This is a genomic window from Bordetella hinzii LMG 13501, from assembly GCF_001548475.1.
GTDB classification, from domain to species: domain Bacteria; phylum Pseudomonadota; class Gammaproteobacteria; order Burkholderiales; family Burkholderiaceae_B; genus Bordetella; species Bordetella hinzii.
Genome location: NZ_LRUJ01000013.1, coordinates 1 through 109801, shown reverse-complemented (window position 1 = coordinate 109801; position 109801 = coordinate 1). Strand labels below are relative to the sequence as shown.

The window sequence follows — 109801 nt, the reverse complement described above, 5'->3', positions numbered from 1 at the left end:
GGTCTACGCTTTCAGAACGTGCCCAATGTGTTCCGGGCCGGGAGTGCGCCATGCAGACCATCGTCGCCACGGCCGTGGGGTTTGGGGTCCTTGCCCTGTTCGGCTATTTTGGCCGCCGCAGGCCGCAGCTGGCTTTCTTCGGTTTCATCGCCGCCTGGCTGGCGATATGCGTCGCCCACATGACTTACGCGGTCCGCGTCGCGGCCCTGGGCGCTTCGGAAGAGGTGGCCGGCCATGCCGTGGTGTTCGGCCTGCCGGCCGCGCTGGCCTTCGTGCTGGGGCTATGGGCCCGGTGGCGTGAAGGCGGGCGCTCGGAAGAATAGGTTCAGAAGCCTTCGAGCACGATCTTGCCGCGCGCGCGGCCGCTTTCAATGAAGGCGTGGGCGCGGCGCAGGTTGGCGGCGTTGATCCTGCCATAGTGCTCGCCCAGCGTGGTCTTCAGCCGTCCGGCGTCGATCAGCGCCGCGACCTGGGTCAGCAGTTCATGCTGGGCCGCCATGTCCGGCGTTTCGAAGAGCGAGCGCGCAAACATGAATTCCCAATGCAGCGAGGCCGATTTGGCCTTGAGCTGGCGCACGTCGATGGCGGCCGGGTCGTCGATGAGCGCCATCGCGCCTTGGGGCGCGATGGCCTTGACCAGTTCGGGGAAGTGCTGGTCGGTCTGGGTGAGGGCGGCGATGTAGCGGACGTGCTCATGGCCGGTGGCGGCCAGTTGGGCGGCCAGCGGCTGGCGATGGTCGATGACGTGATGGGCGCCCAGCTCCCGCGCCCAGGCCTGGGTCTCGGGACGGGAGGCCGTGGCGATGATGGTCAGGCCGGTCAGTTGGCGCGCCAGCTGCACGAGGATGGAGCCCACGCCGCCGGCGGCGCCCACGACCAGGAGGGCATCCTGGCTGGGGCGATGGTTGTCCAGCACGCGCAGGCGTTCGAACAGCAGTTCCCAGGCGGTGATGGACGTCAGGGGCAGGGCGGCGGCCTGGGCGAAGTCCAGGGATTGCGGCATGCGGCCCACCAGGCGCTCGTCAACCAGGTGCCATTCGCTGTTGGCCCCGGGCCGGTTCAGCGCGCCCGCGTACCAGACGCGGTCGCCGGGCTTGAACAGGCTGACCTGCGCGCCCGTGGCCTCGACCACGCCGGCGGCATCCCAGCCGATGACCTCGGGCTGGCCGTCCTGCGGCTTGCGGTTGGCGCGGATCTTCACGTCCACGGGATTGACGGAGATGGCATGCACGCGCACGCGCAGGTCGCGCGGGCCCGGTTCGGGCGTGGGCAGGCTGATGTCGATCAAGGCCTGGTCGTCGCTGGCGGGCAGGTTGCGGGTGAAGGCGATGGCTTTCATGGGATGTCCTTGGCATGGGTGATATGCCATGCTCGCCCGATCCGCCTTGCGGAAAAACCCGCTAAGATCAGCTTCAGTTTCAAAGAGATTTTGAAAATGGCCGCCGAGCGCTTCGAAGACTTGCGAATTTTCGTGTCCGCCGCCGTCGCGGGCAGCTTCTCCGCCGCGGCCCGCGAGCTGGGGCTGACGCCCGCGGTGGCCAGTGCGGCGGTCAAGCGCCTGGAGCACGCGCTGGGGGTGAGGCTGTTCGTGCGCTCGACCCGCAGCCTGCGCCTGACGCCCGAAGGCGAGCGTTATCGCGATCATGCCAAGGCGGCGCTGGCCGCGCTGGAGGCCGGGCGCGGATCGGTCCAGCGCGACCGCCGCTCGATCTCGGGCACGCTGTCGTTGTCCATGCCTTCGGACCTGGGGCGGCATGTGCTGTTGCCCTGGCTGGATGATTTCCAGCGCCGCCATCCGCGCATCCGCTTGCAGGTGCGCATCAGCGACCGCCTGACCGATTTGCACCGGCAAGGGGTGGACATCGCCATCCGTTATGGCGAGCCCGACGACTCACGCATGATCGCGCTGCCCCTGGCCCCGGATAACCGGCGCGTGCTGTGCGGCGCGCCCGATTACTTCGCGCGCCACGGGATGCCGCGCTCGCCCGAGGATTTGCGGCAACACAATTGCCTGACTTTCATGCTCAGCGATGCGCCGCATGACCGTTGGCGCTTCGAGCGCGACGGCCAGGTGAGCGAGATCACCGTGGCCGGCGACCGCGCCGCCGACGACGGCGACGTGGTGCGGCGCTGGGCGCTGGCCGGAGACGGCCTGGCCTACAAGTCGCGTTTCGATGTGGCCGAGGATTTGCGCGCCGGCCGCCTGGTCGCGGCCCTGCCGGATTACGAGGGCGAGCGGTCGCCCGTCTATCTCCTGTGCGTGGAGCGCTCGCGGCTGTCCCCGGCCGTGCGGCGCCTGCGCGATTTTCTGTCGGCACGTTTTGCCCGGGCATGAGTTCCGCGGCGGCCGCCAGGCATGGTTCAATGGGGTTCACTGGCCGAAAGGAGATCGTGATGTCCAAGAAAGCTCATGTGTACAAGCAGATAGAACTGGTCGGCTCTTCGACCGTCTCCAGCGACGATGCCATCAAGCAGGCCATCGAACGCGCCTCGCGCACGCTGCGCCACCTGGACTGGTTCGAAGTCACCGAGGTGCGTGGCCACATCAAGGACGGCAAGGTGGCGCACTGGCAGGTCGGCCTGAAGCTGGGCATGCGCCTCGAAGACGATTGAACCCGTTGCTCATTTTTTGATCTGGCCTTGCAAGTCCATGTCTTGCAAGGCTTTTTCATGTTTGTCCGGTGACTATTCAAATGCTTGTCCACATTGGCCGGGGATAAGCGGGGGGCGCGGCGCTGTGTGGACGAGCGGGCGCGGTGCTCAATTCTTGATCGGCCTTCGCAAGTGTCCGGCCCGCATAGGGTTTTCGAGCTTGCCCCAAAGCTGTTCAATACCTTGTCCACATTGGGCGGGGATAATTCCACGGCCGCGGGCGCGTGCCGCCGCCTGAACCCTGGCCCCGGCGCCGTGGGCACTTCTTGAGCAGGCCTTGCAAGCCCTTGAGCCGCATGATGTTTTCGGGCTTGTGCGCCAGCTATCAAGCGCCTTGTCCACATCGGGCGGGGATAAGGGGCCAAGCCGGGATGACCCCGATCGGCGGCAATGGTCAATGTTTGACCGGCCCTCGCAACTGCTTGATCCGGCTACGGATTTCAGGTTTGTGCCGGAGCTATCAAGTGTCTTGTCCACATCGGCGGGGGATAAGTGGACAGGGGCCGGATGAGGGCATGCTGGAGGCGTGCTCCGGCCTTGCGGGTTTACCCTGCTGCTCTTTTTTCGAACGAAGGACCTCAGCCACCTGATTTGAAAGGTCTTTTTCTGGATGTCGGCGAGCTGTCCTCATGCTTATCCACAAAATGCGGGGACAACTTGAGAGCTTGGATGAGGTTTTGATCAGATCTTGATCAGGACTTTCAAGTCATTGATATGACATGACAATTCCGGGCTGCCCGCAGCCTGTCCTCAAGCTTGTCCACATTGGCCGGGGATAAGGCCGCCGCCCGGTCCGGGCGGCGGGCGCCTCAGGCGAGTCTGGAGACCCAGTCCACGTAGCGGTCTACCCAGCCCTGCAGGAACTTGCGGGTGTCTTCATTGGTGATCTGGTATTGATCGTCGATCAGGCCGTCCTTCATCTGCAAAAAGACTTCCGGCGTGGTCAAGACGTTGACGCCCTCGGCGGCCAGGATGTTGCGCAGATGCTGTTGCGCCATGGCCGTGCCGGCGGCGCTGGGCGAGGTGCCGACGATGCCGGCCGGCTTGCCTATCCACACGTTCTGGCCCCAGGGGCGGGTGCCCCAATCGATGGCGTTCTTCAGGGCCGCGGGAATGGAACGGTTGTGCTCCGGCGTGACAAACAGGACGCCCTGCGCGTCCTTGATGTGCTGCTTGAGCTTGGCCGCGCCCGCGGGCATGTCGTTCTCGATGTCCTGGTTGAAGAGCGGCACGTTCAGATCGACGTAGTGGAATTTCACATTCGCCGGAACGAGTTTTTCCAGTGCCCGGGCCAGGCGCAGATTGAACGAGGCGGCGCGCAGGCTGCCGACAAAAACCGCGATATTGAGGGTGCTCATGAGAGGCATGCTCCGGGGTTGACGGAAAGCCCAGTGTAGACCTGCGGCGATGACGGCTCAATGTATGAGGTCATGTCATCTGGCTGACATGGGCGGCCACCACGCGCCAGCCCTGCGGCGTGCGCATCCAGGTCTGGCTCTGGCGGCCGATGCGCCCGCCGCGGCGGAACTCCAGGTGCGTGGTGGCGAAGTCTTCGCCGTAGGTCGTGATCTGGGTGCGCAGCACCTCGCGTTCCAACCCGGCGGCCGGACGCTGCCTGCGGAACTCGCGTATCGCCTCGTAGCCATAGAGGTTTTCGCCGGCGCCATAGCGCAGCGTATGCGGGCTGTCCCAGAACAACTCGTCCAGGACCGCGATGTCGTTGCCGACGAGGGCGCGTTCATAGCGTTCAAAAGCGTGCCGGACTTCGGCCAGGACATGGGGGAGGTTGATGGCGGGCATGACGGCTCCGATGCACCAGGGCGGTGCTAGGGTTATCACCAATATGGTGTTTGCTGCATTGCAATAAAGCAGCGGGATTTCCCGCGGCTGTGTCTCTCATAGGGCGCATGTTGCGCCGCAAGGTTGGCACGGCGATTGCTAGGGTAAGTACCGAGGCGCGTTGTCGGCGCCGCTTGCCTAGGAGTCTGCGATGTCCCACCCCGTCACGATGTTGGTCACCCGGCGCATTTCGCCGCAGCGCTATGGGGATTTTCTGGCCTGGATGCGGCAGGGCGAAATCCTGGCCGCGGGCTTTCCCGGTTTTCTGGGATCGGGTGTCCTGCAGCCCCCCGAAGGGGGCGACCTCTACCAGATCGTGCTGCGCTTCGAGGACGAGGCCAGCCTGAAGCGCTGGGAAGGGTCGCTGCCGCGCCGCATGTGGCTGGAGCGCGGGGCGAACCTGGTGCAGCACAGCCAGACCGAGCGCGTGGCCGGCATCGAGAGCTGGTTCGGGGCGCGCAAGCTTGCGCCGCCGCGCTGGAAGCAGGCCATCAGCATCTGGCTGGCCTATTTTCCGATGCTGCTGTTGTTCAGCACGCTGCTCAATGAGCAGCTGAGCGCCTTGCCCCTGTTCTGGCGCGTGCTGGTCACCACACTGAGCATGACCCCGGTGCTGTCCTTTATCTGTATTCCGGTGATTTCGCGCCTTTTGCATCGCTGGTTGCACGCCGGCCGCGTCTAGGCCGCCGCGCGGCGGGAATACAGGCGATGCAGCGTGATCTTGCGCACTTCGGCCTGGCTGTCGGCGATATGGGCCCGCAGCAGGCCGAGCGCCCGCGCCGCGTCGCCGGCCAGGATGGCAAGCAGGATGGCGCCATGTTCTTCATAAGTTTTCTCGACCCGCTGGGCCAGCGTGAAATCCAGGCGCCGCACGATGCGTATGCGTTCGGTGGCTTCGCGGTGCACGCGGGCAATCTCGGGATTGCCGGCCGCGCGCACCAGCTCCAGGTGGAAGCGCTCGTCCAGCTGCGCTACTTGCGCGCCGTCGAGACCTGGCTGGCGCGCCAGCCAGATCTCGGCCAGCGTCTCCAGGGCGGCTCTCGCGTCCGGCATGCCGCATAGCCGTTCGACAGCCGTCTGTTCCAGCACCAGGCGCAGGTCGTAGAAATGATCCAGCGTCTCGAAATCCAGCGGCCGCACCAGCCAGCCATTGCGGTGCCTGACTTGCAGATAGCCCTCGCGCTGCAGGCGGAACAGGGCTTCGCGCACGGGCGTGCGGCTCACCCGCAGCCTTTCGGCTACCTCGGTTTCGGTAAAGCGGTCGCCGGGCGCCAGCCGGCAGTCCAGGATGTCCTGCTTGACCGCGTCGTAGACGGAGTCGGCGCGCGACCGGGGTTCGGCGGCGCCGGCGCTCATGAGGCGGCCTTGCGGCAATAGGCCAGGCCGGCGCGCGCGAGCAGGCCGGCCGCGGCCAGGCAGTGGTCCTCGCGCCAGGGTGCGGCGATCAACTGCACACCCAGCGGCAGGTGTGCCGTGTCTCCCTGTCCCTGCCACAGCGGGGCGGCGGCCACCGGCAGGCCGATGCAGGAGATGGGCTGGGTCAGCAGGCCCATGCTGGCCCGCGCGGGCAGTTCCCGGCCGGCCAGGGTCAGCGTCTCGGTGCCGATGGGCGGGGCCGGCACCGGCGTGGCGGGCGCGATCAAGACATCGTAGTGTCTGAACAAGGGCAGCACCGTTTCGCGGAATCGCCGCCGTATCCGCTGCGCCTGCGAGACCCAGCCGGCGGGGATGAGGCTGCCGGCCACGAGGCGGTCGCGCGAATGGGGCTCGTAGTCGTCATAACGCGCGATGAGGCCCGGGCGATGCAGGGCCCCGCCCTCCGCCGCGGTGATGATGAAGGCCGCCGCGCGCGCTTGTTCGGCGCCCTCCAGCTGCACCACGTCGCGCGCGCCCAGGGCGTCGGCGGCCAGCGCCACCGAGCGGCGGGCTTGCGGTCCGGCCCAGGTATCGAAATAGCCGCCCAGGACGGCGACACGCAAGGGCCCCGCTTCCAGGCGCGGCAGGCAGGGTTCGGGCTCGCGCTGCGCGCAGGCCGGATCCTCGGCCCAGACGCCCTGCAAGAGGTCATAGGCCAGGGCCAGGTCCGGCACCGTGGCGGCAAAAGGACCCAGATGATCCAGACTATGGACGAAAGGGAAGCTCCCTGAGCGGGGCAGCCGTCCGTAGGTGGGTTTCAGGCCGAACACGCCGCACAGCGAGGCGGGCACGCGGATGGAGCCATTGGTGTCCGAGCCCAGCGCCAGGGGCACCAGGCCGGCGGCGACCGCGGCGGCGCTGCCGCCCGAGGAGCCGCCCGCGATGCGCGTGGGGTCGTGCGGATTGCGGCAAGGCCCGTAATGGCTGTTTTCGGTGGTGAAGCCATAGGCGTGCTCGTCCATGTTGAGCGCGCCCACCAGCACCGCGCCGGCCGACCTCAGCCGCGCCACTAGCGGGCCGTCCTGGCGCGCGGGCGGATGGTTGGCGTTGACCTTGCCGCCGGCCAGCGTCACCACGCCCGCGATGTCGAACAGATTCTTCACGGCGTATGGCACGCCGGCCAGGGCGGGCAGGGCCTCGCCCCGGGCACGGCGGGCATCGATCTCGGCGGCTTCGCGGCGCGCGCGCGCCTGTGTGACTTCGGTAAAGGCGTTGCTGCCGTCGGCCCGGATACGCGCCAGCGTTTCGTCCAGGATGTCGGCGGCCAGGCGTTCGCCCGAGGCGACCTGGCTTGCGAGGGTCAGGGCGTCCGTCATGCGCGATACACCGGGGCCGGTTCGGTTTCCAGCGGCAGGGCCTCGTCGGCGAAGCCGGCGGCCATCGCCTGGATGCGCTCGAATTGCACGGCGACTTCCCGCGTGGCGGCCTCGCCCAGGCGATAGCCTTGCAGCATCAGGGCGCTGCGGACATAGCGGTCTATGGTGTCTTGCGTCATGGTGGTCTCCGGGCGGCGCTTACTTACGGACCTCGCGCTGGAAGATTTCCAGGCTCAGCTTCTTGGCGCGGATGAAAGAGGGTTCGCTCAGTGTCTCCACGGTGCGGGGGCGCGGATCGCCGTAGTGCAGGATCTCGGCGACCTGGGTCGGGCGCTTGGTCAAGAGCAGGATCTCGTCGGCCAGGTAGACCGCTTCCTCCAGGTCATGCGAGACCAGCAGCATGGTGGTGCCCGTCTGCATATGCACCTCCTGGAGCTTTTCGCGGATGAACAGCGTCATTTCGAAATCCAGGGCTGAGAAGGGTTCGTCCAGGAACAACACCTCGGGTCCGGGCGCCAGGGCGCGCATGATGGAGGCGGTCTGCTGTTGTCCGCCCGACAGCTCATAGGGATAGCGGTTCAGGTCGAACTTGACGTCGAAGGAGGCGATCAGTTCGTCGACACGGCGCTGCACGTCGGCCTTGCCGCGTCCCTCCAGCCGCAAGGGATAGGCGATGTTGTCGATGGTGCGCAGCCAGGGAAAGAGCGCTTCGCGATAGTTCTGGAAGACATAGCCGATCTTGGTCTGCGCCAGGGACTTGCCGTCGAAGAGGATCTCGCCCGAGTCGATGGGGATGAGGCCGGCGATCATATTGATCAGCGTGGACTTGCCGCAGCCATTGGGCCCGAAGACGGAGACAATCTTGCCCTTGGGAATATCGAGGTTGAAGTCGATGTACAGCGGCGCGCCGGCAAATGTCTTGTGCAGCCCGCGTATCGTGATGTGGGTGCCGGCCGGCCCCGGGACAAAGGGCTCGGGGCGGGGGTCGGGCCAGATGGCGGGATTGATGACGGTGCTCATGGCTTACCTGCCGCTCCAGTGGACGATGCGTTTTTCGATCAGCAGAAAGAGGATGTTCAGCACGTAGCCCAGGGCGCCCGCGGCGAGGATGGCCGCGTACATCTCGCGCACATTGAGCACTTGCTGGGCATTGATGATGCGGTTGCCCAGGCCGTTCTCGGCGCCGATGAACATTTCGGCCACGATCACGATCACCAGCGCCATCGACACGCCGCTGCGCAGTCCCACGAAAGTCGGCTGCAGGCTTTCCCAGATCAGCACGTCCTTGAAAATGCGCCAGCGCGAGGCGCCCATCACCCGGGCGGCCATCACGCGCTGCTTGCGCGCGTTGAGCACGCCATAGGCGCTGTTGAACAAGATGACCAGCACCGCGGCGAAGGCGGCGATGGCGACCTTGTTCAGGTCGGTGACGCCGAAGATCATCAGAAACAGCGGGATGAGCGCCGAGGACGGCGTGGAGCGGAAGAAGTCGATCAAAAACTCGACGCTGCGGTAGAGCTTTTCATTGCTGCCAAGCAGCACGCCCAGGGGCACGCCGATGACCGCGGCGATGACGAAGGCCTGCAGGCTGCGGCTCACCGAGGCGATGAAGTCGGTGAGCAGCGGGCCGCCGGCCATGCCTTGCGCCAGGGCCCCCAGGGTCGCGGCCGGCGTGGGCAGCAGCACGGGGCTGACCAGGGCCAGGCGCACGGCCAGGTCCCAGACCAGGAACAGGGCCAGCGGCCCGGCCAGGGGAAGCCAGCGCGTGAAATCGAGGCTACGCTTGGATGAGGGGGACATGGATCAACCCTTGTAGAGCATGCTGTCCACATTGACCTTCTGGGCGAACACGCCTTTTTCGGCGAAGAGGTCGAAGAATTTCTGGAAGTACTGCACGTCGCTGGGGGTGAACTCGTTGTAGAGCGTATAGGCGGCCAGCGGCACCTCTTGGGTCATCGGGCCCTCGATGGCGGTATAGCCCTTCATGTATTGCCGGGCTTCGTCGGGCTGCTTGCGCACCAGCTCGATACCGCGCGCATAGGCCTGGATAAAGCGCTTGGATACTTCGGGATGCTTCTTCAGGAAGGCCGTCGTCAGCGAGGCCGAGCCGCCGAACCAGGGCGCCATGGGGTCGCCCAGCACATATTTGGCAATGACGCCGGCCTCCAGCACCCGCGTGGTGCCGTTCAGGCGGCCTACCGTGCCGGTGGGCTCCAGGGTGTAGCAGGCGTCGAGCTGGCCGGCGGCCACGGCGGCCACGTGCTGGCTGATGGCCAGCTCGACCACTGTCGCGCCGGTGGCGCCGGCGCGTTCGAGCACCGTGCGCGCCAAGGTGGCGTTCTGGATGCCGGGGCCCGAGCCCACTTTCTTGCCCTTGAGATCGGCGATGGACTGCACCGGGCTGTCCTTGGCCACGATGAATTCGTCCAGCACATATTTGGCGTTGCTGGGGTTGGAGGCAAAGATCTTGAACAGCCCCGGCGAGGCGATCTCGCCGATGGCGAGGTTGGCCGAGCCCGTGCCATTGGCGCTGCCGTCGGAGCGGCCGGCCAGCATGGCCTCCATCACCTGTTGCGCGCCGGCGAACTTCTGGGCCTCGACGTTCAGGCCGGCTTCCTTGAAATAGCCCTTCTCCATGGCGGCATAGAAGGGCAGGCCGGCGGCCACCGGCCAGAAGCCGATGCGGATGACCGGGCCGTCTTGCGCGCGGCCCAGTGACGGCAGGCCCAGGCAGGCCGCGCCCAGGGCAGCGCTTTGCACCAGGCGGCGGCGGGACAGGTTGATAGCGGACGAACGTTGGCTCATGAAGGCGCTCCGGGTTGGCGCTTGCCTTGGCGACAAGCTTGTATACCAACCCGAAGCAAAGACCATGCCAGTTCCCCACCCGCCACGTGGCAAGGGGGCTCCCTGGGGGCGCCGCGCCGCCGCAGGGACGGGCTGCACTGCCGTGGTGCATGCGCCTGCCCCAGAACAGGCGCGGCTGCCCCGCAAGCTGACTAAAATCTGAATAGCAAACGAAAATTGTTTACACTTGCATTCGCCAAAAATGTGATCAAACGGGCCGGCCGCGGGGCGGCCCACACCCACAATCAGGAGAAGTTGGATGCGCAAATTGCTGCAAGGCATGTTGCTGGTGGCCGCCGTGGCGGCGGGGGGCGCCCAGGCGGCGGTCGAGCCCAAGGCCGTGGTCAAGACCTACGCGGATATTGCCGCCGCCGGCTACAAGGACTCGCTCAGCACGGCGCAGGCCCTGCAGCAGGCCGTCGATGCGCTGATCGCCAAGCCGAGCCCGGCCACGCTGGCCGCCGCGCGCCAGGCGTGGATCGCCGCCCGCGTGCCCTATCAGCAGACCGAGGCTTTCCGCTTCGGCAACCCCATCGTCGATGACTGGGAAGGCCGCGTGAACGCCTGGCCCCTGGACGAGGGCCTGATCGACTACGTGGATGCCTCTTATGGCACCGAGAGCGACGAAAACGCCTTCTATGCGGTCAACGTGATCGCCAATGCCAAGATCTCGGTCGGCGGCAAGACCATCGACGCCAGCAGGATCACGCCTGAACTGCTGTCCGAGGTGCTGCACGAGGCCGACGGCAACGAAGCCAATGTGGCGACCGGCTATCACGCCATCGAATTCCTGCTATGGGGCCAGGATCTCAACGGCAGCGGGCCAGCTCCCAAGGACCGCGCCGGCACGCCCCAGGAGCGGCACGCCGGCAATCGGCCGCATACCGATTTCGATCCCAAGCAGTGCACGGGCGGCAACTGCGAGCGCCGCATCGAGTTCCTCAGGGCCGTGACGCAGCTGCTGGTCGATGATCTCAAGGAAATGGCCGGGCAGTGGACCGAACAGGGCGCCGCCCGCAAGGCCGTGGAGGAAGATCCCAAGGCCGGCCTGGTGGCCATGCTGACCGGCCTGGGCAGCCTGTCGTATGGCGAGCTGGCCGGCGAGCGCATGAAGCTCGGCCTGATGCTGCACGATCCCGAGGAGGAGCATGATTGCTTCTCCGACAACACCCACAACTCGCACTATTACAACCAGATCGGCATCCGCAACGTCTACCTGGGCAGCTATGCGCGCCCGGACGGCAGCCAGGTGCAGGGCGCCAGCCTGTCCAGCCTGGTCAAGGAAAAAGACGCCAAGCTGGACGCCGAGGTGCGCGCCAAGCTGGATGCGACCGTGGCCGCCATGCAGGCCATGCGCGATCGCGCCGAGAAGGTCGAGACCTACGACCAGATGATTGCCGAGGGCAACAAGGAAGGCAACGCCGTGGTGCAGGCCGCCATCGACCGCCTGATCGACCAGACCCGCAGCCTGGAGCGTGTGATCGCGCTGCTGGACCTGGGCGATGTCGCCATCGAAGGCTCCGACAGCCTGGACAAGCCGGACGCCGTATTCAAGTGAAACCGCTGGCCGTATTGCTCTTGGCGGCGCTGGCCTCGGCCGGCGCCAGCGCGCGCGGCGACCTGAGCGCCGAGGATTTGCAGCGGGTGCGCGGCATTACCGCACCCACGCGGGATTTTTCCGCGCCCGAGGCCTTCGAGGCCATGCAGGCGGGAGCGGCCACCGTCAAGAAGCTGATCAACGCCGATGTGTTTTCGCATGCCTCGGCCAACCTGAGCTTCGAGGGTCGCCAGCAGTTTCTGGTGGGCAACGGCCTGTTTCGCAAGGACTGGGTGTCGGCGCCGTCATCCACCCAGGCCTCCGACGGCCTGGGCCCCTTGTTCAATGCGCGTTCCTGCCAGGCCTGCCACGTCAAGGACGGCCGCGGCACGGTGCCGGGCTTCGACCCGCTGGCGCGCACCGACGCGGTGGCGCTCCTGCTGCGCCTGTCGGTGCCGCCCGTGACGGAAGCCGAGCGCCGCGCGCTGTCCTCGGGAGAGCTGGCCGCGCTGCCCGAGCCGGTCTATGGCACGCAGCTGCAGAACTTCGCCGTGGCCGGCTTGCCCAGCGAGGGGCGCATGGAGGTCGAGTACACGCCCGTCACGGTGCGCCTGGCCGGCGGCGAGACGGCCACCCTCATGCGGCCCACCTACCGCATCGAGGACCTGGGCTATGGCCCCATGCGGCCGGACACGCAGATCTCGCCGCGCCTGGCGCCACCCATGATAGGGCTGGGCCTGCTGGAAGCCATCCACGAGGACGACATCCTGGCGCATGCCGGCGCCGACAAGGGCGACGGCATCAGCGGCAAGCCCAACTGGGTGCATGACTTGCGCACCGGCGCCAAGGTGCTGGGGCGCTTCAACTGGAAAGCCGGCCAGCCCACGGTCGAGCAGCAAAGCGCCGCGGCATTCTCCAACGACATGGGGCTGTCCTCGCCGCTGTTTCCCAGCCACTATGGTGATTGCACGGCCGCGCAGAAAGCCTGTTTCGACATGCCCCACGGCGCGCAGCCGCATCTGGGCGAGCACGAAGTGCCGGCCCGCCTGATGGACTTCGTGAGCTTTTACTCCAACAATCTGGCCGTGCCGCAGCGGCGCGACACGGACGATGCGCGCGTGCTGGCGGGCAAGAAGCTTTTCTACGAGGCCAATTGCATCGGCTGCCACGTGCCCAAGTACGTCACGCGGCGCGATGCCAAGCAGCCCGAGCACCAGTTCCAGCTGATCTGGCCGTATAGCGACCTGCTGCTGCACGATATGGGCGAGGGCCTGGCCGATGGCGTCAGCGAGGGCCAGGCCAATGGCCGCGAGTGGCGCACGCCGCCCCTGTGGGGCATCGGCCTTACGGCGGTGGTCAATCCCAACGCCACGTATCTGCATGACGGCCGCGCCCGGAGCCTGCTGGAGGCCGTCCTCTGGCATGGCGGCGAGGCCCAGGCCGCGCGTGACCGCGTCGTGGCCATGACACCGGCCGAACGGGCCGATCTCATCCGTTTCCTGGAGTCTTTATGAAGTCCGTGCTTTTCGTGGCGGCGGGCCTGCTGGCCGCCGCGCCGGCCTGGGCCGCGCCGCCGGCCGACCTGGGCCAGCGCCTGGCCGAAGGCTATGCGCGCCCGGCCATGGCCACGCTGGACGAGCGCGCGCGCGCCATGCGCCAGGACCTGCAAGCCTGGTGCGCGTCCCCGGGACAGGAAGGCGCCGGCAAGGTGGCCGCCGCCTTCGGGCGCCTGGCGCAGGCCTGGGCTGGCGTGGCCTTTCTGCGTTTCGGACCGCTGGTCGAAGGCAATCGTTTCGAGCGGCTGTCCTTCTGGCCCGATACGCGCGGCGTCATGCCCCGGCAGGTGCAGGCCGCCCTGGCCGCGGCCGACCCGGCATTGTTGGCCGCGGGCGCGCTCAAGAGCCGCAGCGTCGCCGTGCAAGGCCTGCCCGCCCTGGAGTATCTGCTCTACGGCGAGCCGGGGCTGCTGCGCCAGGCCCCGCGCGACGCGGCCGGATCCGCCTACGCCTGCGCTTATGGCGTGGCCGTGGCGGGCAATATCCAGGAGCTGGCGGGCGAGTTGCGCCAGGCCTGGGACGGGCAGGGCGCCTTCGGGCGCCAGTTCACGGCGCCGGCCCGGGACAATGAGCTGTATCGCAGTCCCCAGGAAGTGGCGGCCGAAGCCATGAAAGCCTTGTCGACCGGTCTGCAGTCCGCGCGCGAGATCAGCCTTCTGCCGGCACTGGGCGCCGATGCGCAGGCGGCCCGTCCCAAGCGCGCCGCGTTCTGGCGCAGCGGCCAGTCCGGCGCGGTGCTGGCGGCCAGCCTGCGCGGGATGCTGGCCTTCTACCAGGCCGGCGGCTATGGCTTCGCGCCGGGCTCCCAGGGCCTGGCCGACACCTTCAGGCATGAACTCGAGCAGGCCGCGGGTCTGGTGGCCGCGGCGCCGGGCGATGCCGAGGCGGCATTCACGCAGCCGGAGGCGCGCGCCTCGCTGGCGCTGGCCGCCCTGATCATCAAGAATGCCAAGGACGTGGTCGACCAGGACATCGCGCCGGCCCTGGGCGTGACCATCGGATTCAATGCGCTCGATGGCGATTGACCGGCGCGGTTTTCTGGCCCTGGGCGCTTCGGCGCTCATGCTGCCCGGCCGCCTGATCGCCGCGCCGGACGGCCAGGCGCGCTATGTGACAGCGCGCCGGCGCGCCGCGCGCCACGAGGTCGTGGTGCTCGATGCACGGGGGCATGACTTGCTCGTGCTTCCCATGCCCGGCCGCGGGCACAGCTTCGCCATCGAGGGCGAACAAGCCACGGTCTTCGGCCGCCAGCCGGGTTTCTTCGCGCTGAGTTTCGATCTGCGCGGCCGGCGGCCGCCCCAGCTCATCGAAGCCGCCCAGGGCCGACACTTCTTCGGCCACGGCGTCTATCTGCCCGGCGGCCAGCTGATGCTGGCCACCGAAAACGACTACGAGGCCGGGCAAGGCGTGATCGGCGTCTACGATGTCAGCGGCAGGCCGCGCCGCGTGGGCGAGTTTGCCAGCGGCGGCATCGGGCCGCACGAGGCCATCTTGATGCCCGACGGCAAGACGTTGTGCGTGGCCAATGGCGGCATCCTGACCCATCCCGATTACGGCAAGCTGGAGCTCAACCTGGACACCATGCGGCCGTCGCTGGCCTATCTGGACGCGGCCAGCGGGCAGTTGCTGGAAAAGGTCGAGCTCGATCCGCGCTGGCATCGCCTGTCCATCCGCCATCTGGCCCTGGCCGCCGATGGCGCGGTGTGGTTCGGCTGCCAGCATATGGGTCCGGCCCACGAGCGTCCGGCGCTGGTCGGCCGCCATCGGCGCGGCGGCGCGCCCGAGTGTTTTGCCGGTGATCCGGAGCGGCTGCGCGGCATGCGCAACTACGTGGGTTCGGTGGCGGCCGATGCCAGCGGCAGCATCATCGCGACCTCCAGCCCGGTCGGCGGGCAGGTGCTGTACTGGGATGCGGCCAGCGGCAGGCAGCTGGGCGCCACCGCGCTGGCCGACGGCTGCGGCGTGGCGCCGGCGCCCGGCGGCGGCTTCCTGGTGTCCAGCGGCCTGGGCGCCATGCTGCGCGCCGGGCCGGCCGGCATCGCGGCCAGCCTGATGCCGGCCGGCCGCGAGCAATCCTGGGACAACCATTTCAGAAGGGCGGCGCGCTTGGGTTGATCACGCGCATCTGCTAGAGTCCGGAGGTCGCTTTTGCCAAGATTGGCCGGGAGAACTCATGAAAGAATGGTTGGAAGGCATGGGCGCCGCCATGCCCCAGTTGCTGGACCTGGGCTTGAACCTGCTGGTGGCGCTCTTGATCCTCATCATCGGCTGGTGGGTGTCATCGCTGCTCGGCCGCTGGGTGCGCCGCGCCGCGCAACGCTCGCCCCGTATCGATCCCACCATCGTGCCGATGTTCCAGAGCACCGTGGTCTGGGCCGTGCGCATCTTCACGGTGATTGCCGTGCTGGCCCGCTTCGGCGTGCAGACGGCCAGCCTGATCGCGGTGCTCGGCGCCGCGGGCCTGGCGGTCGGCCTGGCCCTGCAAGGCACGCTGCAGAATATCGCCGCGGGCATCATGCTGCTGATCCTGCGCCCGATACGCACCGGCGAATACGTGGGCCTGAGCACCGGCAACGAAGGCACGGTCGAGGAGGTCGGCCTCTTTCTGACGCGGCTGGTGCAGGTCGACGGGATCCACATCACCCTGCCCAACAGCGCGGTCTGGACGGCGACCATCATCAACTACAGCCGCAACGTCAACCGCCGCTGCGATATCCCGGTCATCATCCATTACGCCGACGACCTCGACGAGGCCATCGGCCGCCTGGAGGCGCTGGTGAAAGACCATGCCCTGGTCGAGGCGACGCCCGAGCCGGTGGTGCGCGCCATCGAGTATCGCGACAACGGCACCGTGGTCAATGTGCGCGTCTGGACCAAGGCCGCCTCTTACTGGGACCTGCGCTGGGACCTGTTCCAGCAGATCCGCCGCAGCCTGGGCGCCGCGGGTTTCCGCGCGCCGATTCCGGTGCGCGAAATCCAGGCGCCGCCGTCCTCCGGCAAGGACGCGGCGGCGGCCTGAGGGCGGCGTTCAGCTCTTGAGACGGGCCAGTTCGGCCTTGATCCAGCCGGCGATCTCGCGCTGGCGCTGGGCCGGCATGCGGTCGATGATGGCCGTCACGCTGACGGCCAGCAAGGGCATGCCCTGCGCATCGAGCAGGGCACAGCCCACGCCCAGCGCGCCGCGCACGGCATGGTTGCCCACCACCGAATAGCCGCGCGAGCGGGTGTTGTCGATGAGGCGGTGCATTTCGTGCGGCGTCATGCCGCCGAATTCGTCCAGGCGTTCGGAATTGCGCGCCACGATGCCGTGGGCGATGTCGTCGGGCAGGGCAGCCAGGATGGCCATGCCACCCGATCCCACGCCCAGCGGCTGGCGCTTGCCCGCATAGGTCGCCAGGATCTGCACCGGATAGCTGCCGATCTCGCGGTGCAGGCTGACGGAGTCATCGCCGTCGCGCACCACCAGGAACACGGCATCGCCGGTGCGGTCGGCCAGGCGCTTGAGGGTGGGCAGCAATGGGCGCACGCGCGGGTCTGGCGAGACGATATCCGGCTCGCCGCCGAGTTCGGCGCGGTATTTCTTGGTGCCCTGGATGGTGGATACCAGCCCCGCCTCCAGCAGGGCGGCCAGCAGCCGGTAGATGGTCGGGCGCTGGATGCCGGTTTGCCGGGCGATGTCGGTCACGCTCAGCCCGTTATTGCCCTGGTCGCGCAGCGCCGCCAGCACGGCCAGCCCCCGCCTCAGGGTACGCGGCCCGGCGGCCGCGGTCTCACTCTCTTGCATGTATGTCTCTGATTATCAAGGCAAAATCACGGACCCTCCGGCTATGCCATCGCGGGTAAACCAGCGTCCGTAGGGTGGACTCTACCTTGCCTGGGCACGGGTGTATAGCGCATCATCCTGCGAACCATAATTTTTATACGTCCATACCATGGACACTTTGCATGGAGACAGTCGCATGACAATGGCCAAAAAGCCTCGTCTGGCGCGCGCCCTCACCGGTCTGATCGCCGGTGCCGTAAGCGCCTTTGCCCTCAGCACCGCCCCTGCCCAGGCCGCTTATCCGGACAAGCCTGTGCGCATCGTGGTGGGTTTTTCCGCTGGTGGCACGACCGACGTGATCGCGCGGATCATGGCCAAGGAGTTGACCGAATCGCTCGGGCAGTCCTTCGTGGTCGAGAACAAGCCGGGCGGCGGCAGCAACATCGCCACCGACTATGTGGCGCGCGCCACGCCCGACGGCTATACGCTGCTGTTCGTGGCCGTGACCAGCGCCATCAACCAGACGCTCTATACCAACGTCAACTTTGACCTGGTCAAGGATTTCGCGCCGGTCGCCCTGGGCGCCAAAGTGCCGAATATCCTGGTGATCAACCCGCAGGTGCCGGTCAAGTCCGTGCAGGAGCTGGTGGCCTATGCCAAGGCCCATCCGGGCAAGCTGGCGTTCGCCTCTTCGGGCAGCGGCACCTCCATCCACATGGCGGGCGAACTGTTCAAGCAGCGTGCCGGCATCGACGTGCTGCACGTGCCCTACAAGGGCAGCGCCCCGGCCGTGACCGACCTGATCGGCGGCCAGGTGCAATTCATGTTCGACAACATGCCCTCGTCCTGGCCGCATGTGCAGTCGGGCAAGTTGCGCGCGCTGGCGGTGACGACGACCGAGCGTTCCAAGAGCGCGCCGGACCTGCCCACCATGCAGGAGTCGGGCTTTGACAAATTCGATGTGTCGTCGTGGTTCGGCCTGATCGCGCCGGCCGGCACGCCGCCCGATGTGATCGAGAAGCTGAACGCGGCGATGAACAAGGCCCTGGACAAAGCCTCTGTGCAGAAATCCTATGAGAGCCTGGGAGCGGTGGGTCAGAAGACCACGCCGGCCGAGTTCGGCGCTTTCATCAAGTCGGAAGTCGAAGGCTGGGCCCCCGTGGTCAAGGCCTCCGGCGCCAAGGTCGACTGATACGGCAAGCCGGGCGGGCCGCAAAGCTGGCGCAGGGCGCCAGCTTTTTTTTGGACAGGGCCGTGGCGGCGGCCGGCCAGGCGTCAGTCCCGCCCGTCCTTGCGGCTTTTGCGCGGAGCGGCACGGCCGGCGACCTCCAGCATGGCGGTGCAGACGCCCCGGAACATATCGATCTCGTCGCGCGTCAGTTCGGCGCGCGTGAACAGGTGCCGCATGCGCGGCATCAGTTTCTTGGGGTGGGCGGGATTGAGGAAATCCACCGCCACCAGGGCCTGCTCCCAATGCGCCAGCATGGCCTGCACGGCCTCGCCGCTGGCCGGCTGCGCGCCGGGATCGGGCTGCTGGGCGCGCGAGGCCGGCAGCAGGGTGGCGCCCGAGGCTTCGAGCAGGGCGTAGCGCAGCTCCCAGGCCGCCAGCTGCAGGGCCTGGGCCACGTTCAGCGAGCTGTACTCCGGATTGGCCGGGATGTGGCAGATGCGCTGGCACAGGCCGATCTGTTCATTGGTCAGGCCGGACCGTTCCGTCCCCAAAACAATGGCCACGGCGCCGGCCGGATTGTGGGCCAGGTGTTCGCGGCTCAGGGCCGCGGCTTGGCGGATGTCGCAAGGCGGGGGCCCCAGGTCGCGCACGCGCGCGGTGAGCGCGAAGGCCAGGGTCACCGGCGCCAGGGCCTCTTGCAGCGTGGCGCAGGTCTGCGCGCGCTCCAGGACGTCGACCGCGCCGCTGGCCAGCGCCACGGCGTCGGGCTGGGCCGTCATGTCGGGCAGCCGGGGGTCGACCAGCACCAGGTCGGAAAAGCCCATGGTCTTGATGGCGCGCGCCGCCGAACCCACGTTGCCGGGGTGGCTGGGCTGCACCATGATGAAGCGCGCGCGTGAAAATTCTTGAGTCATTTAAAATGAGAGGTTTGGCTTTGTGCTTTCCTGGGTTTCCGGGGCGCCAGGCTGGGGCGCCGTGGGCCAGTTGCCCTTGGCGAAGTACGATACTCCCTTGCCACGCACCTGCGCAGGCCAGGCCTTTACCGAACGGAATTCTATGCACCCGATGCTCAATACCGCCATCAAGGCGGCTCGCCGTGCCGGCGCCATCATCAATCGCGCCAGTCTCGATCCCGACCGCCTGACCGTGGCGCGCAAGGGGCCGCGCGATTATGTCACGGAAGTCGACCGCGCCGCGGAGGAGGCCATCGTCGAGGCCTTGCGCACCGCCTACCCCGACCATGCCGTGCTGGGCGAGGAGTATGGCCTGCAGGGCCCTGACCAGGCCGAGTTCCAGTGGATCATCGATCCCTTGGACGGCACGACCAACTTCATCCATGGGCTGCCCAATTACGCGGTGTCCATCGCCCTGACGCAGCGCGGCCAGGTCACCCAGGCCGTGGTCTACGATCCGGCGCGCAATGAGCTGTTCACGGCCAGCCGTGGGGGCGGCACCTTCCTGAACGACCGCCGCGTGCGCGTCTCGGGCCGTATCCGCTATCACGAGGCGCTGCTGGGCGCGCACTGGCCCACCCCGGCCGATGCCGACCAGGGGCCCTCGCGTTTCCGCAACATGGCCGAAGGCAGCACCGGCGTGCGCCGCCTGGGTTCGACCGTGCTGGAGCTGGCCTATGTCGCCACCGGCCGCCTGGACGGCTTCTGCGGCGTGGGCCTCAAGCCCTGGGACCTGGCCGCCGGCAGCCTGCTGGTGCTGGAGGCCGGTGGCCTGGTGGCGGATTTCGACGGCGAACAGGGCTGGATGGATTCCGGCAATGTGCTGGCCGGCAGCCCCAAGATCTTCACCCATATGCTCACGGCGCTGCAGACCAAGGCCTGATCCGGCCCTGCCTCGCGATGAAGAAACCGGCGCCAGGCCGGTTTTTTCATCTGGCCGTCAGCTAGGCCCGGCAGGGTGCGCGCGCCGGCGCTGCAAGGGTTTGTCACCCGCGTGTCACCCCTTTTCCATGTACGATTATCGGTCGTGTAACTTCTGGAGTGCCTGATGGAGTGGCTGCTGGACCCCGCCGCGTGGGTCGGCCTGCTTACCCTTGTCGTCCTTGAAATCGTCCTCGGGATAGACAACCTCATCTTCATCGCCATTCTGGCGGACAAGCTGCCTGCCTCGCAGCGCGACCGCGCGCGCATCGTGGGCCTGAGCCTGGCCCTGGTGATGCGCCTGGGCCTGCTGTCCGTGATGTCCTGGCTGGTCACCTTGACCAAGCCCCTGTTCGCCCTCGGCCCCTTCTCCTTCGCCGGCCGCGATCTCATCCTCATGCTGGGCGGCTTTTTCCTGCTTTTCAAGGGCACGATGGAGCTGCACGAGCGCATCGAGGGCGGCGGCCAGCAGGTGGTCGGCGGCTCGCGCTCCTATCCCAGCTTCTGGGTCACGGTCACGCAGATCGTGGTGCTGGACGCGGTGTTCTCGCTCGATTCGGTGATCACGGCCGTGGGCATGGTCGATCACCTGGCCATCATGATGATCGCGGTCGTGATCGCCATCGGCATCATGCTGGCGGCCTCCAAGCCGCTGACCCGCTTCGTCAATGCCCATCCGACCGTGGTCGTGCTGTGCCTGGGCTTTTTGCTGATGATCGGTTTCTCGCTGCTGGCCGAGGCCTTCGGCTTCAAGGTGCCCAAGGGCTATCTCTATGCGGCCATCGGCTTTTCCGTGCTCATCGAGGCGCTTAACCAGGTAGCCCGGCGCAACCTGCTCAAGCTGGATGCGCGGCGGCCCATGCGCGACCGCACCGCCGAGGCCGTGCTGCGCATGCTGGGCAAGCGTCCGCTGATGGCCGAGCCGGATCTCGAGCCGCACCAGCAGACGCCGGCCGCGCCGGCTTTCGGGGTGGAGGAGCGCAATATGGTGAGCGGCGTGCTCACGCTGGCCGAGCGCTCCATCCACTCCATCATGACGCCCCGCATCGACGTCTCCTGGGTCAATATCGAAGACGATCCGCAAGTCATCCAGAAGCAGATCATGGCCACGCCGCACAGCTTCTTCCCGGTGTGCCGGGGCTCGCTGGACGAGGTCATCGGCATCGGCCGGGCCAAGGACATGGTGGCCGACCTCATCGCCGAAGGGCAGGTGCGCCGCAACCGCCTGCGCGACCCCATCATCGTGCATGAGTCCATCGGCATCCTGCGCCTGATGGAAACCCTCAAGCGCTCGCGCGGCCAGCTCGTGCTGGTGGCCGACGAGTTCGGCGCCATTGCCGGGCTGGTCACGCCCATCGACGTCTTCGAGGCCATCGCCGGCGAGTTTCCCGACGAGGACGAGGTGCCCGATATCGTTGCCACGGGCGACGGCGTCTGGCAGATCGACGGCGCGGCCGACCTCAGGCACGTGGAGCAGGTGCTCGACACCGAGGGGCTCATTGACGAGTCCCAGGATTACTCCACCCTGGCGGGCTATCTGCTGATGCGTTTCGGGCAACTGCCCAAACCGGGCGACAGCTGCGAGTACGAGACGCCGTACTTCCGTTTTCGTTTCGAGGTGCTGCGCATGGAGGGCCGGCGCATCGCCTCGGTGCGGGTGGAACGTTCCATCAATGAAGCGCTCGAAGATCCTGACAACTACGACCACGACTGAATCTTTCCAGGTACTCCTTTGTGACTGACAGCACCCTCTATCTTCTGAAGGCTTTCTTCCTCGGCATCATCGAGGGCCTGACCGAGTTCATTCCGGTATCCAGCACGGGCCATCTCATCCTGTTCGGCGACTGGATACAGTTCGAGTCCAGTTCGGGCAAGGTCTTCGAGGTGGTGATCCAGCTGGGCTCCATTCTCGCCGTGATGTGGATCTTCCGCGCGCGCCTGTGGCAGCTCATCCGCGGCACCCTGGCCGGCGAGCGCCAGGAGCTGATGTTCACGCGCAACCTGCTGCTGGCCTTCCTGCCGGCGGCCGTGATCGGAGCCGTCTTCATCAAGGCCATCAAGCAGACTTTCTACCACCCGGGCGTGGTGGCGGTCACGCTGGTGCTGGGCGGCCTGATCATGCTGTGGGTGGAGCGGCGCGCGCCGCACACGCCGGGCGACGCCCCGGGCGCGGCCGACGACACAGCCTCGGATGAGCGGGCCACGGCCCGCCGGCTGGAGGACATCAGCTGGAAGCAGGCGCTGGGCGTGGGCGCGGCGCAATGCCTGGCCATGATCCCCGGCACCTCGCGCTCGGGCGCGACCATCATCGGCGGCATGATCGCCGGCATCCAGCGCAAGACGGCCACCGAGTTTTCTTTCTTCCTGGCCATGCCGACCATGCTGGGCGCCGCCGTCTACGACATGTACCGCAACCTGGACGTGCTCACCAGCCATGACCTGAGCGGCATCGCGGTCGGTTTCGTGGCGGCTTTCCTGAGCGCGCTGGTGGTGGTGCGCGCCGTGCTGCGCTTCGTGGCCAACCATACCTACCGCGGTTTCGCCTGGTACCGCATCGCCCTGGGCCTGGTGGTGGCCGCCTGGCTGTTCGCCAAGTAGGAGGCTCGCTGCAAAAGCGGCGCCCAAATGAAAAACCCCCGCAGGCCGGATTGTGATCCGGCCGCGGGGGTTTTGCCTGGCGGTCCTTACTGCGCGACGTCCAGGTCGTAGAACTGCAGGCCGTCGCGGTCGATGACCAGCCAGCCGCCGCGCGAGGCGCCATGGTCGCAATCCCAGTCGGGCAGGACCCAGCGTTCGCACTTTCTGCCGTCGACGCTCAGCACATGGCGGTCGGGGCGGTGCGTGTGGCCATGGACGATGAGGGCCACGCCGGCATCGCGGAAAGCCGCCTCGACGGCTTGCGCGTTGACGTCCATGATCTCCGTGGCCTTGTTCTGGTTGGCCGCCATGCTTTCGCCGCGCGCCTGCTGGGCCATCTGCAGCCGCTCGGGGATGCTCTTGGCCAGGAACTGGGCCTGCCAGCGCGGATCGCGCACCATGGCGCGGAACTGCTGGTAGGCCGCGTCGTCCGTACAGTACTCGTCGCCATGGGTGACGAGCAGCGTGCCGAAGTCGCTGTCGACCAGGGCCGGTTCGGGCAGCAGCCTGGCGCCCAGCGCGTCGGCCAGCTCCTGGCCCATCAGGAAGTCGCGGTTGCCGCGCCCCAGGTAGACCGGAATGCGGGCCGCGGTGGCCTTGATGGCCTGCAGCGCCTGGGCGAGCCAGGGGGGCGCGGCGCGGATGACATCGTCGCCGATCCAGGCGTCGAAGATGTCGCCGGGCAGCAAAAGCGCGTCGGCCTCTTCGGCGGCGGCCTGGAGAAAACCCATGAAGGCTTCGGCGGTCGCCGGCGTGGCCGGCCCCAGGTGCACGTCGGAGGCCAGCCAGAGCGAGCCCGGCAGTACGAGCTTATTCAAGGATTTCGGCCTTCTCGATGATCACGTCCTCCTTGGGGACGTTCTGGTGAAAGCCGTTGTTGCCGGTCTTCACGCCCTTGATCTTGTCGACCACCTCGGTGCCTTCGGTGACCTTGCCGAACACGGCGTAGCCCCAGCCCTGCGGCGTCGGCGCGGTGAAGTTCAGGAAGTCATTGTTGGCGACGTTGATGAAGAACTGGGCGGTGGCCGAGTGCGGGTCGCTGGTGCGGGCCATGGCCAGCGTGTACTTGTCGTTCTTCAGGCCGTTGTTGGCCTCGTTTTCGATGGGGGCGCGGGTGGGCTTTTGCTTCAGGCCCGGCTCGAAGCCGCCGCCCTGGATCATGAAGCCGTCGATGACGCGATGGAAGACGGTGCCATTGTAGAAGCCGTCCTTCACGTAGGCGAGGAAGTTATCGACCGTCTTGGGGGCCTTTTCGGCATCCAGGGTGATGACCAGGTCGCCTTGATTGGTATGCAGCTTGACGCGAGGATTGCTCATGGATTTAGTGCCTTCTGAAAGAGAGGGGGAGGGGGAGGCCGGCTGGGCGCCGGCGCTCAGGGGCAGCAGGGCCGCCAGCAGGAAAGCGCCGGCCCACCGGCCCAGCGGCTTGATGCGGGAAACAAAAGCGGTCATGAGTGCGATTTGTCCTTCAGTAGTTTTTCCAGCTCCTGGGCTTTTTCCTTCATGCCGGGAACGCCGCGCGCGGCTTCTTGCCGATAGGTGCGCAATGCGATCATGAGCTGGACGTCGCCCAGGTTGGCGCGGGCGGCCGCGTAATTCGGATCGGCCCGCAACGCCATGTTAAGCGCATCCTGGGCCTGGTCCAGCTCTCCACGGGCGGCGTATAGCGCGCCCAGATTGTTCCAGGGTTCGGGCAGCTCGGGAAAGCGCGTGGTCATCTCGTCGTAGATGGCCTCGGCCTCTTGGGTGCGGTGCAGCGCGGCCAGGGCCCGCGCATGCTGGAACATCAGCTGCACGTCGGTGCCGGGGATCTTGCGCGAGGCTTCGATGCGCGCCTCGATCATCTTCAGCGCTTCTTCGTTGCGGCCGGCGTTGAGCAGGCGCTCGATATGATCGGTGATCTGCGAAGGCGAGGGGTCCAGGCGGGTGTCGACGCCGGGCTTGACGGCCTCCAGCAGCCGGGCCAGGCCCTCCCAGCCGCCCTCGGGCGGCGGCTCGTCGAGCTTGGTCATGTTGGGGTTGCGGCCTTCAGACGAGCCTCCGTACATGGACTGGGCATGGGCGGCCGGGACCGCGCCGCATAAGGCCAGCGCCAGCGCGAGAGAGCGAGTAAGCGGCTTGTAGGTCATGGGTATCCGTTGGTGGAGGGCCTGTCCGAAAGCACGGCGGCAGACCGCTTGCTATACTTTACGATCGCCATTTTAGCCCCGGTTGCGGCAATGGCCTTAAGGCATGCCCGCCCAGGGCGGCATGCGGGTATGTCCGCCCTCGATGTCGGGGCCGGGCCGGCAACCCTCCAACGACGCCCAGATAGCCAAAGACGAGCGCCATGCTGCACATCTACAACACATTGTCGCGTACCAAAGAAGCCTTCAAGCCGGCCCATGCCGGCGAGGTGCGCATGTACGTGTGTGGCATGACCGTCTATGACTACTGCCACCTGGGCCACGCCCGGATGCTGGTGTCCTTCGACGTGGTGCAGCGCTGGCTGCGCGCCAGCGGCTATGCCGTCGATTATGTGCGCAATATTACCGATATTGATGACAAGATCATCCGGCGCGCCGTGGAAACCGGCCGCCGCATGCACGAGGTCACCGAGTATTTCATCGACGCCATGCACGCCGACGAGCGCGCGCTGGGCGTGCTGCGGCCCGACCAGGAGCCGCGCGCCACGCAATACGTGGGCGAGATGCTGGACATCATTGGCCGCCTCGAGCAGAACGGGCTGGCCTACCAGGCCGGCGACGGCGACGTGAACTATTCGGTGCGCGGCTTTCCGGGCTACGGCAAGCTGTCGGGCAAGACGCTGGACGACCTGCGGGCCGGCGAGCGCGTGGCCGTGGACTCGTCCAAGCGCGACCCCCTGGATTTCGTGCTCTGGAAGGCCGCCAAGGCCGAGGAGCCGCCGGAAACCAAATGGGAATCCCCCTATGGCTTCGGCCGCCCGGGCTGGCATATCGAGTGCTCGGCCATGAGCAAGAGCCTGCTGGGCCTGCCGCTGGATATCCATGGCGGCGGTCCGGACCTGAAGTTCCCCCACCACGAAAACGAGATTGCCCAAACCGAGGGAGCCTTCGGCGGCACCTTGGCCAATGTCTGGATGCATTGCGGGCCTTTGATGGTCGATGCCGACAAGATGTCCAAGTCGCTGGGCAACTTCCGCACCATCCGCCAGACCATCTCGCAGGGCGAGGCCCCGGGCGACCGGGCCGAGTATGACGTCAATCCGCGCGAGGCGGAGATGCTGCGCTTTTTCATCGTGCGCAACCATTACCGCAGCCCGCAGAACTACACCCCCGACAATCTGGTCGACGCCCAGAATGCCCTGGACCGTCTCTACCAGGCCTTGCAGAACGTCGCGCCCGACGGCGCCGGCATCGACTGGAACGAAGCCCAGGCGCAGGCCTTCAAGGCCGCGATGGACGATGATTTCAACAGCTCCGGGGCCGTCGCCGCGCTGTTCGAGCTGGCGGGCCAGGCCAATCGCCAGCGCGATGGCCGCGCCGCCGGGCAATTGAAGGCGCTGGCGGCGCTGCTGGGGCTGCTGCAGCAGGATCCGGCGGCGTATTTCCAGTCGCCCACCCGTTATTCTTCCGCCGCCATGCAGCAGGGCGGGGCGGGCGCGCAACTGGATGCCGCTCGCATCGAGACCTTGATCGCCGAGCGCGCCCAGGCCAAGCAGGCACGCGATTTCGCCCGCGCCGACGCCATCCGCGCCGAACTGCGCGCAAGCGGCATTGAATTGGACGACAAGCCCGGCGGCGTGACCCAGTGGCGGCGCGCCTGAGATCCCGCTCATGTCCAGTTCCGATCTCGATCCCATCAAGCCCGATTATTGGGAAGACGCCGTGGCGCACCTGATGCGCCGCGACCGCATTCTCAAGAAAATCATCCCCCAGCATAGCCATACCTGGCTGATGTCGCGGGGCACGCCTTTCGTGACGCTGGCCCGCGCCATCGTCGGGCAGCAAATCTCGACCAAGGCCGCCGACGGCCTCTGGGCGCGTCTGCTCGAGGTGGCCGGCAAGCGGCCCACCCCGGCCACGGTGCTGCGCGCCGGCGTGACCGGGCTGCGCGCCGCGGGCCTGTCCCAGCGCAAGGCCGAATATGTGCAGGATCTGGCCGATCACTTCGGCCAGCGCAAGGTCCATCCCGAGCGTTGGGCGACGATGGACGACGAAGCCGTCATTTCAGAACTGGTTGCCATCCGTGGCATCGGACGCTGGACGGCGGAGATGTTTTTGATTTTCAATCTCCAGCGCCCGGATGTGCTGCCGCTGGATGATCTTGGGTTGCTCAAGGCAATCTCGTTACACTATTTCAGCGGCGAGCCCGTTTCGCGCTTCGAGGCCCGTGAGGTCTCTTTGGCGTGGCAGCCCTGGCGTACCGTGGCGACCTGGTATTTGTGGCGCAGCCTGGAACCGACCCCGGTCCAGTACTGAGCCCGCTGGCGCCCATCAACGGAACCACACTTCATGCGCAATACATTTCTGGAATTCGAACAACCGCTAGCCGAACTTGAGAACAAGATCGAGCAGCTGCGCTATGTGCAGGCCGATTCCGCCGTGGACATCTCCGATGAAATCGGCCGTCTGCAGCAGAAGAGTCAAACCCTGGCCAAGGACATCTACGCCAAGCTGACGCCTTGGCAGACGGCGCTGGTGGCCCGCCACCCCCAGCGCCCCTATACCCTGGATTATGTGCGCGAGATCTTCACGGATTTCCATGAGTTGCACGGCGATCGCATGTATGCCGATGACCAGTCCATCGTCGGCGGGCTGGCCCGCTTCAACGGCATGCCCTGCATGGTGATCGGCCACCAGAAGGGCCGCGACACCAAGGAGCGCGCCGCGCGCAACTTCGGCATGCCCCGGCCCGAAGGCTATCGCAAGGCCCTGCGCCTGATGCGCCTGGCCGAGAAATTCAAGCTGCCCATCTTCACCTTCGTGGATACGCCGGGCGCCTATCCCGGCATCGGCGCCGAAGAGCGCGGCCAGTCCGAAGCCATCGGGCACAACCTGTACGTCATGGCCGAACTCAAGGTGCCGGTCATCGTGACCATCATCGGCGAAGGCGGTTCGGGCGGCGCGCTGGCCATCGCGGTGGGCAATGCCGTGCTCATGCTGCAGTATTCGACCTATTCGGTGATTTCGCCCGAAGGCTGCGCCTCCATCCTGTGGCGCAGCGCCGACAAGGCGCCCGAGGCCGCCGAGGCCCTGGCCATCACGGCGCCGCGCCTCAAAGACCTGGGCCTGATCGACCGCGTGGTCAACGAACCCGTGGGCGGCGCCCACCGCGATCCCCGCGTCATGGCGCGCCTGCTGCGCCGCGCCCTGGGCGACTCGCTGCGCCAGCTGCAGGGCCTGAGCCCTGAAGAACTGGTCGCGCAACGCCTGGAGCGCGTGCTGGCCTACGGCCGCTACCAGGAAGTCCGCGGATAAGTCCGCCGGGGCGACGCCATGTCCCGCCGCCCTCTCCCCGACACTTACGCCCAGGCCCTGGGGCCGGTCCCGGTGGCGCGCGTGCGCGCGGCGCTGGCCGGCCTGCCGCCGGAAGAGCCCGTCGCCGTCGCGCTGAGCGCGGGCGCCGATTCGGCCATGCTGGCGCTGGCCGCGGCCTTGGCCGAACCCGTGCGGCCCTTGCTGGCCTTCCATGTCCATCATGGCCTGCAGGCCCAGGCCGACGACTGGGCCCGGCGCGCCACGCAACTGGGCGGTCTGCTCGGCGTGGACGTGCGCGTGGCCCATGTGGACGTGCCGGCGGACGGCAGCGGCATCGAGGCCGCCGCGCGGGCGGCCCGCTATGCCGCCCTGGCCGGCCTGGCCCGCCGCCATGGGGTGGGCCGCGTCCTGCTGGCCCATCACCGCGATGACCAGGCCGAGACGGTGCTGTTGCGCCTGCTGCGCGGCGCCGGCGTGGACGGCATGGCCGCCATGCGGGCGCAAAGCCGGCGCGATGGCCTGGTCTATCTGCGGCCCTGGCTGGACCTGGCCCGCCGCGACATCCGCCAGGCGGCCCGGGCCTTCGCCGGCCTGACCGGCTGGCAGGCGGTCGAGGATCCCAGCAACGCGGATCCGCGCTATACCCGGGCGGCCGTGCGCACCGCGCTCACGCCGCTGCTGGATGCGCGCTGGCCGGGCTGGCAGGCCATCGTGGCCCGCCACGCGCGCCAGATGGGCGAGGCCGTGGAGATCCTGCAAGAAGTGGCGCGCGAGGACTTCGCGCGGCTCCAGCCCGATGAGGATGGGCGGGGGTTCGGGCTGGCGCCCTGGCGCGTCCTGTCGCCGCCGCGCCAGGCCCAGGTGCTGCGCTATTGGCTGGCGGCGGCCGGCCTGCGCATGCCGACCGAGGCCCGCCTGGCCGACCTGATGCGGCAGTTGCGGCAGCTGCATGCCCTCGGGCATGACCGCCAGCTGCGCGTGGTTCACGAGGGCCATGTCATCCGTTGCCACCGGGGCAGGGTGTGGCTGGAAGCCCTGCCGCCGCCGTCATCCGGGACGCAGTCCTGATAGGGGGGCTGCGCGGGCGTTGTCTGCGCAAAATTTCACCATGCGCTAAAATCACGGACTTTGCCCGCCCTGGCGGGCCCCCAAGCCAGAGTACGAGATGTCCCTGATCGTTCACAAGTATGGCGGTACGTCGATGGGCTCCATCGAGCGCATCAAGAATGTGGCGCGCCGCGTCGCGAAGTGGCACGCCGCCGGCCACCAGGTCGTGGTGGTGCCCTCGGCCATGTCGGGCGAAACCAATCGCCTGCTGGGCCTTGCCCGCGAAATCACGCCGCAACCCGACGGCCGCGAACTCGACATGATCGCCGCCACCGGCGAGCAGGCATCCAGCGGCCTGCTGGCCATCGCGTTGCAGGCCGAAGGCGTGGCCGCGCGCAGCTATGCCGGCTGGCAGGTTCCCATTGTGACCGACTCGGCCTACACCAAGGCCCGCATCAATTCGATCGACGACGCCCGCATCCGCGCCGACCTGGACGCCGGCCGCGTGGTCATCGTGACCGGCTTCCAGGGCGTGGACCCGGAAGGCAATATCACGACGCTGGGCCGTGGCGGCTCCGACACCTCGGCCGTGGCCGTGGCGGCCGCGATCAAGGCCGACGAGTGCCTGATCTATACCGACGTGGACGGGGTCTATACCACCGATCCGCGCGTGGTCCCCGAGGCGCGCCGCATGCCCGTGGTCTCTTTCGAGGAAATGCTCGAAATGGCCTCGCTGGGCTCCAAGGTGCTGCAGATCCGTTCGGTCGAGTTTGCCGGTAAGTACCGTGTGCCGACCCGGGTGCTGTCCTCCCTGACCGACCCGCTCATTCCGCTCGAAGAAGAAATGGTTTCGGGCACGCTGATTACTTTTGAGGAAGACGAAAAAATGGAAGCCGCCGTTGTCTCCGGCATCGCCTTCAGCCGCGACGAAGCCAAGATCACCCTGTTGGCCGTGCCCGACAAACCCGGTATCGCCTACTCGATCCTGGGCCCGGTCGCCGCCGCCAATATCGACGTCGACATGATTGTGCAGAACCAATCGGTCGCCGGCACCACCGATTTCTCCTTCACCGTGAACCGCAACGAATACCTGCGCACGGTCGAACTGCTCAAGCGCGACGTCATCCCCGCCGTCGGCGCGCGCGAACTGGTCACCGACGAGAAAGTCGCCAAGGTCTCCATCGTCGGCATCGGCATGCGCTCGCATGTCGGCGTGGCCAGCCTGATGTTCCAGACGCTTTCGCAAGAAGGCATCAACATCCAGATGATCAGCACCAGCGAGATCAAGACCTCGGTCATCATCGACGACAAGTACATGGAGCTGGCCGTCCGCGCCCTGCACAAGGCCTTCGGCCTGGACCAGGCGCCCGCGGCGTGAGGCCGGGCGGACGCCGAGGCGTCCGCTTTTTGCGTATTTTTCCCGGCTGGCCGGCAAAAACCGCAAAAAATTCGTGTAGAATCTCGGATTCTTCGGAGACGTGCCCGAGAGGCTGAAGGGGCTCCCCTGCTAAGGGAGTATGTGGCTAAAAACTGCATCGTGGGTTCGAATCCCACCGTCTCCGCCAAGATACAAAAGGCCCGCGATGCAAATCGCGGGCCTTTTCCTTTGGGCCTTTTCCGTTCGGGCCCGCCCGGGCTAGGCCGCCATGGTCTGGTGGCGCACCAGCCGCGCATAAACGCCGTCACGGGCCAGCAGCTCGGCATGGCGGCCTTGTTCGGCCAGGCGGCCGGCCTCCAGCACCAGGATCTGGTCGGCGTCGCGCACGGTGGACAGGCGGTGGGCGATGATCAGCGTGCTGCGGTCGCGCATGAGCTGGGTCAGGGCGCTGCGTATCTGCAGTTCGCTCAGGGTGTCCAGGTGAGAGGTGGCTTCGTCCAGGATGAGGACCGGGGCGTTCTTCAGGAAGGCGCGCGCGATCGAGATGCGCTGGCGCTGGCCGCCGGAGAGCTGCATGCCGCGTTCGCCCACGCGGGTCCGCAGGCCTTCGGGCAGGCCGGCCACGAATTCCGAGAGCGCAGCGCGGTGCAGCGCGACCTGCAGGTCGGCGTCGCTGGCGTCGGGGCGGGCGAGCCGGATGTTGGCGTCCAGCGTGTCGTTGAAGAGATAAGTGTCCTGGGTCACCAGGGCGACGTGTTCGCGCAGGTTGTCGAGTTCGAGTTCGCGCAGGTCCAGGCCTTCGATGCGTATGCCGCCGGCCTGCGGGTCCCAGAAGCGCAGCAGGAGATTGGCGATGGTGCTTTTGCCGGCGCCCGAGGCGCCCACGAGCGCCGTGCTCTGGCCGCGCCGCAAGGTGAAGCTCAGGCCATGCAGCGTGGCGCGGCCCGCGCCGGGATAACGGAAGCCGACCGATTCGAAGCTCACGCTCAGGCCGCCCTGCGCGGCGGGCAGGCGGCGCGGTCCGTCCTCCACCGGCACGGGTTCGTGCGCGACGACATGCAGGCGGCGCGTGGCGGCGACGGTGTCGGCCAATTGGCGGCTGACTTGCGAGATCTCGGAGACCGGCAGAAAGGTTGCGAGCGCAATCAGTACCAGCAGCGGCACCATGGCCGCGGGCAGGGCGCCGGCGGCGGCCTGCATGGCGCCGGCCAGCGCGACCGCCAGGCCGCCCAGGCCCATGGCGACCTCGAACCAGGCCGATTGCGCGGAAAGGTCGCGCAACAGCGCCAGCCGGCGTTGCTGATAGCGCAGCGCCGTGTCCAGGAAGGCCTGCCGGCGGCGTCCCGTGGCCTGGAAAGCCACCAGGTCGGGCATGCCCTGCAGCGTGTCGGTGACGTGGGCGCTCATCTCGCCCAGGGCCTGGCGGGCCTGTTCGCCGAGACGGTCGGCGCGGGCGCGGCCGCGCAGCGGCGACACCAGCGCATAGGCCAGGAAAGGCAGCAGGGCCAGGGCCACCACCCAGTCGTAGGTAAACAAGAAACCCAGCACGGACAACGGCACCAGCACCGAGACGATGGCCGGCGCGAGGGTGTGGGCGTAGAAATACTCGATCATTTCCACGTCCTGCGTGGCCAGGGCGACGAGGTCGCCGGAGCGGCGCTGCAGCAGGTAGGCCGGCGCCAGGCGTTCAAGCTGGTCGTAGAGCTTGACGCGCATGTCGGCCAGCAGCTTATAAGCCATGGCGTGGGCCAGCCAGGACTCCAGCCAATGAAACAGGGCGGCCAGCGGCGCGATGACGAGCAGGGCCGTCACCAGCGCGCCGGTGGCCTGGCCGTCGCGCACGGCCGCCACCACCAGGGCGCTGAGCACGCCTACGCCGATGAAGGCGGCCACGCGCGCCACGCCCAGCAGCACGGTGCTGATCAGGGTGCCGCGCCAGGGGCGGACGAAGGCCAGCAGGGTCGATAGCGTGTCGCGCCAGCCGACCTGTGCGGCATCGGCATTGAGCGGACGGGGCTGCACCGTGTCGGGGCGGGCCGCCGCGGCGCGCGCCGTCTTGGCCTGGCCTTGGCCCGGGCCGCGATCCAGGGACTGTTCGCGCATCAGCTGGTAGTACAGGCCCCGCGCCTGCATCAGCGTGTCGTGCCGGCCTTCTTCGACCACGCGCCCGCCGTCGAGCACCAGCACGCGGTCCGCGCCGATGACGCTGCCCAGCCGGTGGGCGAGGATAAGGGTGGTGCGGCCTTGCATCAGGCGATCCAGCGCTTGTTGGATCAGGGCCTCGTTTTCCGCGTCGACCGAGGACAGGGCCTCGTCAAGGATGAGGATGGGCGCGTCGCGCAGAATCGCCCGGGCGATGGCCAGGCGCTGGCGCTGGCCGCCGGACAGTTGCAGGCCGCGCTCGCCGATGCGGGTGTCATAGCCCTGCGGCAGCGAGAGGATGAAGTCGTCGATGTTGGCCGCGCGCGCCGCCGCGCGCAGCGCGTCGTCATCGGCCCCGGGGCAGCCCAGCCGCAGGTTGTCCGCGATGCTGCCGTGAAACAGCACGGGCTCCTGGCTGACCAGCGCGATATGGGACAGCAGGTCTTCATGCGCCAGGTCGCGGACATCGCGTCCTCCGACCAGGACCCGGCCCTCCTGGGCGATGCCTTCGCGCAGCAGCAGGCGCACGATGGTGGACTTGCCCGCTCCGCTGGGGCCGACGATGCCGACCCGTTCGCCGGCCGCGATGCGCAGGTCCAGCCCGCGATGCGCCGGGCCGCGCGAGGCATAGGCGTAGCTCACGCCTTCGAACGCGATGGTGGGCGCAAGCCGTTCGCCGCGGGCGCCGGCCGGCGCGTCGTCCGCGCGGCGGGCGTCGTTCAGGGCGTGGATGCTGGCGGCGGCGGACTGGCCCAGCATGCCCCGGTGCAGCACCGCCCGCAGCTCACGCAGCGGCCGGAAGATCTCGGTGCCGGCCATGAGCACGATCAGCAGCGCCTCGACGCTCATGTCGCCGTGCGCCACGCGCCAGGCGCCCAGCGCGATCGCGGCCGCCGCGCCCAGCGCCACGCCCAGGTCGCTGATGCCGCGCGTCAGCAGGCTGACCGACAGCACCCAGAATGTGTGGTCCGACAATTGCCGGGCCCGCTCGGCCAGGCGGCGGCCGAATGTCTTGCCTTGTCCGAAGGCCTTGAGCGTGGGCAGGCCTTGCACCGCGTCCAGGAAGTCCTCGCCGAAGTCATTGAGCGCGCGCGAGCGCGCCATGCTGGCGCGCCGGTCAAGCATGTGCACGGCCATGGGGCCGAACAGGGCGAAGAGGGCGGCCGCCAGCAGCACGGCCGCGGTGGGCGGATCCCAGAAGGCGATGACGCCGAAGATGGCCAGGGGGGCGAGGGCGGCGATGGCGACCTGGGGCAGGTATTGGCCAAAAAAGGTCTGCAGCTGTTCGACGCCGTCGACCACGGTCAGCATGATGCCGCCGGTACGCTGATTGGCGATCCACGCCGGACCGAGGGCCACCAGGCGGTCGTACAGCGCGCCGCGCAGCTGCTGCTGTACGTCGGCCGCGCAACGGTGGGCCCAGTCCGCGCGCAGGTGGTCCAGCCCGGCGCGCAGCAACACCATCAGCGCCGCCAGCGCGGCCGGGGCCAGCCAAGCCTGCCAGGGCTGGGCATCAAAGACCCGCGCCAGCAGCTGGCCGAGAAAGACATAGCGGGCGATGCCGGCCAGCAGGGCCGCCAGGCCCAAGGCCACGCCGCCCGCCATCCGGGCGCGCAGGCCGGCGGTCAGCAGCCAGAGGCGATAGTCGAAATACATGGGAACTCCTCGTCTGCCCGCATCATCGCCCAGGCGCGCGATCGATAAAAGCGATGCTTTCTCAATCATGGGTTGAGATAAACTCAACGCATGTCCCTGCCCCCTTCCTACGCCGGCCACACCCCTCCGTTGGCCGCGCTGCGCGCCTTCGAGGCCGTGGCGCGCCTGGGCAGCCTGAGCCGTGCGGCGGTTGAGCTGAACGTGACCAAGAGCGCCATCAGCCATCAATTGCGCGCGCTGGAGGCCGACCTGGGCGTCGTCTTGTTGAACCGGGGCGGCGGCTTGCGGCAGGCCGAGCTGACCGGCGCCGGCGCCGATCTGCTGGGCTCGGTGCAGCAGGCCCTGGCCCTGCTCGCCACCGCCTGCCGCAATACGCGGGCCGCGGCCCAGGGGCGGCGGCGCCAGCGCCTGAATATCTCGGTCAACCCTTCATTGGGCGCACTGTGGCTGGCGCCCCGCATCGGGCGTTTCATCGCGCTGCATCCGGGTATCGACGTGCAGGTCTTCTTGCATGCCAGCCAGGATCCGGCTTGGCAGACCCAGGCGCTGGACCTGGCTTTCCTGCATGTGCGCGACACGGGGCCGCGCGGCCCCTTGCCCGGAGACCTGCCCCTGCTGGCCGAAAGCGTGGTGCCGGTGTGCAGCCCCTCGCTGATCGCGCCGCGGTCGCGTGACGATCCGCGCGCGCTGCTGGCGCACCGCTGGCTGGAGGAAAAGCACGTCGACAGCCCCGAGACGGATTGGCGCACCTGGCGCCAGCACCTGGGCCTCATGGACCAGGCCGCGCCCGAGCCGCTGGTGTTCAGCGGCTTGAGCACGGTGGTGGCTGCCGCCGTGGCCGGGGTGGGCATAGCCTTGGGGCGCTCGCCCCTGGTCGACGAGGAACTGGCCGCGGGCCGGCTGGTGCCATTGGTGCCGCGGGCGCGCCTGGCCGGCTCCTGGGGCTATGTGATGCGCCTGGCCCGCGATGGCGGCCGCGCCAGCGTGGCGCTGCCGGCGCTGGTGGAGTTTCTCGCCGAAGAAGGGCGCGCCAGCTTCGAGCTGCACGCGCGCTGCCTGCCGCGCTACAGCCCGAGTTCGGTCAGGCCGGGATGATCGTCGGGCCGCCGGCCCAGCGGCCAGCGGAACAGGCGCTCTTCCTCGCGCAAGGGAAGGTCGTTGATGCTGGCATGACGCTGGCGCATGAGGCCCCGGTCGTCGAATTCCCAGTTCTCGTTGCCATAAGAACGGAACCAATGGCCCGAGTCGTCGCGCCACTCGTAGGCAAAGCGCACGGCGATGCGGTTGCGGTCGTGCGCCCAGAGTTCCTTGATGAGGCGATAGTCCAGCTCGCGGGCCCATTTGCGCGCAAGAAAGGCGATGACCTCCTGGCGGCCGTCGATGAACTCCGCGCGATTGCGCCAATGCGTGTCCGGCGTATAGGCCAGGCTGACCTTGGCCGGGTCGCGGCCATTCCAGGCGTCTTCGGCGGCGCGCACTTTGAGAACGGCGCTTTCGTGGCTGAAGGGAGGCAGAGGCGGTCGGGATTCCTGCATGGCGTTCTCCTTGGCGGCGGCCGATGACAGCCGCCTGTAAGCGCGAATTTCGCGGCTTGCGGATGTTGGAAGTATAGTGAACGCCAACTCATATATAAGACCTGGGCGATCCTCTTGCCATGCTGCTGACGTTTTCACGCAATGAAGTCTATCCGGCCGGCGCCGGTGTTCCCGAATCCGAACGCCTGAGCGCCATGGCGGCCGTCATGCTCGCGGTCTGCATGGCCAGCCTGGACACCGCGATTGCGAATACCGCCCTGCCCACGATCGCGCGCGAGATCAACGCGACGGAGTCGGCCTCCATCTGGGTGATCAGCGCCTACCAGCTCGCCATGGTGGCGGCCCTGCTGCCGGCCGCGGCCATGGGCGATGTGTTCGGTCATCGCCGTGTCTATCTCACCGGCCTGATCGTCTTTGTCCTGTCTTCGCTGGCCTGCGGGCTGGCGCCTTCGCTGCCGGTGCTGGTGGGCGCGCGCATTCTGCAGGGCCTGGGCGCGGCCGGCGTCATGGGCGTGAACGGCGCGCTGGTGCGCTTTATCTACCCCTCGCATGCGCTGGGGCGCGGCCTGGGAACCAATGCGCTGGTGGTGGGGCTCTCATTTGCCGCCGGACCCACGCTGGCTTCGCTGATCCTGGTCTACGGGTCCTGGCACTGGCTGTTCCTGGTCAATGTGCCGGTCGGCCTGGCGGCGCTGGTGCTGGCCTTGCGCGGCCTGCCGGCCACGGCTTCCTCGGGCCATCGCTTCGAATGGCGCGCCGGCCTGCTGTGCGCCGGCTTCCTGTCCTTCCTGGTGCTGGGCCTGAGCGAGGCCGCGCACTATGCGCCCTGGCCGCGCGTGGCCGCCGAGCTGGCCGTGGCTGCCGTCTGCCTGCTGCTTCTGTTGTACCGTCAGGCCGGGCACCCGGCGCCGATTCTTGCGGTGGACCTGCTGCGCCGCCCGATATTCGCCTTGTCGGCCGCCACGGCGGTCTGCGCGTTCGCGACCCAGGCCCTGGCCTTCGTGTCCCTGCCTTTCATGCTGCAGCAGGTGCTGGGCTACTCCCAGGTGGAGACTGGCTTTCTGATCACGCCCTGGCCGGTGCTGGCGGCGCTGGCGGCGTTGATCGCGGGCCGGATGTCGGATCGCTATCCCGCGGGCATGCTGGGCGGGGTGGGCCTGGCCGTGCTGGCCCTGGGCATGTTCGGCCTGGCCATGATGCCGGACCATCCTTCGGTGTGGGACATCGCCTGGCGCATGGCGCTGTGCGGCGCCGGCTTCGGTTTTTTCCAGTCGCCCAATCTGCGCGCCATCATCAGCGCCGCGCCGCCGGGGCGCGCGGGCGGCGCCAGCGGCATGGTGGGCACGGTGCGCTTGCTGGGCCAGTCCTCGGGCGCCGCGCTGGTGGCGGCCTGTCTGCATATGGCGGGCATGGGCGGCACCGGCTGGGCCCTGTGGCTGGGTACGGTGTGCGCCGCGCTGGCCAGCACCGCCAGCTTTGCACGCTTGCGCTTCGCCGATTGACCCCGCGCTAGAAGCGGTAGGCCAGCGTCATGCCGGCGCTCCAGTTGCGCCCAGGGGCCGGCTCAAAATAGCGGCCATTGCCTTCATTGACGATGACCGAGCCGGCGTAGCGGCGGTCGAACAGATTGTCCACGCGGGCATAGGTGTTCCAGGTCCAAGGCCCATCTTTCCAGATGTAGCCCGCCGACAGCGCCGCCACGACATAGCTGGGCGCCGCGTCGCTGTTGGCGTCATCGACATAGACCTTGCCGAGATAGCGGCCCTCGATGCCGGCCTGCCAGCCTTCGGGCGGCGCCCAGGCCAGGGCCGCGTACAGCGCCTGGCGCGCCACGCCGGGGATTTTGTTGCCGGCCGAGATGCCGCTGCCGGCCACATCGTCGCGGTAGCGCGCATTGATGAAGGTATAGGCCAGGCGCGTGCGCCAATGCGAGCCGAACTCGCCCTCCCAGGCCAGCTCGGCGCCGTCGCGGCGCGTGCGTCCGCCGTTGCGATAGCTGCTGCGTCCGTCGATGCTGCCAGCCGAGACGATCTCGTTGTCGGTGCTGGTATGGAAGACGGCCGCCGTGGCCAGGCCGCCGGCCAGGCGGTGTTTGATGCCGGCCTCCAGATTGCTGCTGACCGAAGGCTGCAGGCCGAAATTCAGCCCGGGGCGCGCGTCGGGGCGATAGGAGAGCTCGTTCATGGTGGGCGTCTCGAAGCCCTTGCCATACGAGACATAGACGTTGCTGTCCTCATCGATGGCATAGCGCAGCGCCGCCACGGGCAGGGCGCGGCGATAGCGCGCGGAACCGCTGTCATCGCCATTGCCGGGCACGATGTAGTGATCGCGCGAATCGAAATCCACGGTGCTGTAGCGCAGGCCCGCATCGAGTGTCCAGCGGGGCAGGAACTCCCAGGACGCCTGGACATAGGGATCGATGTTGTAGACCTCGTTGGTCTCGTCGCGGCGCAGCGCGCCCTTCACGCCCAGGACGGCGCCGCTGTCCACGAAGTTCTGGTAGCCCTTGCGGCGCTCGCGCAGGCTGTCGTAGGCCACGCCGCCGACCAGGGTGAAGGGGCGGCCTGCCAGGCGCATGCGCGAGGTCCAGCGCGCGTCCACGCCGCCGTAGTCGCGCCGCAGGCCGATGACGCCGCCGGGCTGCGCGGGCGGTAGCTGCACGGCCACCGGGATGCTCTGGTATTGCCAGGTCTCGCGCTGGCCGTAATAGACCATCAGGCGCAGATCGTTGTCGGCATCGACCTGGCGCTCATAGACCAGGCCGCCCTGGGTCTGCTGCACCGTCTTGCGGGTGTTGAAGCGTTCGGCCGCGGGCGAGGCGCTGGCCGGATCGCTGTCGAACTCCCGGCGTGTCAGGCCCATGGGGTCCAGGGCCTTGAGATCGACGCTGTTCAGGACCAGGGTCAGGCGGCTGGCGTCGTCGAGCTGCAGGCCGAGCTTGGCATTGGTCAGGTTCTTGCGCGCGCCGCTATGGTCGCGATAGCCGTCGGTCGTGAAGCGGCTGAGGTCCACCACATAGTCCAGCTCGCCGATGCCGGTGCCGCTGGCGCCGCTGGCTTGCGCGCCATAGCGGAAGGTGCCGTAGCTGGCGGCGGCCATGCTGGCCTGCAGGCGGGGCGGGCGCGCGCCGTCTTCGGTGAAGACCTGCACCACGCCACCCGAGGAATTGCCATAGAGCGCCGAGTAGGGGCCGCGCAGCACTTCGACCCGGTCGGCCGATCCGATGTCGATGTTGGACGTCTGGCCCTGGCCGTCGGGCATGGTGGCCGGTATGCCGTCCACATAGAGCCGCACGCCGCGCACGCCGAAGGTCGAGCGCGCGCCAAAGCCGCGGATCGACAGCTGCAGGTCCTGCGCATAGTTCTGGCGGTTCTGGATTTGCAGGCCGGGCACGCCGCCGAGGTTCTCCGACAGATTGATCTGCAGCGCATTGGCGCGCAAGGTGCTGCCTTCGACCACGTCCACCGATGCCGGCGTATCCAGCACCGAGGTTCCGTTGCGGGTGCCGGTCACGACGATGGGGGCCAGGGTGGGCGTCTGCGCCAGGACAGGCAGGGGCAGCAAGAGGACGAGCGGGCGGAGAAAACGAGAAGAAGTCACTGAGCGTCGGGGGAAAGCCAGCGCCTTGCGCTGCGCACCAGCGCATCGATGGCCGCTTCGACATCCTCGTTGTCGGGATGCGCGCCCAGCATGACGGTGCGGGTGAAAAAATCGTAGACCAGGGCGCCATGCAATTGGGCGGCCACTTCGTCCACGCGCGTGCCGGCGTCGATGCCCCCCAGCGCGATCTGGGCCCGCAGCAAGCGGGCGAAGGCCGCGCGCGAGGCCGCCGGGCCATGGGCAAACCAGGCGCGGCCCACTTCGGGCAGGCGCGCCGAGGTGGCGACCACCATGCGGTAGAAGGCCACCTGCCGGGGATGCAGCATGGCGGCGACCAGGGTGTGGGCCAGGCGGCGCAGCGCGCCGTCCAGCCCCCCGGTCTCGACATCCAGGCTCAACAGGGGAGCCAGGAAATCATCACAGAGGTATTCCACCACATGGCAGAAAAACCCCTGCTTATTGCCATAGTAACGATAGATATTGGTCTTGGACCCCCCGGCCAGCGCCACGATCTCGTCCAGCGTGACGTTGTCATAGCCCCGCGCCAGGAAGAGATCGGCGGCCACGCGCAGCAATTGCTCGCCGCGGTCGCGGCCGCGCCGCGTGACCCGGCCGCGCGGCAATGAAACAGGCAAGGCGGCGGTCGGATCGGGGGCGGTCATGGTCTTGCGGACGGGCTCAGGGTTTGCCGGGCAGGGCGTAGGCGATCACGTAGTCGCCGCGGTCGGGCGATTGGCGCGAGCCTCCGACCGACAGTACCACATACTGCCGCCCGCTCTTGGGCGAGACAAAGCTCATGGGGGTGGCTTGCGCACCCACCGGCAGCCGGGCTTTCCAGAGTTCCTTGCCCGAGGCGGTATCCATGGCGCGCAGATAGTAGTCCTGCGTGCCGGCGTAGAACACCAGGCCCGAAGCCGTGGCCAGCGGGCCGCCCAGCGTGGGCATGCCGATGGGAATCTGCAGGCCGGTCTTCATGCCCAGCGGGCCGGTGTCCTGCAGCGTGCTCATGGGGACCTGCCACAGCAGCTGGCGCGTCTTCAGATCGATGGCCGACAGCGTGCCGTAGGGCGGCGCATGGCAGGGCACGCCCAGCGGCGACATGAAGCCGTTCTTGGACACGCCATAGGGCGTGCCGGTCTGCGGGGCGAAGCCGTCGTGCACGCCGGCCGCGCCTTCCTTGTCGGCATCGGCGCGCGGGATCAGCTGTATCCATTGCGGCATGCGGATGTCGTTGACGATGAGATAGCCGCGCGATTCATCGACCGCCGCGCCGCCCCAGTTCATGCCGCCGTAGTAGCCCGGGTATTGCAGGCTGCGCTGCGTGGTGGGCGGCGTGAACTCGCCTTCATAGCGCATCTTCTTGAACTCGATGCGGCACCAGAGCTGGTCAAAGAAGGTGGCCCCCCACATGCTGGCCTCGGTGAAGGGCTCGGTGCCGATGGCGGGCATGCCGACCGAATAGGGCTGGGTGGGCGAGGTCCAATCGCCTTCCTGCGCGCCCTGCGGCACGGGCAGCTCCTTCACCTCGGCCAGCGGCTTGCCGTTGGCGCGGTCCAGCAGGAAGATCTGGCCGCGCTTGGTCACCTGGATGAGCGCATGCTGCACGCCGCCCTTGCCGTCGGGGATGTCATAGAGCGCGGGCTGTGAAGCGACGTCATAGTCCCAGAGATCATGATGGGCCGTCTGGAACGTCCAGCGCTCGCGGCCGGTGGCGATGTCCAGCGCCACCACGGCCGAGGAATGCTTCTCGGCGGCCTCACTGCGGTGAGCGCCCCAGAAATCCGGCGGCGAATTGCCGGTGGGCAGGTAGATCAGGCCCAGCTTGTCGTCGAAAGCCGGCGTCGACCACACGTTGGGCGTGCCGCGCGTATAGGTCTTGCCTTCGGGCGGCACGCCGGTGATGGACGGGTCGCCCATGTCCCAGGCCCAGGCCAGCTCGCCCGTGTCGGCATTGAAAGCGCGTACCGCGCCGGAAGGCTCGTCGACGGCGCGGTTGTCGAACACCCAGCCGCCGATCACGATCATGTTGCGCACGACCGTGGGGGCGGAGGTCTGGAAGTAATAGCCGGGCTTGACCTCGCCCATGCCTTGCTTGAGATCGACCGTGCCGTGCTGGCCGAAATCTTCGCAGGGCTTGCCGGTGTCGGCGTCCAGCGCGATCAGGCGCGCGTCGATGGTGCTCAGGATGATGCGCTTGCGGCAGGCCGCCGGCTGCGGCTGGCCCGAGGCGGGCGCCGCGGTGGTCTCGTAATAGCCTACGCCGCGGCAGCGCTGCCACACCGGCGAGGAAGCCTCGGGATCGAAGCGCCAGCGCTCCTTGCCGGTATCGGCCTGCAGGGCGAAGACCTTGTTGCGCGGCGTGCAGACATAGAGCGTGTCGCCGATCTGGATGGGGGTGTTCTGGTTTTCCGCGCCCTTGTCGGCGATATCGCCGGTGCGGAACGTCCAGGCCACCTGCAGCTGATCGACGTTCTTGGGATCGATCTGGGTCAGCGGCGCGTAGCGCGTGCCCGCCGGCGTGCGGCCATAGTATTGCCAGTCGGCCACCGTCTGCGGCGCGGCGGCCGCGGCGGGCGTGGCGCCCGGTTCATTGCGGATCACGCCTTGCGGACGGAACATGCCGACGCCGAAACCGATGAGCGCGAGCACGGCCACGCCGGCCAGCGGATAGGCATTGCGGCGCACGCGGCTGCGCGCGCCGCCCTCATGCAGGGCCGGCCAGACCAGGAGCGTGACCAGGGCCAGGACGATGGGGCCGATCAGGCGCGGCACCAATTGCCAGAAATCGCTGCCGACTTCCCAGAAGGCCCAGATCACCGTGCCCACGAACACGAGGGCATAGACCCAGGCGCCCAGGGGGCGCCGGCGCGCGAGCAGGATGCCGGCGGCCAGCATGCCCAGGCCGGCGAGCAGGTAGTACCAGGAGCCGCTGAGGCTGACCAATCGGGCGCCGCCGACGGCCAAGGCCAGGCCGATCAGGGCCAGCACGATGCCGAACAGCGTCACGTACCAAGGGGGACGATAAGGGGAGGGGGCCATGGGTGTCTGCCTTTGTATTCTCAACCGCACAAGGCGTGCGGCGGGCCAGGCGGGGCGCCCGGCCATGCTTGGATGAAGTCCTATCAAATGATACCTATGGGTATCATTCGGGGCAACGCCCAGGCGGTGTTGATTTGTGCTTGCCGGCGGCGCATGCTATAAACACGCCTCTTTAGCGCCCGTAGCTCAGTTGGATAGAGTACTTGGCTACGAACCAAGGGGTCGTGGGTTCGAATCCTGCCGGGCGCGCCATATCCGAAAAGCCCGCAAGCCATGCTTGCGGGCTTTTTTCATGCCGCGGCCGGGGCCCCCCAAGCGGCGGATGTGACCCGATGAGGGCGACCCCGGGGCCTCCCCTACAACGATGGCCCTGCCGCGAGGGCGGACGATCGAAGAATAATGAGTCTCCTTTGTCGTGACCGCTTGCCGCGGGCAGGCGGTCAAAAACGGGGGTGGGCGGTAATCAATTGGACAAACATGAAAAACGCGCTATAATCTTTCTTCTGCGCCCGTAGCTCAGTTGGATAGAGTACTTGGCTACGAACCAAGGGGTCGTGGGTTCGAATCCTGCCGGGCGCGCCATATCAAAAAGCCTGCAAGCATTGCTTGCAGGCTTTTTTCTTTGCGCCGTCGGTTCAGGTGTCAGACCCCAGGGATCACGCCGATAGGGGCGGCAGGGGTTGCAGCAGGGGCAGGCGTTCCATGCCCGGCGCGTACTCGCGCAGGGCATGGCCGGCCAGGTTGCGGTCCAGCCAATCCGGATTGGCCAGAAAAGGCCGGGCCAAGGCCACCAGCGTGGCCTGGGTGGCGGCAAGCGCCTCTTCGCAGTCCGGCAAGGTCTTCAGGCCGCCATTGATGATGAGCGGGCCGGGAGCGACCTCCTGGGCCAGTTGCGCCAGGCTCTGGCCCCACGGTTCGGGGCGCAGGATGCGCCGGGCGCTCATGTGCAGGATGTCGGCCCCGGCGGCCCGCAGGCGCGGCAGCAGCCCGGCCAGGGCTTCCCGTCCGGGCTGGTGATGGTAGTCATCCATTTTGTAGATCGAATAGTTGAAGCTGACCGGCAGCCGGCAAGCCGATTTGACCGCCGCCAGGATGGCCTCGGCCAGGCGAGCCCGTTCGCCCCAGGCGTCCTTGCGCGTATTGCTTGCGCTGGTGAAGTCATGCACCAGATAGCCGCGCGCGCCGTGGATCTCGACGCCGTCGAAACCGGCCTCTTGGGCCAGCGCGGCGGACTCGCCATAGCCCTGGATGATCTGCTCGATTTCCTGGGCGGTGGCGGCATGGGCGGGCGCATTGGGCCGGCCGGTCTGCCATGAGAGACCTTGCGCCACGCTGTCCACCGGCGCCAGGGGACGGCCATGCAGTCCCGGTTCAGCCAGTTTTCCGGCGTGTTGCAGCTGCGCGAAGATTTTGCCGCCTTGTTCGTGCACGGCGGCGGTCACGGCGCGCCAAGCCTGGGCATGGCCGGCGCAGGCCATGCCGGGCTGGCCGTGATAGGCCCGCGCCGCGGGGCCGGCGGTATAGAGGGCTTCGGTGATCACCAGGGCCGCGCCATGGCGGGCATAGCGGGCATAGTAGGCGGCGGTGTCGGCGCCAGGCTGGCCGGCTGCGTCGCCCTGCATCCGGGACATGGGCGCGACGGCGATGCGGTTGCGCAGCGCCAGTCCGCAGAGAGAAACAGTCGATAGGATGGGCTGGGTCATGATTCAGGTTCGCGGCGAGGGGCGGTCGCCCTTGACGATGCGGGGCGCCTGGTCGGAGGACAAGGCGGCGGTGAGGCGGCCGGCGGCGCGGCGCAGCGAGTGCAGATAGCCGCAGCACCAGTGGTTTTCGTCTTCGTCGGCATGCATGCGGCTGACATTGAGCGCGGCAATGAGCCGGCCCTGCTGGTAGATGGGCACCGACAGGCCGGTGGTCTGCTCTTCAACCTCCCCCCGGCTCCAGGAATACCCCCGGCGCTGGACATCGCGGATGATCTCGCGCAGGGTGGCGCGCTCGGTGACCGTGCGCGAGGTCAGCGGACGCAGGTCGGCGGTCTGGAGGTAGTCCTCGAATTGTTCCGGCGTGAAGCCGGAGAGCAGCACGCGGCCGGCCGAGTGGCAATAGAGCGGGATGCGCGAGCCGATCGACAGTCCCTGGTTCAGGGTGCGGTGCACCGGGATGCGGGCGACGTAGACCAGTTCGGTGCCGTCCAGCGCCGCGATGCTGCAGGTCTGCTGCAATTCTTCGACCAGGCTCTCGAGCACGGGCTCGGCAAAGCTCCACAAAGGCATGGAAGAAAGATAGGCATAGCCCAGCGACAGCACGCGCGGCGTCAGGGCGAAGTGGCGATCGCCGCGACGTGTCGCGAACCCCAGATCCACCAGGGTGAGCAGCACGCGGCGCGCCGCCGCCCGGCTCAGGCCGGTGCGGTAGGCCGCCTCGGCCAGGGTGAGGGCGCGGGCCTCGCTGGTGAAAGCCTGGATGACCGACAGGCCCTTGGCCAGGCCATTGATGAAATAGTCTTCTTGCTTGGCGTCTTCCATGGGCTTGCCTAGCCGGATATTTCCACCAGCGCATCGGCGGCATAGAGCCTGCCGTCGGCGCCGGCGATCAAGGGGTTGACGTCCACGGAGGCGACGCGGCCCGCCTGGGCATGCACCCAAGCGCCCAGGCAGGCTGCGGCCTGGGCGAGCTCGCGCACCGGCAGCGGCGCCTCGCCGCGCACGCCATCGAACAGCGCGGCCACGCGCAGGCCGCGCAGGCGCCGCTCGGCGTGAGCGGCATCGAAGGGATAGACCAGCGTGGCGACGTCAGGCATGGCCTCCACGTATTTGCCGCCATCGCCCACGATGACCACGCAGCCGAACTGCGGATCCCAGCGGGCCCCCATCATGAACTCGCGCCGCGCCTTGACCATGCCGGCCACGATGACGCCATCGAAGGATTTGCCCAGCGCCGCCGTCTTGTCCCGCAGGACCGGAAAGAGTGCCAGGGCCTGCGCCTCGTCGCGCAACCCCAGGTGGACCAGGCCGTACTCCGATTTGTGCGGGATTTCGGAGGAGCAGGCCTTGATGACCCAGGGCGCTTCGAGGCTGCCCAGGGTCGCGGCCATCATGCCGGCGTCCAGGCACAGCCGCCAGGGCGCCGTGCGTATGCCCAGGGCCTCGATCTGCTCCAGGCTGTCGGCTTCCGACAAGAGCCCGGCCTTCGCGGTGCATTCGCCACCGGGGGCGGCCGCCGGCATCCGGCCCGGCGTCTCGGCGCGCAGTGCCGACAGGCGCGCCAGCTGGCCCAGCGCGGCCAGGGCATCCTCGTCGTGCTCATACGTCACCAGCCCCTCGCCGGCGAAGACGCGGCGGCTGGCGGCCAGCGGGCAGCTGACCACCACGGGCAGCCCGGTCTCGCGGGCGAAGACGGCGGCGTCGCGGGCAAACTGCGGGGTGTCGTAACCCTTGCCGCTCATGGGCAAGGTGATGAACAGCGCATCGCAGGCCTGGGCGCCGGCCAGCAGGGGCAGTACCTGGCCAAAGAGATGGTTGTTGCTCAGGAGGGCGGCGGTCAGGTCGATGGGATTGAGACTGCTCGCGAAACCGGGCAGTACCGCGTCGATGCGGGCGCGCACGGCATCCGGCAGGGCGGGCACGTCCAGCCCGTGCCTTTCCGCCGCATCGGCGCCCGTGACGCAGGCCGCGCCCGAATTGCTGAGTATCGCCAGCCGGTTGCCCGACAGCTGCGGGTATTGCAGCAGCAGCCGCGCGCTTTGCACCAGCGAGCGGGCATCGTGCACGCGCAGGATGCCATGCTGGCTGAACCAGGCGTCGAGGACACGGTCTTCGGTGGCGATGGCCCCGGTATGGGACTGCGCCGCGCGCTGCCCTTGCGAAGAGACACCCGATTTCAGCGCCAGCAGCGGCACTTTGCGCGCGGCGGCCAGGGTAGCCGCCTGGGCCAGCGTCCGCGGGTCGGGCAGGCTTTCCATGTACAGCAGGATCAGCTTGACCGCCGGATCGGTCAGCACCGCCTGGGCAAAGTCCGCCACGCTCAGGTCGCACTCATTGCCCGTGGCGATGGAGTAGCGCACGCCGAGGCCCTCGGCGCGCAGATGCGCATAGGGCACCATGCTCATCGCGCCGCTCTGGCTGATGATGGCCACCGGGCCGTCTTGCGGGGGGACTTCGCCGATCAGGGTGGCAAAGGTGGCCAATGCGCCATTGCTGAAGTTGGCCAGGCCTTGGGTGTTGGGACCCAGCAGGCGCATCCCCGAGGCCGCCGCCGCCTCGACCATGCGCGCCTGGGCGCGGCGGCCCGCCTCCCCGGTTTCGCCGAAGCCGGAGGAGATCACCACGCAGACGCGCGCGCCCAGGCGGGCGCTGCTTTCCACGCCCTGGACGGCGGCCTCGCCGGCCACGCAGACCAGCACCATGTCGATAGGCTGGCCCACGGCCTCCAGCGTCGGCCAGGCGGGCAGGCCTTGGACTTCGCCGCGCGCCGGGTTGATCGGATAGATCGCGCCGGCATAGCCGTGCTGCAGCATGTACTTGATGGGGCGTCCACCTATCTTTTCGGGATTGTCGGAAGCGCCGAGGATGGCAATGGAGCGGGGATGCAGGGCGGCATCGATCCAGCGGGAGGTCATGGAAGCATCCACAGAAAGAGTCGTCATCGTCGGAGGGCGGTTCAGTCGGCCCGGGACCCCGTGCGTTCGACCACCACCTTCCACTTCTCGGATTCGGTGTTGATGAAGCCCTGGAAGTCCTGGGGGGTGTTGGGGTGGAAGACCACGCCCTGGTCGCGCAGGATCTGCTGCAAGTCCGGCGACTGGAGCGCCGCGGTGATTTCGCGGTTCAGCTTTTGCACGATGGCGGCGGGCGTGTTGGCGGGCGCCGCGATGCCGAACCAGGCCGTGGCGTCGAAGCCGGCAAAGCCGGATTCGGCCACCGTGGGCGTGTCGGGCAGCAGCGGGGCGCGGTCGGCGCTGCTTACGGCGATGGCGCGCACCTTGCCCGCCTTGATCTGGGGCAGGGCGGTGGGCAGGTTGTCGCACATCAGCTGGACCTGGTGGCCCAGCAGGCCGGTGAGCGCGGCGGCGCTGCCGGTGTAGGCGATGTGCTGCGCGTCGATGCCGGTCTGCGATTTGAAGAGCTCGGTGCACAGGTGGCCGCTGGTGCCCGATCCCATGGAGGCGTAGTTGATGCCCGGCTTGGCGGCCTTCGCATAGCGGATGAACTCGGGCAAGGTCTTGGCCGGCACCTCGGTATCGACGATCAGCACATTGGGCACGCGGCCGGCCAGCACGATGGGCGCGAAGGCGTTGGCCGGGTCGTAGCGCAGGTTGTGATACAGCCATTTGTTGACTGCGAACACGCCCGAGGACGCCAGCAGCAGGGTGTAGCCATCGGGCGCCGCGGTGGCGACTTGTTGGGCGCCGATATTGCCGCCAGCGCCCGGGCGATTGTTGACGACGACGGTCTGGCCCAGGGCGGGGCCGATCTTGTTGGCGATGGCGCGCGCCAGGATGTCATTGGTGCCGCCGGGGCCGTAGGGCACGATGAGCGAGATGGGGCGGCTGGGATAGTCGGCAGCGGACGCGCCGGCGGCAAATAGCGCCAGCGCCATGCAAGCGATGAACTTCATGGTTTCTCTCCCGAACAAGGGCGGGCCGGGCCGGCCCGTCAAAGAGACTGCGTGGCGGGCTCAGCCCAGATAGGCGATGGCGCGGATTTCGATCAAGGCGCCAGGCCGGACCAGGCCGCTGACCAGCACGCCGGTGGCGGCGGGGTAGGGGCCCTCGCCGAACACTTCGCGGCGCACATCGGCGGTGCGGCCATAGCCGTCGAAGGTCGTGACGTATTCCACGGTCTCGACGATGCGGCTGTAGTCGCCGCCGGCTTCGGCCAGGATGGCGCCCATTTTCTGGTAGATGAAGCGCGCCTGTTCGGCGATGTCGCCTTCGCCCACGAGTTCGCGCTGCGCATTCATCGCGGTCATCCCGGAGATGTAGAGGAAGTCGCCGGCGCGGATGGCGGGAGAGAAAGTGGATTTCGGATTGCTGCCCGCTGGCAGCACCGCTTTGAGACTGCTGTGCATAGGATTACCCCTTGATATTCGTTTTTAGTAGGAAGCGCAGATGGACCCGGCAATTGGGTTCCCCGCCCGGATTGCCTTCCTCATCCAGCGCTTCGATGGTCACGGCGATGCGGACCTTCGACCGGCTCTTCTGGCCGTGTTCGATCTGTTCGATCCGATAGGTACAGCGTACCGTGTCGTCGAGATAGACGGGACGCCGGAAATCGGCGTCCACGCCCAACATGGCCACCATGGCGTCGTGCAACTGCGCCGACAGGGCCGTCGCGCCGAGCGCGCTGATGGCCACCAGCAACAGTCCGTGCGCGATGGGCGCCTTCAGGCCCTGGCCGCGCGCGTACCCGGCGTCATAGTGGATAGGGTGCGCATCGCCCGTGAGCGCCGCGAACTGCCCGAAAGCCTGGCTGTCCAGGCGCACCTCGCGCTGGGCGACGATGCTGCCGATAGCCAGGTCCATGGCGGCGAGCTGGGGCGCGGGCGTGGTCACGGTCATTCCCTGTCAATCGGCCAGGCTGATCCGGCCCACCATGACGGTCTTGCCGCCCGAGGTGGCCTCGATGTCGCCCGTCTCGTCCAGTCGCGCCACAAAGGTGTCGCCCGGACAGACCGGGCCGATCCACTTGGTGTGCAGCTTGCCGCGGTACAGCCAGTCCTGGCGGTAGCGCTGCGCGCCGAGGTCGGCGGCAAACGCGGTCATGTGCGGACCATGCAGCAGGGTGCCGCGAAAGCCGCGGGCCAGCGCGTAGTCATGGTCGTAGTGAATGATGTCGTTGTCGCCGTTGATGCGGCCATAGCCGTCTATCATGGCCTGGGTGATGTCGAGGCTGCGTTGCATGGATTACTCCGGGACGTGGAAAGTATTGAGCAGGGTGGCGATGGGTTGGCCGTCGGCGCCGCGAAAGCTGCCTTCCCATTGCACATAGTGGCGGCCGCGCTTCTCGAATTTGCGCAGGATCTTGCCGGTGGCGGTCACGCGGGTGGTTTCGTCGGCCCAGATCGGGCGGTGCCAGGACATCTCCAGTTCGGCCATGACGATGCCCTGGATGGGCGGGTAGGTCTGGTAAACGGGGACAGTCATATAGGGCAGGATGACATTGGGCGCGGCGGCCTGGCGGCCTTCGACCTGGTAGAGGCCGCGGTCGGCCTGCGCGGCCTGGAAGTACTCTTCGACGATGTCGGGCGTGATGTCGAAAGAAACGGGGCCGAGCGCCGCGCCTTCCTGAAAGACGGCATAGGGCGTGCCGGCGGTATCGCCTTCGCGCGGCTTGATTTCGCTGGGTCGGGTCATGATGGTCGTGGCTGGGTTGTAGGAGTCGCCATCCTAGGATCGCGCGCCGGGCCCCGTCAGAAATTCCGTGATCTGTGCGATAAGCGCACGCCGGCCTCCTGGCGCCCCGGGGCATATCGATATATCTGCATATTTAGATTTTTCGATATATGATGGCGCATCAACCCGAGACATTCGAATGAGCATCAACACCGAAGACATCCTCAAGGCGCTGGCGCACCCGGCGCGGCGGAACATCCTGGCCTGGCTGAAGGAGCCCGAGCGGCATTTCGCCGGACAGGAGCATCCCTTGGATATCGGGGTGTGCGCAGGCCAGTTCGAGCGCTGCGGGTTGTCCCAGTCCACGGTGTCCACGCACCTGGGCATCCTGCAGCGCGCCGGGCTCGTGCAGACCCGCCGCGTCGGCCAGTGGGTGTTCTACCAGCGCAACGAGGCCACCATCGCCGAGTTCCTGCGGACCTTGCAGACCGAGCTGTAGCCGCCTGTTTCTTTCGCCCGCATTCTTTTCGAGAGGCACTCATGTCCAAGTTGTTCCAGCCCATCACCGTCGGTGACCTGCAATTGGCCAATCGCATCGTGATGGCGCCGCTGACGCGCAATCGTTCGCCCAATGCCGTGCCCCAGCCTGTCACGGCGACGTATTATTCGCAGCGCGCCAGCGCCGGCCTGCTGATCACCGAAGCCACGCCGGTGTCGCACCAGGGCCAGGGCTATGCCGATGTGCCCGGCCTGTATGCGCCCGAGCAGCTGGCGGGCTGGCGCCGCGTGACGGATGCGGTGCATGCCAAGGGCGGCAAGATCGTCGTGCAGATGTGGCATGTCGGCCGGGTGTCGCACACCACGCTGCAGCCCGGCGGCCAGGCGCCGGTGGCGCCGTCGGCCATCCAGGCCAAGGCCAAGACCTATCTCGTCAATCCCGATGGCAGCGGCGCCTTCGCCGAGACCTCGGCGCCGCGCGCGCTCGACGCCGCCGAGATCCCGGGCATCATCGATGACTACCGCCGCGCCGCCCGCGCGGCCGTGGGCGAGGCCGGCTTCGATGGCGTGGAGCTGCATGCGGCCAATGGCTACCTGATCGATCAGTTCCTGCGCTCGGGCTCCAATCATCGCGATGACGCCTATGGCGGCAGCATCGAGAACCGCGCCCGCTTCCTGTTCGAGGTGCTCGACGCCGTGGTGGCCGAGATCGGCGGCGGCCGCGTTGGCATCCGCCTCTCGCCGGTGACGCCGGCCAACGACAGCAGCGACGATCAGCCGCAGGCGCTGTTCGATTACGTGGCCGCTCGCCTGGCCGGATATGGCTTGGCCTATATCCATGTCATCGAGGGCGCCACGGGCGGCGCGAGGGATTTCTCGCAAGGCCCGCGGCCGTTTGACTATGCGCAGTTCAAGGCGGCTTATCGCAATGCGGGCGGCCGGGGCGCCTGGATGCTCAACAATGGCTACGACGGCAAGCTGGCCGAAGCCGCCGTCGACAGCGGCGCGGCCGACCTGATCGCCTTCGGCAGGCTGTTCATCGCCAATCCGGACCTGGTCGAGCGCCTGCGCGATCACGCGCCCCTCAATACGCCGGACCAGAAGACCTTCTATGGCGGCGGCGAGCACGGCTATATCGACTATCCGGCCTTGACTGCCTGAGCCGCTGGACAAGCGCTGAAAAGGCGATATAATCTCGCCTCTTTAGCGCCCGTAGCTCAGTTGGATAGAGTACTTGGCTACGAACCAAGGGGTCGTGGGTTCGAATCCTGCCGGGCGCGCCATATCCGAAAAGCCCGCAAGCCATGCTTGCGGGCTTTTTTCATTGCGCCGGGGTTTCCTCGCGCAAGGCGCGCCTCAAGATCTTCCCCACGTTGCTGCGCGGCAGTTCCTTGCGGAACACCACGTGACGCGGCACTTTGTAGCCGGTCAGGTAGCGCCGGCAATGGTCGATCACGGCTTTTTCCGTGAGCGCCGGGTCGTCGGCGATCACGAACAATCGCACCGATTCGCCGGAACGTTCGTCGGGCCAACCCACGGCGGCGGCTTCGCGCACGCCGGGGCAGCTCGCGGCCACGTCCTCGACTTCGCTGGGATAGACGTTGAATCCGGAGACCAGGATCATGTCTTTCTTGCGGTCGACCAGGTAGAGGTAGCCTTCGGGGTTGATATAGCCCACGTCGCCGGTGCGCAGGAAACCGCCCGGATAAAAGACGTGCGCGGTTTCCTCGGGCTGCCGCCAATAGCCGCGCATCACCTGCGGGCCGCGCACGCAGATCTCGCCGGTCTGGCCGGGAGCCACCTCGCGCCCCTGCTCATCGCGGATGGAGATATCGGTGGAGGGCACGGGCAGGCCCACGGAGCCGTTGAAGTCCTGCCGGTCCAGCGGGTTGAGCGCCACGGCCGGCGAGGCCTCGGTCAGGCCATAGGCCTGGGCCAGCGGCTTGCCCGTCAGGGCGCGCCAGCGGTCGGCCACGGCCTTCTGCACCGCCATGCCGCCGCCCAGGGTGAGCCGCAGGGGGCGGAAGTCCAGCGCCTGGAAGCCCTTGTCGTTGAGCAGCGCGCAAAACAGGGTGTTCACCCCCGTGAAGCACGTAAAGGGATTGCGGCGCAGTTCGCGCACCATGGCCGGTATGTTGCGCGGATCGAGGATGAGCACATTGCGCGCGCCCAGCTTCAGAAAGGTCAGGCAGTTGGCCGTCAGCGCGAAGATATGGTAGAGGGGCAGGGCGGTTATCACGCACTCTTGGCCGTCGACCGTCAGCGGGCGGATCCAGGCATGGGCCTGGTTGAGGTTGGCCACCATATTGCCATGGCTCAGCATGGCCGCCTTGGCCACGCCCGTGGTGCCGCCGGTGTATTGCAGGAAAGCCAGGTCGTCCGCGGCGACGGCCGGGCGCGCATAGGCTTGCCCGGCGCCTTGCGCCAGGGCCGCGTGCCAACGGCTGTGTCCGGGCAGCGTCCAGGACGGCACGCCCTTCTTGACATGCCTGAGCACGAAGTTGACCAGGCGCGCCTTGACCGGCCTCAGCATGTCGCCCACCGCCGTCACGACGACGTGCCTGACCTGGGTGTCGGGCAGTACGGCTTGCAGCGTGGCGGCGAAGTTCTCGGCGATGACGATGGCGCGCGCGCCGGAGTCGGCCAGCTGGTGGCGCAGTTCGCGCGCGGTGTAGAGCGGGTTGCAATTCACGACCACGCACCCGGCCCGCAGGATGCCGAACACCGCCACCGGGTACTGCAGCATGTTGGGCATCATCACGGCCACCCGGTCGCCGGGCGCCAGGCCCCGCGCCTGCAGCCAGGCGGCGAAGTGGCGCGACAGCCGGTCGAGATCGCTGTAGCCGAGGGCCGCGCCCAGGCTCAGATAGGCCGTCTTGTCGGCAAAGTGCGCAAAGGCCTCGTCGAGCACGTCCAGCAGCGACCCGCCTGCCTGGATCTCGTGCGGGACGCCTTCGGGATAGCTGCGCAGCCAGAGTCTTTCCATTGTGTTCCTAGCGCAGGCCGAGCAGGGCCTGTTTGAGCGAAGTTTGCGCCGGGTTGTCGCCCAGCCAGACACGCATGAGCGCCGCGGGCAGCCGCGGATCGTCGATGCGTCCCTTGTCCTGGCGGTTGTACAGGATGGCGACCGCGTCACTGTCGATTTCCAGGTCTATGGTGTCGCCTTCGCGCAGGCGGTCGGTGCCCCTGAGCAATTGCGACAAGCGCTCGACCGCCGGCTTCAGCGCCCGGACGTCTTCGGCGCTGTGGTTGGCCTTGAGCTCGTCGCGCATGGCCTCATCCAGCGTTTTGCTGTCGATGTCGCGCAGCATTTGCAGATGCAGCCGGCGCGCGCCAGGGCCTTCGATCAGGCGGCGGGCGTCGTGGCTGGGGTCGAGGGCGTAGAGCGCGGCCACATAGACCTTGAAGACGAATTTGGTGCGTACCCCCGCGCCCACCAGTTTGAGGGTCCGGGGGCCTTGGGTGACCTCGGAGGCGATGGTCACGCCGTCTATCGTCTGGTCGGCGCGCGCCGGCCCCGCGCAAGCCAGGATCAAGGCGGCGAGCCCTCCTCGGACGAGGGGGCGCAGGCAGGAGAGTCGGTAGCGGCAGGCCATGGCGCGGCTCCTGAAGTCTTCTGGCGATAGAAGGCTTTGTCTGCGAGATAGACCGTGCGCTCGACCACGGCGTAGACCACACCGGCGGCGTCCTTGAGCTCGACCGTGTAGAGGCGCGTGGTTTCGTGCTGGCTATCGAGCAGGGTGCGTATCTGCGCGATTTCCTCGCGCGGCAGATGGAACTCAGCATACAGGGTTTCGTAGGCGGGGCGGCGAAACCGGATGCTGGCCGCCTTGTCCCAGACGATGACTTCCCGGCCCAGGGCCAGCATGAGCATCGTGGGATGCGCGCCGTCGGTGACGGCGAACAGCGAGCCGCCATAGATGGAGCCCACGAGATTGCGCGTGCGCCGGTTCAGCGGCAGGCGCACGCGCAAGGTGCGATAGTCGCCCGACACCTCGGTCACCCGCCCGCCCGTGGCGCGGAACGCCGGGTGCAGGTTGAAGCCCAGGCGCAAGGCGGCCGGCCGCCAGGCGGCCGGCAGATAGCGCAGCCATTCCAGTCTCACCTAGAGCGCCTCGAAGATGCCGGCCGCGCCCATGCCGGTGCCGATGCACATCGTCACCATGCCGTAGCGGCCGCCGCTGCGGCGCAGCCCGTGCACCACGGTGGCGGTGCGCAGCGCGCCGGTCGCGCCCAGCGGGTGGCCCAGCGCGATCGCTCCGCCCAGCGGATTGACGCGCGCCGGGTCGAGGCCGAGATCGCGGATCACCGCCAGCGACTGCGCGGCAAAGGCTTCGTTCAATTCGATCCAGTCGATGTCCTGCAGCGCGATGCCGGCGCGCGCCAGGGCCTTGGGCACGGCGGCGATGGGGCCGATGCCCATGATCTCGGGCGGCACGCCGGCCACCGAAAAGCTCACGAAACGCGCCAGGGGCCGCAGCTGGAACTGCTTGAGCATGCGTTCGGAGACCAGGATGACCGCGCCCGCCCCATCCGACATCTGCGAGCTGTTGCCGGCGGTGACGCTGCCGCCGGCGGCGAAGACGGGCTTGAGGCGGGCCAGCGCTTCGAGGGATGTGTCCGGGCGCGGCCCTTCGTCGGTGTCGGCCAGGCGCTCGGTCGCGCGTACCGCCCCGCTGTGCCCGTCGGGCAGATGCTTGACGATGTTGTAGGGGGTGATCTCGGCGCGGAAGTGGCCTGCCGCGATGGCCGCGCAGGCTTTCTGGTGCGAGGCCAGCGCGAAGGCATCCTGGTCGGCGCGCGAGACCTTCCAGCGCTGGGCCACTTGCTCGCCGGTCAGGCCCATGCCATAGGCCATGCCCAGGGTTTCCTCGTGGGCGAAGATGGCCGGATTGAGGGCCACCTTGTTGCCCATGATCTGCGGCATGGCGCTCATGGACTCGGTGCCCGCGCCTATCATGACATCGGCTTCGCCATTGCGGATGCGGGCGGCGGCATCGGCCACGGCCTGCAGGCCCGAGGCGCAAAAACGGTTGACGGTCACGCCGGCGACCGATTGCGGCAGCCCCGCCAGCAGCAGCGACATGCGGGCGACGTTCATGCCCTGCTCGGCTTCGGGCATGGCGCAGCCCGCAATGACGTCCTCGATCAGGGCGGGGTCCAGCGAGGGGACTTGGGCCAGCGCGCCCCGCAGGGCGGCGGCCAGCATATCGTCGGGGCGGGTGGTGGCGTACATGCCGTTGCGCTTGCCCACGGGCAGGCGGGTGGCGGCAACGATATAGGCGTCGGTGTGGCTCATGCGGTTTCCTCAGTTGCGCAGCGGCTTGCCGGTGTCCAGGGTGTGGCGGATGCGGGCCTGGGTCTCGGGCGTGCGCAGCAGCGCCACGAATTCGCGCCGCTCCACCGCGAGCATCCATTCCTCGTCGACCATGGTGCCGGCCTCGACCTCGCCGCCGCACAAGGCCACGGCGGCGCTGCGCGCCACGCGGAAGTCATGGGCGCTGATCATGCCGCCGGCGCGCATGTTCACCAGCACCATCTCGAAGTTGGCGATGCCGCTGCGGCCGGCCACGGGGATGGCCGCGCGCGGCCGGCGCGGCACGTGGCCGGCGTCGGCCGCCGCGCGCGCCACGCGCAGCGCGATCCACAGCAGCTCGTCCGGATGGAAGGCGATGATGTCCTGGGCCTGGGCATAAGCCATGGACACCGCCTGCAGCGCGCTCTTGCTGACCTGGGCGGTGGCGATGTTCTGGAACACCGGCTGCAGATAGGGGAAGACTTCATTGGGCGTGGCGGTGGCCTGCGCCAGGTCGGCGGCCCGGCCGGCCAGGAAGGCGCTGCCGCCGCCGGCCGGGATCAGCCCCACGCCGGCCTCGACCAGGCCGATATAGCTCTCCAGCGCCAGCACGCGATGGCTGGCGCGCATGAGAAATTCGCAGCCGCCGCCCAGGGCCATGCCCTGCACGGCCGCCACCACGGGGATGCTGGCTTGCTGCAGGCAGAGCGAGGTGCGCTGGAACTTCTCGACCATGGCCTCCAGCATGTCGAACTGCCCGGCCTGGCAGGCCTGGTAGACCTGTTCGAGGTTGGCGCCCACGGCAAAGGGGGCTTCATGCCAGAAGACCAGGCCGTCGAAGCCGCGCTCGGCGCGCGCCACCGCCTCCTGTATGCCTTGCAGCACTTCGCTGCCCAGCGTGTGCATCTTGGAGGTCAGCGACAGGATGGCCAGCCCGCTGTCCTGGCCGGGCAGCTGCCACAGGCGCACGCCTTCGTTTTCCCAGATCGTGGTGCCGCGCGGCGCGGGCGCCTCGCCCACCAGCCGCTCGGCGACCAGTTGGCGCCGATAGACGGGCAGGGCGGAACGCGGCCGCAGCGCCTGCGCGCGGGCGGACCAGGAGCCGGCATCGCTGTGCACGCCGTCGCGCGCCGCGACCCAGTCGGGCAGGGGGACGGCGCTCATGGCGCGCCCGGCCGCGACATCCTCGGCGATGGCCTGGGCCAGCGCCTTCCAGCCGGCCGCCTGCCAGGTCTCGAACGGCCCTTGCGCCCAGCCGAAGCCCCAGCGCATGGCCAGGTCCAGGTCGCGCGCATTGTCGGCCACGTCGGCCAGGTGCACGGCGCTGTAATGAAAGGTGTCGCGCAGCAGGCTCCAGACGAACTGGGCTTGCGGCTCCGGGCTGGCGCGCAGCGCGGCCAGGCGCTTGGCCGGGTCGCGCTCTTTGAGGATGGCCTCCACGGCCGGCGTGATCTTGCCGGCCGAGGGGCGGTATTGCCCGGTGGACGGGTCCAGCACCAGGATGTCCTTGCCAACCTTCTTGTAGACGCCCGCGCCGCTTTTCTGTCCCAGCGCGCCCTGGTCTATCAGGGCTTGCAGCCAGGCGGGCACCCCGAAATAACCATGCCAGGGATCTTGCGGCAGATGGTCGCGCATGGTGCCCACGACATGGGCCAGGGTGTCCAGGCCTACTACGTCGGCGGTGCGGTAGGTGGCGCTCTTGGGACGGCCCAGGCGCGGGCCGGTGAGCGCGTCCACCTCGTCAAAACCCAGGCCCAGGCGCTGCGTGTGATGCAGCGCGGCCAGGATGGCGAACACGCCGATGCGGTTGGCCACGAAGTTGGGCGTGTCCAGCGCGCGGATCACGCCCTTGCCCAGGCGCGAGGTCAGCCAGGTTTCGAGATGGTCCAGCACCTCGGGCTGGGTGTGGGCTGTGGCGATGATTTCCACCAGGCGCATATAGCGCGGCGGATTGAAGAAATGCACGCCGCAAAAGCGCGGACGCAGGGCCTCGGGCAGGGCGCCGGCCAGGGTATTGATGGACAGGCCCGAGGTGTTGGAAGCCAGGATGGCACCGGGCGCCACGTGCGGCGCGATGCGGTGATAGAGCTCGGTTTTCCAGTCCAGCCGTTCGGCGATGGCCTCGATGACGAGATCGCACTGTTCCAGGCGGGCCAGGTCATCGTCATAGTTGGCCGGTGAAATCAGGGCCAGGCGGTCCGGGCGTGCCAGGGGCGCCGGTTCCAGCTTGCGCAGCCCGGCCAGCGCCCGCTCGACCACGCCGTTGCGCGGCCCTTCCTTGGCGGTCAGGTCGAACAGCGTGACGGGAATGCCGGCGTTGGCCAGATGCGCGGCGATCTGCGCGCCCATGACGCCCGCCCCGAGGACGGCGGCATGCTTGACGGTGAACGTACTCACGAAAACCTCCTGTCGTTGCGCCGGGCGGCTCCCGCCGCCCGGCTCCTGGCCTCAGAAGCGGGTCGAGACTTGCAGGCCGATGATGTTGCCCTTGCTGCTGTAATCGCCCGCGACCCGGCCCTTGGTCAGCGCGTTGCCGGATGTGGAATCGATGCTGGAATCCCGCACATAGAGATAGGTATAGCCCAGATCGATGGTCGTGTCCTTGCTGACCAGGTACTGGACACCGGTCGAGAACCACCAGCGATCATTGTCGGGCAGCGAGGCCGGACGGTCGCTGGCCTTGTAGACCGGCGATTGGTCGAAGGCCACGCCGAACTTCCATTTCCATTGTTCGGCGAATTTATAGGTCGCGCCCAGGGCTACGCGCCAGCTGTCGCGGAAATTGAGCGGCAGTGCGTCGGTGCCCGCGCCGTCGTTCTGGATCCGGAGCTGGGGGATGCTGCTCCAGCCGGTCCAGGAGATATCGCCCAGCAGCTGCCATTTTTCGTTCAGCTGGTGGCTCACGCTCAGGAGCAGGGTGTCGGGCAGGTCCACCTTGGCCTTGGCGTCGTAGGAGGCGCTGCGCATGCCCAGCGGCGTGCGGATGTTGTCGACGTCGGTCGTGCCGGTGGCGGTCTGGCGGATCTTGGAGCGGTAGGACAGGCCGATGCGGGTGGCTTCGGTCGGCTGCAGCATCATGCCGATGTTCCAGCCCCAGGCGTCGCCGTCCATATTGAGCGTGGCATCGCCCGTGGTGACCAGCGGACCGACCGGCACCACGGTCTTTTTCTTGTACTCGGCGTCGATGCGCTGCCAGTTCAGGCCCGCGCCCAGCGAGAACATGTCATTGACCTTGTAGGCTACCGTGGGGTTGATGTTGATGGTCTTGATGTCGAATTTATTGGAGTGGTATTGGCCTGCCCAGCCCTCGTCGTATTTGGTCATCAGGCCGAAGGGCGCGCCCACGCCCAGGCCCAGATACCATTTTTCGGTCACCTGCCACGACAGATAGAAGTTGGGCACATAGCCCCAGTTGCCCGCGTCCCCGCCATTGCCGCCCGTGGGGATGCCGCCGCCCAGCGCCGTCGGATTGCGGCTGTTGCCGTTGTCCTTGAACTTGAAGGACGGCCGGATGGCGTTGATGCCCGCGCTGACCGACACGCCGGGCAGATAGGTCAGGCCGGCCGGGTTGTAGTACATGATGCTGGCGTTTTCCGGATTGGCCCCCGAGCCGGCGTAGGCGTTGCCCAGGCCGCTGGCGTTCTGTTCCAGCAATTGGAAGCCGGCGGCGTGGGCCAGCGTCGCGCCCAGGCCGGCCAGGGCGGCGACCAGGGTCTTCAAGGCGAGGATGCGTCGAGTCATGGTGGATAGTCTCCGGATGTTTATTGTGGGGGCTGCGAGGAAGCATCGGGCCGGATGTGGTCACCGGCCTGGGACTGGCGGTAGTGCAAAGGGCCGCCGGTAAAGGGGGCGAAGCCAGTGCCGAAGATCACGCCGGCATCGGCGAGGTCGGCACCGGCCACGATGCCTGCATCCACCAGGGCCTGGGCGCGGTCGATGAGGGGCGTGATCAGCCGCTGCGCCAGGCCGGGCGGCGCGCGATCCGCGCGGCCGCGCTGCGGCCTGTCATCCTGCCAGCGGTAAAAGCCGCGGCCCGTCTTGCGCCCGAGCTCGCCGCGCGCCACGCGCTGGGCAAGGCAGGAGGGCGGCTCGGCCTGGCCGGCCAATTGGCGGCCCGCCGCCAGCGCGATGTCCAGCCCCACTGTGTCGGCCAGCTCCAAGGGGCCCATGGGCATGCCGAAGGCGGTCATTGCCGCGTCGATGGTGTCGGGCGCGAGCCTTTCGTCCACGCAGCGCATGGCTTCCAGCATGTAGGGAGCCAGCACCGCATTGACCAGAAAACCCGGCGCATCGCGCACAGGCAGGGGCAGCTTGCCCAGCTGCCCCACGAAGGCGCAGGCGCGCGCCTGCGCCGCTTCGCTGCCGGGGGCGGCGATCACTTCGACCAGCGGCATCCTGGCCACCGGATTGAAGAAATGCACGCCCACCAGGCGCAACGGGTCGGCCAGGCCTTCGCGCAGCGTGGCCAGCGACAGGCTGGAGGTATTGGTGGCCAGCAGCGCGCCCGGCTTGAGGCGCGGCTCGATCTGCCGGTAGAGGGCCTGCTTGGCCTCGACCTGCTCGGTGATGGCTTCGATGACCAGGTCGGCGCGCGCCACGCCGGCGCCCTGGGGGTCGGGGATGAGGCGGTCGAAGGCCGCGCGGGCGGCGCGCCGGTCTTTCAGGCGCCGCCCGAAGAGGGCGCCGGCGCGCTTGAGCGCTGGCGCGATGCGTTCCATCGTGGTGTCCTGCAGGGTCACGCTCAGGCCCTTGTAGGCGCACCAGGCGGCGATGTCGCCTCCCATGACGCCGGCGCCGATCACATGCACGTGGCCGATGCCCGATTCGCCGCGGGCATGCGCCTTCAGGCGCTCCTGCAGGCGGAAGACGCGCAGCAGGTTGCGGGCGGTGGGCGACTGGATAATGCGCGCGAGCAGGTGCGGGGCCTGCAGCGCGTTGCCTTGGTGGCGCTCCCAGATCTCGACGATGGCCGGGGGCGCGGGGTAATGCCCCTGCGGGTCTTTGCGCGCGATGGTCTTGCGCGCCCGCCCGGCAATGATGCCGCGCAGCGGCCACTGATTGCTCAGGGCGGCGATGCCGCGCGCGCGGCGCGGCGGGCGGCCGGACAACACGGTCTGGCGGGCCGCCTGGCGCAGCAGCCGCTCGGGCACGCGCGCATCGGCCAGGCCTAGCGCGGCCGCGCGCCGGGCGTCCACGCGCCGGCCGGTCAGCATCATGTCCAGCGCCGCTGGCGCGCCGATCAGCGCGGGCAGGCGCAGCATGCCGCCCCAGCCCGGAAAGATGCCCAGCATGACCTCGGGCAGCGCGAGGGCGGTGCCGGGATCGTCGGCGACCAGCCGGTAGCGGCAGGCCAGGGCGAGCTCCAGGCCGCCGCCCAGGCACAGCCCATGGATCAGGGCCAGGGTCGGATAAGGCACGCCGGCCAGCCGGCCGAACAGCCGCCAGCCGCGCTCGACCAGGGCGCGCGCGTCCTCGGCGGTCTCCAGGCCGGCGAATTCGTCGATGTCGGCGCCCACCACGAAGCCGCCGGGCTTGGCCGAGCGGATGATCAAGCCCTTGGGCGGGGCGGTGTCGAGATGATCGAGCACCAGGGACAATTCGGCCATGACCTCGGCCGACAGGGCGTTCACGCTGGAGCCGGCGCGGTCCAGGACCAGCCAGGCCAGGCCGCCGGCCTCGATCTCCAGACGCCAGTGTTGCCATTGCGGGGTGGCGCTCATGACGCATCCTCCAGGGTTTCGACCAGCATGGCGCCGCCTTGGCCGCCGCCGATGCAGATGGCGGCCATGCCGCGTTTCAGGCCGCGCGCGCGCAGGGCCTGCAGGAGGTGCAGCACGATGCGTGCCCCCGAGGCGCCGACCGGGTGGCCGATGGCGATGGCGCCGCCGTCGACGTTCAGGCGTTCGGGATCCAGCGCGCCCCAGGCCGGCGTGCCGAAGTGTTCACGGCAATAGGCCTCGTCCTGCCAGGCGGCCTGGCAGGCCAGCACCTGGGCGGCGAAGGCCTCGTTGATCTCCCACAGGTCCAGGTCGTTGAGCGCCAGGCCGTGGCGTTGCAGGATGGGCGTGGCCGCGTGGACCGGTCCCAGGCCCATCTGGGCCGGATCCAGCCCGGCCCATTGGCTGTCGAGGATGCGCCCGATGGGCCGCAGTTTCCAGTGCCGCACCGCGGCTTCGGAGGCCAGCAGCAGCAGTGCCGCGCCGTCGCTGACCTGGGAGCTGTTGCCCGCGGTCACATTGCCGAACGGTTTGTCGAACACCGGCTTGAGCCGCGCCAGCTTGTCGATGCTGGAATCCGCGCGCACACCGTCGTCGGCCGGGTAGAGCCTGCCCTGGCCGTCGGCCAGGGGTTGGATTTCCGTCAGGCGGCCCGCTTCCCGCGCGGCCAGCACCCGCTCGTGGCTGCGCGCCGAATAGGCGTCCATCATGGCGCGGTCGATGCCGAAGCGGGTGGCGAGGTTTTCGGCCGTCTGGCCCATGGACAGGCCGACGACCGGGTCGGTCAGTCCCTTGAGCAGGCCGATCACGGGCGCCAGATAGCGCGGGCGCAGCTTGCCGATGAGCGTCAGGCGCGCGCCCAGGCCGCGGGCCGCGAACCACTGGGCGAGCCAGCCAGCCATCTCGTCGGAGAACAGCAGCGGCGCGCGCGACAGTGCGTCGGTGCCGCCGGCCAGCACCAGCGCGCTGCGCCCGAGCTGGATGTTGGCGATGGCGCTGTCCAGGGCCTGCATGCCCGAGGCGCAGTTGCGCTGCACGGTCCAGCCCGGCACGCGGTGGCCGCAGCCCAGGCGCAGGCCGATGACGCGCCCGATATTGACCTCCTCGGGTGAAGGCGCGGCGCAGCCGATGACGACCTCGTCAAGGTCAGTGGGGGAGAAAGGCTGGCGCAGCAGCAGCGCGCGGCCGGCCTGCACGGCCAGGTCCGAGGCCGCGAAGGGCCCGGGCCCGGTGCGGGCCTTCAGGAAGGGCGAGCGGGCGCCGTCGACGACATAAACCGGTTCGAAAGCCATGGCGAATTCCTCAGGCGGTGGGCGCGCGGCCCAGGTCGAAGGGGAAGTCGTCGACCTTCACGACCTGGTCGCGCAGGGTATTGCGCTTTTGCATGATGGCATGGTCCTCCTGCCCCAGCGCGCCGGCCTCGAAGGCCGCCGTGGCGATGTCGCGCACATTGGCCTTGGGGTTGGCGCCCAGCGTGCCGCTTTTCTGCAACTGGCGCACGCGCGCCTCGATGGCCTCGGCCTGCAGCGTGGCCGCCAGCGCCGCCTCGATGGCGGCGACCGGCTCGCGGGCGTCGGCGGGAAGGAAGCAATTGGCGGTGAGCCGGTCGCGCGCGCCGCCCGGCGCGATCAGCAGCCGGGCCACTTGCCGCCCCAGACGGTCGGATGGCCGTTTCCAGGGCCGGCCCCAGGGAAAGGCGATGAGGCGCACGCCGGCCGCCATCCAGCGATTGGGCAGGTTCTCCAGCACACCGAAGAAGGCCTCCTGCGCGCGCCATAGCGCATCCTGGACCGCCCAGTGCGCCAGCGGCAGATCCTCGGCCTGGCGTCCCTGGTCTTCAAAGCGCTTGAGGACCGCGCTGGCCAGGTACATCTGCGCCAGGACGTCGCCCAGCCGGGCCGACAGGCTTTCGCGCCGCTTCAGGCTGCCGCCCAACAGCAGCATGCAGCTGTCGCTGAGAAGCGCGAAGGCGGCCGACAGGCGGCCGAGCTGGCGGTAGTAGGGCCGCATGGCCGCATCGGCCTGTCCGGGCGCGCGGTTCAGGCGGCCGGCGGTCAGCGAGCCGCCCAGGGCGCGCAGCGTGTTGGCCGATACAAAGCGCACATGGGCCCAGAACGCCCGGTCGAAGGCCAGCAGGCCCTCGTCGGCCTTGGGGTTCTGCGCGGCGCGCATTTCGTCGAGCACATGCGGATGGCAGCGGATCGCGCCCTGGCCGAAGATGATGAGGCTGCGGGTCAGGATATTGGCGCCTTCGACCGTGATGCCGATGGGCAGCTGCTGATAGGCGCGCCCCAGGAAGTTGGACGGGCCCAGGCAGATGCCTTTGCCGCCGATGATGTCCATGCCGTCATTGACGACCTGGCGGGCGCGCTCGGTGACGTGGTATTTGACGATGGCCGAGACCACCGAGGGGCGCTCGCCGAGGTCGATGGCGCCCGCGGTCATGACGCGCGCCGCGTCCATGGCATAGGTATGGCCGCCGATGCGCGCCAGCGCTTCTTCCACCCCCTCGAACTTGCCCACCGGCACCTGGAACTGGCTGCGCACGCGCGCATAGCCGCCCACCGCGCGGGCGGTGAGCTGCGACATGCCCGTGTTCGACGAGGGCAGCGAGATGGAGCGGCCCGCGGCCAGGCATTCCATGAGCATGCGCCAGCCCTGGCCCGCCATTGCGGCGCCGCCGATGATGAAGTCCAGGGGCATGAAGACTTCCCGGCCGCGCGTCGGGCCGTTCATGAACATGGCGTTGAGCGGGAAGTGCCGGCGGCCCGTCTCCACGCCCGGATGGTCGTGCGGCACCAGGGCGCAGGTGATGCCGATGTCCTGTGCCGGACCCAGCAGGCCGTCGGGGTCATAGAGCCGGAAGGCCAGGCCCAGCAGGGTGCAGACCGGCGCCAGCGTGATGTAGCGCTTGTCCCAGGTCACGCGCATGCCGAGGACTTCACGGCCCTGCCACTGGCCACGGCAGACGATGCCGTAGTCGGGGATGGCCGCCGCGTCCGAGCCTGCCCAGGGGCTGGTGAGCGCGAAGGCCGGGATCTCTTCGCCGCGCGCCAGACGCGGCAGGTAATGGTCTTTCTGGGCGTCGGTGCCATAGTGCAACAGCAGTTCGGCCGGCCCCAGCGAGTTGGGCACCATGACGGAGACGGCCAGCGCCGACGAGCGCGTCGACAGCCGCGTGACGATCTCGGAGTGCGCGAAGGCCGAGAATCCCAGGCCGCCGTAGGCCTTGGGGATGATCATGCCGAAAAAGCCCTCGCGCTTGAGCGCGGCCCAGACGTCGGCGGGCAGGTCATTGTCCTGCTCGGTCACGCGCCAATCGTCCACCATGGCGCACAGCCGGGCGGTCGGGCCGTCCACAAAAGCCTGTTCCTCCTCGGTCAGGGCGGGCCTGGGAACGGCCAGCAGCCGCTGCCAGTCGGGGCGGCCGCGAAACAGCTCGCCCTCCCACCAGACCGTGCCGGCCTCCAGCGCATCGCGCTCGGTGGCGGACATCTGGGGCAGCACCTTGCGGTAAAGATGGAAAACAGGACGGGTCAGCAGCGTGCGCCGCAGCGGCGCGAGCGCCAGCAGCAGCACGGCGGCGGCCGCGGCCACGGCCAAGAGGAGCCACAAGATATTCAGGATGCTCATATCGCGGCCTCAGGCAGCGGCCATGGTGGCCGGCAGCGGCGCGCGCAGACCGCCGAGCAGAAAGCTCATCAGGCGCGGCAGCAGCAGTTCGGGGTTGTCGGGCTGATCGCGTTCGTCCAGCGTCCAGCCCGTCACGATGCGCAGCGTGTCCGTGCCGATGATGGCGTAGGAGGTCGCGCCCAGCATGAATTGAAAGCGCCACATGATTTCGGCGCGCGGCACATCGGGCAGGGCGTCGAACAAGGCGTTCTTGTAGCGTTCGATCACATCCGCGTACTCGTCGGCGAACAGGGTGCGTATGAAACCGGCCGGGTCGGTCATGGTGCGTTCGAGCAGCGGCAAAAATGTCTTGCCGTCGTGGTCGGGGCTGGCAGCCAGCCGCAGCAGGGTGCCGAAGAAGGCGTCGACGATCTGCGAGGGTTTCAGGGGTTTGCCGCCGGCCTGGGCCTGCAGCGCGTCCAGCAGCCGCAGGCGCTCGCGGTTGACGATTTCCAGCCGGCGCTTGAGCACCGCCTGCACCAGGGCCTCCTTGCTGCCGAAGTGGTAGTTGACGGCGGCCAGATTGACGCCGGCGGCGCTGGTGATCTGGCGCATGGACGTGCCGTCATAGCCCTGTTGGGCAAACAGGCGTTCGGCGCTCTCCAGGATGATGTCCCGGGTGCTGCGGGTTTCTTGCATGGCGCCTCCTGATTCAAACGTTTGTTTGAATCCAATATACGGACTTGCGGCCCGGAGGGCGAGCCCTTGGGACGGGGATCAGGGTTTGTCCCGAAAGGCCGGGAAATCTCCGTGCTGCGGCGCGCCATCGGGCCGGACGGCCGCCTGCCTGCGCCGCGTCGCCCAGCGGCGGGCGCTGGGCAGGTCCGGCACCCAGCGGATATGCTGCGCTGCAGTGTTGCAAGGGCGTCACAGGCCCGGGGGGCCAAAACCCCGCCGCCATGTCAGCCGCCCTGCGACAGCCGGCAGTCAGCGGTTACAGTGACCCCTGTTACCCGAAAATGACATAAGGGCGCCTGCGCCGGCATGCGCCCATTCTGAGGTTGAGCATGGTTTTTTCTCGAATCGAACTGCACCGGGGTGCCCGGTCATGAGCAAGGATCTGGCGCAAGCGCACTGGAATCTGGATGGCATCGTCTCGGGACTGAGGGCGGTGCGGATGGCCTGGCGCGGCCCGCGCGGGCGCTTGCGCGACGCCAGCTCGGGCGGGCGCGAGTTTCCTTCGCAGGAAAGCCTGCAGGAAATCGTCAAGCAGCTCTGTGGAGCCCTGTTCCCGATGCGCCTGGGGCCGCTGGATCTGCGCGAGGAGGTCGAGGACTTCTATGTCGGGCACACCATAGGCGCGGCGCTCGATGCGCTGCTGCAGCAGGTCTGCCTGGAGCTGGAGCACCTGGGGCGCGATGATCCGCGTCCCCACGATGAGACCCTGGAGCGCGCCGTCGAGATCGTGCGCGCCTTCGGCGCGGCCCTGCCCGCGGTGCGCGAGGCGCTGGACCTGGATGTCACGGCCGCCTACCAGGGCGACCCGGCCGCGCGCAGCGTCGATGAAGTGCTGCTGTGCTATCCGGGCGTGACCGCGATGATTCATCATCGACTGGCCAATGTGCTCTATCGCCTGGGCGCGCCCATGCTGGCGCGGATCGTGGCCGAAATCGCCCATGCCGACACGGGCATCGACATCCATCCGGGCGCCACCATCGGCCGCAGTTTTTTCATCGACCACGGCACGGGCGTGGTGATCGGCGAGACCGCCATCATCGGCGACCGGGTGCGTCTTTACCAGATGGTGACGCTGGGCGCCAAGCGCTTTCCGCCGGGCGAGAACGGCGAGCTCAAGAAAGGCTTGCCGCGCCACCCCATCATCGAGGACGACGTGGTCATCTACGCCGGCGCGACCATTCTCGGGCGCATCACCATCGGCAAGGGCTCGACCATAGGCGGCAATGTCTGGCTCACGCGCAGCGTCCCGCCCAACAGCAACGTGACCCAGGCCAGCCTGGTCAATGACATGCCCAATTGCGGGCTGGGCGGCTGACGCCAATAACGAGGCGCCGGACCGCGTCCGGCCATCCTGGAGACATCGATGTCCGCGGTATCGCAGTCCGGCGCCCGTTCGCCGTCCATCTGGCCCGTGGTGATCGCCGCGGGCATCGTGCTGGGCCTGACGCTGGGTCAGCGGCACAGCATCGGCCTGTATCAATTGCCCATCGTCCAATCCTTCGGGTTGACGCGCGAGACCTTTTCGTTCGCGATCGCCTTGCAGAACATTGTCTGGGGACTGGCGCAGCCGTTCTCCGGCTACCTGGCCGACCGCTTCGGCACGGCCCGCGTGATCGTGGCCGGCGCCGTGTTCTACGTGGCCGGCCTCTTGCTGACCACCCTGTCAGACGGGCGCCTGAGCCTGGCGCTGTCGGCCGGCGTGCTGATCGGCCTGGGCCTGGCCGGCACCGCCTGGACGGTCAATGGGGTCGTCGGGCGCAAGGTGCCGGCCGCGCGCCGCTCTTCGGCCCTGGGCGCGGTCTCGGCCATGGGGGCGCTGGGCCAGTTCATCATGCTGCCCCTGGGCATGTACCTGATCGGGGCTTTCGGCTGGCAGGGCGCCCTGGTGGTCTGTGCCGTGCTGCTGGCGCTGACGGCGCCGCTGGCCTATGCGCTGCGCGAGCCGCCGCGCGGCGTGGCCGCGGCCGAACCGCAGGCCTCGGCCGGCATCGGCGCCAGCCTGCGCAATCGCGATCTCTGGCTGTTGTGGGTCGGCTTCATGGCCTGCGGCTTTCACCTGGCCTTCATCGCCACGCACTTGCCCGCCTATCTGTCGGACCATGGCATAGGCGGCAACACGGCCGCCCTGGCGCTGGGGCTGGTGGGACTGTTCAACATCGCCGGCACCTTCTTCTTCGGCTGGATGGGCGAGCGGCGCCCCAAGAAATACGTGCTGGCCAGCCTCTACCTGGTCCGAACCGCCGTCATCACGGTCTACTTCCTGGTGCCGGTCAGCGTCGCCTCGACCCTGGTGTTCGCTTGCGCGATGGGCTTTCTGTGGCTGGGCACGGCGCCGGTGACCACCGGCCTGGTGGCGCAGCTCTTCGGCCTGAAGTCGCTGTCCACCCTGTTCGGCGTGGTGTTCCTGGGCCACCAGGTCGGGAGTTTCCTGGGCGTGTGGCTGGGCGGCGTGCTGTTCGAAGTCACTGGCGCCTATGACGCGGTCTGGCTGCTGTCCATCGCCATCGGCCTGATCTCGGCCGCCGTGCACCTGCCGGTGCGCGAGCCCCGGCGCGCGCCGGCCGCGGCGGCGGCATGACAGCGGGGCCGGCGCGCATGGACGTCCTGCCGGGGCAGATCGATGCCTTGCGGGCTTTCATCGACTGCCACCATCGCCTGTTTGTCCTGACCGGCGCGGGCTGCAGCACCCCCTCGGGCATTCCCGACTACCGCGACGGCGAGGGCCAATGGAAGCGCAAGCCTCCCATCGACTTCCAAACCTTCATGGGCACCGGCCTGGCCCGCGCGCGCTACTGGGCGCGCGGCATGATAGGCTGGCGCCGCTTCGGCCAGGTGCGGCCCAACGCGGCGCATCTGGCGCTGGCGCGGCTGGAACACGAAGGCCGCATCGAACTGCTGGTCACGCAGAACGTGGACGGCCTGCACGAGGCGGCCGGCAGCCGCGCGGTCATCGACCTGCATGGCCGGCTGGATGAAGTGCTGTGCACGCGCTGCGATTGGCGCGGGCCGCGCAAGGCCTGGCAGGACCAGCTCGAAGCCATGAATCCCGCCTGGGTCTTCCTGGACGCCGATGACGCGCCCGACGGCGATGCCGACCTGGAGGGCGTGGATTTCAGCCTGTTCGAGGTGCCGGCCTGTCCGCGCTGCGGCGGTATCGTCAAGCCCGACGTGGTGTTCTTCGGCGAACTGGTGCCCAGCGCGCGCACCGAGCGCGCGTATGCGGGGCTGGCGCGCGCCGACGCGGTGCTGGTCGTGGGTTCATCCTTGATGGTGCATTCCGGCTTCCGCTATGTGCAGGCCGCGGCCCGCGAGGGCAAGCCCGTGGCCGCCATCAATCTGGGCCGCACCCGGGCCGACGATCTGCTGGTGCTCAAGATCAGCCAGCCTTGCGACCAGGTGCTGGCCGCGCTCTAGCTCACGCCGCCGCCGGGGGGGGCGGATGGTCGAGCAGCGGCTCGTCGCTGCCGAACAGCAGGCGATGCGCGGCGTGCCAGCTGCCCGCGTCCGGCGCATAGAGCAGGCCGCCGCTGCGGTGCGTGGGCTTGTAGGGGCTGCCGTCGAAATGGGCCGAATAACCGCCCGCCTCGCGATGCAGCAGCCAGCCGGCCGCATGGTCCCAGGGCATGAGCTTGTTGTAGAACAGCAGGTGCACGTGGCCCGAGGCGGCCATGCGGTATTCGTGCGCGGCGCAGCGCAGATAGGCCATGCTGGCCAGCTGCGCCACATTGCCATTGACCTTGTGGCGCAGCGGCTCGGGCAGCGATCCGGTGGCGATGAAACCATCCATATCCTCGGGCGGCACGGGCTGGGCCACTTTCATGATTTCCTGGCTGCCGTTTTCGTGCTCGAACCAGGCGCCTTCGCCGCGCAAGGCCATGGCGGCGTCGCGGTTGATCGGGTCGTAGATGATGCCAGCCATGACATCGCCCTTGTGGCAGGCCGCGACCATCATGCCGAACAGCGGCAGGCCGGCGACGTAGTTGCGCGTGCCGTCGATGGGGTCGATGAGAAAGGCCAGGTCGGCGTCGACCAGCATGTTCAGCAGCGCGGGGTTGCGCGTGGTGGCTTCTTCGCCGATCAGCACCGCGCCGGGGAAGAGCTTGGCCAGGCGCGCGCTGATCATCCGCTCGGCGCCCTCGTCGGCGTCGGTGACGAGATCGCGCGGCGAACTCTTGCCGCGCACGGCCTGCACGGGCAGGTTGCGAAAGCGCGGCAAGATCTCCACCTGGGCGGCCTCGGCCAGGATGGCCATGATGCGACGCAGGTCGTCGCGGGTCAGCGTGCGGCTCATAACGTTAGGGACGGATGCATGAGGCCCAACAATCTAGCATGACCACCGCGCGCCGGGATGAAAAATGCCCGAATGCTGCATCCTCCGGACGGTGCTCGCCCGCGGGTGGTGGCCGAGCGAAAAAAAACCGGCGCCCCGGGAGGGGGCGCCGGCCGTATCGTCGACAGGCAGGGCGGTCAGGCGCCCAGGTCCACGCAGAGATACTTCAGTTCGAGGTAATCCTCGATGCCGTACTTGGAGCCTTCGCGGCCCAGGCCGGATTGCTTGACGCCGCCGAAGGGGCCGACTTCGTTGGAGATCAGGCCGGTGTTGATGCCGACGATGCCGTACTCCAGCGCTTCGGAGACACGCCAGATACGGGCGTAGTCGCGCGTGAAGAAATAGGCGGCCAGGCCGAAGATGGTGTCATTGGCGTTCTTGATGACTTCTTCTTCGGTCTCGAACTTGAACAGCGGTGCCACCGGGCCGAAGGTCTCTTCCGAGGCGAACAGCATGGATTGCGTCACGTCGCGCACCACGGTCGGCTCGAAGAAATTGCCGCCCAGGGCGTGCGTCTTGCCGCCTGCCACGACCTTGGCGCCCTTGCCCACGGCGTCCTCGATGTGCTCCTTGACCTTGGCCACGGCCGCATCGTCGATCAGCGGACCCTGGGTCACGCCTTGCTCGAAACCGTCGCCGACCTTCATGGCCTGGACCTTGGCGATCAGGCGCTTGGCGACTTCTTCGTAGACGCCGGCCTGGATGTAGATGCGATTGGCGCAGACGCAGGTCTGGCCGGCATTGCGGTACTTCGAGGCCAGGATGCCGTCGACGGCGCGGTCCAGGTCGGCATCGTCAAAGACGATGAAGGGCGCGTTGCCGCCCAGCTCGAGCGACAGCTTCTTGATGGTCGGGGCGCATTGTTCCATCAGGGTGCGGCCCACTTCGGTCGAACCCGTGAAGCTGAGCTTGCGCACGACATCGCTTTCGCACAGGGCCGCGCCGATCTCGCGCGAGCTGCCGGTGATCACATGGAACACGCCAGCCGGCACGCCGGCCTCTTCGGCCAGCACGGCCAGGGCCAGGGCGGTCAGCGGGGTCTGCTGGGCGGGCTTGACCACCATGGGGCAGCCGGCGGCCAGGGCCGGGCCGACCTTGCGGGTGATCATCGCGGCCGGGAAGTTCCAGGGCGTGATCGCGGCGGTCACGCCGATGGGCTGCTTCAGGACCATGATGCGCTGGCCGGCCTTGGGGCTTTGCAGCACATCGCCGTCCACGCGCTTGGCCTCCTCGCCGAACCACTCCAGGAAGGAGGCGGCATAGGCGATTTCGCCGGCGGCTTCGGGCAGGGGCTTGCCTTGCTCGGAGGTCATGATGGTCGCCAGGTCCTGCTGGTGCTGCATCATGAGGTTGGCCCACTTCAGCAGAATGGCGCCGCGCTCCTTGCCGGTCTTGGCCGCCCATGCCGGCAGCGCCTTCTCGGCGCTGGCGATGGCGGCTTCGGCTTCCTTGCGGCCCAGCTTGGGCACGGAGACGATGTTCTTGCCGGTGGCGGGGTTATCGACGGGAATGCTGGCCCCGGAGGCGGCCACCCACTTGCCATCGATGAAGCAGGCGTCGCGCAACAGGTCGGGACGGCTCAGGGTCTTGGTCAAGGACATGAATATTTCCTTCTGAATGGACACGCGCGGGATGGAGTTCCATCCCGCGCGTGGGTCAGGCAGCCAGGGTTCAGGCGGTCAGGGCTTCGGTCAGGATATCCAGCGCGCGGTCGAACTGGGCATCCGGAATGGTCAGCGGATACAGGAAGCGCAGCACGTTGCCATACACGCCGCAGCTCAGCAGCAGCAGGCCCTTCTCGATGGCCTTTTGCTGCACGCGCTTGACGGCCTCGGCGTCCGGCTTGCCGGTGGCGGGGTCGTTCAGTTCCAGGGCGACCATGGAGCCCAGGCCGCGCACGTCGGCAATAGCCGGCACCTTGTCGCGCAGGCTGTTCAGGCGGTCCATCAGGCGCTTGCCCAGGGCCGCGGAACGCTCGCACAGCTTTTCTTCGGCGATCACGTCCAGCACGGCCAGCGAAGCGGCCACGGCCAGCGGGTTGCCCGCATAGGTGCCGCCCAGGCCGCCGGGGGCCGGACCGTCCATGACTTCGGCGCGGCCCACCACGCCGGAGATCGGCATGCCGCCGCCCAGGCTCTTGGCCATGGTAATGATGTCGGCCTGCACCGAATGGTGCTCCATGGCGAACAGCTTGCCGGTACGGGCAAAGCCGGTCTGGACTTCGTCGGCGATCAGCAGGATGCCGTGTTCGTCGCAGATCTTGCGCAGGGCGACCATCAGTTCGGGCGGGGTGACGTTGAAGCCGCCTTCGCCTTGCACCGGTTCGAGGATGATGGCGGCCACGCGCTTCGGATCGATGTCGACCTTGAACAGCAGGTCCAGCGACTTGAGCGAGTCAGCCACCGAGATGTCCTGCGTGCTGTTGGGGAAGGGGACGTGGTAGATATCGGCCGGCATGGCGCCGAAAGCCAGCTTGTAGGGGGCGACCTTGCCGGTCAGCGCCATGCCCAGCTGGGTGCGGCCATGGAAGGACCCCGAGAAGGCGATCACGCCCGAGCGGCCGGTGGCCGCGCGCGCGATCTTGACGGCGTTCTCGACGGCTTCGACGCCGGTCGTGAAGAAGGCGCTCTTCTTCAGGCCGCTGATCGGAGCCAGGCTGTTGATGCGCTCGGCCAGGGCCACATAGCCCTCGTAGGGCACGATCTGGTAGGCGGTGTGGGTGAAGTTTTCCAGCTGCGCGGCCACGGCGGCCATGACCTTGGGGTGGCGGTGGCCGGTGTTCAGCACGGCGATGCCGCCGGCGAAGTCGATGTATTCCTTGCCTTCGGCATCCCACAGCGTGGCGTTTTCGGCGCGCACGGCATAGAAGTCACACATGACACCCACGCCACGGGGAGTGGCCAGGGCGCGACGGGTATTCAAATCACGGTTTTTCATCAAAGCCTCAAATTGGCAATAGGCAGCCGCTGCGCGGCGAAAGACTGGCCTGCCGGTCATGGCCGGCGGCGTCACCTTGATACTTTAATGCTAAGATGGCCCCATTCGTAGGAACCACTTTTGCAAATCAGGTAGAACCAATTGAGGTCCATCGTCGGTGACTTGCTGCTGCTGCGCTTGGGTGACGCTTCCGACGGTCCCATGAATCAGCGTTTGTACCGCGCGATCCGGGAGGCCATCCTGGACGGCACGCTGCCGGGCGACACCCGCCTGCCGGCCACGCGGGACCTGGCGGCCGAGCTGGGGATCGCCCGCAATACCGTTGTTCATGTATACGCCCAGTTGCAGGCCGAGGGCTATACCCGCAGCCGGCAGGGCAACGGGACTTTTGTAACGGCAAGTGTGCCCGATGCCTACCTGGCCACCGGGCGCTCGCGGCGCCACCAGGGCAGCGGGCCTGCCGGCCCCGTGCTGTCCGAGCGCGGCGCCCGCATCGTGGACCAGGTCTCGGCCTCGCCCTACCAATGGGGCGCCTTCATGCCCGGCGTGCCCGATGTCACCGAGTTCCCGCACCGCAAGTTCGGGCGCATTTTCAGCGCCCTGTGGCGCAAGCCTGCGCCCGAGCTGCTGACCTACTCCTATGGCGGCGGGCTGCCGGCCCTGCGCGAGGTCCTGGCCGAGCACCTGGGCCTGACCCGTTCGGTCGATTGCGACCCCGAGCAGATCATCATCACCGAAGGCTCGCACCAGGCCATCGACCTGGCCACCCGCATGCTGGGCGCAAGCGGCGACATCGCCTGGATCGAGAACCCGGGCTATTGGGGCGCGCGCACGGTGCTCAGCGCCAACGGCGTGAGGATCCTGCCTCAGCCGGTCGACGAGGAGGGCATGCTGCTGCCGGCCGCGGCCGAAGCCGTCAGCACGCCGCCGCGGTTCATTTTCGTAACGCCTTCGCACCAGTATCCGCTGGGCACGGTGATGTCGCTGGCGCGGCGGCGCCAGCTGCTGGCCCTGGCGCGGCGCTGGGGCAGCTGGATCATCGAAGACGACTACGACAGCGAATTCCGCTTTTCGGGGCGGCCCATCTCCTCGCTGCAGGGGCTGGAGCCCGATGCGCCCGTCATCTACCTGGGCACGTTCAGCAAGACGCTCTATCCGGGCCTGCGCGTGGGCTATCTGGTGCTGCCGAAGCACCTCGCGGCCGCCTTCCAGGCCGGGCATGCCGAGCTTTACCGCGAGGGCCACCTGATGACGCACGCGGCCCTGGCGGCCTTTATTTCCGAGGGCCATTACGCCGCCCACATCCGCCGCATGCGCATGCTCTACAGCAAGCGCCGCGCCATCCTGGTCAATCTCATCGAGCGGCGGCTGGGCCCGCAATGGCTGCACCGGGATTCCAGCGAAGCGGGGCTGCATCTCATCCTCAACCTGCCCGAGGATCTCGACGACAACGCGGTGGTCGATGTCGCGCGGGCCCGCGGGGTGCTCACCCGCCCGCTTTCGCGTTATTACGCCGGCCCCGAGCCGGCCCGCCACGGTCTCCTGCTGGGCTATGCCTGCGTCCCGGAAAGCCAGATCGCGCGCAAGTTCGAAATCCTGCTCGACAGCCTGAACGAAGTGGCCCGCCGCGGCAGCCGCGCCTAGGCGCGCGGCGCCACCGCGCGCAGCAGGCCCTGGGCGTTGCGCACGCCCTGGTCCTCGCAGTTGGTGTTCAGGATCACATGCGTCTGCCGCGCCGGCAGCTGCTGGATGCGCCGCGCCAGCTCGGCCAGTTCCGCTTCGTTGTATTCATACTGGAAACGCGACGAGGAGGCGTGGCCGCGGTGGTTCCAGGCCTGGCGGTTGCGCCCGTGCAGGCGCACCAGCGCCAGGTCTTCGCGGGTGGTCTGCCAGACCGCCGGCACGGTGTTGGAAAAGCCCTGCGGCGCATCGACCACGGTATGCACCAGGGCGCGCTCGCGCAGCCGGGCCAAGGTGGCGGACGCGGCGGGCGCATCGCGCAGCCAGCTTTCGTGGCGAAACTCCACCGAGGCGTCGAGGTCTTCGAGGCGGCGGGCGCATTCGTCCAGCCGGGCCGCGCCCCGCGCGTCATTGCGCACCCAGGGCGGGAACTGGCAATGCACCAGACCCAGCTTGCCGGCCGCGCGCAGCGGCTCCAGGGCCAGCAGGAAACGCCGCCAGAGTTCGTCGCGCCAGGCGGCCGGCAGCTGGTTGTCGAAACAGGGGCGGGGATCTTCGGCCTGCCAGCCGAGATCGCGCAGCAGGTCGGCGGGCAGGGCGCGCAAGGGTGTCTGGTGCCCCGTGAAAAGCCGGAAGGCCTTGATATCGAAGACAAAGCCGCCGGGTGTGCGCTGCGCCCAGGCATGGGTGGTTTCGGGCGCGGGCAGGCCGTAGTAGGGCGAATCCGCCTCGACCACCGGAAAGCGGGCGGCGTAGAAGCGCAGGCGGGCGGCCGCATCGCTGGCCTCGGGCGGATAGAAACGTCCGCAGGCCAGCAAGGTGGGGTCGGTCCAGGAGGCAGTGCCGATCAATAGGCGCATACAGAGAGGGGGAAGACGCGCGCCGGGGCGCGCGGTCGGAACGCGGTATATTCTGTATAAATATACAGTGTATTGCCATGACGAAACCGACCGCCGAGGCCAGCGATCCGCTGGACGAACTCAACCCCCAGCAACGCGAGGCCGCCACCTATGGCGTGGCGCCCGGCGCGGCGCCCGCGTCCGCCCTCCTGGTGATCGCCGGGGCGGGGTCGGGCAAGACCAGCACCCTGGCGCATCGCGTGGCGCATCTGATCCGGCATGGCGCCGATCCCCAGCGCCTGCTGTTGCTGACGTTTTCGCGCCGCGCGGCCCAGGAGATGGACCGCCGGGTGGCGAGCGTGCTGCGCCGGGTCATGAAGCTGGACGGCGCCGCGCCCTCCTTGCCCTGGGCGGGCACCTTCCACAGCATCGGCGCGCGCTTGCTGCGCGACTGCGCCAAGCGCATCGGCCTGTCCGAAGCCTTCACGGTCCATGACCGCAGCGACGCCGAAGACCTCATGGGCATGCTGCGCCACGAGCTGGGCCTGACGGCCACGCAGAACCGCTTCCCGCTCAAGGGCACCTGCCTGTCCATCTATTCGCGCGTGATCAACAGCCAGGATGCCCTGGGCGATGTGCTGGCGCGCGCCTTTCCCTGGTGCGCTCAATGGGAGCACGAGCTCAAGCGCTTGTTCCAGGCCTATATGCAGGCCAAACAGGCGCAGCAGATCCTGGACTACGACGATCTGCTGCTGTATTGGGCCGAAATGATGGCCGACCCGGGCATCGCGCGCGATGTGTCGTCGCGCTTTGACCATGTGCTGGTCGACGAATACCAGGACACCAACCGCCTGCAGGCCGGCATCCTGCTGTCCATGAAGCCCGACGGGCGCGGCCTGACCGTCGTGGGCGATGACGCCCAGTCCATCTATGCCTTCCGCGCCGCGACCGTGCGCAACATCCTGGATTTTCCGCGCCAATTCGGCGCCCATGTCATTGCGCTGGAGCGCAATTACCGCAGCACGCAGCCCATACTGGACGCCTCCAACGCCGTGATCGCCGAGGCGCCGGAGCGCTACGCCAAGGCCTTGTGGACCGACCGTGCCAGCGCGCAGAAACCCGAGCTGGTCAATGTGAGCGACGAGGCCGGCCAGGCGCGCTGGGTGGCCGACCAGGTCCTGGCCCGGCGCGAGGAGGGCATGCGCCTGACCGCGCAGGCCGCGCTGTTTCGCGCCGCCAGCCACAGCGCCGCGCTCGAACTGGAACTGACGCGCCGCAATATCCCCTTCGTGAAGTTCGGCGGCCTGCGCTTTCTGGAGGCCGCGCACGTCAAGGACCTGCTGTCGCTGCTGCGCTGGGCCGAGAATCCGCGCTCGCGCATGGCGGGTTTCCGTGTGGCCCAGCTGCTGCCCGGCGTCGGGCCGGCCACGGCCGGCAAGCTCATGGACGCCCTGGCCGAGGCCGCCGATCCCCTGGCCTGCCTGGCGGCCTTCAAGCCGGGCGCCGGTCCGCAATGGGAGGGGCTGGTGGCCGTCTTCGCGGCGCTGCGCGGGCGGCAGGCGAGCTGGCCGGCGGACATCGACCTCGCCCTGGCCTGGTACGCGCCGCTGCTGGAGCACCTGTATGACGATGCGCGCGTGCGCCGCGCCGACCTCGAACAGCTGGCCCGGCTGGCGGCGGGTTATCCCACGCGCGAGCGCTTCCTGACCGAACTGACGCTGGATCCGCCCTCGGCCACCAGCGACGAGTCCGGCAAGCCGCTGCTGGACGAGGACTATATGATTCTGTCGACGATCCATTCGGCCAAGGGCCAGGAATGGAAGGCGGTATACATCCTCAATGCCGTGGACGGCTGCATCCCCTCCGACATGGCGACCGACAGCGGCGAAGAAATCGAAGAAGAGCGGCGCCTGCTCTACGTGGCCATGACGCGCGCCCGCGAGCGCCTGCAGGTTATCGTGCCCCAGCGTTTTTATGTGCACCAGCAAAGCGGCATGGGCGACCGCCATGTGTACGCCGCGCGCACGCGCTTCCTGCCCGACAGCATGATGCCGCTGTTCGAGCATCTGCCCAAGCCTCCGGCGCTGCCTTTCGGGCGCGGCGAGGGCTTGCAAGGCGCCGCGGGCGCCCCGGTGATCGACGTCGGCCAGCGGCTACGCAAGCTATTCTCCTGAGCTATCATGCCCGATGGCTGGCCATTGCCGGCCGTCGGTCCAAGGGGGGAGATCATGGCTCAGGATTCCGCGGCGGCCGAGCCGCCAGTCAACCAGGTCGTGGCGTCGGTGGCCTATGTGGACGGCCGGCGCGCGCGCGAAGTGCCCATCGCCGAGGTGGGCGACTACGTCGGCGGCCAGAAGGGCATGCTATGGATAGGTTTGCGCAACCCGAGCCCCGAGTGCATCGCCCAGGTCGTCGACGCGCTGGGCGCCTGCGACAAGAACCGTGAAGAAATGCTGGAGGCCCACCGCCGGCCCAAGATCATCGACTACGGCAACATGGTGCTCATCGTGGCCATCACGGTGGAGGTCGAGGGCGGCCGGCCCGTCTTTGGCGAAACCCAGTATCTGATCGGCGAGGGCTTCCTGGTCACGGTGCGCCGCGGCGCGCTGTCCACCCACAGCACGCTGCGCGAGCGCCTGGAGGCCGCGCCCGAACTGCTCAAGCGCGGCAGCGACTATGTCGCCTCCGAGCTGCTCGATCTGCTGGTGGACCGCTATGTGGCGGCGGCCGGCCAGCTCGAAAGCGTGGTCGAGCACGCCGAGCAAAAACTGCTCATCCGCGGCGCCAAGGACTCCGATATCCGCAAGCTGTACCGCCAGCGCCGCGACCTGCTGCGCATCCACAATGCGATCGCGCCCATGGCCGAGATTTGCCGGCGCCTGGCGCGGGTCGAAATGTCGGCCGTCGACGAGCATGCCCGGCCGTATTTCGCCGAGGTGGCCGACCGCGTGGTCCGCGTCGATGAACTCATCAACGCCCTGCGCGAGGCCCTGGCCTTCGCCTTCGAAGCCAGCCTCATGATCGGCCAGGGCCAGCAGAACGACACCACCCGCAAGCTGGCCTCCTGGGCCGCCATCCTGGCGGTGCCCACCGCCGTGGCCGGCATCTACGGCATGAATTTCGAATACATGCCGGAACTCAAGACCCACTGGGGCTATCCCATCACCTTGAGCGTGATCGCCGCGATCTGCGCCGTGTTGTATTGGCGTTTCCGGAAGTCCGGCTGGCTCTGAGCCGGCCTCAACCTGCGAGGTTGTCTTGCCCAATCCTGTTTTCTCCAACAGCGCCTCGCGCCGGCTGGGACGGCGCGTGGCCAGCCTGGCCGCCGCCCTGGCCGTCGGGGCGGTGCTGGCCTGGTGGCATCGCGAGCCCGCGCCGACCGCGCCGACCGCGCCGACCGCGCCGACCGCGCCGACTACGGCCCCCGCCGGCGCGGCGGCCGGCCTGCCGCAGGCCAGCTACCGGCTGCAGGGCACGATCGTCAACGTGGCCGACGGCGATACGGTCACGCTGCGCGTCGCCGACGGGCAGCGGCGCATCCGCCTGGACAGCATCGATGCCCCCGAGGCCGGCCATGGGCGGGACCAGCCGGGCCAGCCCTATGCCGAAGCCTCGCGCCAGCATCTGGCCGGGCTTGTCGCCGGCAAGGACCTGACCGCCCAGTGCTACGAAAAAGACCAGTACGGGCGGGATCTGTGCGCGCTCATCCTGCCCGATGGCCGGTCGGCCAACCGCGAGCAGGTCGCCGCCGGCTATGCCTGGGCCTATACGGCCCGGCGAGGCGATTACCTTCGTGATAAATCCTTGCCCGAGCTGCAGCGCCGGGCCCGGCAGGCCGGCCTCGGGCTATGGGCCCAGCCGGGCGCCGTCGAGCCCTGGAAATGGCGTTATGACTGCTGGAAAGAACGGCGTTGCCAGTAGCGAAATGCCGGAAAAAAGAGGGCAGGTTTCCGTATGACAAGTGTGAGGGCTTTGCTATTCTTCTGGCGCACCATACGGGGAAAAGTCTTGATGAAACTGCATCGCATATCAGGGCGGCTGCTGCGCTGCGGCCTGGCCGCCCTTACGATGATGGCCGCATTGGCCGGCTGTTCGCGCGAAAGCCCGATCAACAGTCCCTATCTTTCCGGCGCCCTCGAAGAAAACGCCCTCTACACGGCCTTCGTCAAGCGTTCTCCCAAGTACCTCGATCCGGCAAGCTCCTATTCCACCGACGAGACGCCGTATACCTACAACATCTATGAGCCGCTCTATGGGTATCACTACCTCAAGCGGCCCTACGAGCTCATCCCGCGCGCGGCCAGCGAGATCTCCCATCCGGTCTACCTCGATGCCCAAGGCCGGCCCTTGCCGGACGACACGCCCGGCGAACGTATCGCCGAAAGCGTCTATGACATCAAGCTGCGCCCGGGCATACGCTACCAGCCGCATCCGGCCTTCGCCCGCAAGCCCGATGGCGGCTACGCCTACTATCCGCTGGCCCCGGGCGAGCTGGACGACAAGTTCTACCTGCCCGACTTTCCCCTGACCGGCAGCCGCGAACTGACCGCCGACGACTACGTCTACGCCTTCCGCCGCCTGGCCAGCCCGCGCGTGGTCTCGCCCATCTATTCGCTGATGGCCGAGTATGTCGTGGGCATGCAGCAATACGGCGAGCGCCTGCGCGAGCGGGACCGCGCGCAGCGGCAGGGCCTGCCCGCCGGCACGCGCGACCTGCCCTGGCTGGACCTGCGCGAGCCCGAGGGTTTTGACGGCGTGCAGGCCCTGGACCGCCACACGCTGCGCATCCGCGTCAAGGGCAAGTATCCCCAGTTCAAGTACTGGCTGGCGATGACCTTCACCGCGCCCATTCCCTGGGAGGCCGACCGCTTCTACAGCCAGCCGGGCATGGCCGAGCATGACCTGTCGCTCAACACCTGGCCGGTGGGCACCGGCCCCTATATGCTGGTCGAGTCGCGCCCCAATTGGCGCCACGTGCTGGCCCGCAATCCCAATTATCACGGCGAACCCTACCCCTGCGAGGGCGAGCCGGGCGACAGGCAGGCCGGCCTGCTGGCCGATTGCGGCAAGCCCACGCCCTTCATCGACCGCGTGGTGTTCAGCGTCGAAAAAGAAGCCTTGCCCCTGAGCGGCAAGTTTCTCCAGGGGTATTACGACATTCCCCAGGTCGAGCGCGGCGAGTATGGCGTGTCCATGCTGGTGGCCGCGGGCGACTCCCAGGAAAAGGCCGCGCTCTACCGCGAGCGCGGCATCCGCCTGCCGACCACGGTCGAGACCTCCAACTGGTATATGGGCTTCAACTGGCTGGATCCCGTCGTGGGCAAGGGCGATACGCCGGAGCAGGCCGAGCGCAACCGCAAGCTGCGCCAGGCCATCAGTATCGCCTTTGACTGGGAGGAGTACATCAATATCTTCGAGAACGGCCAGGCCGCCGCCGCCTATGGGCCGGTGCCGCCCGGGGTGCTGGGCTACCAGCCCCTGCCCGAGGGCTACAACCCCGTGGTCTACCGGCTGGTCGACGGCAAGCCCGTGCGCAAGCCGCTCGACGTGGCGCGCGACCTGCTGGCCCAGGCCGGCTACCCGGGCGGGCGCAATGCCCAGACCGGCGCGCCGCTGGTGCTCTACTACGACGCCATGACCGGCGCGGGCGCCAGCCCGCAGTTCGACTGGATGCGGCGGCAGCTGGCCAAGATCGGCATCCAGATGGATGTGCGCTCGACCGACTACAACCGCTTCCAGGACAAGATGCGACGCGGCACGGCCCAGCTCTTCTTCTGGGGCTGGAACGCCGACTATCCCGACGCCGAGAACTTCCTGTTCCTGCTCTACGGGCCCAATGCCAAGGCCAAGAGCGGCGGCGAGAACGCGGCCAACTACGAAAACCCCGAGTACGACCGCCTCTTCGAGCAAATGAAGTTCCTCGATGACGGCCCCGAGAAAGAAGCCATCATCGCCCGCATGGTCGACGTGGTCAGGCGCGACGCGGTCTGGATGTTCGGCTACTTCCCGATGTCAGGCGGCGCCTACCAGCAGTGGGTGGGCAACGCCAAACCCACCCAGATGGTGCGCAACACCTTGCAGTACATGAAGGTCGACCCCGCGCTGCGCGTACAGAAGACCGACCAATGGAACCGACCTCGCTGGTGGCCGCTGGGCCTCGTGCTGCTGCTTATCCTGCTGGCCATCATTCCTTCCTATATCACGCTGAAACGGCGCGAGCGCCAGACCGCGTTTGGCGCCCGGGAGCGACAATCATGACAAGCTATGTGCTGCGCCGGCTGCTGTATGGGGTGTTGATCCTCATAGGCGTCAATCTCTTTACCTTCATCCTGTTCTTCGCGGTCAATACGCCCGACGACATGGCGCGGCTGGCCATCGGCGGGCAGCGCACCAGCCAGGACGCCATCGACAAATGGAAGGCCGACCGGGGCTACGACAAGCCGCTCTTTCTGAACTCCGCGCAATCCGGGCTTGAACGCTACACCGACACGGTGTTCTACCAGCGTTCCGTTCCCTTGCTGGCCATGGACTTCGGCGCTTCCGATGCCGGCCGCGACATCGGCCGCGAAATCAAGACACGCATGTGGCCCAGCCTGGCCCTGGCCTTGCCATCCTTCTTCCTCGGGCTGTTCGCCAGCATCGTCTTTTCGCTCACGCTGGTGTTCTTCCGGGCGACCCGGCTGGACTTCTGGGGCGTGGTCGTCTGCGTGATACTGCTGTCGATCTCCAGCCTGTTCTACATCATCGCGGGGCAGTGGCTGTTCGCCAAGCTGTGGCAGCTGGTGCCTTATTCGGGCTACGCGGATGGGCTGGGCAGCATCAAGTTCCTGGCGCTGCCGGTGCTGGTGGCCGTCATCTCGCGGCTGGGGCCCGAGGCCAGGTTCTACCGCAGCATCTTCCTCGAGGAGATCGGCAAGGACTATGTGCGCACCGCCCGCGCCAAGGGCCTGAGCGAGACGCTGGTGCTGTTCCGGCATGTGTTGCGCAACGCCCTGCTGCCCATCCTCACGAGCACGGTCTCGGCCATTCCGCTGCTCTTCATGGGCAGCCTGATCGCCGAATCCTTCTTCGGCATTCCGGGCCTGGGCAGCTACACCATCGATGCCATCAATGCGCAGGACTTCTCCATCGTGCGCGCCATGGTGTTCCTGGGGTCCGTGCTCTACATCCTGGGCCTCATCCTCGCCGACATCTCCTATACGCTGGCCGATCCCCGCGTGCGTTTCGAGTGACCGCCATGCCCCGATTCATCTTCCTCTGGACGGACATCGCCCTTTTCCTGATGGTCCTGGCCGTCTTGGCCTATGTGTGGCGCGTGCGGCGCAGCCCCGCCTTGCGCGCAACCTGGCGCCGCGTGGCAGCCGACGCGCCGGCCATGTGCTCGGCCGTGGTGCTGTCCTGCTTTGTCGTGGTGGGGCTGCTGGATTCCGTGCATTTCCAGCTGCGCCTGCCGCCAGCGCCCTCGGCCGCCGCCGACGCGCCCCCGGCCTATGCGCCGGCCGTCACCTCGCTGCTGGACAGCCTGATGGCGCCGTCCGTGCTGGCCAGGCCCGAGAAAACCTATTCCGCGCCGCTGGCTTCGCACCAGTTCACCAAGGAGAGCATGGTGGCCGACGACGGCACGGTCAGCCGCGATTTTCCCCGCCTGCGCCACGGCGGCGCCCACCTGGCCGACCCCGCGGCCGAAACCCGGCCGGACATCCGCGCCCGCCTGGCGCGCGGGCTGGCCGCCGGGCTGGCGGTGGCGCTGCTGGCGGCCGGCGTGCTGGCCGTGTTTCTCGCCCGCCGCCGGGGCCCGGGCAGGGTGAGCGTGGCCGACCTGCTGCGTGGCAACAGCCTGGTGCCCTGGCGCGCCATGCTGCTGACGCTGGCCGTCCTGTGCCTGGTGGGCGGAGCCCTGGCGGGCCTGGCCACCGGTTATCACGTTCTGGGCACCGACCGCACCGGCAATGACGTGCTCTGGCAGGCGCTCAAGAGCATACGCACGGCGCTGGTGATAGGGACGCTCACCACCCTGGCCATGCTGCCGCCGGCCATTGTCTTCGGGATCGCCGCCGGCTATTTCAAGGGCAAGGTCGACGATGTCATCCAATATATCTACACCACGCTGACCTCCATCCCCGGCGTCCTGCTGGTGGCCGCTTGTTCGCTCATGATGCAGGTCTATATCGAGAACCACGCCGAGTATTTCGACACCTCGGCGGCGCGCGCCGACGCGCGTCTCTTCCTGCTGTGCATGATCCTGGGCCTGACGGGCTGGTCGGCGCTGTGCCGGCTGCTGCGCGCCGAAACGCTCAAGCTGCGCGAGCAGGAGTACATCCAGGCGGCGCGCGCCTTCGGGGTATCGCACTGGCGCATCATGGCGCGCCACTTGCTGCCCAATGTCATGCATATCGTGCTCATCACGGCCGTGCTGGAGTTTTCCGGGCTGGTGCTCTACGAGGCGGTGCTGTCCTACCTGGGGATTGGGGTCGATCCCAGCATGAACTCCTTCGGGTCCATGATCGACGGCGCGCGCCTGGAAATGTCGCGCGATCCCATGATCTGGTGGAATCTGCTCACCGCCTTTGTCTTCCTGCTGACCCTGGTGCTGGCCGCCAATCTGTTCGCCGACGGCGTGCGCGATGCCTTCGATCCGCGCAGCCGGCGTTTCCGGCCTCATCTCAAGCAAGCGACCGGAGGCGCGCAATGAGCCTGCTCACTGTCCAAGACCTCGACGTGGCCGTGGCGTCCGCAGACAGTCTGGCGCATGTCGTCAAGCGCCTGAGCTTCGCCATCGGGCGTGGCGAGACCTTCGCCCTGGTGGGCGAGTCCGGCAGCGGCAAGAGCATGACGGCGCTGGCGCTGCTGCGGCTGCTGCCCGACGCGGGACGCATCGTCGGCGGCCAGGTCAATCTCGAAGACCAGGATCTCAACCTCCTTACCGAGCGGCAGATGCGCGGCGTCCGAGGCGGCCGGGTCGGCATCATCTTCCAGGAGCCCTCCACCAGCCTGAATCCGGTCATGCGGGTGGGCGACCAGATCGTCGAGACCCTGGCGGCGCATACCGCGCTGCGGGGCGCGGCGGCGCGGCGGCGCGCCATCGAATGGCTTTCGCGCGTGGGCATTCCCGAGCCGGAGCGCCGTATCGATGACTACCCCTTCCAGTTCTCCGGCGGCCAGAAACAGCGCATCATGATCGCCATCGCCTTGGCTGCCGAGCCCCGGCTGTTGATCGCCGACGAGCCCACCACGGCGCTGGACGTGACGGTCCAGGCGCAGGTGCTGGAGCTCTTGGCGGATATCCAGCGCGAGATGGGCATGGCCGTGCTGCTGATCACGCATGACCTGGCCATCGTGCGCCAGACCGCGCATCACGTGGCCTTGATGCGCGGCGGCGAGATCGTCGAGGCGGCCGACGCCCGGACGTTCTTCGCCGCGCCCCGGCATCCCTATGCGCGGCAGCTGTTCGAGGCCATTCCCACCTTTGAGAAACGCGGCCGGCCGCTGGCCGCCGCCGCCGCGCGGCCGGGCGGCCCGGCGCAAGCACGCGCGGCGGGAGACGTCGTGCTGGATGTACAGGACCTCCGCGTGCACTACCCGGTCCGCAAGGGCTTGCTGCGGCGTCCCGCGGCTTGGATCAAGGCCGCCGATGGCGTGAGCTTCTCCTTGCGGGCCGGCGAAACCCTGGCGCTGCTGGGCGAGTCCGGCTGCGGCAAGACCACCACCGGCAAGGCCTTGCTGCGCCTGGTCGATGGCGCGCGCGTCAGCGGCCGGGCCCTGTTGGACGGCCGTGATCTGCTGAGCGCCGACCGCCGCGCCTTGCGGGCCTTGCGGCGCGACATCCAGATCGTGTTCCAGGATCCCTATGCCTCGCTGGATCCCCGCATGCGGGTCGGGGACATCCTCGATGAGGGGGTGGCCTCCCTGCATCCCGAGCTCACCCCGGAGCAGCGGCAGGCGCGCGCCGAGGAGTTGCTGCGCCGCGTCGGCCTGCCGGCGGACACGGCGCGGCGCTATCCGCATGAGTTCTCGGGCGGGCAGCGGCAGCGCATCGCCATCGCCCGGGCCCTGGCCGTCGAGCCCCGGGTGCTGATATGCGACGAGCCCACCTCGGCGCTCGATGTCTCGGTGCAGGCGCAGATCCTCGATCTGCTGCGTGAGCTGCAGGCGGAGCTGGGCATTGCCTATCTTTTCATCACCCACAACTTCGGTGTCGTGGAATATCTGGCCGACCGCATCGCTGTCATGGCCGAAGGCCGTATCGTCGAGCTGGACGATGCCGCCACGGTGCTGCGGCAGCCCAGGCACGCCTTGACCCGGCGCCTGCTCGATGCCGTGCCCAGGCTGGTGTTCGGCCAGGAGGATCAGGCGCGGTAGCGGTATTCCACGTCCCACTCCGACTCGCCCACTTTCTCGAAGCCATGCGCAAGATAGAAGGCATTCGAGCGGCTACCCTTGAGCGCGCCCAGCTCGATGCTGGCGCCCAGGGTGCGCGCCCGGGCGCAGAGCTCGCGCAGTACGCGCGAGCCAATGCCGCGTCCGCTGTGTTCGGGGCTGAGATAGAAATGCGTCAGGCGCCAGACGGTCTGGCGGTCATCGAGGATGTAGAAACCCGCGCGCTCGCCATCGACGATGATGTGGCGCGTGAGCGCCGGCTCGAAGCCGGCACGCAGCCGTTCGCGGGACCGCTCGGGATCAAAGCGCCCCAGCGCTTGCAGGCTTTCGCGCATGGCCGCCAGCCGCAGCTCGGACAGCGCATCGAAATCGGACTCTTGGGCGAGCGGGGTTTGCAGCATCATGGCGGGCCATATGTCGTGTCGATGACCGGCCCAGCATAGCCAATTCCCGCCGCGGCATCGGACGGCCGGGGCGACAACTCTGTTTCACCCGATTTCCGGGGCCAAAGCGCCCGTCACCGCCCGAAGGTCCGCGCCAGCCCGGCCACCGGGATACCTGCCCCGGGGCGTTTCTAGTCTGTCAGGGCGGCCCGCCCGAGGGATAGACTTCACGGTTCAGGGCGAGCCAGGCCAGGGCCGCGTGCGAGAGATAGCCGCCGCGGCGCCAGATCAGCGTCATTTCCCAGACCGCATCGCGATCATCGAGCTCCACCAGGCGCACGCCCGCCTGCCGGCGCTGCTCGGCCACCAGGCGCGGCAGAAAGCCTATGCCCAGGCCCGAGGCCACCAGGGCGACGATGAAGTCGATCTGGCCGCTGCGGGCCGCCGTCGCGGGGGTATAGCCCACGCGCTCGCAGGCCGAGATCAGCACCTGGTTCAGCGCAAAACCGCTTTCGAACAGCACGAAGGGCGTGTCGCGCAGCTGGGCCAGGCGCAGCCGGCGCGATCGGGCCAGCGGATGATCCGGCGGCATGAGCACCATCAGCGGTTCGCGGGCCACGGGCTGATACTCGAAGGCCTCGGGCACGGGCGTGAGCGTGGCGCCCAGTTCGATATCGCCGCTTTGCACCATGTCTTCCAGGCGGCGGCTGCCATGTTCGGCAAGGCTGATCTCAACGCCCGGATAGCGGCTGCGGAAACGGGCGAAAAGCGGCGCGAACAGCACGCTGCTGCCCAGCGTGGGCAGGCCCAGGCGCAGCACACCGCGCTTGAGGCCCCGCAGCTCCTCTAATTCGGCCACCAGGTCGTCGCGCTGGGCCAGCATGGCCTGGGCGCGGCGGAACACCACTTCGCCGGCCTGGGTCATGCGCGGGGGATGGCTTTGCCGGTCCAGCAGCGGCATGCCGATCTCGTCTTCGAGCTGGCGCACCGCCTTGCTGACCGTCGGCTGGGTGGCGTGGATGGCGCGCGCGGCCTGCGAAAAACCGCCTTGCCGAAGTACCTCGCAAAACGCCCGCAACGTCCGTAAATCCATGGTTATTCCATATTGGCATATGGCCAATGAAATGAATTCATTTTATCTATGCCCTGGAAAAGCGTACAAGAGGAGGGAGCGCCCAAGCTTCCACGGAGAGAGAAGCGCGCTCAGGGAGTGTTGTCATGTTTGCTCGTAGTTGGACCCTCGGACGCAGCTATCTGAGGCGCAGTCGTTTATTGCAGATCGCGGTGATCGCGGGCTTTGCCTGGGCAGGCCAGGCCCTGGCGCAGTGGGGCGGCCTGCCCGTTCCGGGCGGCGTGATCGGCCTGGCGCTGGTGTTGCTGCTGCTGGGCAGCGGCGTGCTGCGGCCCCAACACATCCGGCGCGGCGCCAGTTGGCTGTTGGCCGAGATGCTGCTGTTTTTCGTGCCGGCCGTGATGTGTCTTCTCGATCATCGCGAACTGGCGGGCATGCTGGGGTTGAAAATCCTGGCCGTCATCGCGCTGGGCACCTTGCTGGTGATGGGCGGCACCGCCCTGGCCATCGACCTCTGCTACCGGTGGATGAACCGCCATGCTTGCTGATATCGCCGCCCTGGTATTCTGGCCGCTGGCCACGGTGCTGGCCTATCTCTGCGCGCGCGCCGTCTATCGCCGCCACGGCTATTGGTGGAGTTCCACCCTGGTCCTGGCGCCGGCGCTGCTGCTGGCCCTGGCGCTCCTGCTGCATGCGGGCTACGCCGACTACATGCGGGGCAGCCATTGGCTCATGGCCATGCTCAGTCCGGTCATCGTGTCCTTTGCGCTGCCGCTCTACCAAGAGCGCGCCCTCATCCGCCGCTATTGGCCCATTCTGCTGGTGGGCGTGGCGGTGGGCAGCCTCATTGCCGGGGTGAGCGCCTGGCTGTTGGCCAGCTGGCTGGACCTGCCGGCCGATGTGCGCCTGAGCCTGGTGCCGCGTTCGGTCGCCACGCCCTTCGCCATGACGGTTTCGTCCAAGCTGGGCGGCGTGCCTGACCTGACCGCCGTCTTCGTCATCGTCACCGGCGTGCTGGGCGCCCTGATGGGCCAGGCGCTGCGCCGCCTGCTGCCCCTGCGGTCGTCGCTGGCGCGCGGCGCGCTGTTCGGCATGGGCGCGCACGGCGCCGGCGTGGCCAAGGCGCGCGAGCTCGCCGCCGACGAAGGTTCCATCGCCGGCCTGGTCATGGTGCTGGCCGGCCTGTCCAATGTGCTCATCACGCCCAGTGTGGCGTATTTGCTTGCCCGCTGAGCGCTTCCGCTATCGCCGCTGCCGGCCCAGGTGTACAGTGGGCCAGGGAAATGCCGGGGAGGGCGCTATGACGATCGGATGGCGGTTGCGCGGGATGGCCTGGGGCCTGGTCATGTTGTGCTTGATGGCGGGCCTGGCGCGCGCGGCCGGGCCGCTGGATGCGGCCCGCGAGCTGGTGGCGCGGCAGAATCTCGGCGTGGCGCTCCTGCCCATGGGCTTGGCCGCGGCCTTGCGCACCGAAACCTATGCCGGCCTGGTCAAGCAGCTGGGCCCGGAAAAAGCCCAGGCCCTGCTCGAAGAAGAGCTCAAGCGCGCCGCGCCCACCTACCGGGCGCAATGGGACGAAAACCTCGCCCAGGCCTATAGCCAGTTTTTCACCGCCGCCGAGCTGAAGTCCGTGGCCGACAAGGGCGATGCCGCTCCCGAGGCCGCCAAGCTGCAGGGCGCGGCCAATCAGGTCGGCGCGGCCATGATGCAGCTGTCCGCGCCGCTACTCAGCCAATATGTGGCCGACGTCCTGCTGGGGGCGCAGAAACGCGCCAGCGGCGGTTAGTCCTTTACCAGGCCGCCGTCGACCACCAGGTTCTGGCCGGTCACCGCGCGCGCCCAGGGCGATAGAAAAAACAGCGCCGCGTCGGCGAATTCCGCCGGCGTGGTCACGCGCCGCAAGGGCGTGAGGCTGGCGATCAGGTCGAACACCGCCTGCGGCGTCGAGGCGCTGGCATCGGTGGTCTGCAACAGGCCGCCGGAGACCATGTTGACCGTGATGCCGTCAGGGCCGAGGTCCTGAGCGGCCGTGCGCGTGAGCGACAGCAGGGCGGCCTTGGAGGCGGTGTAGTCGTGGTAGGGCACCACCGGGTTCTGGACCAGGTTGGTGCCGATATTGACGATGCGGCCGAAGCCGGCCTGGCGCATGGCAGGCAGCGCCGCCTGCATGGTATTGAGCGCGCCCTTGAGCGCGCCGTCCAGCTGGCCCTGGAAGCGGTCCCAGGCGATGTCGCCGAATCGAGGGCGGGCATCGCCATCGAAACGGAAGTCCGCCAGGGCATTGTTGACCACCGACAGCACGGGCTGGCCGGTGTGTTCGGCGGCCGCCGCCATCATGGCGCGCACTTCGCCGGCGTCGGTCACGTCGGCCTGCAGGGCGATGGACAGCGGACCGAGTTCTTCGGCCAGGGCTTCGGCCTGGCGCCGGCTGCGGCGGTAGTTGACGATGACGCGGGCGCCGGCCTGGGCCAGCGCCCGCGCGATGGCCGCGCCCAGGCCACGGCCTGCGCCCGTGACCAGCACGGTCTGTGCGGATATATCCATGTCATTCTCCAGTAGGCGGGCATTATGCCCGCCTACCGCAGGCAAAGGCGCCAGGCAGCGCCCAGGCTCAATGCCCGGTGCTGTCGGCTTCGCGGCTGGCCTCGAAGAGGAACCAGGTGCGCTTTTCGGTCTCGTCGATCCAGTTCTCGATCAGGCTGGAGCTGGCGATGTCGTGGTACTCGTCGGTAATGTCGTGCGCCTCGCGCAGCGCCGCGGCCAGGGCCTTGTTGTCATCGCGCAGTTCGGCCAGCATGTCCAGCGGCTGCACATAATCCGCGTCATTGTCGAGCACGCGCTGCATGCGGGCGATATGGCCGATGGAACGCAGCGTCGTGCCGCCGATCTTGCGCACGCGCTCGGCCAGGGCGTCCGTCATGGCGAACAATTCGTCGCCCTGTTCGTCCAGCATCAGGTGATAGTCGCGGAAGTGCGGGCCGCTGACGTGCCAATGGAAGTTCTTGGTCTTGAGGTAGAGGGCGAAGACATCGGCCAGCAGTTGGTTCAGTGCGGCGGAGATGTCGCGAGTGGCGGCTTGCGCCAGGTCGGTAGGGGTGGCAAGCGGACGTTTGCGGCGTTGGACCGCTGCGCTCTTCTGTTTCGGATCCAGTTTCTTGGCCATAGCAAGCAACTCCTTTCCAGAGGTTAAGTCCGAGTCAGTTCCGGCGACACAAATGGTGCCAGTCCGCTTCTAGCGTAAACCCCTAGGCCGGCTTTGCCAACCTTGCGCAGTCACAAACCATGACGTGGCGCAAGGCGGCGCGGTTGCATTGCCCATGCGGATGGGCGAGCATAGCCGGGTCGAACCAAGACCTTGTGCGGCCAGGCGCCGCAGGCTTTCAGGGAGTGGCAAGCATGGAATGGAAAATCACACGCAGCGGCTGGGTAGGCGATCGCAATTTCGATATCGAGATGGCCGAGGAAACGGCCGGCTTCGTGCCGCGCGTGAAGGTCTACGGTTTCCCGCCGCTGGATGTGCCCGATGCGCCCTATCCCACCGAGGCGCTCGCGCTGAAGGCGGCCGTGCGCCGCCTGTCGCAGGAGTTCGATGAAGAGCCGCGCCTGGATTGAGCCCTCAGGCGGCTGCCGGCAGCGCCCCGCGCGGCTGGCGCTCAAAGAGCACGCCAAAGGCCGCGCTCATCCGGCGCGCGCCGTTGTCGCTCAGGCGCAGCGCGCGCGAATCCAGGTCGCGCGTGACCCAGCCGCGCGCCAGGGATAGCTCCAGCAAGGCCGCGCCCAGCGCGCCGCCGAGGTGGGGGCGGCGGGCGCTCCAGTCCATGCAGGCGCAGGCCAGCCGGCGCTTTTTCTTTTGCAGAGCCGAGACGTCCAGGCCCAGGGCAGCCAGGCGGGCCGTGCCCAGCGGCGTCGGCCGGTAGTCCTCCAGCCAGCCATGCTGCACCAGGGCATCATGCAGCGTGACGGCGACCGTGCCCGCCATATGGTCATAGCAGGTGCGCGCATGGCGCAGCGCCGTCGGGGTGGAGGGCTCGAAGGCGGGCCGGGGCGCATCGGCCACGACCAGCAAGGCCTCCAGGGCGCAGGCGATGTCGCTGCCCGCCAGGCGGTAATAGCGGTGCCGTCCCTGGGTCTGCAAGGCCACCAGGCCCTGGGCCATCAGGCGCTGGAAATGGCTGCTGGCGGTGGGGGCGCTGATGCCGGCCACGGCCGCCAGTTCGGTGGCGGTCCGCGCGCAGCCGTCCAGCAATGAACAGAGCATGCGGGTACGCGCCGGGTCGGCGATGGCCGCCGCGACGGCCGCGACCCGTTCGTCGGCGTTGTATTCCATGTTTTGACTCCCGGCTAACAATGGATGAGCCAGCATAGCCGCGCCGGCGCCGCGCGGGCAAGCTCAGGCCGGCTTGCGCGAGGCGGGCGGCTGGACGACGGCCACGGGGCTGTCGACCAGCACGCATTGCTTGCCGGTGCGCTTGCAATGATCGCGCACCCGCCAATAGGCATCGTGGCTGATGCAGCCGGTCTGGCAGATGACCAGGTCGGCGGCGCGCAGGCTGGCTTCGAGAGCGGCTTCTTCGCCCTCGTGGGTCAGAAAGCGCCCACCGGCGCTTTCCACCAGCTGCCGCGCCAGGCCGGCGGTATTGCCGTCGCCGCCCACGCAAAGCACGGCCCGGCCGCCGCCGCTGCGCTGGCGGGCCAACGTGCGCACTCTTTCCATGAGTTGCTCGACCTGCCTGGCCAGGGTCTTGCGGCGCGGCAGCTGGGCGGCCTCGCGCAGGGTCTGGCGGTCCGCGTCGTCCCAGGCCAGGCGCGTGTCGCGCAGGACGACCGCCAGGCGGGCCTGGAAGAGGGCGTTTTCGAGCTGGGCGATGCGCTCGGCCTGGCGCCGCAGGCGCAGCGAGCAATCGGCCTGGATGCGGCCATAGGCTTGCAGCAGGGCGGCGTGCTCCGAGCGCAGCTGCTCGGTGTCGGAAAGCATGGACATGCGGCCTCCAGGAACGGACGCGGGGAAAGTCGCGCAAGGCCTGGATTATAATTGATAATCATTATTGTTTATAGGCCGGCAGATCCGCCCCCGGCCAGGCCGGGCGGCTCCAAGCGTCGCCCGGAAATTCACAATACAATCCAGGGTTTAGCTTCGGCCAGGCGTATCCCTCGGCCTTATCCCGCCGTCGCGGCGTTTTTTTGCCCATGCCTGGTAGTTCCGCCATTTCTTTTCTGCGCACCTTGTGCAGCCTGCGCTGGCTGGCCATAGGCGGGCAGGCCATCACGGTGCTCGTGGCCAGCAGCCTGCTGGGGCTGCCCTTGCCGCTGGAGCCTTTGTGGGCCGGCGTCGGGGCGCTGGTGGCGTTCAACGCCTATGCCAGCCTGCGCCTGCGGCGCACGCGCGACATCTCCTACGCAACGGCCTTCGCCCATCTGCTGGTCGACATGGCGGTGCTGGCCTGGATGGTGGCCTGGAGCGGCGGCATCACCAATCCCTTCGGCACCATGTTCCTGGTGCTCATCGCCCTGGCGGCCTTTGCCCTGCCTGGCGGCTGGGCCTTCGCCGCGGCCCTGGCCAGCCTGGCGGGCTATACCGCCGCGGCGGTCTTCGGGCAGCCCTTGGCCAGCAGCCACAATACCTACATCCTGCTGCTTTGGGGCCTGGGGGCCAATTTCCTGATCTCCGCTGGCGTGGTGCTGTATTTTTCGACCCGGCTGGCGGCCGATATGCGCGCCCGCGAGCGCGAGCTGGCGCTGCTGCGCGAGCGCTTCACGCGCAACGAGGGCATCGTGGCCCTGGCCACGCATGCCGCGGCCATGGCGCACGAATTGAACACCCCGCTGGCGACCATGACGCTGTTGGCCGACGAGGTGCGCGACGAGCTGCGCGATCCCGGCCTGCGCGCCGATGTCGACACGCTGCGCGAACTGCTGGCCCTGTGCCGCGAGCGCATCCGCAACCTGGCGGTGCCCACCGAGGTGGACCTGGTCCGGGTGGTCGGGCAGTGGCGCCTGATCCGGCCCACCATCGACCTGCGCCGCACCGGCAGCCTGCCCGAGTCGCTGCGGGTGGAGCCGGCCATCGCCCATCTGCTGCAGGCGCTGCTGAACAATGCCGCCGACGCGGGCGAGGAGGCGGGCGACCCGCGGGTGGACTTGCACCTGGAGTTCCGGCAAGGCGCCCTGCGCGGCGAAGTGCGCGATCATGGCCGCGGTTTCGACCCGGATCACACCGTGCTGCCGGCGCTTTTCAGCAGCGACAAGCCGGGCGGACTGGGGGTGGGGCTGGCGCTGTCTCATGCCACGGTGGAACAATTGGGGGGCGACATGAGCATCTCGGCCGCGGAAGGCGGCGGCGCCCGCATCAGTTTCAACCTGCCTCTGGGTGGGACGACATCATCACCATGACGGAATCGAACTCTCCCGTCGGTCTCTTGATCGACGATGACGAACTCTATGTAAAGACGCTGCAGCGCAGCCTGGCGCGGCGCGGCCTGCAGACGCACGTGGCCTGCAATATCGCCGAGGCCTTGCGCGTGGCCGAGGAGCTGCGGCCGTCCTTCGCGCTGGTGGACCTGCGCCTGGGCGAGGATTCGGGCCTGACGCTGATCCGGCCCTTGCGCGCCCTGCGCGAAGACATGCGCATCCTGCTGGTGACGGGCTATGCCAGCGTCGCCACGGCCGTGGAGGCCATCAAGCGCGGCGCCGACGACTACTTGCCGAAACCGGCGACCGCCCCCATGATATTGAGAACGCTCGGTCTCATGAAGCCGGAAACGGTTTCGATTGAGACGACCATGACGCCGTTGCACCGCCTAGAATGGGAGCATATCCAGCAGGCCCTGCACGAGACCGGCGGCAATGTGTCGGCCGCCGCCCGGCTGCTGGGCATGCACCGCCGGTCGTTGCAGCGCAAGCTCATGAAAAAGCCCGGCCCGGAGCGCGAACCCGTCATCGAGTAGGGTATCCGCGCCAAGTGGCGAAAAAGCGCTGCGTCATATTGTCGCAGCCCCCGCCCCCGGCAGGGACGCCCCTAAGACCCTGCTGATACGCCTCAGGCACCAATCTGGTGCCATCTCCCCTCCCGCACTGCGTCATTTCGTCGCACCCCCCTGGGCCGCCGCACTGGCTACAGTCCACTTCTTGTTTTGGTCCTGTGTGAAGTTCCCCTTAGTGTGAACCGAGACAGGTCAGCAAACCTTTTCTCCATCCATCCCAAGGCTGTACGTGAAACACCCCCACCTTGCGACTCTCGCGCGCACGCTAGCTGTCGGCGCTGTCATGCTGCTTGGCGGCTGCACGATGGAAATTCTCTCTCCCAAGGGAGACATCGGCGCCCAGGAAAAAACCCTGCTCCTCACCGCACTCGGCTTGATGCTGCTGATCGTGGTGCCCGTCATATTCATGACGCTCTACTTCGCCTGGAAGTACCGGGCCTCCAACACGGAAGCCGAGTATCTGCCGAAGTGGTCGCACTCGACCCGTATCGAAGTCGTGGTCTGGACCATCCCCTGCATCATCATCGCCATCCTGGCGGTGCTGACCTGGAAGTCCTCGCATGAGCTGGATCCGTACCGCCCGCTGGAATCCGACGCCAAGCCGGTGACCATCGAAGTGGTGTCCCTGGACTGGAAATGGCTGTTCATCTACCCGGAGTACGGTATCGCGACGGTCAACCAGATCGCCTTCCCCGTGCATACCCCGGTCAACTTCCGCATCACCTCGCAGTCGGTGATGAACTCGTTCTTCATCCCGCAGCTGGGCAGCCAGATCTATTCGATGGCGGGCATGGAGACCAAGCTGCACCTGAACGCATTTGAAGAGGGCGACTACGCCGGCCTGTCGGCCAACTACAGCGGCGGCGGCTTCTCCGGCATGCGCTTCCGCGCGCTGGCCATGTCGCAGCAAGGGTTCGAGGACTGGGTCAAGCAGGCCAAGGCTTCCAGCCAGACGCTCACGCCCGACGTCTATGCCGAGCTGACCAAGCCGAGCGAACACAACCCGGTGACGCTGTATTCGGACGTGCCCGCCGGCATGTTCGATTTCATCGTGCACAACCAAATGAGCAAGATGGCCGGTGTCGACCCTGCGACGTGCACGCCCGCCTCGAAGAACCTGATCGCTGTTGCGGAGTAATTGATGTTCGGAAAACTCACTCTGGAGGCCATTCCGTACCATGAACCTATCGTCATGGTTACGCTGGCCGCTGTCGCCCTGGGAGGCATCGCGCTCCTGGGCGCGATCACCTACCTGGGCAAATGGAAGTATCTGTGGACCGAGTGGCTGACCACCGTGGACCACAAGCGCATCGGCGTGATGTACATCATCGTCGCCCTGATCATGCTGCTGCGCGGCTTCGCCGACGCCATCATGATGCGTACCCAGCTGGCCGTCGCCTCGGGCGATTCGACCGGCTTCCTGCCGCCGCATCACTACGACCAGATCTTCACGGCCCACGGCGTCATCATGATCTTCTTCATGGCGATGCCCTTCATCACGGGCCTGATGAACCTCGTCGTGCCGCTGCAGATCGGCGCGCGCGACGTCGCCTATCCCTTCCTGAACTCGCTGAGCTTCTGGCTGTTTGCCGCCGGCGTGGTCCTGATCATGCTGTCGCTGTTCGTGGGTGAATTCGCCGCGACCGGCTGGCTGGCCTATCCGCCGCTGTCGGGGCTGGACTACAGTCCGAGCGTGGGGATGGACTACTACCTCTGGGCGCTGCAGATATCGGGCTTGGGCACAACGCTCAGCGGCATCAACTTCGTGGTCACCATCCTGCGCATGCGCGCTCCCGGCATGGGCCTGATGAAGATGCCCGTGTTCACCTGGACCGCCCTGGTGACCAACATCCTGATCGTGGCCGCCTTCCCGGTGCTGGCCGCCACGCTGGCGCTGCTGACCGCCGACCGCTATCTCGGCACGCACTTCTTCACGAATGACGGCGGCGGCAACGTGATGATGTACGTCAACCTGATCTGGATCTGGGGCCACCCCGAGGTCTATATCCTGATCTTGCCGTGCTTTGGCGCCTTCTCGGAAATCATCGCCACCTACTCGCGCAAGCCCCTGTTCGGCTACAAGTCCATGGTCTACGCGACGGCCGCCATCGGCGTGCTGTCTTTCCTGGTCTGGCTGCACCACTTCTTCACCATGGGCGCGGGAGCCAACGTCAACGCCTTCTTCGGCATCGCGACGATGATCATCTCCATCCCGACCGGGGTGAAGGTGTTCAATTGGCTGTTCACGATGTACAAGGGCCGCGTGCAATTCACCACGCCCGTGCTCTGGACGGTCGGCTTCATGGTCACCTTCGTGATCGGCGGCATGACCGGCGTGCTGATGGCCATCCCGGCCGTGTCCTTCGTGCTGCACAACAGCCTGTTCCTGATCGCCCACTTCCACAACGTCATCATCGGCGGCGTGGTGTTCGGGTGTATCGCGGCGATGACCTACTGGTTCCCCAAGGCCTTCGGCTTCAAGCTGAACGAGCGCCTGGGCCGCTACTCCTTCTGGTGCTGGTTCATCGGCTTCTATCTCGCCTTCATGCCCCTGTACATCCTGGGCTTCAAGGGCATGACGCGCCGCCTGAACCATTACGACAACCCCGAGTGGCAGCCCTACCTGGTCGTTGCCTTGGTCGGCGCCTTCTTCATCGCCCTGGGCATCTGGTTCCTGCTGCAGCAAGTCGTGGTCTCGATCCGCGACCGCAAGCAGAACCTGGACCTGACCGGCGATCCCTGGAATGGCCGCACCCTGGAGTGGGCCACCTCCTCGCCCCCGCCGTTCTACAACTTCGCCCACGTGCCCCATGTCGACGAACTCGACCAGCACTGGGAAGACAAGGAACGCGGCATCGCCTACAAGCAGCCCAAGAAGTACGAAGATATCCACATGCCGCGCAATACCGGCGCCGGCATCTATATCAGCGTCTTCGGCCTGTTCATGTGCTTTGCCCTGATCTGGCACATCTGGTGGCTGGCCATCGCTGGCCTGGCCGGCATGATCGGTTCCTTCATCGCCCGTGCCTATGACCGCGATGTGGACTATTACGTCCCCGCCGCCGAAGTCGAGCGCATCGAGAACGAACACTACGCCAAACTGCAAAAGGCGGCCTGATCCACTATGACTCACGCTGTAGCCACTCACTCTCACGATGCCCATCACGGGCACCACGACGATGGATCCAAGACCGTTTTCGGTTTCTGGGTCTATCTGATGAGCGATCTGCTCATCTTCTCGGTGCTGTTCGCCACCTTCGCCGTGCTGTCCAACGCGACGGCCGGCGGCCCGCACGGGCGCGATCTGTTCGACCTGAAGTTCGTCCTGGTCGAAACCATGCTGCTGCTGATCTCCAGCTTCACCTTCGGCGTGGCCATGCTCAATATGTATGCGGGCAAGGCCAACAAGGTGATCGCCTGGCTGCTCATCACCTTCCTGTTCGGCGCCGGCTTCATCGCCATGGAACTCTATGAGTTCCAGCACCTGATCCACGAAGGCGCGGGCCCGGGCCGCAGCGCCTACCTGTCGGCTTTCTTCTTCCTGATCGGCACCCACGGGCTGCACGTCACCGCCGGCCTGCTGTGGATCATCATCATGGTCGACATGGTGCGCCGCCACGGCCTGGACGGCGTCAACAAGCGCCGCCTGGCTTGCCTGAGCCTGTTCTGGCACTTCCTGGACATCGTCTGGATCTGCGTCTTCACTTTCGTCTACCTCATGGGAGCCATCTGATGTCCGCTCATCACGACGTCGCCCACGCCGACCACGGCAGCCTGAAGTCCTATATTGTCGGCTTCGTCCTGTCCATCGTCCTGACCCTGGCCGCCTTCTGGCTGGTCATGGACGGCGGTTTCTCGCGCCCGCTCGTGCTGGGCGGCATCCTGGCGCTGTGCGTGGCGCAGCTCCTGGTGCAACTCGTGTTCTTCATGCACATGGGAGCCTCCAAGAGCCAGCGCGACAACCTCTCGGCCTTCTTGTTCACGGTGATGGTCATCGCCATCATCGTCGGCGGGTCGGTCTGGGTGCTGCACAACATGAACGCCAACATGTTGCACCCCATGCCCTGAGCCTTTGCCGGCACAGACGAAGCGGCGCCTGCGGGCGCCGTTTTTTTTGGTTGCCGGCCGCGATGATCGTTCCACGGATGGGACGCTGAGAGCGGCTGCGCCGGGCTACCGGGCCATGGTCGGCCGATCTATGCTTAGGCCATCACGTCCGGGCACCCCGGGCCAACAGGAGTCCATCATGACCGATCGCAAGACTGTGCTCGAGCGCCTTTCGGCGCCGTCGCCCCACTGGGTGGGCAATGGCTTTCCGGTGCGCTCGCTGTTTTCCTATCCCTCGCTGGGCCGCAAACTCAGCCCCTTTCTGCTGCTGGACTATGCGGGGCCGGCCAGTTTCCCGGGCGATGGGGCCCGCCGCGGCGTGGGCGAGCATCCCCATCGCGGCTTCGAGACCGTCACCATCGTCTATTCGGGCGAGGTCGCGCATCGCGACTCGACCGGCAAGGGCGGCGTGATCGGCCCGGGCGACGTGCAGTGGATGACCGCCGCCGGCGGCATCCTGCATGAGGAATACCACTCCCCGGCTTTCAGCGCCAAGGGCGGCGAGCTCGAGATGGTGCAGCTCTGGGTCAATCTGCCCGCGGCCGCCAAGATGTCCGATCCGGGCTACCAGGCCATCGAGTCGGCGCAGATCCCGCAACTGGCGCTGCCGCAGGGCACGCTGCGCGTCATCGCCGGCGACTATGAGGGCACGCGGGGGCCGGCGCGCACCCATACGCCGCTCAATGTATGGGACCTGCGCCTGTCGGCTGGCGGCCGGCTGCGCCTGCCCGTGCCCCAAGGCCATCAGGCGGCCGTCGTGGTGCTGCGCGGCACCGTGCTGGTCAATGACGAGGATGTCCTGCGCGACGCCCAGCTCGCCGTGTTCGGCGGGCAAGGCGAGGGCATCGACCTGGAGGCCAACAACGATGCGCTGGTGCTCATCTTGAGCGGCGAGCCCATCGATGAGCCCATCGTCGGGCACGGGCCTTTTGTCATGAACACGCGCGAGGAAATCCTGCAGGCCTTCCAGGACTTCGAGACCGGACGGTTTATCCGGGCAGCCGCGCGGTAACGGTGGGGAAGAGGGCGGCGGGATCGTCATGGAAGGCGATCTCGCCAAAGCCCGCCGCCTGCAGCAGGGCGCGGGTTTCGTCATGGGTGCGCAGGCCCGTCCAGGCAGGTTGCAGCAGCCGCGTGAACAGCACCTGCTGCAGCATGAGGTCGGCCGGGTCCAGGATGTCCAGGCGCCAGGGCGAATCCGGGCGCAGGGAGGGGGGCGGCGTCATGAAGCTGGAGACGAACAGGCCGCCCGGCTTGAGCATGCGCGCGCAGCGCTGATAGAGGTCCCGCACCCGGCCATCCTCGGGCTCATAGATGGACAGGCCGTGGCTCACGACGATGTCCGCGGCGATGTCCAGCCGGCAATGCCAGGCGTCTTCGTGCCTGAGCTCGGCGGGCAGCTTGTGCTGGGCGGCCCGGGCGGCGGCTGTCGCCAGGGCGTTCTGGTCCAGGTCGATGCCGACCAGGCGGGCGCCCGGCGCATCGGAATAATCCAGGCAGAGCAGATCGGTCAGCGTGCCGCAGGGCAGGCTGACCAGCGTCATGCCCGGCCGCAGGGCCTGCTGGAGCTGCGTGTTGAAGATGCGGAAGCGCGCCCGCGTGGCGACGGCGGCCGGCAGGCGTTCGAGCAGCAGGCGCTCGATGGCCTCGCCCGTGCCGGGGCTCTGGCCGACCACCACGTCGGTCCAATGGGCGTCCAGGCCGCCATGGGTCAGCAGGAAGTCGCCCAGGTCGCTGTCGGCGACGGCATGCAGCAATTCGATCTGGCGGCTGACGGGCCAGCCGGGCAGGTCGCCCATGAGAGTGAGGCGGGCCTCGATGTCGCCGGGCGGGCGGCGGCGGCCGTGGCTGAGATTCTGGGAGTCGTGGGGCATGGCGGGTAGGCTCAATGAAACGGACTCACAAATTACTGGTCCCCCGGGGCTTGCAACAGGGGCGAAAGGCTGATTCTGCGCATCCCGTGGCCGCGGGGCGGGGGAGGGACGCCGCCGGCCGCCGAATTCTGTTTCAAAACACTTGCATCAATGCAATTATGTATAAAATAATTTCAAAAATCGGAATTTAAGTGAGATATTGAAATAGTGTTTACCCGATGATGCAGTGCGGGCATCTGGGTGTAGATTGGATTTACCCGAAGAAATTCAATGCGCTATGAGGACCGGGCCATGCTCCGGCTCCGGTCTGTTGCAACAGCTGTTTCTGAAACAAAGTTTGCCTGTTACGAATAATCCACCGGTTGGTTTCCGGGTCTTGTTCTGACTGCCGACGGCAGGAGGCGATGATGCAACATTTCTCTTGGAGTAAATGGCTAGGGCGGCACGCGGCGGAGCAGGGCGCGCGGCTGGCGGCGCTGGACAAGGTCCAGGCGGTGATCGAATTCGATCTCGAAGGCCATGTGCTGACGGCCAACAGCATCTTCCTGGATCTCTTCGGGTATGCGCTGCCCGAGATACAGGGCCAGCACCATGGCATGTTCGTGGATCCCGAGGAAAGGCAGACGGCGGCCTATCGGCGCTTCTGGGAAAAGCTCTCCCTGGGCATGGCCGACGCGGGGCGCTACCGCCGCCTGGCCAAGGACGGCCGCGACATCTGGCTGCAGGCCAGCTACAACCCCATCTGCGACGCGCAGGGCCGGCCGCTGAAGGTCGTCAAGTACGCCACCGACATCACCGAGGAGCAGCTGCGGCGCGCCGACGCCGAGGGCCAGCTGGAGGCCATCGGCAAGGTCCAGGCGGTCATCGAGTTCGATCTGCAGGGCGGCATCCTGCACGCCAATGAGCTGTTCCTGGGCGCCATGGGCTATCGCCTGGACGAGATCGTGGGCCAGCACCACAGCATGTTCGTGCAGCCCGAAGAGCGGCGCAGCGCCGCCTATGCCGAGTTCTGGCGCCGGCTGGGCGCCGGCGAGCACCAGACCGGGCAATTCCTGCGCATCGGCAAGGGCGGGCGCAATGTCTGGATCGAGGCCAGCTACAACCCCATCTTCGACGCGGATGGCAGGCCTTTCAAGGTCGTGAAGTACGCCACCGACATCACGCGCCGCTTCGTCGCCGCCCAGACGCTGCGGCTGGCCGTGCAAGGCCTGACCGACAACGCCGGACGCGCCTCGCAGGCCAATGAGCTGGCCCAGGAGGCCTGCCGGGTGGCCGAACAGGGCGGGCGCACGGTGCAGAACGTCATCAGCACCATGAACGCCATCACCGCCAGTTCGCGCAAGATCTCCGAGATCATCGGTGTGATGGACGGCATCGCCTTCCAGACCAATATCCTGGCGCTGAACGCGGCCGTGGAGGCTGCCCGCGCCGGCGCCCATGGCAAGGGCTTTGCCGTGGTGGCCGCCGAGGTGCGCAGCCTGGCGCAGAACAGCGCCGCGGCGGCCAAGGAAATCAAGGCGCTGATCAGCGCCTCGGTCGAACAGATCGAGCGCGGCGCCTCGCTGGTGCAATCGGCCGGCAGCACCATGACCGACATCGTCGCCTCCTCGCGGCGCGTGACCGAGATCATGGGCGAGGTCGTGCAAGAGTCGCTGGAGCAATCCGGCAAGCTGGGCGATGTCACCGAGGATCTTACCCAGGCCAGCACCGGCCAGCCGCCGCGGATGCTGGCCGGGCGCGAGGGGCCGGGTGCGGCGCTGCCGCTGGCCAGGCCGGCGCTGGCCGTGCATTAGCGCGCAAAGCTGTAAAACTTCGTCAAAACGGGGCCCCGGGAGGGATCCGGGGTTAAGCGCGGCGGGTGGCATGCCGTATTTCTTGGTACGCTTGCCAAGCCAACCACTTCGCTGCCCGATAACGTTTTGTCCAGAACCGCCCTATCCCTGTTCCCGCGTTTGCGCCTGATTTTCGCGCTGGCCTTGCTCGCTTTCCTGGCGGCTTGCGCATCGTCCTCCGGCGGCAAGGCGGCGCAGCCGGGTTTTCACCGGGTGGAGTCGGGCGAGACGCTGACCAGTATTGCGCGGCGCTACAACCAGAGCGTGGCGGACCTGGTGCGCTGGAACAAGCTGTCCAGCGCCAACCGGATCGACCAGGGGCAGCTGCTGCGGGTGGCGCCGCCAGGCGGCGCCACCACGGCCTCCGGCGGCGGCAAGCCCGCCCCGCGGGCCCAGGCGCCGGCCACGCCGCGCGGCGCGCCGGTGCGTGGCATCCGTCTTGTCTGGCCCGCCGAAGGCAAGCTCACGCGGGGCTATAACGGGTCTTCTTCCAATGGCCTGGTCATCGCCAACGCGGCCGGCACGCCCGTGGTCGCGGCGGCCGACGGCACGGTCGCCTATGCCAGCAACGGCTTGCGGGGCTATGGCAACCTGGTCATCGTGCGCCATGGCGCGACCTTCATCACCATCTACGCCCATAACCGCAAGCTGCTGGTCAAGCAGGGCCAGAGCGTCAAGCAGGGCCAGAAAATCGCCGAAATGGGCAATAGCGATGCCAGCGCCAACCAGCTGTATTTCGAGTTGCGCCGCGACGGCAAGCCGGTCGATCCGACCGGCGTGCTGCCCTCGCGCTAGGTTGTTTACCCGAGCGTCACGGCCGCCACGATCACCACGCCCAGCGCCAGGTTGACGGCCACCCAGGCGCGCACCCGGCCGGCGGCCCGCGCGCCCTCGGGCCAGTCGGCGCGTTCGACCGCCTCGTTCAGGCGGGTGAACAGGGCATAGCGCACATAGAAATAGATGACCGCCATGACCACGCCCAGGCCGGCCATGATATGCCAGCCCGCCGGGATGCGCAGGCTGCCTCCGGTGGACCTTACCTGGGAGGCCACCTCGGCCAGCATCCAGGCGCCGCTGGCCAGGGCGATGAGGATGGCGGCCAGCACGGCGCCCAGAAAGCGCGCCAGCAGGCCGCGCAGGGTGCGCAGCCTTTCGGGCGGCGGCAGGCCGGCCAGGGCCGGGCGCACGAAGAACAGCGTATAGGCCATGCCGCCCAGCCAAAAGATGATGGCCAGGACATGCAGCAGTTTCACCAGGTTGTAGACCATCGGCTTGCCTCGGGCTGGAGGAAAGTCCTCATCATACCGGCGCCGGCGCAGGGCTCGTGAATTCGTCTTAAACTTGCCGTCAGGAGGCGGGGCAGGTCGCCCGGCCGTTTCAGGGATTTCTTCAGGATTTGTTTCATGCCGAGTTTTGACGTGGTTTCCGAGGTCGACAAGCACGAACTGACCAATGCGGTGGACCAGGCCAACCGGGAGTTGTCCACCCGTTTCGATTTCAAGGGTTCGAACGCCAAATTCGAGCTGGAAGGCTATGTGGTCACCCAGATCGCCGCCAGCGTCTTCCAGCTCAAGCAGATGCTCGATATCCTGCGCGGCCGCTTGTCGGCGCGGGGTATCGACGTGCGCTGCCTGGAAGAAGACAGCCCGCTGGAAAACCTGGGCGGCGCGCGCCAGAAGATCACCATCAAGCAGGGGATAGAGCAGGCCACCGCCAAGAAGCTGGTGGCCGCCATCAAGGCGAGCAAGGTCAAGGTCGAAAGCCAGATCAACGGCGACAAGCTGCGCATCACGGGCAAGAAGCGCGACGACCTGCAGGCCGTCATGCAGCTGCTGCGCAAGACCGACGTGGACCTGCCCCTGCAGTTCGACAACTTCCGCGACTAGACCGCCAGGTGCCGGCGCACATGCTCGCCGTCGATCTCGGCGCGCGCGCCGGCGGCCACGACTTCGCCGCGCGACATGACGACGAATTGATCGGCCAGCTCGCGCGCGAAGTCGAAGTATTGCTCGCACAGCAGGATGGCCATGTCGCCGCGCTGGCGAAGCAGGTGGATGACCCGGCCGATGTCTTTGATGATGGACGGCTGTATCCCCTCGGTGGGCTCGTCGAAAATGATGACCTTGGGCTCGGCCAGCAGCGCGCGCGCGATCGCCAGCTGCTGCTGCTGCCCCCCTGACAGGTCGCCGCCGCGGCGGCCCAGCATGCTCTTGAGCACCGGGAAGAGATCGAACACTTCGCCCTTGATGCGGCGCGCCCGTGCCGAGGGCAGGCTGGCCATGCCCATGAGAAGGTTTTCCTCGACGGTGAGCCGCGCGAAGATGTCGCGTCCCTGCGGCACATAGGCCATGCCCAGCGCGGCGCGCTGGTGGGGGGGCAGCCGGGTGATGTCCCGGCCCTCGAGCTCGATGCCGCCGCGCGCCACCGGCAGCACTCCCATCAGGCATTTGAGCAATGTGGTCTTGCCCACGCCGTTGCGTCCCAGCAAGGCCGTGCATTCGCCGCGCGCCAGCGACAGGGAGATGCCGCGCAGCGTGTGGCTGCCGCCATAGTATTGATGGATGTTCTTGATATCGAGCATGTCAGCGTCCCAGGTAGACCTCGATCACGCGGGGATCCTGCTGCACCTGCTGCATCGGCCCTTCGGCCAGCACCGAGCCTTCGTGCAGCACGGTCACCTTGCCCTGGCCGGCGATCTGCGCGACGAAGTCCATATCGTGCTCGACCACCATGAGCGAATGCTTGCCGCGCAAGGCGTTGAGCAATTCGCCGGTGCGTTCGGTCTCGGCATCCGTCATGCCGGCGACCGGTTCGTCCAGCAGCAAGAGGCGCGGCTCCTGCATGAGCAGCATGCCGATCTCCAGCCATTGCTTCTGCCCGTGCGACAGCAGCCCCGCCTGGCGCGAGGCCTGTCCGCCCAGGCCGATCAGGTCCAGCGTGGCGGCGATGCGGTCGGCCTGTTCGCGGTTGAGCCGCGCCCGCAGGATGGGCCAGACACGCTTGTCCGTCTTCATGGCCAGCTCCAGGTTCTCGAACACGCTGTGCTGCTCGAACACCGTGGGCCGCTGGAATTTGCGGCCGATGCCGGCGTCGGCGATGCGGGCTTCGGACAGCGTGCTGAGATCGATGTTCTGGCCGAAGAAGGCCGTGCCCGCCGTGGGCCGCGTCTTGCCGGTGATGACGTCCATCATCGTGGTCTTGCCCGCGCCGTTGGGGCCGATGATGCAGCGCAGCTCGCCCACGCCGATGTCCAGGGTCAGGCCGTTGAGCGCCTTGAAACCGTCGAAACTGACCGTGATGTCGTCCAGGTAAAGGATGGCGCCATGCGCGGTATCGACTTCGCGCGGGTTGATGCGGCCATAGCTGGCCTGGCCGCCGGAGCCGCCTTGCAGATCGTTGTCGCTCATGAGGGCCGTCCGCGTTGGAGTAGGCGCCGCGCCAGGCCAACCAGGCCCTGCGGCAGGAATAGCGTGACCAGCACGAAGATCAGCCCCAGCGCATAGAGCCAGAACTCCGGGAACACGCTGGTGAACCAGGTCTTCAGGCCATTGATGGCGCCGGCGCCGACGATGGGCCCGATCAGCGTGCCGCGCCCGCCCGTGGCCACCCAGATCACCATTTCGATGGAGTTCTCGGTGGACATTTCGCCGGGGTTGATGATGCCGACCTGGGGCACGTAGAGGGCGCCGGCGATGCCGCACATCACGGCCGACAGCGTCCAGACGAAAAGCTTGAAACCCAGCGGTTCGTAGCCCAGGAAACGCAGCCTGGCCTCGCCGTCGCGCACGGCGGTAAGCACCCGTCCCAGCCGCGACTGGGTGATCGCGCGCGCCAGCAGGAGGCAGCCGCCCAGCGCGGCCAGGGTAATCCAGTACAGGGCCGCGCGGGTGCCGGGCGAGGTGATGTCGTAGCCCAGGATGCGCTTGAAATCGGTAAAGCCGTTGTTGCCGCCAAAGCCCGTGTCATTGCGGAAAAAGAGCAGCATGGCCGCATAGGTGAGGGCCTGGGTGATGATGGAGAAGTACACCCCCTTGATGCGCGAACGGAAGGCGAAGTAGCCGAAGACGAAGGCCAGCACGCCGGGCACGAGCAGCACCAGCAGCCAGGCATACCCGGCATGGTCGGTATAGGCCCAATACCAGGGATAGTCCTTCCAGTTCAGGAACACCATGAAGTCCGGCAGATCGCTCTGGTAGACGCCGTCGCGGCCGATGGCCCGCATGAGATACATGCCATGGGCGTAGCCGCCCAGCGCGAAGAACAGGCCGTGGCCCAGCGACAGGATGCCCGCGTAGCCCCAGACCAGGTCCAAGGCCAGCGCGGCCAGCGCATAGCACATGAACTTGCCCAGCAAGGCCACGGCATAGGCCGAGACATGCAGGGGGTGGCCCGGCGCGAACCAGAGATTCAGCGCCGGCAGCAGGGCCAGCACCAGGGCGGCCGTGGCCAGGCCCGTCCAGGCGCGCGGCGAAAACAGGCGCCGGGGCGCGCCGGCAAGCGCGGCGGGCGGCAGGGGCAGGGTGAGCGAGGCGGGCTTCATTCGGCGCTCCGGCCGCGCGGGGCGAACAGGCCCTGCGGGCGCTTCTGGACGAAGAGAACGATGAGAACGAGGATGGTGATCTTGGCCATGACGGCGCCGGCATAGGGCTCCAGGAATTTATTGACGCCGCCCAGGCCCAGCGCGGCGATGACCGTGCCGGCCAGCTGGCCCACGCCGCCCAGGACCACCACCATGAAGGAGTCGACGATATAGCCGCGGCCCAGGTCGGGCCCCACATTGCCCAGCTGCGACAGCGCCACGCCCGCCAGGCCGGCGATGCCCGAGCCCAGGCCGAAGGCCAGCATGTCCACCCGGCCTGTCGGCACGCCCACGCAGTCGGCCATGCGGCGGTTCTGGGTGATGGCGCGCACGAACAGGCCCAGGCGGGTGTGGTTCAGGAGCAGCCAGACCAGGAAGACCACCAGCAGGGCGAAGACGATGATGACGATACGGTTGTAGGTCAGCACCAGGCCGCCCAGCACGGTGATGCCGCCGCTCATCCAGCCGGGATTGCTGACTTCGACGTTCTGGGCGCCGAAAAGGCTGCGCACGGCTTGCATCAATATCAGGCTGATGCCCCAGGTGGCCAGCAAGGTTTCCAGCGGGCGCCCGTACAGCCAGCGGATCACGGTGCGCTCCAGCGCCATGCCGACCAGCGCGGCGATGAGAAAGGCCACGGGCAGGGCCGCCAGCACATACCAGTCCAGCCAGCCCGGCAGCCAGGCGCGGAAAAACGTCTGGACCAGGTAGGTGGCGTAAGCGCCTATCATCAGCAGCTCGCCGTGGGCCATATTGATGACCCCCATGAGCCCGAAGGTGATGGCCAGGCCCAGCGCGGCCAGCAGCAGCACGCTGCCCAGGCTCAGCCCGTAGAAGAGGTTGCCGGCCCACTCCATGGTGGCCATATGCCGGTCGATGCCGCGCAAGGCGGTGGCGGCGGCTTCGCGCACGCCGGTATCGGCATCGCCGCCTTCGGCCGCCAGCGCGGCCAGCAAGGGACGGAAGGCCGGATCGGCGGCCTTGCCCAGCAGCTGCACCGCGTGCAGACGCACGGTGGCGTCCGGGCTGGCGAGCTCCAGCTTGGCCTGGGCCAGTTCGAGCGCGGCGCGCACGTCGGCGTTCGATTCCTGGCGCAGCGCCTGTTCGATAAGCGGCAGGCGGCTGGCGTCATTGCTCTGCTGCAGGCGTTTTGCGGCCTGCAGGCGGGCCGCGCTGTCGCCGGCATGCAGCGCCGAGGCGGCCTGCGCGCCCTCGATGGCGCGGCGCAGGCGATTGTTGATGGCGATGGGCTGGGCGCCGGCGGGCAGGGCCTGGCGCGCGCCCGTCACGGGATCCTGCGCCTGGCCGTCCGCGACGATCAGCACATGGCCGTCATCGGTGGTGTAGAGCCGGTCTTCGCCCAGCGCGCGCAGCACGGCGGCCGCGCGCGGGTCGGGCAGTCCGCCCAGTTGGCCGATGACCTGCAGCTTGGCGTTGCTGTCATCGCCGGCCAGCACCGCCAGGGCATCGAGCCCGGCCGGTTCGGCGCGGGCCAGGCCCGCGGCCAGGGCCAGCAGGCAGGCCAGCAGCCAGCCCGCGAGCTGGCCGTGGCGTAGGGAATCGACCATTCTGTGCATGACTGCCCTTTATGCTGGAATCAAAGACCTTGCTTGCCTTCGTTGCCCGGGATGTAGGGACTCCAGGGCTGGGCGCGGATGGGACCCTTGCTCTTCCACACGATGTTGAACTGGCCGTCGGCCTTCACTTCGCCGATATAGACCGGCTTGTGCAGGTGGTGGTTGGTCTTGTCCATCTCGATGGTGTAGCCGTCGGGCGCGTTGAACTTCTGGCCGCCCATGGCCTGGATCACCTGGTCCACATTGGTGGTCTTGGCCTGCTCGACCGCCTGCTTCCACATATGGATGCCGATATACGTGGCTTCCATCGGATCATTGGTGACGGCGGTCGCGGCATTGGGCAGGTTCTTGGCCTTGGCATAGGCCTTCCACTTCGCCACGAAGGCGTCATTGGCCGGATTCTTGATGGACTGGAAGTAATTCCAGGCCGCCAGGTGGCCCACCAGCGGCTTGGTGTCCACGCCGCGCAGCTCCTCCTCGCCCACCGAGAAGGCCACCACAGGCACATCGGTGGCCTTCAGGCCGGCGTTGCCCAGCTCCTTGTAGAACGGCACGTTGGAGTCGCCATTGATGGTCGAGATCACCGCCGTCTTGCCGCCGGTGGCGAACTTCTTGATGTTGGCCACGATGGTCTGGTAGTCGGCATGGCCGAAAGGCGTGTAGACCTCGTCGATATCGCTGTCCTTCACGCCCTTGGCGTGCAGGAAGGCGCGCAGGATCTTGTTGGTGGTGCGCGGATAGACGTAGTCGGTGCCCAGCAGCACGAAGCGCTTGGCGCCGCCGCCGTCTTCGCTCATCAGGTATTCCACCGCGGGGATGGCCTGCTGGTTGGGGGCGGCGCCGGTATAGAAGACATTCTTCTCGAGCTCTTCACCCTCGTATTGCACGGGATAGAAGAGCAGGCCGTTGAGTTCCTTGAACACCGGCAGCACCGACTTGCGCGACACCGAGGTCCAGCAGCCGAATACGACGTCCACCTTGTCCTGCGTGAGCAGCTGGCGCGCTTTCTCGGCGAACAGCGGCCAGTTCGAGGCCGGGTCCACGATGACGGGTTCGAGCTTCTTGCCCATGACGCCGCCGTTGGCGTTGATCTCTTCGATGGTCATCAGCGCCACATCCTTGAGCGAGGTCTCGGAGATGGCCATGGTGCCGGACAGCGAATGAAGAATGCCCACCTTGATGGTGTCGGCCGCCAGCGCCTGCGGCATCCAGCCGGAAATGGCCAGCAGCGTGGCGGCGGTCAGGGATTTGATGGCTAGTCTGCGTTGCATGTTTGACTCCGGGATGAAGAGGCCGGTCCGTCCGGCCGGGTTTTTCGTGGAACATCCAACACCGTTTGCTTGGCGGGGCGTCAGGCCAGCGGTGGCAATGCCTGTGCTTCGGGCACAGGGAGCCAAGCAAGGTCTGTGCCAGGCTGCCGCGCCGCCCGCGCTTCATGGGAAAGGCCGGCGGGGCGAGAGGATCGAAGGGGGCGGCGGCAAGGGCCGGCCTGGTGCGGCACGCACAACAACGGTGCCTGGCATGCCCGGGAGTGTGCGCCCGGGCGGCGCCGCCACGCCTGTCCGCGCGGGCGCGCGCGCCCGCGCCCCGCCCAAGC

At 67.7% G+C, this 109801-nt stretch carries 101 protein-coding genes and 4 tRNA genes; 51 read left to right on the top strand and 54 right to left on the bottom strand.

Annotated elements, in window-relative coordinates; translation table 11 throughout:
* A partial coding sequence (locus AXA74_RS11190; protein WP_248845112.1) for a hypothetical protein occupies nt 1-323 on the top strand: 323 nt, incomplete at its 5' end.
* 2 nt (nt 324-325) lie between these two features.
* On the opposite strand, the gene AXA74_RS11185 is transcribed toward AXA74_RS11190, so the two are convergent.
* Nucleotides 326-1339, bottom strand: coding sequence for a zinc-binding alcohol dehydrogenase family protein (locus AXA74_RS11185; RefSeq protein WP_032979028.1), 1014 nt, complete (start codon nt 1337-1339; stop codon nt 326-328).
* A 96-nt stretch (nt 1340-1435) separates the two neighbouring features.
* On the opposite strand from AXA74_RS11185, the gene AXA74_RS11180 reads away from it, so the two are divergent.
* Both AXA74_RS11180 and AXA74_RS11175 read left to right on the top strand, forming a co-directional pair.
* Entirely contained in the window at nt 1436-2335 is a 900-nt protein-coding gene (locus AXA74_RS11180; protein ID WP_029579196.1) for a LysR family transcriptional regulator, read from the top strand.
* Nucleotides 2336-2394: 59 nt separating this feature from the next.
* A complete protein-coding gene (locus tag AXA74_RS11175) occupies nt 2395-2613 on the top strand; it encodes a dodecin (RefSeq protein ID WP_029579197.1) in 219 nt (72 codons plus the stop codon).
* Between the two features lie 848 nt (nt 2614-3461).
* Here the strand turns inward: AXA74_RS11175 and AXA74_RS11170 are convergent.
* Both AXA74_RS11170 and hpxZ read right to left on the bottom strand, forming a co-directional pair.
* Nucleotides 3462-4010 carry an NADPH-dependent FMN reductase gene (locus tag AXA74_RS11170; protein WP_029579198.1) on the bottom strand — a complete coding sequence of 183 codons (549 nt, stop codon included), beginning with the start codon at nt 4008-4010 and terminating at the stop codon, nt 3462-3464.
* 70 nt (nt 4011-4080) lie between these two features.
* Nucleotides 4081-4452 (bottom strand): oxalurate catabolism protein HpxZ, encoded by a 372-nt coding sequence (gene hpxZ / locus AXA74_RS11165; protein WP_029579199.1) that lies wholly within the window; start codon nt 4450-4452, stop codon nt 4081-4083.
* A gap of 190 nt (nt 4453-4642) precedes the next feature.
* Here hpxZ and AXA74_RS11160 point away from each other — a divergent pair, with 190 nt between their 5' ends.
* Nucleotides 4643-5173: an antibiotic biosynthesis monooxygenase gene (locus AXA74_RS11160; RefSeq protein ID WP_029579200.1), complete on the top strand. Its 531-nt coding sequence runs from the start codon at nt 4643-4645 to the stop codon at nt 5171-5173.
* Here AXA74_RS11160 and AXA74_RS11155 read toward each other — a convergent pair.
* Genes AXA74_RS11155 through AXA74_RS11130 form a run of 6 tightly spaced genes read right to left on the bottom strand, consistent with a single transcriptional unit; the run spans nt 5170 to nt 10028 of the window.
* Complete coding sequence (locus AXA74_RS11155) at nt 5170-5847, bottom strand: GntR family transcriptional regulator (RefSeq protein ID WP_032979026.1); 678 nt, start codon at nt 5845-5847, stop codon at nt 5170-5172. The genes AXA74_RS11160 and AXA74_RS11155 overlap by 4 nt on opposite strands.
* Nucleotides 5844-7223 (bottom strand): AtzE family amidohydrolase, encoded by a 1380-nt coding sequence (locus tag AXA74_RS11150; protein ID WP_032960957.1) that lies wholly within the window; start codon nt 7221-7223, stop codon nt 5844-5846. The genes AXA74_RS11155 and AXA74_RS11150 overlap by 4 nt, the downstream gene beginning before the upstream one ends.
* Complete coding sequence (locus AXA74_RS11145; RefSeq protein ID WP_029579203.1) at nt 7220-7402, bottom strand: DUF4089 domain-containing protein; 183 nt, start codon at nt 7400-7402, stop codon at nt 7220-7222. Before AXA74_RS11145 ends, AXA74_RS11150 begins: the two co-directional genes overlap by 4 nt.
* A gap of 19 nt (nt 7403-7421) precedes the next feature.
* Nucleotides 7422-8243: an ABC transporter ATP-binding protein gene (locus AXA74_RS11140; RefSeq protein ID WP_032954994.1), complete on the bottom strand. Its 822-nt coding sequence runs from the start codon at nt 8241-8243 to the stop codon at nt 7422-7424.
* Nucleotides 8244-8246: 3 nt separating this feature from the next.
* The gene (locus AXA74_RS11135) at nt 8247-9023 is read right to left on the bottom strand and encodes an ABC transporter permease (RefSeq protein ID WP_029579205.1); all 777 of its coding nucleotides are present in this window, start codon (nt 9021-9023) and stop codon (nt 8247-8249) included.
* A 3-nt stretch (nt 9024-9026) separates the two neighbouring features.
* Nucleotides 9027-10028, bottom strand: a complete 1002-nt coding sequence (locus AXA74_RS11130; RefSeq protein WP_029579206.1) for an ABC transporter substrate-binding protein — start codon at nt 10026-10028, stop codon at nt 9027-9029.
* Between the two features lie 298 nt (nt 10029-10326).
* Here AXA74_RS11130 and AXA74_RS11125 point away from each other — a divergent pair, with 298 nt between their 5' ends.
* From AXA74_RS11125 to AXA74_RS11105, 5 genes are all read left to right on the top strand, one after another.
* Complete coding sequence (locus tag AXA74_RS11125) at nt 10327-11625, top strand: imelysin family protein (RefSeq protein ID WP_029579207.1); 1299 nt, start codon at nt 10327-10329, stop codon at nt 11623-11625.
* A gap of 86 nt (nt 11626-11711) precedes the next feature.
* Nucleotides 11712-13118 carry a di-heme oxidoreductase family protein gene (locus AXA74_RS11120; RefSeq protein WP_370736520.1) on the top strand — a complete coding sequence of 469 codons (1407 nt, stop codon included), beginning with the start codon at nt 11712-11714 and terminating at the stop codon, nt 13116-13118.
* Nucleotides 13115-14185, top strand: a complete 1071-nt coding sequence (locus AXA74_RS11115) for an imelysin family protein (protein WP_032954996.1) — start codon at nt 13115-13117, stop codon at nt 14183-14185. Before AXA74_RS11120 ends, AXA74_RS11115 begins: the two co-directional genes overlap by 4 nt.
* Nucleotides 14175-15275: a DUF1513 domain-containing protein gene (locus AXA74_RS11110; protein WP_032979032.1), complete on the top strand. Its 1101-nt coding sequence runs from the start codon at nt 14175-14177 to the stop codon at nt 15273-15275. Before AXA74_RS11115 ends, AXA74_RS11110 begins: the two co-directional genes overlap by 11 nt.
* 58 nt (nt 15276-15333) lie before the next feature.
* Nucleotides 15334-16179, top strand: a complete 846-nt coding sequence (locus AXA74_RS11105; RefSeq protein WP_029579211.1) for a mechanosensitive ion channel family protein — start codon at nt 15334-15336, stop codon at nt 16177-16179.
* A 9-nt stretch (nt 16180-16188) separates the two neighbouring features.
* Here AXA74_RS11105 and AXA74_RS11100 read toward each other — a convergent pair whose 3' ends face one another.
* Entirely contained in the window at nt 16189-16944 is a 756-nt protein-coding gene (locus tag AXA74_RS11100; RefSeq protein ID WP_029579212.1) for an IclR family transcriptional regulator, read from the bottom strand.
* 175 nt (nt 16945-17119) lie between these two features.
* Here AXA74_RS11100 and AXA74_RS11095 point away from each other — a divergent pair, with 175 nt between their 5' ends.
* Nucleotides 17120-18115 carry a Bug family tripartite tricarboxylate transporter substrate binding protein gene (locus tag AXA74_RS11095; RefSeq protein ID WP_029579213.1) on the top strand — a complete coding sequence of 332 codons (996 nt, stop codon included), beginning with the start codon at nt 17120-17122 and terminating at the stop codon, nt 18113-18115.
* An 83-nt stretch (nt 18116-18198) separates the two neighbouring features.
* On the opposite strand, the gene AXA74_RS11090 is transcribed toward AXA74_RS11095, so the two are convergent.
* Nucleotides 18199-19008: an RNA methyltransferase gene (locus AXA74_RS11090; RefSeq protein WP_029579214.1), complete on the bottom strand. Its 810-nt coding sequence runs from the start codon at nt 19006-19008 to the stop codon at nt 18199-18201.
* A 142-nt stretch (nt 19009-19150) separates the two neighbouring features.
* Between AXA74_RS11090 and AXA74_RS11085 the strand changes: the two genes are divergently transcribed.
* From AXA74_RS11085 to AXA74_RS11075, 3 genes are all read left to right on the top strand, one after another.
* Nucleotides 19151-19930, top strand: coding sequence for an inositol monophosphatase family protein (locus AXA74_RS11085; RefSeq protein WP_029579215.1), 780 nt, complete (start codon nt 19151-19153; stop codon nt 19928-19930).
* A gap of 165 nt (nt 19931-20095) precedes the next feature.
* A complete protein-coding gene (locus AXA74_RS11080) occupies nt 20096-21682 on the top strand; it encodes a TerC family protein (RefSeq protein WP_029579216.1) in 1587 nt (528 codons plus the stop codon).
* 20 nt (nt 21683-21702) lie between these two features.
* Nucleotides 21703-22566 (top strand): undecaprenyl-diphosphate phosphatase, encoded by an 864-nt coding sequence (locus AXA74_RS11075; protein ID WP_029579217.1) that lies wholly within the window; start codon nt 21703-21705, stop codon nt 22564-22566.
* Nucleotides 22567-22652: 86 nt separating this feature from the next.
* On the opposite strand, the gene AXA74_RS11070 is transcribed toward AXA74_RS11075, so the two are convergent.
* From AXA74_RS11070 to AXA74_RS11060, 3 genes are read right to left on the bottom strand one after another with little or no spacing between them, the layout of a single operon-like run.
* On the bottom strand, nt 22653-23423 hold the full coding sequence (locus AXA74_RS11070; protein ID WP_032954997.1) for a UDP-2,3-diacylglucosamine diphosphatase: 771 nt from the start codon (nt 23421-23423) through the stop codon (nt 22653-22655).
* The gene (locus tag AXA74_RS11065; RefSeq protein WP_029579219.1) at nt 23416-24057 is read right to left on the bottom strand and encodes a peptidylprolyl isomerase; all 642 of its coding nucleotides are present in this window, start codon (nt 24055-24057) and stop codon (nt 23416-23418) included. The genes AXA74_RS11070 and AXA74_RS11065 overlap by 8 nt, the downstream gene beginning before the upstream one ends.
* Nucleotides 24054-24734: a tetratricopeptide repeat protein gene (locus AXA74_RS11060; protein ID WP_032960977.1), complete on the bottom strand. Its 681-nt coding sequence runs from the start codon at nt 24732-24734 to the stop codon at nt 24054-24056. Before AXA74_RS11060 ends, AXA74_RS11065 begins: the two co-directional genes overlap by 4 nt.
* 200 nt (nt 24735-24934) lie before the next feature.
* Here AXA74_RS11060 and cysS point away from each other — a divergent pair, with 200 nt between their 5' ends.
* The 6 genes from cysS (at nt 24935) to AXA74_RS11030 (ending at nt 30658) form a co-directional block, all read left to right on the top strand.
* The gene (gene cysS, locus AXA74_RS11055) at nt 24935-26392 is read left to right on the top strand and encodes a cysteine--tRNA ligase (protein WP_032954999.1); all 1458 of its coding nucleotides are present in this window, start codon (nt 24935-24937) and stop codon (nt 26390-26392) included.
* A 10-nt stretch (nt 26393-26402) separates the two neighbouring features.
* A complete protein-coding gene (locus tag AXA74_RS11050; RefSeq protein ID WP_029579222.1) occupies nt 26403-27047 on the top strand; it encodes a DNA-3-methyladenine glycosylase family protein in 645 nt (214 codons plus the stop codon).
* Nucleotides 27048-27080: 33 nt separating this feature from the next.
* Nucleotides 27081-28046 carry an acetyl-CoA carboxylase carboxyltransferase subunit alpha gene (locus AXA74_RS11045; protein ID WP_029579223.1) on the top strand — a complete coding sequence of 322 codons (966 nt, stop codon included), beginning with the start codon at nt 27081-27083 and terminating at the stop codon, nt 28044-28046.
* Nucleotides 28047-28127: 81 nt separating this feature from the next.
* The gene (gene tilS, locus AXA74_RS11040) at nt 28128-29114 is read left to right on the top strand and encodes a tRNA lysidine(34) synthetase TilS (RefSeq protein ID WP_376740408.1); all 987 of its coding nucleotides are present in this window, start codon (nt 28128-28130) and stop codon (nt 29112-29114) included.
* Between the two features lie 97 nt (nt 29115-29211).
* Nucleotides 29212-30471 (top strand): aspartate kinase, encoded by a 1260-nt coding sequence (locus AXA74_RS11035; RefSeq protein WP_029579225.1) that lies wholly within the window; start codon nt 29212-29214, stop codon nt 30469-30471.
* Between the two features lie 94 nt (nt 30472-30565).
* A tRNA-Ser gene (locus AXA74_RS11030) sits at nt 30566-30658 on the top strand.
* A gap of 71 nt (nt 30659-30729) precedes the next feature.
* On the opposite strand, the gene AXA74_RS11025 is transcribed toward AXA74_RS11030, so the two are convergent.
* Nucleotides 30730-34269, bottom strand: coding sequence for an ABC transporter ATP-binding protein/permease (locus AXA74_RS11025; protein ID WP_032979022.1), 3540 nt, complete (start codon nt 34267-34269; stop codon nt 30730-30732).
* 90 nt (nt 34270-34359) lie between these two features.
* Here AXA74_RS11025 and AXA74_RS11020 point away from each other — a divergent pair, with 90 nt between their 5' ends.
* Nucleotides 34360-35364, top strand: coding sequence for a LysR substrate-binding domain-containing protein (locus AXA74_RS11020; protein WP_029579227.1), 1005 nt, complete (start codon nt 34360-34362; stop codon nt 35362-35364).
* Here the strand turns inward: AXA74_RS11020 and AXA74_RS11015 are convergent.
* Nucleotides 35334-35804, bottom strand: coding sequence for a nuclear transport factor 2 family protein (locus AXA74_RS11015; RefSeq protein ID WP_032979021.1), 471 nt, complete (start codon nt 35802-35804; stop codon nt 35334-35336). The two genes, AXA74_RS11020 and AXA74_RS11015, sit on opposite strands and share 31 nt — an antisense overlap.
* Before the next feature lie 119 nt (nt 35805-35923).
* On the opposite strand from AXA74_RS11015, the gene AXA74_RS11010 reads away from it, so the two are divergent.
* Nucleotides 35924-37306, top strand: a complete 1383-nt coding sequence (locus AXA74_RS11010) for an MFS transporter (protein ID WP_032960989.1) — start codon at nt 35924-35926, stop codon at nt 37304-37306.
* 7 nt (nt 37307-37313) lie between these two features.
* On the opposite strand, the gene AXA74_RS11005 is transcribed toward AXA74_RS11010, so the two are convergent.
* From AXA74_RS11005 to AXA74_RS10995, 3 genes are read right to left on the bottom strand one after another with little or no spacing between them, the layout of a single operon-like run.
* Nucleotides 37314-39368 (bottom strand): TonB-dependent receptor, encoded by a 2055-nt coding sequence (locus tag AXA74_RS11005; protein ID WP_048939918.1) that lies wholly within the window; start codon nt 39366-39368, stop codon nt 37314-37316.
* 32 nt (nt 39369-39400) lie between these two features.
* On the bottom strand, nt 39401-40066 hold the full coding sequence (locus tag AXA74_RS11000) for a TetR/AcrR family transcriptional regulator (RefSeq protein WP_032957148.1): 666 nt from the start codon (nt 40064-40066) through the stop codon (nt 39401-39403).
* A 16-nt stretch (nt 40067-40082) separates the two neighbouring features.
* Nucleotides 40083-42443, bottom strand: coding sequence for a membrane-bound PQQ-dependent dehydrogenase, glucose/quinate/shikimate family (locus tag AXA74_RS10995; protein WP_032979018.1), 2361 nt, complete (start codon nt 42441-42443; stop codon nt 40083-40085).
* A gap of 175 nt (nt 42444-42618) precedes the next feature.
* Here AXA74_RS10995 and AXA74_RS10990 point away from each other — a divergent pair.
* Together AXA74_RS10990 and AXA74_RS10985 are read left to right on the top strand one after the other, a co-directional pair.
* Nucleotides 42619-42695, top strand: a tRNA-Arg gene (locus AXA74_RS10990).
* Nucleotides 42696-42948: 253 nt separating this feature from the next.
* Nucleotides 42949-43025: transfer RNA gene (locus AXA74_RS10985), tRNA-Arg, on the top strand.
* 74 nt (nt 43026-43099) lie between these two features.
* On the opposite strand, the gene AXA74_RS10980 is transcribed toward AXA74_RS10985, so the two are convergent.
* The 8 genes from AXA74_RS10980 to AXA74_RS10945 are packed head-to-tail and all read right to left on the bottom strand — an operon-like array spanning nt 43100 to nt 49797.
* A complete protein-coding gene (locus AXA74_RS10980; RefSeq protein WP_032978987.1) occupies nt 43100-44146 on the bottom strand; it encodes an NADH:flavin oxidoreductase in 1047 nt (348 codons plus the stop codon).
* Between the two features lie 3 nt (nt 44147-44149).
* Nucleotides 44150-44968 (bottom strand): IclR family transcriptional regulator domain-containing protein, encoded by an 819-nt coding sequence (locus AXA74_RS10975; RefSeq protein ID WP_029579234.1) that lies wholly within the window; start codon nt 44966-44968, stop codon nt 44150-44152.
* Between the two features lie 8 nt (nt 44969-44976).
* Complete coding sequence (locus AXA74_RS10970) at nt 44977-47061, bottom strand: acetate--CoA ligase family protein (protein WP_032978989.1); 2085 nt, start codon at nt 47059-47061, stop codon at nt 44977-44979.
* Between the two features lie 41 nt (nt 47062-47102).
* Nucleotides 47103-48059 (bottom strand): Bug family tripartite tricarboxylate transporter substrate binding protein, encoded by a 957-nt coding sequence (locus AXA74_RS10965; protein ID WP_032954792.1) that lies wholly within the window; start codon nt 48057-48059, stop codon nt 47103-47105.
* A gap of 60 nt (nt 48060-48119) precedes the next feature.
* On the bottom strand, nt 48120-48512 hold the full coding sequence (locus AXA74_RS10960; RefSeq protein ID WP_029579237.1) for a RidA family protein: 393 nt from the start codon (nt 48510-48512) through the stop codon (nt 48120-48122).
* A gap of 4 nt (nt 48513-48516) precedes the next feature.
* Entirely contained in the window at nt 48517-49002 is a 486-nt protein-coding gene (locus AXA74_RS10955; RefSeq protein ID WP_032978991.1) for a MaoC family dehydratase, read from the bottom strand.
* A 6-nt stretch (nt 49003-49008) separates the two neighbouring features.
* Nucleotides 49009-49344, bottom strand: coding sequence for a MaoC family dehydratase (locus tag AXA74_RS10950; RefSeq protein WP_029579239.1), 336 nt, complete (start codon nt 49342-49344; stop codon nt 49009-49011).
* Nucleotides 49345-49347: 3 nt separating this feature from the next.
* Nucleotides 49348-49797: a hypothetical protein gene (locus AXA74_RS10945; protein ID WP_032978993.1), complete on the bottom strand. Its 450-nt coding sequence runs from the start codon at nt 49795-49797 to the stop codon at nt 49348-49350.
* Between the two features lie 178 nt (nt 49798-49975).
* Here AXA74_RS10945 and AXA74_RS10940 point away from each other — a divergent pair, with 178 nt between their 5' ends.
* The 3 genes from AXA74_RS10940 to AXA74_RS10930 all read left to right on the top strand — a co-directional run bounded on the left by AXA74_RS10940 (nt 49976) and on the right by AXA74_RS10930 (nt 51557).
* Entirely contained in the window at nt 49976-50275 is a 300-nt protein-coding gene (locus AXA74_RS10940) for an ArsR/SmtB family transcription factor (RefSeq protein WP_080666550.1), read from the top strand.
* Nucleotides 50276-50316: 41 nt separating this feature from the next.
* Nucleotides 50317-51435, top strand: a complete 1119-nt coding sequence (locus AXA74_RS10935) for an alkene reductase (protein ID WP_029579242.1) — start codon at nt 50317-50319, stop codon at nt 51433-51435.
* A gap of 45 nt (nt 51436-51480) precedes the next feature.
* A tRNA-Arg gene (locus tag AXA74_RS10930) sits at nt 51481-51557 on the top strand.
* 38 nt (nt 51558-51595) lie between these two features.
* Here the strand turns inward: AXA74_RS10930 and AXA74_RS10925 are convergent.
* From AXA74_RS10925 to AXA74_RS10880, 10 genes are read right to left on the bottom strand one after another with little or no spacing between them, the layout of a single operon-like run.
* Entirely contained in the window at nt 51596-53260 is a 1665-nt protein-coding gene (locus AXA74_RS10925) for an AMP-binding protein (protein WP_032979016.1), read from the bottom strand.
* Between the two features lie 7 nt (nt 53261-53267).
* The gene (locus tag AXA74_RS10920) at nt 53268-53810 is read right to left on the bottom strand and encodes a chalcone isomerase family protein (protein ID WP_223850504.1); all 543 of its coding nucleotides are present in this window, start codon (nt 53808-53810) and stop codon (nt 53268-53270) included.
* Complete coding sequence (locus AXA74_RS10915; protein ID WP_029579245.1) at nt 53807-54379, bottom strand: DUF4442 domain-containing protein; 573 nt, start codon at nt 54377-54379, stop codon at nt 53807-53809. The genes AXA74_RS10920 and AXA74_RS10915 overlap by 4 nt, the downstream gene beginning before the upstream one ends.
* Complete coding sequence (locus AXA74_RS10910; protein ID WP_032979014.1) at nt 54380-55573, bottom strand: acetyl-CoA C-acyltransferase; 1194 nt, start codon at nt 55571-55573, stop codon at nt 54380-54382.
* 9 nt (nt 55574-55582) lie between these two features.
* Nucleotides 55583-57967 carry a 3-hydroxyacyl-CoA dehydrogenase/enoyl-CoA hydratase family protein gene (locus AXA74_RS10905; protein WP_032979012.1) on the bottom strand — a complete coding sequence of 795 codons (2385 nt, stop codon included), beginning with the start codon at nt 57965-57967 and terminating at the stop codon, nt 55583-55585.
* Between the two features lie 51 nt (nt 57968-58018).
* Nucleotides 58019-59311, bottom strand: a complete 1293-nt coding sequence (locus AXA74_RS10900; RefSeq protein ID WP_032961013.1) for an OmpP1/FadL family transporter — start codon at nt 59309-59311, stop codon at nt 58019-58021.
* Between the two features lie 20 nt (nt 59312-59331).
* The gene (locus AXA74_RS10895) at nt 59332-61290 is read right to left on the bottom strand and encodes a 3-hydroxyacyl-CoA dehydrogenase NAD-binding domain-containing protein (protein WP_048939920.1); all 1959 of its coding nucleotides are present in this window, start codon (nt 61288-61290) and stop codon (nt 59332-59334) included.
* The gene (locus tag AXA74_RS10890) at nt 61287-62579 is read right to left on the bottom strand and encodes an acetyl-CoA C-acetyltransferase (protein WP_032979008.1); all 1293 of its coding nucleotides are present in this window, start codon (nt 62577-62579) and stop codon (nt 61287-61289) included. Before AXA74_RS10890 ends, AXA74_RS10895 begins: the two co-directional genes overlap by 4 nt.
* A gap of 10 nt (nt 62580-62589) precedes the next feature.
* A complete protein-coding gene (locus tag AXA74_RS10885) occupies nt 62590-64920 on the bottom strand; it encodes an acyl-CoA dehydrogenase (protein ID WP_162266985.1) in 2331 nt (776 codons plus the stop codon).
* A 9-nt stretch (nt 64921-64929) separates the two neighbouring features.
* On the bottom strand, nt 64930-65598 hold the full coding sequence (locus AXA74_RS10880) for a TetR/AcrR family transcriptional regulator (RefSeq protein ID WP_029579252.1): 669 nt from the start codon (nt 65596-65598) through the stop codon (nt 64930-64932).
* 409 nt (nt 65599-66007) lie between these two features.
* On the opposite strand from AXA74_RS10880, the gene epsC reads away from it, so the two are divergent.
* The 3 genes from epsC to AXA74_RS10865 are packed head-to-tail and all read left to right on the top strand — an operon-like array spanning nt 66008 to nt 69051.
* Nucleotides 66008-66952, top strand: a complete 945-nt coding sequence (gene epsC, locus AXA74_RS10875) for a serine O-acetyltransferase EpsC (RefSeq protein ID WP_029579253.1) — start codon at nt 66008-66010, stop codon at nt 66950-66952.
* Nucleotides 66953-67000: 48 nt separating this feature from the next.
* Complete coding sequence (locus AXA74_RS10870) at nt 67001-68215, top strand: MFS transporter (RefSeq protein ID WP_029579254.1); 1215 nt, start codon at nt 67001-67003, stop codon at nt 68213-68215.
* 17 nt (nt 68216-68232) lie between these two features.
* Complete coding sequence (locus AXA74_RS10865; protein ID WP_029579255.1) at nt 68233-69051, top strand: NAD-dependent protein deacetylase; 819 nt, start codon at nt 68233-68235, stop codon at nt 69049-69051.
* Between the two features lies 1 nt (nt 69052).
* On the opposite strand, the gene AXA74_RS10860 is transcribed toward AXA74_RS10865, so the two are convergent.
* The 3 genes from AXA74_RS10860 to AXA74_RS10850 form a co-directional block, all read right to left on the bottom strand.
* On the bottom strand, nt 69053-69928 hold the full coding sequence (locus tag AXA74_RS10860) for an inositol monophosphatase family protein (RefSeq protein WP_029579256.1): 876 nt from the start codon (nt 69926-69928) through the stop codon (nt 69053-69055).
* A gap of 176 nt (nt 69929-70104) precedes the next feature.
* The gene (locus AXA74_RS10855) at nt 70105-71568 is read right to left on the bottom strand and encodes an NAD-dependent succinate-semialdehyde dehydrogenase (RefSeq protein WP_032979006.1); all 1464 of its coding nucleotides are present in this window, start codon (nt 71566-71568) and stop codon (nt 70105-70107) included.
* 70 nt (nt 71569-71638) lie between these two features.
* Nucleotides 71639-72904, bottom strand: coding sequence for a 4-aminobutyrate--2-oxoglutarate transaminase (locus AXA74_RS10850; protein ID WP_029579258.1), 1266 nt, complete (start codon nt 72902-72904; stop codon nt 71639-71641).
* Nucleotides 72905-73045: 141 nt separating this feature from the next.
* On the opposite strand from AXA74_RS10850, the gene pdxR reads away from it, so the two are divergent.
* Nucleotides 73046-74548 carry a MocR-like pyridoxine biosynthesis transcription factor PdxR gene (gene pdxR / locus AXA74_RS10845; protein ID WP_370736512.1) on the top strand — a complete coding sequence of 501 codons (1503 nt, stop codon included), beginning with the start codon at nt 73046-73048 and terminating at the stop codon, nt 74546-74548.
* Here the strand turns inward: pdxR and AXA74_RS10840 are convergent.
* Nucleotides 74545-75444 carry a DUF72 domain-containing protein gene (locus AXA74_RS10840; protein ID WP_032979004.1) on the bottom strand — a complete coding sequence of 300 codons (900 nt, stop codon included), beginning with the start codon at nt 75442-75444 and terminating at the stop codon, nt 74545-74547. The genes pdxR and AXA74_RS10840 overlap by 4 nt on opposite strands.
* Nucleotides 75445-75521: 77 nt before the next feature.
* On the opposite strand from AXA74_RS10840, the gene AXA74_RS10835 reads away from it, so the two are divergent.
* The 7 genes from AXA74_RS10835 to AXA74_RS10805 all read left to right on the top strand — a co-directional run bounded on the left by AXA74_RS10835 (nt 75522) and on the right by AXA74_RS10805 (nt 85782).
* On the top strand, nt 75522-77597 hold the full coding sequence (locus tag AXA74_RS10835) for an ATP-dependent helicase (RefSeq protein ID WP_029579261.1): 2076 nt from the start codon (nt 75522-75524) through the stop codon (nt 77595-77597).
* A gap of 54 nt (nt 77598-77651) precedes the next feature.
* Nucleotides 77652-78656, top strand: coding sequence for a magnesium and cobalt transport protein CorA (locus AXA74_RS10830; protein WP_029579262.1), 1005 nt, complete (start codon nt 77652-77654; stop codon nt 78654-78656).
* A gap of 25 nt (nt 78657-78681) precedes the next feature.
* Complete coding sequence (locus AXA74_RS10825) at nt 78682-79344, top strand: thermonuclease family protein (protein ID WP_048939921.1); 663 nt, start codon at nt 78682-78684, stop codon at nt 79342-79344.
* Between the two features lie 90 nt (nt 79345-79434).
* Nucleotides 79435-81681, top strand: a complete 2247-nt coding sequence (locus tag AXA74_RS10820) for an ABC transporter substrate-binding protein (protein ID WP_032954765.1) — start codon at nt 79435-79437, stop codon at nt 81679-81681.
* Nucleotides 81678-82655, top strand: coding sequence for an ABC transporter permease (locus tag AXA74_RS10815; RefSeq protein ID WP_029579265.1), 978 nt, complete (start codon nt 81678-81680; stop codon nt 82653-82655). Before AXA74_RS10820 ends, AXA74_RS10815 begins: the two co-directional genes overlap by 4 nt.
* Before the next feature lie 5 nt (nt 82656-82660).
* The gene (locus AXA74_RS10810) at nt 82661-84115 is read left to right on the top strand and encodes an ABC transporter permease (protein ID WP_029579266.1); all 1455 of its coding nucleotides are present in this window, start codon (nt 82661-82663) and stop codon (nt 84113-84115) included.
* Nucleotides 84112-85782 carry an ABC transporter ATP-binding protein gene (locus AXA74_RS10805; RefSeq protein ID WP_032978214.1) on the top strand — a complete coding sequence of 557 codons (1671 nt, stop codon included), beginning with the start codon at nt 84112-84114 and terminating at the stop codon, nt 85780-85782. The genes AXA74_RS10810 and AXA74_RS10805 overlap by 4 nt, the downstream gene beginning before the upstream one ends.
* Here AXA74_RS10805 and AXA74_RS10800 read toward each other — a convergent pair.
* Nucleotides 85770-86204 carry a GNAT family N-acetyltransferase gene (locus AXA74_RS10800; protein WP_029579268.1) on the bottom strand — a complete coding sequence of 145 codons (435 nt, stop codon included), beginning with the start codon at nt 86202-86204 and terminating at the stop codon, nt 85770-85772. The two genes, AXA74_RS10805 and AXA74_RS10800, sit on opposite strands and share 13 nt — an antisense overlap.
* Nucleotides 86205-86382: 178 nt before the next feature.
* Nucleotides 86383-87276, bottom strand: a complete 894-nt coding sequence (locus AXA74_RS10795; RefSeq protein WP_029579269.1) for a LysR family transcriptional regulator — start codon at nt 87274-87276, stop codon at nt 86383-86385.
* Between the two features lie 125 nt (nt 87277-87401).
* Here AXA74_RS10795 and AXA74_RS10790 point away from each other — a divergent pair, with 125 nt between their 5' ends.
* The 3 genes from AXA74_RS10790 to AXA74_RS10780 all read left to right on the top strand — a co-directional run bounded on the left by AXA74_RS10790 (nt 87402) and on the right by AXA74_RS10780 (nt 89041).
* Nucleotides 87402-87803 carry a CidA/LrgA family protein gene (locus AXA74_RS10790; RefSeq protein WP_029579270.1) on the top strand — a complete coding sequence of 134 codons (402 nt, stop codon included), beginning with the start codon at nt 87402-87404 and terminating at the stop codon, nt 87801-87803.
* Nucleotides 87793-88488: an LrgB family protein gene (locus AXA74_RS10785; protein ID WP_029579271.1), complete on the top strand. Its 696-nt coding sequence runs from the start codon at nt 87793-87795 to the stop codon at nt 88486-88488. The genes AXA74_RS10790 and AXA74_RS10785 overlap by 11 nt, the downstream gene beginning before the upstream one ends.
* A 67-nt stretch (nt 88489-88555) precedes the next feature.
* Nucleotides 88556-89041 (top strand): hypothetical protein, encoded by a 486-nt coding sequence (locus AXA74_RS10780; RefSeq protein WP_223850505.1) that lies wholly within the window; start codon nt 88556-88558, stop codon nt 89039-89041.
* Here the strand turns inward: AXA74_RS10780 and AXA74_RS10775 are convergent.
* On the bottom strand, nt 89038-89799 hold the full coding sequence (locus AXA74_RS10775; RefSeq protein ID WP_060833157.1) for a 3-oxoacyl-ACP reductase: 762 nt from the start codon (nt 89797-89799) through the stop codon (nt 89038-89040). The two genes, AXA74_RS10780 and AXA74_RS10775, sit on opposite strands and share 4 nt — an antisense overlap.
* Nucleotides 89800-89866: 67 nt before the next feature.
* Complete coding sequence (locus AXA74_RS10770) at nt 89867-90418, bottom strand: Dps family protein (protein WP_029579274.1); 552 nt, start codon at nt 90416-90418, stop codon at nt 89867-89869.
* A gap of 233 nt (nt 90419-90651) precedes the next feature.
* Here AXA74_RS10770 and AXA74_RS10765 point away from each other — a divergent pair, with 233 nt between their 5' ends.
* Nucleotides 90652-90867, top strand: a complete 216-nt coding sequence (locus AXA74_RS10765) for a hypothetical protein (RefSeq protein WP_029579275.1) — start codon at nt 90652-90654, stop codon at nt 90865-90867.
* A 4-nt stretch (nt 90868-90871) separates the two neighbouring features.
* On the opposite strand, the gene AXA74_RS10760 is transcribed toward AXA74_RS10765, so the two are convergent.
* Both AXA74_RS10760 and AXA74_RS10755 read right to left on the bottom strand, forming a co-directional pair.
* Nucleotides 90872-91582 (bottom strand): helix-turn-helix domain-containing protein, encoded by a 711-nt coding sequence (locus tag AXA74_RS10760; RefSeq protein WP_029579276.1) that lies wholly within the window; start codon nt 91580-91582, stop codon nt 90872-90874.
* 63 nt (nt 91583-91645) lie between these two features.
* Nucleotides 91646-92236, bottom strand: a complete 591-nt coding sequence (locus tag AXA74_RS10755; RefSeq protein ID WP_029579277.1) for a DUF2325 domain-containing protein — start codon at nt 92234-92236, stop codon at nt 91646-91648.
* A gap of 206 nt (nt 92237-92442) precedes the next feature.
* Here AXA74_RS10755 and AXA74_RS10750 point away from each other — a divergent pair, with 206 nt between their 5' ends.
* The 7 genes from AXA74_RS10750 (at nt 92443) to AXA74_RS10720 (ending at nt 99354) form a co-directional block, all read left to right on the top strand.
* Nucleotides 92443-93645, top strand: coding sequence for an ATP-binding protein (locus AXA74_RS10750; RefSeq protein ID WP_029579278.1), 1203 nt, complete (start codon nt 92443-92445; stop codon nt 93643-93645).
* Nucleotides 93642-94199, top strand: coding sequence for a response regulator transcription factor (locus AXA74_RS10745; RefSeq protein ID WP_032978213.1), 558 nt, complete (start codon nt 93642-93644; stop codon nt 94197-94199). The genes AXA74_RS10750 and AXA74_RS10745 overlap by 4 nt, the downstream gene beginning before the upstream one ends.
* A 265-nt stretch (nt 94200-94464) precedes the next feature.
* On the top strand, nt 94465-95373 hold the full coding sequence (gene cyoA / locus AXA74_RS10740; protein WP_029579280.1) for a ubiquinol oxidase subunit II: 909 nt from the start codon (nt 94465-94467) through the stop codon (nt 95371-95373).
* Nucleotides 95374-95376: 3 nt separating this feature from the next.
* Complete coding sequence (cyoB, locus tag AXA74_RS10735; RefSeq protein ID WP_029579281.1) at nt 95377-97353, top strand: cytochrome o ubiquinol oxidase subunit I; 1977 nt, start codon at nt 95377-95379, stop codon at nt 97351-97353.
* Between the two features lie 6 nt (nt 97354-97359).
* A complete protein-coding gene (cyoC, locus tag AXA74_RS10730; protein ID WP_032978210.1) occupies nt 97360-97968 on the top strand; it encodes a cytochrome o ubiquinol oxidase subunit III in 609 nt (202 codons plus the stop codon).
* Nucleotides 97968-98303: a cytochrome o ubiquinol oxidase subunit IV gene (gene cyoD / locus AXA74_RS10725; protein WP_029579283.1), complete on the top strand. Its 336-nt coding sequence runs from the start codon at nt 97968-97970 to the stop codon at nt 98301-98303. The genes cyoC and cyoD overlap by 1 nt, the downstream gene beginning before the upstream one ends.
* Before the next feature lie 178 nt (nt 98304-98481).
* Nucleotides 98482-99354 (top strand): pirin family protein, encoded by an 873-nt coding sequence (locus AXA74_RS10720; protein WP_029579284.1) that lies wholly within the window; start codon nt 98482-98484, stop codon nt 99352-99354.
* Here AXA74_RS10720 and AXA74_RS10715 read toward each other — a convergent pair.
* Nucleotides 99332-100216, bottom strand: a complete 885-nt coding sequence (locus AXA74_RS10715; RefSeq protein WP_029579285.1) for an SAM-dependent methyltransferase — start codon at nt 100214-100216, stop codon at nt 99332-99334. The two genes, AXA74_RS10720 and AXA74_RS10715, sit on opposite strands and share 23 nt — an antisense overlap.
* A 407-nt stretch (nt 100217-100623) precedes the next feature.
* Here AXA74_RS10715 and AXA74_RS24790 point away from each other — a divergent pair, with 407 nt between their 5' ends.
* Nucleotides 100624-102009, top strand: coding sequence for a methyl-accepting chemotaxis protein (locus AXA74_RS24790; protein ID WP_029579286.1), 1386 nt, complete (start codon nt 100624-100626; stop codon nt 102007-102009).
* 126 nt (nt 102010-102135) lie between these two features.
* The gene (locus AXA74_RS10705; protein WP_376740363.1) at nt 102136-102843 is read left to right on the top strand and encodes a peptidoglycan DD-metalloendopeptidase family protein; all 708 of its coding nucleotides are present in this window, start codon (nt 102136-102138) and stop codon (nt 102841-102843) included.
* Between the two features lie 5 nt (nt 102844-102848).
* On the opposite strand, the gene AXA74_RS10700 is transcribed toward AXA74_RS10705, so the two are convergent.
* Nucleotides 102849-103316, bottom strand: coding sequence for a CopD family protein (locus AXA74_RS10700; protein WP_029579288.1), 468 nt, complete (start codon nt 103314-103316; stop codon nt 102849-102851).
* 135 nt (nt 103317-103451) lie between these two features.
* Here AXA74_RS10700 and AXA74_RS10695 point away from each other — a divergent pair, with 135 nt between their 5' ends.
* On the top strand, nt 103452-103934 hold the full coding sequence (locus tag AXA74_RS10695) for a YajQ family cyclic di-GMP-binding protein (RefSeq protein ID WP_029579289.1): 483 nt from the start codon (nt 103452-103454) through the stop codon (nt 103932-103934).
* Here the strand turns inward: AXA74_RS10695 and urtE are convergent.
* The 5 genes from urtE to urtA are packed head-to-tail and all read right to left on the bottom strand — an operon-like array spanning nt 103931 to nt 109475.
* Nucleotides 103931-104629, bottom strand: a complete 699-nt coding sequence (gene urtE / locus AXA74_RS10690) for an urea ABC transporter ATP-binding subunit UrtE (RefSeq protein WP_032978207.1) — start codon at nt 104627-104629, stop codon at nt 103931-103933. The genes AXA74_RS10695 and urtE overlap by 4 nt on opposite strands.
* A 1-nt stretch (nt 104630) precedes the next feature.
* On the bottom strand, nt 104631-105455 hold the full coding sequence (gene urtD, locus AXA74_RS10685; RefSeq protein ID WP_029579291.1) for an urea ABC transporter ATP-binding protein UrtD: 825 nt from the start codon (nt 105453-105455) through the stop codon (nt 104631-104633).
* Nucleotides 105452-106588 carry an urea ABC transporter permease subunit UrtC gene (gene urtC / locus AXA74_RS10680; RefSeq protein WP_032961037.1) on the bottom strand — a complete coding sequence of 379 codons (1137 nt, stop codon included), beginning with the start codon at nt 106586-106588 and terminating at the stop codon, nt 105452-105454. The genes urtD and urtC overlap by 4 nt, the downstream gene beginning before the upstream one ends.
* A complete protein-coding gene (urtB, locus tag AXA74_RS10675) occupies nt 106585-108195 on the bottom strand; it encodes an urea ABC transporter permease subunit UrtB (protein WP_032978204.1) in 1611 nt (536 codons plus the stop codon). The genes urtC and urtB overlap by 4 nt, the downstream gene beginning before the upstream one ends.
* Before the next feature lie 29 nt (nt 108196-108224).
* The gene (gene urtA / locus AXA74_RS10670; RefSeq protein ID WP_029579294.1) at nt 108225-109475 is read right to left on the bottom strand and encodes an urea ABC transporter substrate-binding protein; all 1251 of its coding nucleotides are present in this window, start codon (nt 109473-109475) and stop codon (nt 108225-108227) included.
* Nucleotides 109476-109801: the final 326 nt, after the last annotated feature.

Bases quoted from the DNA above. Each gene is read 5' to 3' on its own strand.
- AXA74_RS11185 (WP_032979028.1), bottom strand. From the start codon at position 1,339: ATGAAAGCCATCGCCTTCACCCGCAACCTGCCCGCCAGCGACGACCAG.
- AXA74_RS11180 (WP_029579196.1), top strand. From the start codon at position 1,436: ATGGCCGCCGAGCGCTTCGAAGACTTGCGAATTTTCGTGTCCGCCGCC.
- AXA74_RS11175 (WP_029579197.1), top strand. From the start codon at position 2,395: ATGTCCAAGAAAGCTCATGTGTACAAGCAGATAGAACTGGTCGGCTCT.
- AXA74_RS11170 (WP_029579198.1), bottom strand. From the start codon at position 4,010: ATGAGCACCCTCAATATCGCGGTTTTTGTCGGCAGCCTGCGCGCCGCC.
- hpxZ (WP_029579199.1), bottom strand. From the start codon at position 4,452: ATGCCCGCCATCAACCTCCCCCATGTCCTGGCCGAAGTCCGGCACGCT.
- AXA74_RS11160 (WP_029579200.1), top strand. From the start codon at position 4,643: ATGTCCCACCCCGTCACGATGTTGGTCACCCGGCGCATTTCGCCGCAG.
- AXA74_RS11155 (WP_032979026.1), bottom strand. From the start codon at position 5,847: ATGAGCGCCGGCGCCGCCGAACCCCGGTCGCGCGCCGACTCCGTCTAC.
- AXA74_RS11150 (WP_032960957.1), bottom strand. From the start codon at position 7,223: ATGACGGACGCCCTGACCCTCGCAAGCCAGGTCGCCTCGGGCGAACGC.
- AXA74_RS11145 (WP_029579203.1), bottom strand. From the start codon at position 7,402: ATGACGCAAGACACCATAGACCGCTATGTCCGCAGCGCCCTGATGCTG.
- AXA74_RS11140 (WP_032954994.1), bottom strand. From the start codon at position 8,243: ATGAGCACCGTCATCAATCCCGCCATCTGGCCCGACCCCCGCCCCGAG.
- AXA74_RS11135 (WP_029579205.1), bottom strand. From the start codon at position 9,023: ATGTCCCCCTCATCCAAGCGTAGCCTCGATTTCACGCGCTGGCTTCCC.
- AXA74_RS11130 (WP_029579206.1), bottom strand. From the start codon at position 10,028: ATGAGCCAACGTTCGTCCGCTATCAACCTGTCCCGCCGCCGCCTGGTG.
- AXA74_RS11125 (WP_029579207.1), top strand. From the start codon at position 10,327: ATGCGCAAATTGCTGCAAGGCATGTTGCTGGTGGCCGCCGTGGCGGCG.
- AXA74_RS11115 (WP_032954996.1), top strand. From the start codon at position 13,115: ATGAAGTCCGTGCTTTTCGTGGCGGCGGGCCTGCTGGCCGCCGCGCCG.
- AXA74_RS11110 (WP_032979032.1), top strand. From the start codon at position 14,175: ATGGCGATTGACCGGCGCGGTTTTCTGGCCCTGGGCGCTTCGGCGCTC.
- AXA74_RS11105 (WP_029579211.1), top strand. From the start codon at position 15,334: ATGAAAGAATGGTTGGAAGGCATGGGCGCCGCCATGCCCCAGTTGCTG.
- AXA74_RS11100 (WP_029579212.1), bottom strand. From the start codon at position 16,944: ATGCAAGAGAGTGAGACCGCGGCCGCCGGGCCGCGTACCCTGAGGCGG.
- AXA74_RS11095 (WP_029579213.1), top strand. From the start codon at position 17,120: ATGACAATGGCCAAAAAGCCTCGTCTGGCGCGCGCCCTCACCGGTCTG.
- AXA74_RS11090 (WP_029579214.1), bottom strand. From the start codon at position 19,008: ATGACTCAAGAATTTTCACGCGCGCGCTTCATCATGGTGCAGCCCAGC.
- AXA74_RS11085 (WP_029579215.1), top strand. From the start codon at position 19,151: ATGCACCCGATGCTCAATACCGCCATCAAGGCGGCTCGCCGTGCCGGC.
- AXA74_RS11080 (WP_029579216.1), top strand. From the start codon at position 20,096: ATGGAGTGGCTGCTGGACCCCGCCGCGTGGGTCGGCCTGCTTACCCTT.
- AXA74_RS11065 (WP_029579219.1), bottom strand. From the start codon at position 24,057: ATGACCGCTTTTGTTTCCCGCATCAAGCCGCTGGGCCGGTGGGCCGGC.
- AXA74_RS11060 (WP_032960977.1), bottom strand. From the start codon at position 24,734: ATGACCTACAAGCCGCTTACTCGCTCTCTCGCGCTGGCGCTGGCCTTA.
- cysS (WP_032954999.1), top strand. From the start codon at position 24,935: ATGCTGCACATCTACAACACATTGTCGCGTACCAAAGAAGCCTTCAAG.
- AXA74_RS11050 (WP_029579222.1), top strand. From the start codon at position 26,403: ATGTCCAGTTCCGATCTCGATCCCATCAAGCCCGATTATTGGGAAGAC.
- AXA74_RS11045 (WP_029579223.1), top strand. From the start codon at position 27,081: ATGCGCAATACATTTCTGGAATTCGAACAACCGCTAGCCGAACTTGAG.
- AXA74_RS11035 (WP_029579225.1), top strand. From the start codon at position 29,212: ATGTCCCTGATCGTTCACAAGTATGGCGGTACGTCGATGGGCTCCATC.
- AXA74_RS11025 (WP_032979022.1), bottom strand. From the start codon at position 34,269: ATGTATTTCGACTATCGCCTCTGGCTGCTGACCGCCGGCCTGCGCGCC.
- AXA74_RS11020 (WP_029579227.1), top strand. From the start codon at position 34,360: ATGTCCCTGCCCCCTTCCTACGCCGGCCACACCCCTCCGTTGGCCGCG.
- AXA74_RS11015 (WP_032979021.1), bottom strand. From the start codon at position 35,804: ATGCAGGAATCCCGACCGCCTCTGCCTCCCTTCAGCCACGAAAGCGCC.
- AXA74_RS11010 (WP_032960989.1), top strand. From the start codon at position 35,924: ATGCTGCTGACGTTTTCACGCAATGAAGTCTATCCGGCCGGCGCCGGT.
- AXA74_RS11000 (WP_032957148.1), bottom strand. From the start codon at position 40,066: ATGACCGCCCCCGATCCGACCGCCGCCTTGCCTGTTTCATTGCCGCGC.
- AXA74_RS10995 (WP_032979018.1), bottom strand. From the start codon at position 42,443: ATGGCCCCCTCCCCTTATCGTCCCCCTTGGTACGTGACGCTGTTCGGC.
- AXA74_RS10980 (WP_032978987.1), bottom strand. From the start codon at position 44,146: ATGACCCAGCCCATCCTATCGACTGTTTCTCTCTGCGGACTGGCGCTG.
- AXA74_RS10975 (WP_029579234.1), bottom strand. From the start codon at position 44,968: ATGGAAGACGCCAAGCAAGAAGACTATTTCATCAATGGCCTGGCCAAG.
- AXA74_RS10970 (WP_032978989.1), bottom strand. From the start codon at position 47,061: ATGACCTCCCGCTGGATCGATGCCGCCCTGCATCCCCGCTCCATTGCC.
- AXA74_RS10965 (WP_032954792.1), bottom strand. From the start codon at position 48,059: ATGAAGTTCATCGCTTGCATGGCGCTGGCGCTATTTGCCGCCGGCGCG.
- AXA74_RS10960 (WP_029579237.1), bottom strand. From the start codon at position 48,512: ATGCACAGCAGTCTCAAAGCGGTGCTGCCAGCGGGCAGCAATCCGAAA.
- AXA74_RS10955 (WP_032978991.1), bottom strand. From the start codon at position 49,002: ATGACCGTGACCACGCCCGCGCCCCAGCTCGCCGCCATGGACCTGGCT.
- AXA74_RS10950 (WP_029579239.1), bottom strand. From the start codon at position 49,344: ATGCAACGCAGCCTCGACATCACCCAGGCCATGATAGACGGCTATGGC.
- AXA74_RS10945 (WP_032978993.1), bottom strand. From the start codon at position 49,797: ATGACCCGACCCAGCGAAATCAAGCCGCGCGAAGGCGATACCGCCGGC.
- AXA74_RS10940 (WP_080666550.1), top strand. From the start codon at position 49,976: ATGAGCATCAACACCGAAGACATCCTCAAGGCGCTGGCGCACCCGGCG.
- AXA74_RS10935 (WP_029579242.1), top strand. From the start codon at position 50,317: ATGTCCAAGTTGTTCCAGCCCATCACCGTCGGTGACCTGCAATTGGCC.
- AXA74_RS10925 (WP_032979016.1), bottom strand. From the start codon at position 53,260: ATGGAAAGACTCTGGCTGCGCAGCTATCCCGAAGGCGTCCCGCACGAG.
- AXA74_RS10910 (WP_032979014.1), bottom strand. From the start codon at position 55,573: ATGAGCCACACCGACGCCTATATCGTTGCCGCCACCCGCCTGCCCGTG.
- AXA74_RS10900 (WP_032961013.1), bottom strand. From the start codon at position 59,311: ATGACTCGACGCATCCTCGCCTTGAAGACCCTGGTCGCCGCCCTGGCC.
- AXA74_RS10895 (WP_048939920.1), bottom strand. From the start codon at position 61,290: ATGAGCGCCACCCCGCAATGGCAACACTGGCGTCTGGAGATCGAGGCC.
- AXA74_RS10890 (WP_032979008.1), bottom strand. From the start codon at position 62,579: ATGGCTTTCGAACCGGTTTATGTCGTCGACGGCGCCCGCTCGCCCTTC.
- AXA74_RS10885 (WP_162266985.1), bottom strand. From the start codon at position 64,920: ATGAGCATCCTGAATATCTTGTGGCTCCTCTTGGCCGTGGCCGCGGCC.
- AXA74_RS10880 (WP_029579252.1), bottom strand. From the start codon at position 65,598: ATGCAAGAAACCCGCAGCACCCGGGACATCATCCTGGAGAGCGCCGAA.
- epsC (WP_029579253.1), top strand. From the start codon at position 66,008: ATGAGCAAGGATCTGGCGCAAGCGCACTGGAATCTGGATGGCATCGTC.
- AXA74_RS10870 (WP_029579254.1), top strand. From the start codon at position 67,001: ATGTCCGCGGTATCGCAGTCCGGCGCCCGTTCGCCGTCCATCTGGCCC.
- AXA74_RS10865 (WP_029579255.1), top strand. From the start codon at position 68,233: ATGGACGTCCTGCCGGGGCAGATCGATGCCTTGCGGGCTTTCATCGAC.
- AXA74_RS10860 (WP_029579256.1), bottom strand. From the start codon at position 69,928: ATGAGCCGCACGCTGACCCGCGACGACCTGCGTCGCATCATGGCCATC.
- AXA74_RS10855 (WP_032979006.1), bottom strand. From the start codon at position 71,568: ATGTCCTTGACCAAGACCCTGAGCCGTCCCGACCTGTTGCGCGACGCC.
- AXA74_RS10850 (WP_029579258.1), bottom strand. From the start codon at position 72,904: ATGAAAAACCGTGATTTGAATACCCGTCGCGCCCTGGCCACTCCCCGT.
- AXA74_RS10840 (WP_032979004.1), bottom strand. From the start codon at position 75,444: ATGCGCCTATTGATCGGCACTGCCTCCTGGACCGACCCCACCTTGCTG.
- AXA74_RS10835 (WP_029579261.1), top strand. From the start codon at position 75,522: ATGACGAAACCGACCGCCGAGGCCAGCGATCCGCTGGACGAACTCAAC.
- AXA74_RS10830 (WP_029579262.1), top strand. From the start codon at position 77,652: ATGGCTCAGGATTCCGCGGCGGCCGAGCCGCCAGTCAACCAGGTCGTG.
- AXA74_RS10820 (WP_032954765.1), top strand. From the start codon at position 79,435: ATGAAACTGCATCGCATATCAGGGCGGCTGCTGCGCTGCGGCCTGGCC.
- AXA74_RS10815 (WP_029579265.1), top strand. From the start codon at position 81,678: ATGACAAGCTATGTGCTGCGCCGGCTGCTGTATGGGGTGTTGATCCTC.
- AXA74_RS10810 (WP_029579266.1), top strand. From the start codon at position 82,661: ATGCCCCGATTCATCTTCCTCTGGACGGACATCGCCCTTTTCCTGATG.
- AXA74_RS10805 (WP_032978214.1), top strand. From the start codon at position 84,112: ATGAGCCTGCTCACTGTCCAAGACCTCGACGTGGCCGTGGCGTCCGCA.
- AXA74_RS10800 (WP_029579268.1), bottom strand. From the start codon at position 86,204: ATGATGCTGCAAACCCCGCTCGCCCAAGAGTCCGATTTCGATGCGCTG.
- AXA74_RS10795 (WP_029579269.1), bottom strand. From the start codon at position 87,276: ATGGATTTACGGACGTTGCGGGCGTTTTGCGAGGTACTTCGGCAAGGC.
- AXA74_RS10790 (WP_029579270.1), top strand. From the start codon at position 87,402: ATGTTTGCTCGTAGTTGGACCCTCGGACGCAGCTATCTGAGGCGCAGT.
- AXA74_RS10785 (WP_029579271.1), top strand. From the start codon at position 87,793: ATGCTTGCTGATATCGCCGCCCTGGTATTCTGGCCGCTGGCCACGGTG.
- AXA74_RS10780 (WP_223850505.1), top strand. From the start codon at position 88,556: ATGACGATCGGATGGCGGTTGCGCGGGATGGCCTGGGGCCTGGTCATG.
- AXA74_RS10775 (WP_060833157.1), bottom strand. From the start codon at position 89,799: ATGGATATATCCGCACAGACCGTGCTGGTCACGGGCGCAGGCCGTGGC.
- AXA74_RS10770 (WP_029579274.1), bottom strand. From the start codon at position 90,418: ATGGCCAAGAAACTGGATCCGAAACAGAAGAGCGCAGCGGTCCAACGC.
- AXA74_RS10765 (WP_029579275.1), top strand. From the start codon at position 90,652: ATGGAATGGAAAATCACACGCAGCGGCTGGGTAGGCGATCGCAATTTC.
- AXA74_RS10760 (WP_029579276.1), bottom strand. From the start codon at position 91,582: ATGGAATACAACGCCGACGAACGGGTCGCGGCCGTCGCGGCGGCCATC.
- AXA74_RS10755 (WP_029579277.1), bottom strand. From the start codon at position 92,236: ATGTCCATGCTTTCCGACACCGAGCAGCTGCGCTCGGAGCACGCCGCC.
- AXA74_RS10750 (WP_029579278.1), top strand. From the start codon at position 92,443: ATGCCTGGTAGTTCCGCCATTTCTTTTCTGCGCACCTTGTGCAGCCTG.
- AXA74_RS10745 (WP_032978213.1), top strand. From the start codon at position 93,642: ATGACGGAATCGAACTCTCCCGTCGGTCTCTTGATCGACGATGACGAA.
- cyoB (WP_029579281.1), top strand. From the start codon at position 95,377: ATGTTCGGAAAACTCACTCTGGAGGCCATTCCGTACCATGAACCTATC.
- cyoC (WP_032978210.1), top strand. From the start codon at position 97,360: ATGACTCACGCTGTAGCCACTCACTCTCACGATGCCCATCACGGGCAC.
- cyoD (WP_029579283.1), top strand. From the start codon at position 97,968: ATGTCCGCTCATCACGACGTCGCCCACGCCGACCACGGCAGCCTGAAG.
- AXA74_RS10720 (WP_029579284.1), top strand. From the start codon at position 98,482: ATGACCGATCGCAAGACTGTGCTCGAGCGCCTTTCGGCGCCGTCGCCC.
- AXA74_RS10715 (WP_029579285.1), bottom strand. From the start codon at position 100,216: ATGCCCCACGACTCCCAGAATCTCAGCCACGGCCGCCGCCGCCCGCCC.
- AXA74_RS24790 (WP_029579286.1), top strand. From the start codon at position 100,624: ATGCAACATTTCTCTTGGAGTAAATGGCTAGGGCGGCACGCGGCGGAG.
- AXA74_RS10700 (WP_029579288.1), bottom strand. From the start codon at position 103,316: ATGGTCTACAACCTGGTGAAACTGCTGCATGTCCTGGCCATCATCTTT.
- AXA74_RS10695 (WP_029579289.1), top strand. From the start codon at position 103,452: ATGCCGAGTTTTGACGTGGTTTCCGAGGTCGACAAGCACGAACTGACC.
- urtE (WP_032978207.1), bottom strand. From the start codon at position 104,629: ATGCTCGATATCAAGAACATCCATCAATACTATGGCGGCAGCCACACG.
- urtD (WP_029579291.1), bottom strand. From the start codon at position 105,455: ATGAGCGACAACGATCTGCAAGGCGGCTCCGGCGGCCAGGCCAGCTAT.
- urtC (WP_032961037.1), bottom strand. From the start codon at position 106,588: ATGAAGCCCGCCTCGCTCACCCTGCCCCTGCCGCCCGCCGCGCTTGCC.
- urtB (WP_032978204.1), bottom strand. From the start codon at position 108,195: ATGGTCGATTCCCTACGCCACGGCCAGCTCGCGGGCTGGCTGCTGGCC.
- urtA (WP_029579294.1), bottom strand. From the start codon at position 109,475: ATGCAACGCAGACTAGCCATCAAATCCCTGACCGCCGCCACGCTGCTG.